This is a genomic window from uncultured Maribacter sp. (genome assembly GCF_963977385.1).
Classification (GTDB): domain Bacteria; phylum Bacteroidota; class Bacteroidia; order Flavobacteriales; family Flavobacteriaceae; genus Maribacter.
This window is the reverse complement of record NZ_CAXBOU010000009.1, coordinates 57,382-172,724: the sequence shown is the minus strand read 5'-3', so window position 1 is coordinate 172,724 and position 115,343 is coordinate 57,382. Positions and strand designations below refer to the sequence as shown.

Below are 115,343 nucleotides of genomic sequence, written 5' to 3'. Positions count from 1 at the left end.
TTACTCAAAAATGAAAGTGCTGAACTCCCCAAATTATAATGATAAGATCTCCAATAAAAACCTGTTCCTTCAAATTCCCATACTACCTCTTTGTCATTGGTCACCTCAATTAAACCCGAAGTTCCTGAAGTGATTAAAGTATTACCATTATCTAACCGAATTGCACCCGATACTCTAGGCGCATAAAAACCTTCTCGCGTATAACTCCAAACTATATCTAATTCATTAATTGCATTCGATTGTAAATTAAATATAGAAGGTAATGCTAGTTCATATACAAAAGATTGTTTTAAATCTCCGTTACCATTCATATAAACCAAAATATTCCCATCACCTGGTACATCATTCTCTAGTAGATTAGGAAAATGATTATTGTAAAATAAACGTTCACCAAAGGTGTTATTGTATGCTGTAGGATTTCCAAATCTGTATACTAAATCGCCACCTTTACCATAAAGACCACCAGAATCTGTCTTAGCTTGAGCGATGGTAGTACTATGATCTATAACCCATATCTCACTAAAATTATTAATGGTCATATAAATTAGATCATTATCTTCATCATAATCAAATCCATTTGCATGCATTATATCACCATCTGGGCTGACTTCTCCTCGTAAAATATCTATATAATTGATATTGATGCGTTCTGGATTTTCGCTTACAATTCCATAATGAAGTTTTGTATCATCAGTATCCTGAACAATATGATCCCAAGAATCCCAAAGCCATACAATTTCGTTTGTATTAGGATCAACCTCAATAATAGATTCAGTATACACATTTTCCTCTTCTCCTAAATACCCAATTTCATTTAAAGCTACTTGATTTCTTGCCGTCCATACAATAGCCAAAACATTACCATTAGGTAACATTTCAACATCATGATGTATTAAGTGCTCTTCATTGGCATACCTAAACTCCCAATCTATAGAACTATCTGGATTAATAATTTGAATAATGCCGCCGAAACCACCAAAACTAAAATCTGGCGATTCAACACCAAGAGAAGCCAACAACTTACCGTTTGGTAATAATTCAACATCATTACCTAAACCAAATTCCAATTGCCATTCATGAACAATCAGCGACGAATCTTTCTCCATTAAATACACTCTATCATCTGTTGACTCATTAACTAATATGTAACCTTCTTTAGCAAAAGATTTATTGTTCAAAAGTATAGTCCCTGTTTCTCCTTCAATTGGATAAACAACTTCAGTTGGTAACTCTGGCTCTTGTTCTTCTTCCTCTTCGATAACCTCTTCTTCAGGTTCCATTTCATCAACAATAGTAACATCGTCATCTGATGAACATGCTAAAAATAAAGACAAGAAAAACAAACCTAAGAATTTGGTTAAAAATGTAACTTTCATAATGTATGGTTATTAAGGTTTTAATTATGTCGTAAGATTAAGGTTAAACTTAATTCTAAAAAAAAATCAGGCTAAATTGCTTCAGCCTGATTTTAGATATAATATAATGATGTTTTTAAATCACTATAGATTTAAACAAAACTCTTTAGTTTCCGAAAAAATGTCGAAATTTTATTTACAATAATCAACTGTAATCGAACCAGCATCTGCACTTTCATAACCTCCGGCAACATTGCCGTTTGGAGAGATAATTTCGAATCCAATTTCACCAAATTGGTCTCCTGGAAAGAACCATTCAGCACTTTCAGTACCCTCAGGTATTGTAATCGTTACAGTTCCCTCTGACCCATTATTAGGTGTACATTCGCCATCTCCCAAAAAGGTACCCGCAGCACCAGCATATGGAGAGCAAAGTCCAACTTCAAATATAGTACCATCATTTAACGTAATGGTTAAGCCATCACCTCCATTACCATCAGTTGTTTGCCAACCATCTCCATAGGAGTCAGTCATATTAATAACCCAATCGCCAGGGGTAATTGGACATTCTCTAAAAAACTCCAATGCTAACGGTGTTTCTGTCAACACAAGATCATTACTAGGATCAGAAACATCTACTAAATTAAGTACAAGATTCGCTCTACCCAAGTCTGGTAAAGCATCAAAATTACTGGTAATAGTAAGTGTAGTTTGGAAAGCTCCAGCCGGAATCGTTAAACCGCTGATCGTATATTGATCTGCTGTTGCTGTTGATGACGGATCAACCTCCAAGGAAATAGTTCTATCACTATCCGCTTTGGTAGTAACAAATACATCTACCGTTGTTGAAGCCCCTTCCGCAGGAGTTGGCACCAAAATAGAACTTTCTGAAAAGTTGGCGAATGTTTGGCCATTTTCACTATCAAATACTATATTCTCTTCTTCACAAGAAACAAAAGCAAATAATACCGCAATAATTAATATATATTTTTTCATAATTTATCTAATTTTTAGTAGCCAGGATTCTGAACTATATTTTGGTTAGAATTGATTTCAGCTATAGGAATAGGCATTTGAAATCTAAAATTATCCGCAGCTAAAGTTGGAAAATCTGGAGGTGTTCCAGACCCATCAATAACATCTCCCATAGTAGAACGCATTACAGGTTCACCACGACGCTTCAAATCAAAAAATCTATGTCCTTCGAATGACAACTCAACTCTTCTCTCAAATTGGATAGCATCCTCAAGTGTAACACCTGCTTCACCACCATCATAAGCTACATACCTTAAGTCTCTAAGCTCATTAAGTGTAGATAAAGCATCTAGTCCTAACTCAAACTGCGCCTCTGCTTTATTCAACAAAACTTCTTCAGCACGCAAAACCTTAATATCTACACGACCATTAACTTCACCTGCTTCTCCTAAGAACTTGCCAATAGCATTATATTGGTTACCACTATTTTCCCCAACATAAGAAATTACTCCTAATCTTAAATCATCTTCATCAATACTATTAAAGAAATCAAAATCAAAAGCATATTCCAAAACATCAGAAGCTGTAGTTTGACTATACAAAACACCTACGTTATTTCCTGTACTTTCAGATGAAGTATTAATTGCCAATTTTATTACTAAGCCTGCTTCATTTGCATCAGTATACAAACCTTCAAGATCCTCAGCCGTAGCCAATTCTACATCAACATTATCAGCAGCATCAATTACCTTTTGGTATTCTCCATTATAAAGATAAACTCTTGAAAGCAATCCGTAAACACTATTAGTATCAAGTTTACCCTCACCATTAGCATCACCTATTAGTTGAGAAGCTCTTTCTAAATCACCAATAATCTCAGCGTAGTTACTAGCTACGGTTTCCCTTACTGGCTCAGCTAAAGGATCTTCCGTATCACCATCTTCTACCTTTATATAAACAACTCCTAAAGAAGCATTTGCATCAGCAGATTGTGTAGGTATTTTTCCGTAAAACCTAACCAAATCAAAATGTGCCCAAGCTCTAATTGCCAAAGCTTGTCCTAAGATGTTATCTTTTTCAGCACCATCAGCTAAATTATCTATTTGTGCAATTACCAAATTGGTTACATTAATAGCCTCATAAGCCTCACTCCAATAAAAATCTATTGGACCAGCAGTACTTGCTACATATCTATAATCAAAGTAAGTACTGTTTGAAGTTCTACCTGTTCTTACTAGTATAACATTATCTGCAAGAATATCTGGTATACCTTGCATACCAGATCCTGGTTCTGAATAATAGTTAAACATTTTACTATAGGCACCATCAACACCATTTTGAAACGCTGAAACACTATTAAAAAATGTCTCTGGGCTACCTTGGGTAAAGGGCTGTAGATCATTTAATTCATCGTCACAGGACAAAAAGAACCCGACCGATAATAAAAGAACTAATAATTTTATGTTATTTTTCATTTCTATCTTTTTTTTGTTTTTAAAATCCTACTTCAACACCAAAGGTATAAGACCTTGTATTTGGATAACTAAATAGGTTAAATGATCCAGGTACAAAACCAGTATCTCCAGGCTCACCTGATTCTGCTGAACCTACACCAACTTCTGGATCACCATTGAAATCAGTAATAGTAAATAAGTTTTGACCAGCAAAGAAGAATCGTAAAGAATTTAATCCCATACCATCAATCATATCTCTAGGCATGTTATAATCTACAGAAAGAGTACGTAGTCTTAAGTAATCACCTTTCTCCAAAAATCTTGTTGAAGTTTGATCTGCGTTACTTTGAAATACAGGACTAGGTAAAACATTTGTATCACCTGGTTGTTTCCAGTAGTTAAAAGCTTCTACCCTTTGACTACTTAATATGTTACCAATTGAAACGCCTGAAGAACGTTGAAAGTTGTAAATGTAATTTCCTCCTTTATATACAAAATCACCTCTAAGACCAAAACCTTTGTATGAGAACGCAGTGTAAAAACCACCTTCAAAATCAGCTATTGGAGATTTCCCTTCTTGTAATTGTTGAAAACTATCACTAAACTCGTTAGTTACATTCCCATCTAAATCATAATATAAAGGCTCACCGTTTGCAGGGTTAACACCAGCATATTCAACCGCATAGTAAGAATTAATTTCTTCACCAACACGTAAAATGTTATCTCCAAATGTACCAGTAACAATATCTTCTCCATCAACCAACTCAACAACTTCATTATCAATAAAGGTGATGTTACCACCAAGTGTCCATTTAAAATTTTGAGTTCTAATAACGTCTCCACTTAAAGAAACCTCAATACCTGAGTTTTCTATTTCGCCAATGTTAGAAAAAATAGAATTATTATCATCACCAACAGTATATGAAATTGGACGATTTAAAAGTAACTCGTTAGAATTTTTCTTAAAGTAATCCACAACACCATTTAATCTGTTGTTAAATAAACCGAATTCTACACCAACATCAAATATGGCTTGAGATTCCCATTGAATCTGTGGGTTACCAACACCTGCAGGTAAAGCGGTAGTTTGACCGTTATAAGTAGTATCAAAATCCAATAAATCTAGATATTGAAAATTACCAATATTCTGGTTACCAGAAGTACCATAAGAAGCTCTCAATTTCAACGTGTTGAAAATAGAATTTTCCATAAAGCTTTCATTAGCAATATTCCATGCTGCACTCGCACTATAGAAATATCCATATTTATTACTTGGACCAAATCTTGAAGAACCATCACGTCTTACTGACCCAGAAACAATATACTTTCCATCATAGTCATAGTCCATAAACAAACCTTGAGAAAATAAAATTCTTCTAGATTCTGTAGAACCAACTGTAGTTGCTTCAGCAGCTACATCTAAATAAGGAATATCCGGTGAAGGAAAACCTCTACCCGCAGCCAACAAATCCGTTGAAATATTTTCATTATATTCTAACAAGAAACTAGCTGAAAGATTATGAACCCCATTAAATGTATCTGAATATGTAAATACGTTATTCACATTATACTCAAAATCAACTTCTAACTCATCTGTCTGAGTACCTGGGAAGGCAGCAGACCCAACAATTGAATTCAATACTCCACCAGACAAAGAACGGCTAGTTCTATTATATCTGTTACTAATTAAACCGATACTAAAATTATTAGAAAATTTATCGCTGAAAGTCATTCCTGCAGTTAAATTCCCAATCAACAATAAATTCCTAGTATCTTCTGGCTCAGTAATCAAAGCATTTGCTACTGAGAAACCTTGTCTTGTAGGATTATATACATTTTCCCCTTGACTATCCGTAACTAAAGACCCATCATTATTGGTTAAAAATAAAGGTTCATATGGATTGTAAGTATACATAGCGCTAAAAGGGTTCTGTACATTGTTTCTATCTCTAGGTAAATCTGTTGTACTTCTAGAAACAGATACATTCGCTCCAATATTCAACCAATCTTTTGCTTGATAATTGGTATTTAAACGTGTAGAAATTCTTTCAAAACCATCAATATTCTCAACAATACCAGAATTCTTATCATATCCTAAAGACAAGAAATATGTTAACTTTTCATCACCACCAGAAATTGAAAGATTGTTTGACTGAATTACAGAATTTTTCAAAAGTGCTTCTTGCCAATCTGTATCTAAAGAAATTAACCTTGCCAGTTCTGCCGGAGTAGAAGTTGCACCAGGTGAACTAGTAGCAGCACCAACACCTAAAGCAGCATATTGACGTTCTAACTCTAATTTTTGAGATGCATTCATTACATCAAAATTATCTGGAATTTTTTCCCCAAAACCATACGAGGATGAAAACTTAATTTGAGCCTCACCAGCTTTACCTCTTTTAGTTGTAATTAAAATAACACCGTTAGCACCACGAGAACCGTATTTAGAAACGGTAGCCGCATCTTTTAATATTGAGAAAGTCTCAATATCACTTGGGTTCAAGTTACTGATAGGATTAAAATCTCTTTCAGTATCAATAGGAATAGGAACACCATCAATTACATATAAAGGAGTAGTCTGTGCATTAATAGAACCTACACCTCTAATTTGTACGAAGGCGGTATTACCCGGTCTACCATTCGCAGCGGTAACTTGTACACCTGCAGCTTGACCTTGTAAGATATTATCAATACTTGTAGAAGGCACAAACGCTTCTATTTTTTCTGCCGAAACTGTAGATATTGCAGATGTAGAAAGTTCTCTAGACCTAGAGCCATAACCTACAACAACAACTTCTTCTAATGCTTCAGCATCTTCTTGCAACTGCACATCCATTGAATTGGATGCTCCAACATTCATAGTTACAGCTTTTTGACCTAGATAAGAAAACCTTAACTTCTGGCCTTGATTTACATTGATTGCAAAATTACCATCAAAATCTGTTTGGGTTCCGTTAGTTGTTCCTACAACTACTACGGACACACCAGGTAGTGGCAACCCGCTTTGATCGGTCACAACACCGGTCACTGTTTTTTCCTGTGCAAAGGAAAATGTCATGAAGAGCACCAATAATGGTGTCAACATCCACGTCAACTTCTGTTTCATAAAATTAGTTTTTTGAATTAGCTTGCCCCAAAAGTCCTAAAAATTGCCAACTATTCCAAAATCTATCTTAACCCAATAAAGTTATATGTTAAAAAAACACTTATTATTATTAATTTCTTGCTAAATGAGGATTTTTGATGAAAAAAATTGAATTATTTAACCATATATTAATATTTAAAATTCCAAATTTTAAGTTAAAAAAAACATAATGCTTCTTAAATTTTATAAAAACCTTAACGAAACAGGGACAGATGAAGCCGGAAGAGGGTGTTTAGCAGGTCCTGTAACCGCAGCAGCAATCATTTTGCCCAAATCATTCGAAAATTTGATTCTGACAGATTCTAAGCTCTTATCTGAAAAAAAAAGAGAGCTTTTAGAACCACTGTTAAAGAAAGAAAGCATCTCTTACGGAATTGCTCACATACAACCGAAAATTATAGATGACATAAACATCTTAAATGCTTCAATTTTAGCAATGCACAATGCCATCGATTTATTATCGAAAATACCACCACATATAATAGTAGATGGAAATAGGTTTAAACCCTATAATGATATACCCTATACATGCATCATAAAAGGAGATTCTAAATATACTAGCATTGCAGCAGCATCTGTTCTAGCAAAAACTGCTCGAGATGCATATATGCTAAAATTACACGATGAATACCCCATGTATAACTGGAAAAAAAATAAAGGATATCCTACAAAAGAACATAGGGCGGCTATTAAAAAATACGGGGTTACAAAATACCATAGAATGAGTTTTAAGCTTTTGGCCGACAACCAACTTTAATATTACAAATAGTATAACTTTGCATAAACCGCAACTTATGAGGCATACATTATTATATGTATTAATTATACTTTTATGCATAACATGCACATCTAAAATAAAGCCTGAAAGTTCAATTTTAGATTTAGTGCCGAAAAATGCCCCCTTAGTTTTTAAGGTAAATGATTTCGAAACCTTAAAGGACGAGCTTTCCACTAATGAAATCTTACAAAATCTTAGTGGGTTAGATTTATTTAGTAACATAACGAACAGTATACGGCCATTAGAACATTTGGGAAACCAAAAAAAAGGATTGCTTGCCATGTCTCCTGTTGACAGCACCAACATAGGCTATACCTATATATCTGTTGATAGTCTATCATTTACAAACTGGGAAAATATCACCAATAAAAGTATTGAGACACTCTCTTATAACAATCTGAACATTACAAAATATCAGATTGATGATTCGTTAATGTTTAGTTCGTATGTTGAAAACTATTGGGTGACCTGTTCATCTGAAAAATTATTGCAGCAGCTAATTGACGCTATCGAAGAGCCCAATATTAATTCTTCTTTGAAAAGGTTTTACACCGTTTCTAATAACGAAAAAGTGTTGAATATCTGGTTTGATATTGAGCAGGGCAATAGATTAATAAACCAGCTACTAACGTCTAACCAAAAAGTATCTAATTTTGCAAATTGGGTGTCACTAGACCTCACCTTGAACGATACAGAAATATTACTTAATGGTGTTGCCGAATCAAATACGGAAGCAAAACATTTCCTTAGTCTTTTTAATGATACAAAGCCGGTACTCAATAAAACAGCGACGTTAGTTCCAAGCAATGCTGATTACTACAAATCATTTGGACTAGATGATTTTAAAAAGTTCTTGAAAAATAAAACAATTTCAAATTACCCTTCCACAACCTTAGATTCTCTTTTAAACACCGTTGAAGAAATTGGATTAACTGAAGTAGAAAATGAAAAAATCTTACTTCTACGAACCTATGGCACAGCTACCTTATTAGATTATATAAATAAAGAAAAAGTAACTACCCTAGAATACAACGGTAATGAAATATGGGAATTAAAATCTAATAATAAAATTTTCGAACCTCTTGAACCCTTAATCGGAAATATTTCATTTACATATTCAAGTATCATTGAAAATACGTTTCTTTTTTCAAAAACAAAGAGTGCGCTCGAATCGGTACTATTGAAATATAAAACCGGTGACACCTTCAATAAAACTGACCTGTTTAAAAATGCCGAGAATAAGCTTACTTCAGCATCAAGTATCTTAACCACATCTAACTTAAAAGGTTTCGTTGCTATTTTAGACGAATCAGTCTCTAAAACTTTAAGTAACACTTTTAATAAAAGCAATCTAAATGATTATGTTTTTGGTTCGCAAGTTATTGCTGATGCGGGTTTCTTCCACACTAACTTTTTAATTAAAAAAATTACAAAGGAAGATGAGCAAAACACAGTTACATCGGCATTTGAAGTTCAATTTAATACGGACCTTGCCACTTTACCACAGTTTGTTACAAATCATAACAATCGAAAAAAAGAGATAATTGTTCAAGATCAAGAAAACATACTTTATTTACTGTCGAACAGCGGTAAAATTTTATGGAAAAAACAATTAACAGGCACCATTCAAGGAAAAGTACAACAAGTAGATCTTTTCAAAAATGGTAAATTACAATTTGCTTTTACCACCAATAACGAGTTTTTAATATTAGATAGAAATGGAAACGAGGTAAAGCCTTTTACCATGAAATTCTCTGGAGGAAACTTAAACCCAATATCCGTATTCGATTATGAGAACAAAAAAAATTATCGCTTTGTAGTAACGCAGAATGACAAAGTTTTCATGTACAATAGCAAAGGCACTATTGTTAAGGGGTTTAAATATGATACCGCAGAAGCAAACATTTTAAATGCCCCACAACATTTTAGAATTGGAAAAAAGGATTATATCGTTTTTAAATTAGAAAATGGTCAACTAAAAATTACAAATAGAACGGGTAAAACAAGAGTTAACGTAAAGGATAAGTTCTCGTTTTCTGATAATGATATAAAACTCTATCAAAACAAATTCACATTTACTTCATTAGATGGTGATTTATTTCAAATCGATACTAAAGGCAATGTTTCTTCAAGCAAACTAAATTTAGCCAAAGACCACGGAATGGATGCTACCACAAGAACCTTAGCTATAATGAATGATAATGTTTTAAAAATACGTGATAAAAAAGTTGAATTAGAACTAGGTGTATATTCTAAACCCACCATTTTCTACCTTAATGATAAGATTTACGTTTCTGTAACTGATATTCAAAATCAGAAAGTATATCTCTACGATAGTCAAGCAGAATCAATACCTAACTTTCCCATTTTCGGAAGTTCTATTATAGACATGGCTGACATCAATAATAATAAAAAAGCAGAGTTAGTTTTTAAAGATCAAGAGAATACTATCAAAGTGTTTAAGATACGATAACACATTAAATTGAAGTTTTCACGGTCGGTTATCTACCGTTTATACATTATGGTTAAATAAATAAATTAGTTTTCATATTTTTAAAGAGTTATTAATTAGAACCTTAACTGTTATACAAAATGAAAACTAAGTCACTTCTCGTACTATTTTTCTTAATTGGTATTCTTTCACTTACCGCACAAGACAATTGCAGCAAATTCTATCCTATGACAGAAGGTGTTTCAATGGAATACACAAATTATAACAAGAAGGGCAAAGTTGAAGGTGTAAGCTCATATAAGGTTACCGAAACAAATACAGCGGGTAACACTACCAACGCGACAATGGCCATCAATCTTAAAGATGAAAAAGGGAAAGAAATTTATAACACTGAATATAAGTTGTCTTGTACTGGAAACATGGTTAAATTGGATTACGAATCTCTATTGCCGAGCGATATGATGGAACAATATGGCGACATGGATATCGAAATTAGTGGTAATGATATTGAAATACCTAATGATTTAAGCGTTGGTCAAAATCTAAATGATGCCAATGTAACCATGAAAATCAACATGGGTGGCATTAATATGAGCATCGCAGTAGATATGTTAAACAGAAAAGTTGAGAAAAAAGAAAGCGTTACTACATCTGCAGGAACTTATGATTGTTATGTTCTATACAGTGAGAATCAATCTAAGATGATGATGGTAAATCAATTTTATCCTTCTAGAGTATGGCTAGCAGAAGGTGTAGGCATGGTAAAACAAGAGACCTATAAGAAAAATGGAGATTTAATGAGTAGTACTATGCTCACTGCTTATAGCAACTAAGCACCTAACCAATTTTTAATCTGAACCGAAGCTTAGTCTTCGGTTTTTTTATGCCCTGATGTTAACCTTTTGAAATTGTTTTCATTAAAAGGAAATAATTATAAAATTAAACGGAATGAAAACTACAATGAATTTTATTAAGTGTGTAATCATGGTATTCGCTATCACTTTATCTTCTTGTTCTAAAGATGGAGATATTGGCCCTATAGGCCCTTCTGGACAACAAGGTATTGAAGGTCCTCAAGGTCCGGCTGGGCAAGACGGTGAAGATGGCGAGGCACTAGGAGTTCCTAGTGCACAAGGTGAAACTGGAGCGACCGGACCCGCAGGAGAAGATGGAACAAACGGTACTGATGGTGAAAATGGCGAGGATGGTGAAGATGGCAATGCCAATGTAATTGCTTCAAGTTGGATAGTAGCAGATTTTCCTGATAATTATTCTTTCTCAGCCGCAACTGTCACTATAAGCGATTCTAGAATTACGCAAGATGTATTGAACAATTATACCGTTTTAGGTTACTTTTCTTATAGTGATTCTTATTCTGAAGTTTATGCCATACCGTTTACGGAACCTTTATTTAGGTCTTTTACTATGGAACAAAGAATGGCCATTGGTGAGTATAAAATTACCGAAATGGGCAATCCAGATACTGTAGGCACCCTTGACCCTATAGATGGTTTCGTACGTTATGTATTAATCGCCCCATACGAACTTTCACTTAAAACAGGAGATGATAATAAATACACTATAAAAGAAATGAAAGAAAATGGCGTAAATCTTTCTAACTACCATGAAGTAATGGACTATCTTGGGATGGACTACTAAATTCCAACTTTGAACAAAAGAAAAAACCGAAGCTTATACTTCGGTTTTTTTTATGCGCTTTTGTCAACCTTTTCAATTGAGTTTCATTAAAGACCGAACATTCAATTCAATCATTATGAAAGCAATAAAAATTATCACCACTATCTCGATAGCACTAATAATCCTCTCCTGTCAAAAAGAAGAGCTATATCTCGAGCCTTCAAGCAATCAATTAGACAGCCAGTCCTTATCAGGAAGAACCCTATTTGAATCCAACGTCAACTTAAATTTTAATTTGGAAACAACGAGTAGCGAAATGGGTGGATTTGCAGGTCAATCAATGACCTTGTTTAAAGACCAGCTCTGGCTGGTGGGCGGAGACAATAGTCATACACCGCCATGGAATTCAAATTCAAAAGTTTGGAAAAGCAATAATGGAATAAATTGGAAACTAGTTACTTCAAATCTGTTCGAAGAACGCAGAAATCATTCTTTACTTGTATTCAAAAACAAAATGTGGCTCATTGGCGGTATTAACAATACTGGCGAGATTTTAAGTGATATATGGAACACTACAGATGGTATTCATTGGACTAGAGTAAGGTCACTATCTCCTTTAACCGAAATAGGACAAAATAATTCTATCGTATTTAAAAAGAGATTGTATGTTTTTCTAGGCAATGGACGACAAAATGAAGAGATATGGTCCTCTTCTGATGGAATCAATTGGAGAATAGAAACCGATAATGCCTTCCCCGTTAGAAGCCATTATAAAACTATAGTCTTCGATGGATATATTTATGTAATCGGAGGATGGATTCGTGGAGCTGAATTAACAAACGAGGTATGGGCTAGTGCAGATGGGAGTCATTGGCATCAAAATAGACCGGCAACCACAATTTTTGAAAATCGAATAAACCATACAGCAACTATTTTTGATGGAAAGGTATGGGTTATAGGAGGGGAAAGTTGGGATAAGTCTGGTGCCCGAACCTTTTATGGGGATATTTGGTATTCAAGCAATATGAAATATTGGTTTAAATATGACAAAAAACAACCTTTATACAAAGGTCTTCAAAGTCATTCTAGTCTGAATTACAATAACAAATTATGGATTTTCGGCGGGTACCGCCCTGATAGTTCTATGGCCAGTATTATTACCGATAATATTTGGAGTGTAGAATAAACAGATTCTAAGAATAAAATGCATTTAATCTTTTCTTTATGTTAACCTTTTCAACTGGTTTTCATAAAAAGCAAATAATCTTAAAATTATAAGAAATGAAAACTACAATGAATTTTATTACTTGTGTAATTATGGTCTTTGCCATTACATTAACTTCTTGTTCTAAAGATGGGGACATTGGCCCCATTGGTCTTACCGGTGCACAAGGTGAACAGGGAATTCAAGGTGAACAAGGCCCAACTGGCGAAGATGGCGAGGCACTTGGCGTACCTGGTGCGCAAGGCGAAACTGGAGCAACGGGACCTGCTGGCCCGGCCGGAGAAAATGGAACAGATGGTGTTAACGGACAAGATGGTAATGCAAATGTTATTGCCTCTAGTTGGACCAACCTCGACTTCCCAAACAGTTGGAATTCGAACAATGAGGCACGTTTCGAGCTTTCTGATACAAATATTACACAAGAAGTAATTAATTCGTACGCCTTATTAAGTTATGTCAAATTTACTAGTGCAAACACAACCGCATCATCAGTTCCATTTGTAAGTTTAGGAAAACAATATGAAATTCATGACTCTATGGCGGTTGGCCAATACGTAGCTCTTGCGATTGTGAACGACAAAGTAGCACGACCTACTCCCCCAACAAACCTTCAAGTGAGATATGTACTTATAGCACCTTCAAGTTTATCAGGTAAAAACAATGCCCCTTCTTTAGAAAAAATGGAAAAAGATGGTATTGATACAGGTAACTACAAAGAAGTTATGGATTATTTGGGGTTGGATTACTAATGGTCTATCACAAGTAAAAGAAAACCGAGGCTTAGACCTCGGTTTTCTAGTTTATAATTTCCGCTTCAAATAGTTGTGAGAAATGTTTCAATAGTTTTTGCTTTACTTCATCCATATCCACTTCCTTTTTACCTAGTTCAACATTCAAAGAAGTTACAGCCTTACCTTTAATTCCACAAGGAATCATCATATCAAAATATCCTAAATCAGCATTGACATTTAAAGCAAAACCATGCATCGTAACCCATCTACTGGCTCGCACACCCATAGCACAAATTTTACGTGCAAATGGAGTACCTACATCTAACCAAACCCCTGTTTCACCTTTAGACCGTTCTGCTTCTATTCCGTAATCGGCCAAAGTAAGAATGACGATTTCTTCCAAGAAACGTAAGTATTTATGAATATCGGTGAAGAAATTATCCAAATCTAAAATAGGGTATCCCACTATTTGACCCGGACCATGATAGGTAATATCTCCTCCCCTGTTTATTTTGTAGAATGTAGCTCCTTTTTCCCCTAGTTGACTTTCGTTTACTAAAAGATTATCGATGTCTCCACTTTTACCAAGTGTATAAACATGAGGGTGTTCTACAAGTAATAGGTAATTTGGTGTAGCTGCTTTATCGTCCTCTCTTCTATTCTTAATCTTAAGGCCAATGATTTCCTTGAAAAGTTTCTCTTGAAAATCCCAAGTTTCTTTATAGTCCCTTAAACCTAAATCTTGAAGTTGCACTCTTTTATTCATGATACAAAGATACAAAAAGCACTTGCCTATTTTTCAAGTTCCACTTCTATCAATATAGATTCTGGGTCTTTCATCATATCCAAGAAATTAACCTCATGTATCATTGTCTTACCATCCATCGAAAAGGTTGCCTCCTCGATGTTTGTTGATTTTATACGCTTCGGAAAATGGTATTTAAAGGTATAGGTAGAACTTGATAGAAACATTTCTGCGCTAGCTAGACTATCTATACTTTTTTCAAATAATTCTTGATTTAGAATGATAGTTTCTCTTTTAAATTTATTCTTCTTAAAACTATAATTAACTTCTGTAGTCTCGTCAGCTGCATTTTCGGGCATTGATTGTCCGCCAGCAATTGGGCCAACAGAACTGGCATTCTGAAATGCATTAAAGGCATCGTTTACCTCTGACACATCTTTAAAATCAGTATACATGTCAAAATTCATTATGCCGTTTTCTGGCTCCACTTTCATATGAAGGCTAAACGGCTCTAACCGTTTTAACTTGGCTTGTTGTTCAGCAGATAATTGAGAAATGCTATCTTTCTTATCTCGCAACAAATCTCTAAAAACAAGGGTAGAGTCTATGGCCTTATCTAACTGTGTAGAATCTGAGGAAGGTAGCATCTGCATCATTTCACCACCATCAAAACTGATATTCATTTTACCAGTACCATCTTCATTAAAATGAATTTCTTCCGTAAAATTACAAGCAACAAAAAGTGTGGCGATAAAAATCGTAGTTAATACCTTAAAAAATCTCATGTAATATGGTTCTAATTAGGATTGTTCAAAATTACCAATGCAGCTATGACACCAGGTACCCAGCCACAAAAAGTCAAAAGTAGAACAATTAGAAAAGACCCACAACCTTTACCTAAAACGGCTAAGGGTGGAAAAAAAATAGCGAGCAAAACTCTTAGTAAACTCATTTGATTATTATTTTGATTGATTGATGTACCTTATAAGTCGCAAATTTAATCGCTTTGTTACAAAATCATTTATTTTAGACATTCATTACCTATTCTATAATCAGAAAGTTAGTTTTTATCTCACTTATACTACTTAGCTTAAAGGGTTCTTCACAATATAGCTTTAGCGGTCAGATTGCAGGTAAGGTTAATAACGAAACTATTTATCTCTCTATTATTGAAGACTACAGAAAGTTAGATAGGATTTCTATGGAGCAGATTCTAAAAAAAACCACTACCGATTCTTTAGGTTATTTTAATTTCAATGGAAATAACCTCATTAACAAAAATCGCATTTATCGTATTCATTTGGATGATTGCCCAGATACCTCTTCAAATTCAGAGCATTTTTTTGGAAGTTGTGAATACAGCAAAAGTATATTATTCATAGCCAACAATAACGATACCATTACATTTCCAACCTCATTTGCCAACGAAGCACTTTGTGAAATTATATCTACTAATAATCAATCTTCAGCATTACTCGAAATTGAATTACTGAAAGAACAAATGGCTTTTGATTTTAATGATTTTAAAAGTAACGCCAATAGAAAACTAAATTCTAAAAAATGGTTTTCAACTCTTCAGAACTTCGGAATAAACCTTGATGAACCTTTAGCTGAACTCTATATTTTTAATTTTTTATCTGACAAAAGAAATGAAACATATAGCTATTATCGGGAAGACATTAACTCGGGTTATTATACCGGCCTTGGAGATCGGTTAGTTTCTAAATACCCCGATGCCCCTTTTACCGATTTATATGTTACTGAAATTGCTGTTGACCAGCAGCTAGTGAATAAAAAAACGACATTTTCTAGTGTCTGGAAATGGCTCTTAACTATTCTTTTAACCCTTTCAATCTTTCTAAATATATTCTTGGCACTCAAACAGAAGAAACTGGCTAAAAAAATGCGAAATAATTCTTTAGAAAAGCTAACAGAACAAGAACAAAACATTGCAAAAGAAATTCTAAAAAATAAAACGAATAAAGAAATTGCTTCCGATATGTTTATCAGTGTAAGTACCGTAAAAACTCACATTAATAATCTTTACAAAAAACTAAACGTTAATTCGAGGGAAGAAATAAAGCAACGTTTTCAATAGAATTCAAATATCCATCTAGGGACTAGTCCTTATTTCCACCCCCTAAAATCAAGATTCAATTAACAATTTCTAGAATTTTCAAGTCTAATTTTAAAACTGAAAATCATGAAATCATTATTTCTTTTTACCTTTTTACTTTTTACCTCAACCATTATTTCATCACAAAAAATCAATCAAGAAATTAGTGTTAAAAACCAGCAACCCTTCCTGGTGGGTAAAATTAATATTGAAGGTCTCTCCTCTTACTCTTACAAAGAATGGTTTCAACCAAAATTAGCATCTTACAAAGTAAACACGACTATTTCAGACCAGATAAAAGACAATCTTGCAGCTCATCAGATTCTTATTTTTATGGGTACTTGGTGTGGTGATAGCAAACGAGAAGTACCACGATTCATTAAAATTCTAGAAGCAGCCGATTTCCCCCTTGAAAACCTTAAAATAGTTGCAGTCGATAAACGAAAGGAGTTTTACAAGAAAAGTCCGCAAGGGGAAGAATGGGGACTAAACATACACCTTGTTCCCACTTTTATATTTTATAAAAATGGAAGAGAAATGAATAGGATTGTTGAAACTCCTGTAATCTCATTAGAAGAAGATATATTGGCTATAGTTTCACAACAAAAATACACCCCAAATTATTCTCAATCTCTTCATTTTGATTAACCTCAACAATTACGAATTCGAATAACCTTAGACCTTGTGTATGTTATAATCAAAGGGTAATTTTGCTTTTTAATTATTTTATATGCAATTATCAGAGCAAGAGCTTATCAGAAGAGAAAAATTGGAGAAATTAAGAGCCTTGGGTATTAATCCTTATCCAGCAGCTTTATATCCTGTAAATGCCACATCGGCAAATATAAAATCCAATTATGAAGAAGGCAAACAGGTAATTGTAGCAGGTAGACTTATGTCTCGCCGTATTCAAGGTAAAGCGTCGTTTGCTGAACTACAAGATAGTTCGGGTCGTATTCAAGTATATTTTAACAGAGATGAAATTTGTACTGGTGAAGACAAAACTTTATACAACGATGTCTACAAAAAACTTTTAGACATTGGTGATATCATCGGAATTGAAGGTGATTTATTTACTACTCAGGTCGGTGAAAAAACTATTATGGTAAAGAAATTCACCATGCTCAGTAAATCATTAAGACCATTACCATTACCTAAAAAAGACGCCGAAGGCAAGGTCTTTGACGAATTCAATGACCCTGAAATGCGTTACCGCCAACGTTATATAGATCTAGTGGTCAACCCAAAGGTTAAAGAGACCTTTATTAAAAGAACCAAAATAACTAATAGTATACGTGAATTCTATAATGACAAAGGTTATTTAGAAGTTGAAACACCAATTTTACAACCTATACCTGGTGGTGCAACGGCTCGCCCATTTTTAACACATCATAATGCGCTTAACGTTCCATTGTACTTGAGAATTGCTAATGAACTTTATCTAAAAAGGTTAATTGTAGGTGGTTTTGATGGTGTTTATGAATTCTCTAAGGATTTCCGTAATGAAGGTATGGACCGTACCCACAACCCAGAATTTACCGTAATGGAACTTTATGTGGCGTATAAAGATTACAACTGGATGATGGATACCACAGAGAAATTGTTGGAAAAAATAGCGATGGATTCTAATGGTACTACTTTGGTTACTGTAGGTAAACATGAAATTGAATTTAAAGCGCCATATGCCAGAGTTCCTATATTAGAAGCAATTAAAATTCATACAGGATTTGATGTTGCCGGTATGCCTGAGGATGAATTACGCGAAACTGCTAAAAAATTAGGCATTGACGTAGATGAAACTATGGGTGTCGGTAAACTTATCGATGAAATTTTTGGAGAGAAATGTGAGCACTTTTATGTGCAACCAACATTTATTATCGATTACCCAAAAGAAATGAGTCCGCTAACGAAAGAGCATCGCGATAACCCTGCGTTAACAGAACGTTTCGAACTTATGGTAAATGGTAAAGAATTAGCAAATGCTTATTCTGAGCTTAATGACCCTATTGATCAAAGAGAACGATTTGAAGATCAATTGAAACTTTCGGAAAAGGGAGATGATGAAGCTATGTTCATCGACCAAGACTTCTTGCGTGCACTTGAATATGGCATGCCTCCAACTTCAGGTATAGGTATCGGCATAGACCGTTTGGTTATGTTAATGACCAATAACGCATCTATTCAAGAGGTATTGTTTTTCCCACAAATGAGACCTGAGAAAAAACCGCTTCAATTATCTGATAACGAAAAAGTGATTTTTGAAATCTTAAAATCAGAAAAGAAAATGGAACTCGATGTTCTTAAAACTAAGGCTGATTTGAGTAATAAAGCTTGGGACAAGGGTATCAAAGGCATTACGAAACTGCAATTAGCCAAGATTTACAAAGTTGGTGATATTCTATTTGTTGAAATTTCAAGTTAGATTTTACTAGGGTAATTAAAAATAGTAGCTTAGAAGCTGGCAAAACCAACCAGCATGAACCTAAGTAGTAAAATAGGCCTGTTCACAGGCCCTATCATATTTTTTATACTGATTTTTTTACCGAATGTACTTATATCCGAAAATGCAGATGCAGTTGTGGCCGTTGCACTTTGGATGGTCATATGGTGGGTTACAGAAGCTGTTTCAATTTCTGTAACAGCACTACTACCCCTATTGCTGTTTCCCATTCTTAAAATAATGCCTATTGGTGACGTAGGTGCAAATTATGGAAGCCCTATAGTATTTTTATTCTTCGGTGGATTTGTAATGGCATTAGCCTTAGAAAAAGTAAATCTTCACAAACGAATTGCCTTAAATATCATCAGACTTACAGGAACTACAGCTAATAAGGTAGTTCTGGGTTTTATGATTGCTACAGCGGTTTTAAGCATGTGGATTAGTAATACCGCAAGTACCGTGGTTATGCTACCAATTGCTATGTCGGTAATTAATTTATTGATTGAAGACGAAGACGGTTTTACTAAACGTGATCGTAATTTTGCATTAAGCGTTATGTTAGGTATTGCATTTGCAGCCAATGCCGGTGGCATTGCAACGGTTATTGGTACACCACCAAATTCTGTATTGATTGGTTTGCTAGAAAATGAATATCAAATTGAAATATCATTTTTAAAATGGATGATTATCGGGCTACCTTTCTCACTCATTATGATTTCTCTTTGCTATTTTGTATTGGTGAAAGTATTTTTTCCGACCCAAAATTTAAAATTTAAAGCATCAAAAACAATTATTCATGAAGAGTTACGAAAACTTGGTTCTACAACTGGCAAAGAAAAAATGGTTTTAGCCATTTTCGGAGTTACGATTTTTCTTTGGGTATTTAGAACTTTAATTAATTCCATCTTTCCTAGCTTAGGCTTGTCAGATACATTAATCAGTATTTTCGCGGCTTTAGCGCTGTTTACATTACCCTATAATCTCAAAAAAGGAGATTTTATTCTGCAATGGCACGATACTCAAAAACTAGCTTGGGGTATTTTAATACTCTTTGGCGGCGGATTGTCATTAGCCAGCGGAATGTCTGTCTCTGGAATTGTAGACTTAGTCGCAGAAGTTATCGCTGAAAGCAACCTAAGTATTCTTCTAACAGCATCGTTACTGATTATTTTAATGCTGTTTATGACAGAACTAATGAGTAATGTCGCTTTAGTAGCTGTTCTCGCCCCTGTAGTTGCTGGTATTGCTATAGGGCTTGGCATTCCAATAACCTATTTACTGATACCCATTACCATGGCTAGTAGTTGTGCTTTTATGTTACCCATGGCCACACCACCTAATGCCATTGTTTTTGCGAGTGGTTATATTAAAGTTCATGAAATGGCACGTGCAGGCGTTATTTTAAATTTAATTGCCATTTTATTATTAATAGGCCTGTTTCAATTTGTGCTTCCTCTTTTGTTTTAAGTAAACTCCTAAAAAAATAAAGCCCTTGCATATGCAAGGGCTTTATAATTGACTAATTCAGAATGTATAAAATGATTATTCCTACTTAATAGACGCCTTCTACAACTGATTGTTACAAAATAGGCTTAAGATATTATTAACTATCTGTTTCAGATATTATTTTAATCTTTGAAATATTTCCAAACTAACTCAAAAATGAAAAGAAAATTACTTTTAAAATTATTCCTATTACTATGCCTCTTTGGCTATCAAAATGCCGAAGCACAAATTTTTAAAAAGAAGAAAAAAGACACTGAAAAAGAAGCCGATAAATCTTCTAAAGATAAGATTCAACCTTACGACAAGGTTATAACAAAAGATGCCGTTTCTGACGAAGGTCTATTTACTACACATATAGTTGAAGAAAATCATTTTTACGAAATACCAGATTCTTTATTTAACAAAGAAATGTTGATGGTAAGTCGTATATCTAAAACAGCATCTGGTATTGGTTTTGGAGGTGGAAAAATAAACACTCAGGTTTTACGATGGGAAAAGAAAGATAAAAAAGTATTGCTACGTGTTGTTTCACATGACGTAGTCGCCGCAGATTCTTTACCTGTTCACGAGGCAGTTCTCAATTCTAATTTTGAACCCGTTCTTTATGCGTTCGATATAAAAGCATTTAAAAAAGACTCCTTAAACCCTAGCACCGTAATTGAGGTAAATGATATTTTCATAAAGGACACCAAAGCTTTCGGAATGCCCGAACAATATCGTAAACGTTATAAAGTTTCACGTTTAGATGAAGGTAGAGGATATATTGAGTCTATAAAAAGTTATCCTTTAAATGTAGAAGTACGTCATGTAAAAACCTATTTGGCAGGTGAAGCCCCAAGTAATGAAAGTTTAGGTTCTATTTCTGTTGAAATTAATAACTCCATGGTTTTATTACCGGAAAAACCTATGAAGCGTCGCTATTTTGATGAACGAGTTGGGTGGTTCGCTAGAGGCCAAGTAGATTACGGACTAAATGCCCAAGAAAGTAAAACCATTAAGTTTTTAGATAGATGGCGTTTAGAGGTTAAGGACGAAGATTTGGAAAAATATAAAAATGGTGAGCTTGTAGAGCCAAAAAAACAAATTGTTTATTATGTTGATAGAGCTACCCCAAAGAAATGGGTGCCATTTATAAAACAAGGTATTGAAGATTGGCAAACTGCTTTTGAAGCGGCTGGTTTTAAAAATGCCATTATAGCAAAAGAACCGCCAACTTTAGAAGAAGATACAGAATGGTCTCCTGAAGATGTTCGTTATTCCGTTGTCCGCTATTTAGCATCACCTATACCTAATGCAAATGGCCCGCACGTTAGCGATCCACGAAGTGGCGAAATACTAGAGTCTGATATTAACTGGTATCATAACGTTATGAGCCTATTAAGAAACTGGTATTTCGTACAAACCGCAGCTATCAACCCTGATGCTAGAGGAGTTTCTTTCGATGATGATGTTATGGGCCGATTGATTCGTTTTGTTTCATCACATGAAGTTGGGCATACTTTAGGCCTACCACATAACATGGGTAGCAGTGTTGCTTATCCTGTAGATTCTCTTCGCTCAAAATCATTCACAGAGAAGTTCGGTACAGCTCCGTCCATTATGGATTATGCTCGTTTTAATTATATAGCACAACCAGGTGACGAAGGTGTGGCTTTAATGCCTGATATAGGAGTCTATGATAAATATGCTATTCAATGGGGATACAAACCTATTTTGAATACAACCGCCGAAGATGAAAAATCTATTTTAGATAAATGGATAATGGCTCATTCTGGTGATCCTTTATATCGCTTCGGTCATCAGCAGGTAGGCGATATTGTTGACCCTAGCTCACAGACTGAAGATTTGGGAGATGATGCCGTTAAAGCTAGTGAGTATGGTATCGCGAATTTAAAAAGGATTGTTCCTAAGCTTATAGAATGGACTGCTGAGGACGGAAAAAATTATGAAGACCTTAATAAACTATACGGACAAGTTTTTTCTCAGTTCAATAGATACATGGGTCATGTTTCTAATAATATTGGAGGAGTTTATGAGAACCATAAAACTTACGACCAAGAAGGTGCTGTCTACACAACAGTACCTAAAGCTCATCAACAAAAAGCAATGGCGTTTTTAAATGTTCAATTGTTCGAAACCCCAATGTGGATGTTAGACCAAGATATTTTAGAGCGTACCGAATACTCTGGCTTTTTAGAACAAATGCGTTCAATGCAAGTACGGACATTAAACAATGTGTTGAGTTTAGGAAAGATGGCAAGACTTATAGAATTTGAAACATCGAATTCGAAAGAGGCATATTCTTTAGCACAAATGATGAGCGAACTTCGTAAGGGTATTTGGTCTGAGCTTAAAAATGGTACCACTATAGACACCTATAGAAGAAACTTGCAAAAAGCCCACATTGATCGCTTAGAATATCTATTAACGGTAGATAACCAATCTAAAGCATCTGATTTCGGTGGCTACAGAAAATCGACTGTTGTCAACACTAGCCAATCGGATATTAGAACCGTTGCAAGAGCAGAATTAAACATACTGAAAAGAGAAATCAGAAATGCAAGGAACCGAACACCTGATATGATGACAAAATACCACTTAGACGATGTTTCTGAGCGCATTAACCTCATTTTAGACCCGAAATAGTGTCACTTAAAGTAGTTCACTTTCTCACTCAATCGATAAAAAACAAATATCATCGATGAATGAAATCTACTTACCACAATTAAAATATCTCTGACATCAAAAAAAGCCCATTTCACAACAATGGGCTTTTTCATGCGTTAATGTTCTATAGATTAGTAAAAATTTAAAAACCCCCAAATCATGACCAGTAAATTAAAAAGTCTCATTTATTTAGGTTGTTTCATCTGTGCTTCGGTAATATATCATCAAAGCGTTAATACAGATGTAGAAGAGGAATTAGCAACGAATACCTTTGAACAAGAAGTTGACATTGTAATTAATCCTTATAAAAATCTAGAAGATACGAATCAAATCAATTAATACATTTACAGAACTTACCTACTTAAAAGCACGGCCTAAAAGCCGTGCTTTTTTGATTTATGGCATATTGCTGGTGCCGTTAAATATTTACTAAAATACATTACTGAGTTAAACCTATCTGAAAAAATCATGTCCAAGAATCAAATACATAAAACAATAAACATGAAAAAATTAATAATGGTCATTTTAGTAATGGCAGGTATCTCGGCTACTGCTCAAAATCATAACATGAAAGGCAATAGCGGTAACATGAAAGATTTAAACCCAGAACAGGTAGCAACACTTCAAACCAAAAAGATGACATTGGCCTTAGATTTAAATGAATCTCAGCAAACAAAAATGAAATCTATACTTACAGAAGATGCGAAGTTGAGAAAGTCGAAAATGGAGGAGAGAAAAGCTAGCAAAGAAGAAGGTAAAAAAGTACTGACAGCAGATGAAAAGTACGCCATGCAAAATGAAAGATTAGATTATCAAATTGCACGTAAAAAAGAGATGAAATCTTTACTTACTGCTGACCAATTCGAAAAATGGGAGAAAATGAGTCATAGAAATAAAATGCGTGGGCATAATAAAAAAGAGGGTAACAAAAAAGGAAAGCGCTCTTCAAAACAATAGATAAAATAATTAGTTTTTAAAAAAAGACTTGCTTTTAGCAGGTCTTTTTTGCGTTTGATTCTTTCATCGATAAAAATGTATTCTTTTTCATAAATTTTATTGACTAAAATCATTAAGTTAAATACATATGATAAGCCCAATATAAGAAGGCATATCAAAATTTTATTTCTACACACGATAATATTCAAACTTCCTATCTGCTAAAATTTATAATTTCATTACATTTAAAGCTGAAAAATATTTAATATCAACTATCAATATTTTCTTCTAGATTGATAGAACTAGAATAAATTTCAAAAATGAAAAAACTAGTATTCTTTTGCCTTGCATCTTTATTGCTATTTAGTTTTAAACAAGCGCCAAAAAATCCACAAATCATACCAGAACCTGAACCGAAAGGCATTAACAACATTGCTTATAAATGGGGACAAATGGCATTGCAAGCCACAGCAAATGATACAGAAAAATTCAAACCAAGACCAACTATTACCTCAAGATATTTAGCCCTAATTTTCGTTTCTGTTTTTGATGCATGGTCAAGATATGATTCAAAAGCTATACCTGTATATTTAAATGGAGTTGAACGACAAGCATTAAACGAGCAAAATCTAAAAAACAAAGAAACTGCTATAAGCTATGCCGCGTTTAGAACAATGAATGAATATTATTATTCTGATAAAGAGCTATTTTCAAATTTCATGAAACAATTGGGTTTGGATCCCACTAATAAAACTCTTGACCCAAACACCCCAGAAGGTATAGGCAATTTGGCCGCAAGAGCAGTGATTGAAGCTAGAAAAGGTGATGGCTCTAATCATTATGGTGAAGAAAAAAATTCAAACGGAGAGCCTTACTTTAACTATATTGGATATGAACCGGTAAATTCAGCAGATTCTAATATAAACCCCAATCGCTGGCAACCAAAATATTTTTCAGACGGGAACGGCGGACGATTTGCTCCAGGTTGTTTAACTCCATATTGGGACAAGGTGAAACCTATCGCTTTAAAATCAGGAGACCAGTTTCGCCCAGGACCACCACCAATGGTAGGATCAAAACAACTAGAGATAGAAGTAAAAGAAGTTATAGATATGCAAGCCAACCTTACAGATTACCAAAAGGCCTTGGTTGAGTTTATGCGAGATGGACCACAATCTGTTCAACAAGCAGGTCATTGGTTGAAATTTGCCCAAGATGTTTCTCGTAGAGATAACCACACACTAGATCAAGACGTAAAAATGTATTTTTATAATCAAGTAGTTGCTATGGATTCTTTTATTGCTTCATGGGATTCAAAAATGTTTTACGATTATGCCAGACCTTATGCCTTAGTGCACGAATATTACAATAACCAAAAAATAATAGCCTGGGGCGGTGAAGGCAAAGAGATGATGGAAATTGATGGAAGTGAATGGAGACCATATTCCCCAGAGATATTTTTATGCCCACCATTCCCTAGTTATGTTTCAGGACATAGCACAATTAGTGGTGGTTGTGGCGAAGCATTGAAATTATGGACAGGAAGTGATGAATTTGGCTCTACAGCAGAGTTAGTTGCAGGTGCAATGACTGAACCAGATAACCTAGGAGATACCATAACTTTAATATTCCCAACATTTACCGAGGCAGCAGAAATGGCCGGTACATCAAGGGTATTAGGCGGATACCATATTCAAGCAGATAATATCGCTGGTTTAAAACTGGGAAGAGATGTTGCTAAAGAAGCCTGGGGCTTTTATCAAAAACACATCGGTGAATAGATACTTTTAAAAACATCACGCTAAATTGAAAATCTAAATTTATCCAACATGAAAATATTTCAGATTGTAGTAATTTTCATCCTAGCTTTTCTAATGCTTGCAGGGGCATTTAATCATCTATATACGCCTGAAACTTACAAAGAATTTATACCCGATTTCTTTCCTGAAACTCTGGCCCATATTTTATCCGCTATTGCGGAGGCATCAGTAGGAATTGCTCTTTTAATACCAAAGTATAGAAAGTGGGGTGGGCTTGGTTTTTTTCTACTTATGATTGCTTTCTTACCAATACATATATGGGACTTAACAAAAGATTTACCAGCCATAGGGTCTAAATTATCTGCCTATATCCGTATTGCTATTCAATTTTTATTCATAGCCGCTGGATGGTGGATTTACAAAACCTACCGCTTAAAACCTTAGAAATTTATTTCCTCTAAAGCTTTTATAGTATCATCTAAATCAGCGTAGCTTAATGCATCGTTTAAGAAATAACTTTCAAATGCACTTGGCGGTAAGTAAATGCCTTTGTCTAACATACCATGAAAATAGGTTTTAAAAGTCTCATTATCACCTTTTGCAGAAGAAGTAAAATCAACTACGGGCTCTTCTGTAAAATGTACAGAAATCATACTGCCAAATCTATTAATTTGATGATCTACACCTTTCGTGGTCAAAACTTTGGCAATACCCTTATGTAAATATTCTGTTTTATCAGCTAGACTCTGAAATACTTCTGGGTTATTGTTCAATTCGGTCAACATTGCCAAACCTGCACTCATGGCCAACGGATTACCGCTTAATGTTCCTGCCTGATATACCGGACCATCAGGAGCTAAAAAATCCATAATCTTAGACTTTGCTGCAAAAGCACCTACTGGCAAACCTCCGCCAATAACCTTCCCGTAGGTTACGATATCAGCTTTTATACTCAAAACCTCTTGTGCTCCACCTCTGGCTAAACGAAAGCCCGTCATCACCTCATCGAAAATTAAAAGAATATTTTCTTGGGTACAAATATCACGTAAGCCCTTAATGAAAGAATCTGTAGGCACAATGCACCCCATATTACCCGCAATTGGCTCAATGATAATAGCGGCCAATTCTCCCTTATTGGCTTTTACAAGTTCTTTTACTCCATCTAAATCATTATAAGCAGCCAACAACGAATCTTTTGCAGTGCCTTGTGTTACTCCAGGGCTATTTGGACTACCAAAGGTAACCGCACCACTACCCGCTTGTATTAAAAACGAATCTGAATGGCCATGGTAACACCCTGCAAATTTAATAATCTTATCCTTTCCTGTATAGCCTCTAGCTAAACGTACAGCGCTCATGCAAGCTTCAGTACCACTATTGACAAATCTAATTTTGTCCATATTAGGCACCATTGAAATAGCCAATTTTGCCAGTTCTGTTTCAATCTCGGTTGGCATGCCAAATGACGTACCATTTTGAGCCTTTTCGATTACTGCATTAATAACAGGCTCATGTGCATGACCTAAAATTAATGGACCCCACGAGGCTATATAATCAATTAGCTTATTACCATCCTCATCATATAAATACGCTCCTTTTGCCTTTTTAACAAAAATAGGGTCACCGCCAACAGCTTTAAAAGCACGTACAGGGGAATTGACGCCACCAGGTATATATTTTTTAGCCTCAGCAAATAAGGCACTACTTCTTTGATAGATCATTTCTCTTAATTGATTTTACTGAGTTTCACCTTAATTCTTTGCCCGATAGACAAATCGGAACTTCTTAAACGATTCAACTGCATAATTTCATCTACACTCATATAATACTTTCTTGACAAGGAATATAAGGTATCTCCCTTTTCTACAGTATGCATTCTATCTGACTCGGTGGCAACTATAGTAGTGTTATCATAGCCAGCTTTTTTTATCTGTCCATCATATTTGTGCAAACCGTGTTTTTCTATTAAATAAATAAGTTTTTGAGGATATCTTGGATCGGTAGCGTAGCCTGCCTTTCGCAAACCTCTTGCCCAACCTTTATAATCGGTATGTTTTAAATTAAATAGAAAAGCATATCTAGATCTGGTCGTCAAGAATATACTATGATCTCTAAAAGAATACATAGGATGATTATATTTTCTAAAGCATTCCCCTTTTTCATCATCATCATGAAAGTCATAATCGCCATCCCATCCTTTATGGCACTTTATACCAAAATGATTATTTGTTTTCATAGCAAGCTCACCTTTACCATTACCACTCTCTAAAAGACCCTGAGCCAAGGTAATACTTGCTGGTATGCCATAGCCCATCATCTCTAACTGTGCAGTTTCGGCAAAAGTTTCTATATATTCTGAAGGAGATTCAATTCTGAATGAAATAAATTTAGACGGTTCTGCTGGTAACCCAACTTCTCGCTCCTTATTAGGCTTAACGTCTCCTGATTTTTTTCGTTCATTGAGTACGTTCTTTGTACGCAACTGATCAGCGTACGCTTTTTTAGATTTACAAGAAGCAAAGCTGATTCCTATAATCAGAAGTATTAATATTTTCTTATTCATATATCTAACAAAGGTAATTTTTTCTTTTTCAGTACACTATTCATGCCAGCAATACCTTGTAGACCACCAGTATGTATAGCCAAAACTTTTGTTCCTTTTGCAAAAGTATCACGCCTAACCATATCGAACAAACCAAACATCATTTTTCCTGTATAAATAGGGTCCAACGGTATATTGGTGTATTTTTTAAATTCATTAATGAAGTGAATCAACTCTTGTGAAATCTTAGCATATCCTCCAAAATGATAATCCGAAATTAAATTCCAACGTATATTATTGGTTAATTTATCAATATCCTTTTTTAAAAAATCACCTTTTAAAGATGAAAAACCTAATACTTCTTGATGTGGAAATGAAGAATTTATTAATCCGGATACGGTACCACCCGTACCTACACTGGAACATATAAAATTGAACTGCTTATCGTCTTCTGTGATTATTTCTTCGCAACCTTTAATAGCTAAGGTATTTGTACCCCCCTCAGGTACTAGATAAAACTCTCCGAATTCTTTAGTCAAATCAGCCAGAAAATCTGAATCTTCTTTTCTTCTATAATCATCTCTACTTACGAATTTAAATTTCATACCATCTTCATGCGCTTTAAGCAAGGTGGTATTTTTATGCCATGAATCTACAAGCTCTTCTCCACGAATAATTCCGATAGATTTGAATCCTTTTTCTTTTGCTGCAAAAGAAGTTGCCTCAATATGGTTTGAAAAAGCGCCGCCAAAAGTTAGAATTGTACCGTGACCGCTGTTATTTGCTTCTAATAAATTGTACTTCAATTTCCTATACTTATTACCTGAGATAAAAGGATGTAATAAATCTTCACGTTTTAAAACAAGCGTAACTTGCTTTTCTGCAAATAAGGGTAATTCCACAAGTTGATTCTTACTTTGCAAACGAGTCGTATTTAACGACAAAGATATTTAATAAAGCTGAAGGATTTTCTGTTAGACAAATACTCCAAATTATTTTCATGTAAATATGCCTCACGCTCAAAACTAAGATTTTGATATGCCTTGTAAGAGTCCATATACCAAATTGCACGAATCGTCCATTCTAATAAATAGAGAATATAAAATGGAATAATCAATAATTCTTGTTGCTGACGCAAATGAATTTTTTCATGATTAATTAGTATGTCATCATTTTTTAAACTTCCATTTTTTAAAAATATAAAGGGCCATAGTGATAGCCCCACATAATTTTTATAGAAGAAATGCCTAAAAACCAATATCATAGATTTACTTTGGATATTATATAACAAAGATAAAGCCAAAAAATCTTTGTAAGAAAATTACTGGTTTTTGTTGCCAACAATACCGTTCAAAGGTTAAAAACCTGCTTAAGGTCTGTTATTACTATTTTCAAAACTAAGAGTACTAAGGTTATCAACAGAATCAATTAACTTTATGGTATTAAATTTCAATGAGTGTATGAAAGAATTTATTCCGATAGAAGAAGGTGATTTTTATTGGTCTGAAGATGGCTTTAGGGTTTTTACCGAACAATACCATCAGAAACGTGGTTATTGTTGTGAAAGCGGCTGTAGACATTGCCCTTATGGCTATGACCCAAAAACCAATACACAATAGTATTAATTGTACGCATTCGGCATGATTATTGTGATTATTTTAAATAGAAAACATAGTACATAAAAAAATAACGTTATGAAAAAAATTAAATTCTTTGGTCTTCCATTATTGCTTTTAGTATTCATTACTTCATGTTCATCGGTAAGGGTATTGTCAGATTATGACCAGAAAGCAGATTTTAATGGATATACAACTTATGCCTTTTATAAAACTGGTATCGATAAAGCACAAATTTCAGATTTAGATAAAAAACGTATTTTAAGAGCTATTGAAACTGAAATGAGTTCAAGAGGATTCGTGAAATCAGAGAATCCAGATTTATTAGTGAGCATTTTCACCAAGGAACAAGAAAGAGTAGATGTCTATAGTAATAATTATGGCTGGGGCGGTGCCTGGGGCTGGGGATACAACCCATGGGCCTGGGGACCAGGTTATGGTTGGGGCGGCACAAGTGTTAGTGCCAGTACACAAGGCTCTCTATACATAGATTTGATAGACAACAAGACCAATGAATTAGTTTGGCAAGGTAAAGGCGAAGGAACCCTTTCAAGCACTAGTAATGTGGCAAAAAAAGAGGCACGTATTCGGGAGTTTGTATCTCAGATATTACAGCAATACCCACCAAATTCAATTGCTTCAAAATAACAGCAATCTAAACTTATAAAAAAGAGGCAGTTGATATAGGAATATATTATCTGCCTCTACTTTTTTATAATAACGGAAAAACAGTATCGTTCTTTACTTCATTTAAAACAAAGGCACTTTTAACCCCACCTATTGTAGGTAAAGAGGCTATTTTAAATTTCGCGAAATTATAGTAGGCATCAAGGTTCTTCACCACCACCTTTAATAAAAAATCGAACTCTCCACCAACCACAAAACATTCCGCCACCTCAGGATATTCTTTAACTTTCTCAAAAAAATCATCCATTAATGCACCTTTTTGTGTTTCTAAAGAGACGAAACTAAAAACTGTTATACTTTCCTCTATTTTTTCCTTATCCAAAATGGCAACATATTTCTTTATAAAACCATCTTGCTCCAAACGCTTTATACGTTCATAAACGGGAGTTTTCGTCAACCCAAGTTCTTCTGCAATTGATTTAGCTACCGTTTTAGCATCTTGTTGTAAGATTTTTAAAATAGCTCTATCAATATCATCTAATTTATCTACCATAATTTTTTTCCTGTTTAACTATTCCTTTTCCCTGCTAAAAAGTATATATTCCTAATATTATACGTAAATATAGTCTTTTTCACCAATCTAGTTAAAATATAACCTTAATTACCCTAATTTATCTATATTTAATAGAATATCGAGTGCCAAAATAGAATTTAGCAAAAGTCTTTTCAAACACATTTAACTTGTCTGAAATCTCACTTGTTAAACCTATTAAAAAGATTTATGAAGAAGGAAACAGTTAAAACTATTGATGACATGAAGAACTCTACAGGCTATGAGAGTAATCCTATTTTAGATAAACTCCCAAAACATCTTATACAATATATAAAGCCTCAAAACTACGAGGACTATACTCCTATCAATCAAGCAGTTTGGCGTTATGTGATGCGAAAAAATGTTGACTACCTTAGTCAAGTAGCTCATAATTCATACTTAGAAGGATTAAGAAAAACTGGTATTTCTATTGATAACATTCCCAATATGTACGGCATGAACCGTATTTTAAAAGATTTGGGTTGGGCGGCAGTTGCTGTTGACGGTTTTATTCCTCCAGCTGCTTTTATGGAGTTTCAAGCGTACAACGTTTTAGTAATTGCCTCTGATATTAGACAGTTAGAAAATATTGCATATACACCTGCTCCTGATATTATTCATGAAGGTGCTGGCCATGCACCTATTATCGCAAATCCTGAATATTCGGCTTACTTAAGGCGATTTGGCGAGATTGGCTGCAAGGCCATTTCAAGTGCTAAAGATTTTGAGCTTTACGAAGCGGTGCGCCATTTATCTATTATTAAAGAAGCTAAGGGAACAGCTTTAGAAGAAATCAAAAAAGCTGAAAAACATATTGAATTTCTACAAGACAATATGGGCGAACCTAGCGAAATGTCCTTTATTCGTAATCTTCATTGGTGGACAGTTGAATACGGCCTTATTGGCACTGTAGATAACCCTAAAATATATGGAGCTGGACTTTTATCTTCTATCGGAGAAAGTCAATGGTGTATGACCGATAAGGTCGAGAAACTGCCTTACTCGATAGAGGCTGCTAGAACTTCTTTTGATATAACAAAACCTCAACCTCAACTTTTCGTAACTCCAGATTTTGCATTCTTAAGTCAGGTCTTAGAAGATTTCGCCAACACCATGGCACTACGTAAAGGTGGTCTCGATGGTTTACAGAAATTAATTAACTCTAAAGAGTTAGGAACAATTGAACTAAGTACAGGCTTGCAGGTATCCGGAAATTTCGAATCACTAATAGCTCATGATGGTAAACCATTATATTTTCAAACAAAAGGAAAATCAGCACTTGCCTATAGAGAGAAAGAATTGGTGGGCCAAGATATTAACCAGCACAAAACAGGGTTTGGGTCACCTATCGGCAGACTAAAAGGAATAAACATCCCTATTGAAGAAATGAGCCCGCGTGACCTAAAGGCATATAAAATTTATGAAGGTGAAATAGTATCGTTAGATTTCACCGGAGGCATTAATGTTACCGGTAAAATAATTACAGGTACACGCAATCTACAGGGACGTATCATTTTAATCACCTTTGAGAATTGTAAAGTTTCTTATAAAGGAAAAGTACTTTTTGAATCTTATAATGAATTATATAATATGGCTATCGGCGAAGAAATCGTTTCTGCCTACCATGGCCCAGCAGATTTAAAAAGTTTCGATTTACTTGACCATACGTTAAGCACAAGCACCATAAACAATGATAATAGTAGTTTAAGTGAACTTGAATCGTATTATAAATTAATACGTGATTTTAGAGAAGGAAAGAATACAATTATCTCAAGAACCAAAGTGTTTCAAGGAATACAGGAAAAGTATCCGACAGATTGGTTATTGCCTATTGAGATTTATGAACTGGCACTTAAAAGTGGTGACCAGATTTTAGCGGATAGTATAAAAAATCACCTTGAAACTATAAAACAAGACCAGCCGAACTTAGGGCAATTAATTGATGATGGATTAGAATTAGCTGAAACCGAGACTAAAACTACGGCTTAATAGTCTGTAAGCCATCTAACGATTCAATCGTTTGCTCTTGATAAGTTAATCGCCATCCCATTGAATTGGTAAGAATATAAAACTTCTGCAATTCGCTTATCAATCTATTTTCAGCATTGGTTCTTAATGACGAGGCTTCTACCTTTTTCATTAATGAAGCATTTACTGTTTTCTTAATTTTATTATAATCGGCAGCATCAAATTGATTCAGATAGTCTGCGGTAACATCATAATATTCGAAATCAGGATTCAACTTTATTTCCGCTTCTGGTATGCTATTTATTTTCACCGTTCTTGTATCTTCATCAATTTCAAAATCTATTTTACTTAAATCATAGGCAACGGTTACATCGGCATTCACAACTACCAATGCTTTTTTCTCTGCACGTAATAATGGGCCAAAAAGTTCCCTTGAATCCTTATAATTATACACTTCTGCAAAATGACCTTCAGTGACAATTAACTTAGATACGTTTTTGATTTCTTGCTGTATCAGCATTGAGTTTTCCTGCAGAATCGATTTATCTTCTTTACCGTCGTTACAAGAACGAACAACAAATACTATCGCCAATGTAATTATGACTCCAGCTATAAACTTTTTCATACCTCAGGAAGTTTAAAATCCATAAAAGGATAGGTTAGTTTTATATACGCAATTTTACATTTTAACGATGTTATGAATTTTTGGTGAGCAATTCCCTCCGGATTAAAAGCACGGTGCTTCAACCCTCGCTGTATCTCATCAACCTTGGTCATTGTATCACTAACACTACCATCAATCCATACTTCGCAAAATTTTCCCCAGACATAATCAATCGCTATTTCATTAGGATGCACCATGTCTTTCGCATAAAAACGATAATCACGCAACTCATCCATCATAATCTCATAACTCGGAAAATAGGACGCCCCATCAAGTTTTACAACTTCATGAATAGCACTAATCAAATGCGACTTACTCAATTGATTTTCCACAAAACCGTCTTTTAAATGGCGTACTGGCGATACGGTAAAAATGAATTCTACAGTAGGATTAACTGATTGAACCAAGGACATCATTCGCGCCAAACTTTGTTCTATAGTTTTACAATCAAGAAGTTCTTTGGTGAAGTTAGTCTGTGGTACCTTATGACAATTGGCAACTATTTGTTGATTTGATGTTTTACGATATACCCATGCAGTACCTAGCGTAATAATGACATGACTTGCTTTTGTTAATTGAACTTGCGTCAGACCAATTGCGGAATTCAAGTCTGTTATAATTTTTTCTTTGGATGAATTACTCAATTTAGAATGAGCATCAAAACAATGCCAACGTTCATTATCGTTAAATATATCATTCTCTGTAAATAACTGCTCATGAATAGCTTTATCAATCAATTTCTCAATCGCTAAAGGATGGAATAAAATCCCCAAAGGGTTATGCTCATTTAAAAACTTAAAATGACTAAATTTTGCCCCTATATTCTCAGAAAAACAAGACCCTAATAACAATAACCGACTTGAATAATCAATTTGAGATTGCGCTGTAGATAATGGAATTTGAGTAAAGAGTTTCATTTTGGTCGCACACTTTCATTTAACTTATGAAAAACTTGATAAGGATAAATTTCATAAATAACATTATCCTCATTAATAGTATTGTCTCCATTCTCAAATGCCTGCTTCTCCCATTTTACCCCTTCTTCCACATTACCCAACTTAGTCATGCTTCTACCTTTAAAATAATGTGCATCAGCAAAATTTTCATAAACCATTAAAGACATATTAAAAGATTCTATTGCTTCTTGATAATTACCAAGCTCAAAATCTGCAATACCCAAATAATACCAATCTAAATAATGACACGCCTCTTGCGGCGGATCTTTAGGGAAATCTATAAATTGTTGCTCCTTACTTAGTAATAAAAACTCTTTGGCTTTAGAGAATTGATTCAATTGAAGATAGTCTAAACCAATATAAAAATTATAGGTATGATCCATAACATAACCGTCGCCATAATCTTTTTTGGCCCTCATGAATTCGGATATAGATTTCAGATAATCCTTTGAAAATATACATTTCATGAACGCGCTGTAATCCAACCATTTCTTAGGATCATGTTCAACGGCTTTCTCTAAAAATGGCTTACCTAACTGATACTTTCTTGCCTTATATAAAGGCATAGCTTTTTGTTGCCAAAGCCACCCATTATCTGGCTGAATAGCAAGAGCTGAATCTAAAAATTGTTGATGTTCTAAAGAATGTAAAGGTGTATTGAACGCTTTTTGAATAAAACCTTTAATCCGCATTGAATCGACAGAAGTAAGTGATATAACTTCAGAGCCCTCAGAAGCATCTGTGCTATTTTGGTCTTTGGTTGCCAAATTACACGAGGCAACAGTCAGTAAAATAATTAAATACTTTTTCATAAAACTATCTAGTTATATAGCAACTTCAATGTATAGCATTAAAGTATTTCTATCTACATTTTGAAGATAGTCTTAAATTTTAGTTTAATAGAATTACAAAATAAAGAATCAATCTCCACTCATTCAAAACAACAGTTCAAATAAATTTATTGAAGATATTCTTTAGCTTTTTCCAAAGCCTCGCTTATACCTGCAGGATTCTTACCCCCTGCTGTCGCAAAAAATGGTTGGCCACCACCGCCACCTTGAATATATTTACCTAATTCTCTTACTATAGTACCTGCATTTAAACCTTTAGATGAAACAAGCTCTTTTGAAACGTAGCATGATAATAATGCTTTCCCATTTTGTTCTGCTCCAAACAATAAAAATAGATTATCCTTATTGCGACCCATTTCAAAGCAAAGGTCTTTTACTCCACCTGCATCCAAATCGATATGTTTGGCAAGAAACTGTACCCCGTTCACTTCCTGAAGTTCCTGTAACAATTCGCCTTTAAGATTCTTTGCTTTGTCTTTCAATAATTCGGCAACCTGCTTTTTAAGATTGCTATTTTCTTCTTGCAAACCAACAACACTCTTTACAGGGTCTTGAGAATTTCCTAAAACAACCTTTATTTCAGACAAAAGTTTATCATTATCTATATGAAAGTTTTTAACCGCATCACCAGTAATAGCTTCTATTCTTCTAATACCTGCTGCTACGGCACCTTCTGATTTAATTTTAAATTGCCAGATATCACCAGTATTATTTACATGTGTACCTCCACATAATTCGATAGATTGTCCAAATTTAATAGTCCGAACCGCATCCCCATATTTTTCACCGAACAATGCCATCGCACCTGCTTCTACTGCATCTTTCATCGGTACATTTCGTTGCTCTTGCAATTGTAATTGCCCATCAATTCGTGCATTTACAAAATTCTCAACATCGCGTAGTTCCTCTATAGTCAGTTTAGCAAAATGAGAAAAATCGAAACGTAAATATTTAGAGTGTACTGAAGAGCCTTTTTGCTCAACATGTTTACCTAAAATTTCACGCAAGGCTTGATGCAATAAATGTGTTGCCGTATGATTAGCTTCAGTTCTACTACGTTGCTTTTTATCTACTACCGCTTTAAAACTTTCTCCTAAATGTTTAGGTAAGTTCTTGGCAAAATGAATGATTTCGTTGTTTTCTTTTTTAGTATCGGTTATGTAAACGACATCACCATGAGTATCTTCTAAATATCCTTTATCCCCTACTTGACCACCACCTTCTGCGTAAAACGGCGTTAGATTAAAAACCAACTGAAACTGGGTTCCATCTTTCTTTGAAACTATTTTACGGTACTTGGTAATCTTAACCTCAACATCGAGTAAATCATAACCCACAAATTCTTGTTCGTTATCATTCAATAACACTTCCCAATCTTGTTTTGAAACGACCGATGCAGATTTAGATCTGCTCTTTTGTTGCTGCATGGCTTTATCAAAACCAGCTTCGTCCAATTCATAGCCTTTTTCACTTAAAATCAATGCAGTCAAATCAATCGGAAATCCGAAGGTGTCATACAATTCAAATGCTTTACCCCCATCAACAGTTTTACCTTTTGTGTTGGCTATAATGGTATCAAGTAAGACCAAGCCTTGATCAAGTGTTTTTAGAAAAGAAAACTCCTCTTCTTTAATTACGTTTTCTATCAAATGTTTTTGCTCTTTCAACTCTGGGTAAGCATCACCTAAAGAATTGGTGAGAACATTTACCAAACGATACATAAAAGGCTCTTTGGTATTCAGAAAAGTAAAACCATAACGCACAGCTCTTCTAAGAATTCTTCTTATCACATAACCTGCACCTGTATTACTAGGTAATTGCCCATCGGCAATAGAGAAAGATACCGCACGAATATGATCGCTTATAACACGTATTGCAATATCAACTTCTTCGTTTTTACCATAATTAGAATTGGTAATAGTTTCAATTTCACGAATTAATGGCGTGAAAATATCGGTATCGTAATTTGACTGTACTCCCTGTAAAACCATGCAAAGACGTTCGAAGCCCATACCTGTATCTACATGTTTCGATGGTAAATTTTCTAAAGAACCATTGGCTTTTCTATTATACTGCATAAAAACCAAGTTCCAAATTTCTACGACTTGCGGATGATCTTGATTGACCAAACTAGCACCAGAAACTTTGGCTTTCTCCTCTTTTGAACGAATATCTACATGAATTTCTGAACATGGCCCACATGGACCTTGGTCTCCCATTTCCCAGAAATTATCTTTTTTATTCCCCATGATAATCCTATCTGCAGGAACAATTTTTTCCCATAAAGCAAAAGCTTCATGGTCTTTATCCAATTTATCGGCATCTTCGCTTCCTTCAAATACAGAAACATAAAGACTGTCCTTATCGATTTTTAGAACGTCTGTTAATAACTCCCAAGCCCAAGTAATCGCCTCTTCTTTGAAATAATCACCAAAACTCCAGTTACCCAACATTTCGAACATCGTATGATGATACGTGTCTTTACCAACCTCTTCTAGATCATTATGCTTACCACTAACCCTTAAACATTTTTGCGTATCAACTACCCGTGTATTCTTAGATTGGCTGATACCCAAAAAATATTCTTTAAATTGGTTCATCCCCGCATTTGTAAAAAGTAGGGTTGGGTCATCTTTTATGACCATTGGGGCAGAAGGCACGATCTTATGTCCTTTACCTTTGAAAAAATTTAAAAACTGGGTTCTTGTATCCTTGGAATTCATCTAAAATGCTAAGCTTTTACAAATTTTAACCGTTTATATAAAACTATTTTTATATTTGTTTGTTCCGTTAAAATTAAATCACAAAAATAGGATAAATTACATTCATGTCTAAGGTAAAATACTATTACGACCCGGATACCCTGTCGTACCGTAAAATAGAGCCCCAAAAATCTAAGCGTTATAGAAATATAACTTTCTTTATTTTGGGATCATGCCTTTTTGGATTTTTAGCACTTATCGTTCTTTTAAACACCAATCTCGTTAATACACCTAGGGAACTTTCTTTATCTCGTGAAGTAAAAAATTACGAACTTCAATATGAACTATTGAATAAAAAGATGGAACAAATTGAAGAGGTTCTAGGGAATATTGAAGATCGAGACAACAATATCTACCGATTATATTTTGAAGCTAACCCAATACCAGACGAGCAACGTAAAGCAGGGTTTGGAGGAATTAATCGTTATAAATCATTAGAAGGCTTTAACAATTCTGAAATGATAGTATCTACTACAAAAAGGCTAGATATTATAAAAAAGCAAATAGCCATACAATCTAAGTCATTGGATGAAATCACAAAATTAGCCGAAGAAAAAGAAAAATTATTAATGTCTATACCTGCAATTCAACCCATAAACAATGAAGACCTTAAACGTATGGCTTCTGGTTATGGCTGGAGGTCAGATCCTTTTACTAAAGCAAGAAAGATGCATTACGGCATGGACTTTACAGCACCAAAAGGAACTCCTGTTTATGCTTCTGGTGACGGCAAGATTACTCGTGCCGATAATAATTCATCGGGGTATGGCAAACACATACGTATTGAGCATGGGTACGGCTATTTGAGTCTTTATGCACATTTAAGCCAATACAATGTAAAATCTGGTCAAAAAGTAAAACGTGGCGACCTAATTGGCTTTGTAGGTAGCACAGGCCGCTCTGAAGCTCCGCACTTACATTATGAAGTATGGAAAGATAATGACAGAATCAACCCCATGAATTTCTACTATGGTAGTTTATCACCAGAAGAATTTGAGAATATGTTGAAATTCGCTAATCAAGAAAACCAATCATTGGATTAATGCAAATAGAACTTCCTGAAAAAAGATATTACGGCATTGGCGAAGTAGCCCGTGCTTTTGGAGTCAATGCCTCATTAATTCGGTTTTGGGAGAAAGAATTTGATGTACTTCAGCCTAAAAAAAATGCTAAGGGCAATAGAAAATTCACACCCCAAGACATTAAAAATCTTCAGCTTATTTACCATTTGGTAAAAGAAAGAGGATTTACCCTTGACGGAGCTAAAATACATCTTAAAGAAGAAAAGCAAAAAACTCTTTCGAATTTTGATATCATTCAAAAACTAGAACGTGTAAAAGCCGAACTAAATAAAATTAAAGACCAATTATAACACAACCATTATGAAAAAAGGAATTATTGCATTAATAGTCATTGTAGTCTTAGGATTCGGATTATACCAATGGGGCGTAGGATTCAATAACACTGCTATAGCATTAAAAGAAACTTCTACCAAAACCTGGGCTAATGTAGAAAGCGCATACCAACGTAGAAATGACTTAATTGGTAACTTGGTAAAAACAGTACAAGGGGCGGCCGATTTTGAAAGAGGAACATTGACCGATGTCATTGAAGCAAGAGCAAAAGCTACTTCAGTTAGCATTGACCCTTCTAATATCACCCCAGAACAATTAGCTCAGTTCAATCAAGCGCAAAGTGGGCTTAGCAGTGCTTTAAGTAGATTATTGGTAACCGTAGAGCGTTACCCTGATTTAAAAGCCAACCAGAATTTTCTTGAGCTTCAATCACAATTAGAAGGCACTGAAAATCGAATAAACGTAGCTAGAGATAGATTTAATGCAACGGTTGAACCTTATAATCTACATATCAAAAAATTCCCAAATTCGATATTAGCAGGTATATTCAACTTTGATGAATTAGCATATTACAAAGCCGATTCAGGTTCTGAAAATGCACCAGATGTAAATTTTGATTTTGATTAATTCATAGATGTCTAAAGTAGAAGATTTTTTGACCGTAACAGAAGAGCAAGAAATAGTTAACGCTATTTTAAAGGCTGAAAAAAACACTTCTGGTGAAATTAGGGTACACATTGAAGCACATACCCGAAAAGACCATTACAAACGTGCTCAAGAAGTTTTCCACTTACTGAAGATGGATAATACCAAGCAAGAAAATGGCGTACTTATCTATGTGGCCGTAAATGACAGAAAGTTTGTTATTTGTGGTGATAAGGGAATTGACAAAGTAGTTCCTGCAGATTTCTGGCAGACAACTAAAGACACAATTCAAGACTATTTTATTAAAGGAGCATACAAAGAGGGTATTATAGCTGGTGTTTTAAAAGCCGGTACAGAATTGAATAGCCATTTTCCTTGGCATTCAAATGACACCAACGAATTAAGCAATGAGATATCTAAAGGTTAGCCTTGTTATTCTTTTATTTTGGTGCAAACCAGTCTGGAGTCAATTTGAGATTCCTGAAAAGCCTGCATTACAAACAAGTGTTTACGACTATACGAATCTACTAAGCGACCAACAAAAAAAGTCGCTAAGCCAAAAACTAGTACGTTATTCTGACAGCACTTCTACACAAATAGTGATTACTATTATCTCAACCACCAAAGGTGAAGACATTAATTATTTGGGAGCAAACTGGGGGCAAAAATGGGGCATTGGCCAAGAAGGAAAAGACAATGGTATTTTAATCATTTTAGCGCAGGATGACCGGAAAATTGCTATAAATACTGGTTATGGTGTTGAAGGCTCACTAACCGACGCCCTATCAAAAAGAATTATTGAAAACATTATTCTCCCAGAATTTAGAACAGGTAATTTCTATGGTGGCTTAGATAAGGGAGCTGATGTTATTTTTCAAGTCCTGAATGGTGAATTTAAAGAAGAACGAACCTTTGGCACTAGTGAAGGATTTCCCTTTTCTTCCTTTTTACCTTTTATAATTTTCATAGTTATCCTATTTATTCTTTGGAATAAAAAAAATAACAACAACGGCAGCGGCGGAAAACGCGGAGGTTTAAGCATGTGGGATATGATTATACTAAGCAATATGGGCCGTTCAAATGGTTCTGGCGGATTCGGCGGCAGTAGCGGAGGCGGAAGCTTTGGCGGTGGTGGATTCGGCGGAGGTTTTGGTGGCGGTGGCTTCGGCGGCGGTGGCGCCTCTGGTGGATGGTAAACACATTAAAATAAATAACCCCTAAAAGTAAATTTACTTTTAGGGGTTATTTATTAATTACAAATTATAATTATTTCTTACGCATAAATACCGTAATCGGCACTCCTGTAAAATCATATTCCTCTCTAATCTTATTCTCTAAATAACGCTTGTAAGGCTCCCGAACATATTGAGGAAGGTTACAGAAAAACGCAAATTGAGGATAAGGTGTGGGTAGTTGGGTACAAAATTTTATTTTAACAAACTTACCTTTATACGCCGGTGGCGGATAATGATCTATTATCGGTAACATCGTTTCATTAAACTTACGTGTAATGATTTTCTTGTTTCTATTATTATATACCTCAACAGCTGTTTCTATTGCTTTAAAAATTCGTTGTTTCGTTAGTACTGAAACAAAAAGAATCGGAACATCTGTAAATGGTTCAATCGCTTTTTTGATTTTTTGGGTATAGTGTTTTATGGTATTGGTTTCTTTATCCTCTACCAAATCCCACTTGTTCACTAGAATCACTATTCCTTTATGGTTACGTTGAGCAAGCCAGAAAATATTCTCAACTTGACCGTCAAAACCCCTAGTAGCATCCAGCAATAAAATACAAACATCGCAATGTTCAATTGCCCTAACCGAACGCATTACAGAATAAAATTCTAAATCTTCCTTTACTTTAGATTTACGACGAATACCAGCAGTATCAACTAAATTGAATTCGAATCCATATCGATTATATTTTGTATCAATACTATCTCTAGTTGTACCTGCAATATCTGTAACTATATATCTTTCTTCACCAATAAGTGCATTTATAAACGAGGATTTCCCTGCATTTGGTCTACCTACTACTGCAAATCTTGGTAATTCACTTTTTTCTTCAACAACATCTGGCAACTCCTTAACTAAAGCATCTAACAACTCTCCAGTTCCACCACCATTTATACTTGAAAGCGTATAATATTCTCCTAATCCTAATGAATAAAACTCAACAGCATCCTCTGCACGTTTTGCATTATCAACTTTGTTTATCGCTAAGAAAACTGGCTTTTTAACTCTTCGTAGTAATTTTGCAACATCTTCATCCATCCCGGTTACCCCGGTTTCAACATCGACCATAAAAATAATGGCATCGGCTTCCTCAATTGCCAATTCTACTTGCTTATCTATCTCTTTTTCAAAAACATCATCACTACCTAGAACATAACCACCAGTATCAATAATGGAAAACTCTTTGCCGTTCCAATCACTTTTTCCGTAATGACGATCACGCGTAACACCGCTGACTGCATCAACAATAGCTTCACGTCTCTGAATCAATCGATTAAAAAAAGTAGATTTACCTACATTAGGTCTTCCTACAATGGCAACAATAGCACTCATAGCTTAAATTTGGCGCAAAGGTAGTACTTAAAGTGGCAAATACAATAAAACTTAAATAGAGAGATTAGATCTAACCTTTTGAAGATTTTTTAACTCTGGAAGTTGTTGCTTTTTTGATGTTGATAAATATGGTTCTCCAATTACCCTCTTTCGAATAACCTTAGCTGGTGAACCATAAGCAACTATATTATCGCCAAAGTTTTCAACTACTAAAGACCCAGCCCCAATAACCGAATGTTTACCAATTTCAATTCCATTAATAATATTAACTCCCAAACTCACCGCTGTAAATTGACCAAGAAATAAATTTCCGCCACTGCACACTGAAGGAGCCAGACTTGAATAAGATTCCATAATACCATCATGCCCTAATGAAGAATTGGTATTTATTATACAAAAATCATGAATAACGGAATTAGCATTAATTATAGCACCGGGCATTAATACATTTCCACATCCCAGCAATACATCTTTACCTAATATAGCTTTGGGATGAATTGTATTTACAAAATTAAAATTCGGAATTATTTTGATTATTCTATCTACGATGAGTTTTCTAATCCAATTATCACCAATAGCAACAAGACCACCAGTTATATTAAATCTATTGATTAAATATGGAAGATCAAACTCACTACCTAGAACTTGATACCCATTAATTCTTGAACCTTTTTTCTTATATGAATCAATAAAACCGATCACATTATATTTCCCCTCTTTCTCTAAACAATCTAGAACAACACTTCCATGGCCAGAGGCTCCAAATATAATTACATTCTGCATTTCATCGGGGTTTTTATGCACTTTATCGATGATTCAAATGTAATACAATCTTTTCTAATTGAATAATGTAAAACGTTATTAGGATAATTTTTTTATTTAAAAAGTCAATATATCGCACACTCCGACGATAATCATTTGATTATTAGGAAGTAAAAATTTTGAATAAATCCGCCAAAATCAATCAACATATGTTGATAGGTTAAAAATTGCAGTAGTAGACTGTGTACTTTAAGACTTTATTTTTATTTATTATATCCAAAACGTCTTAATTGCCTTGAATCACTTCGCCAATTCTTATTCACCTTAACGTATAACTCAAGGTGAACTTGTTTGCCGAAAAATTTCTCGAGATCCATTCTAGATTCAACTCCAACACGTTTTAACGCAGCCCCTTTATGACCAATAATAATTCCCTTTTGAGAATCACGCTCAACCATTATAACTGATCGCATTCGAATAATATCTTCATCTTCAAAAAACTCCTCTGTCTCTATTTCTACGGCATACGGAATTTCCTTTTTGTAGTTCAAAAGGATTTTCTCACGAATTGTTTCATTAACAAAAAATCGCTCAGGCTTATCAGTTAACTGGTCTTTCGGATAATAAGCTGGAGCAGTAGGCATTAATTCAATAATACGTTCAAAAACTCCTTTAACATTAAAATTTGATAATGCTGAAATAGGATGTAGTTCTACATTAGGCAACATTTCTTGCCAATACTGAACTTGTTCTTCTAATAATTCTTGCGTAGCTGTATCTACTTTATTCAATAATAATAAAACAGGAATTTTGCTATTTTTAATCTTTTCAAAAAATGCTTCATCTTTAAGAGCCTTTTCCCCTATCTCAACCATGTATAAAAGAACATCAGCATCTTCAAATGCAGATTTCACAAAACCCATCATACTTGACTGTAACTCATACGCTGGTTTAATGATACCAGGAGTATCTGACAAAATCATTTGAAAATCATCTCCATTGACGATTCCTAAAATTCGATGTCGTGTTGTTTGTGCTTTTGATGTAATTATGGATAATTTTTCTCCCACAAAGGCATTCATCAGTGTAGATTTACCAACGTTGGGGTTACCAATAATATTTACGAAGCCTGCCTTATGATCTGCCATCCTTTAACTTAATTAAGTATTTTTTCATTTCCGCATTTACCTTTGGAGCCAACAAAAGTACGGCAATCATATTCGGTATCACCATAAGGGCATAAGACAAATCAATTAAATTCTTCACTAAATCTAATGAAGCAACTGCCGCAAATACAATCATAATAACAAAATACCAGTTATAAAGGCGCCCTATTTTCGCATTTGTTAAGAACGAAAGCGATTTTACTCCGTAGTACGAGTAGGTAAACAATGTAGACAGAGCAAAGGCAGTTACGATAACCATCAGTAATACATCTCCCCAACCAAACAATGTAGTTTCAAAAGCAGATAATGTCATCACTATACCACTTACATCTTCTAAATAAGCACCACTCAATATTATAACTATTGCCGTAAAAGTACATACCAAAATGGTATCAATAAACGGACCCAACATGGCAACCAAGCCTTCACGAATTGGCTCCTTATTCTTGGATTGACCATGATACATTGGCGCACTACCTAAGCCCGCTTCATTAGAAAACATAGCTCTTCGAACTCCTATAATTACAAGACCCCAAAATCCGCCAGTCGCCAAAGATTTAAAATTCCACGCTTCTGTAACAATCATTTTTAACGAAGGAAGAATTAACTCTGAATTCAATGCCATTACTACCAATACAGCAACCAAGTACAGCGCCACCATAAAAGGCACAACAGCTGAAGCTACTTTGGCTATTTTAGTCAACCCACCAAAAATCACAAAAGAAGTAATGATTGCCAACACAATACCTATCGACCATTTCCAATTCTCATCGCTCATTTCAAATAATGTAGATGACGGTTCAACGACACTCATAAAAGTTTCAGTAAACTGATTTGCCGTAAAAACCCCTAAAAACCCAAATAGACCGCAAACAGCAAAAAAAACTGCTAATGGCCGAGCTTTCTCACCCAACCCCTTGGTTATATAATACATTGGCCCACCTTGCATTTTACCATCTGAATCTGTACCACGATACATTATAGATAAGCTACACGAATAGAACTTTATACACATACCAATTAAAGCGGTCATCCAAATCCAAAAAACAACCCCTGGACCTCCATCATGAATAGCAATAGCTACACCAGATATATTCCCTAAACCAACCGTGGCTGCGACCGCAGCAGATAAAGCTTGAAAAGAACTGACATCTCCTGGAGAATTTTCATCATCATATTTACCAGCAGTAATCGCTATGGCATGGCCAAAAAAGCGATAAGGCATAAATTTGGAATAAAAAACAAGAAATAGGCCACCGCCAATTAGCAAAAGAAACATTGGCCACTCCGTATAAGGAAGTGCACTTGCTATAAAATCATTAATTGTATCCATAAATTGCTAAAAATTCGAAGTTATGGATTTTATGTTTTTTACTAGCAACTGACTTTGAAAAGATTCTTTAAATAAGTTTTGAAATTAGAATAATTTGGTTGTATATTTGCAGCCCGTTACAAATAGTAGCGCCCATCTTGTCAGCGTAATGAACTGAAGTTGCAAAACAACAAGTAAGATGAAAACCCATATCGCGGGGTAGAGCAGTAGGTAGCTCGTCGGGCTCATAACCCGAAGGTCGCTGGTTCGAGTCCAGTCCCCGCTACAAAGGCTTAGGCCAATTAAACTAACGGTTTGTGTTCGCACAAGCCGTTTTTTATGTCTAATTTTAAGGATGTAATTACCTTTTAGGACGAAAGAGCTTTCGACTTTTCTGTAGAGCGAAATTTATTGTGTTCTTTACTTGAACTTATCGAACTACAACATACTCTCAACTAATATTTTATTAGAACTTTTAAATCTTTCACTAATAGTTAATCAATTGATTTTAAAATTGGAATTACCTCTCTAATTTCTGGTGGATTCTTAATTCTAACATTGATTTTACTATACACCCAAAAACCATTAATCCATTCTGCTGAAATATCAAGCATAGCCTTTCCATTTTCCCCAAATATTTTAATAGTGGATTTGACAGATTTATTATCCTCTGAATAGTCAATCGCCCCATTCAAAATAGACATCTTACCCATAGGTTCAATTTCTCCCAATATCTCTCTTACCCTACTATTGCTTTGAACTTTCTGAAGTGGAACGGTGTAAAATGTTGAATCAGCATAAGCTTTTCCATAATCACCCAATAGACCACCTAAACCAGAAGAGGTTATGAAAAATATAAATGACCAGAACAATAAGAAAACTAGGATTATCCATTTCCAATTTCTCTTGAACCAACCTTTCTCATTTATTAATTCATTACTCATTGACTCCTTGACTCATTTCAATTAACACTTTTACAGGAACACCAAAACATTTAGTTTTCTCTGAATATTTTAAAAACCAAGTCTTTGGTTAATGGCTGTCCTTTTGCTTTTTCTCGAATAGAATCGTAACTAAATCTAAAATCGCAACCTGCTTTGTATTCACTACAACCATAAGCCGTTTTTCCTTTTAGAATGGTGCCTTTGTTACATTTCGGACAACTATTTTCTTCAGAAGCACTCTTTACTTGTACTTTGCCCTTTTTAGGTTCTAACTTTAGCTTAAAGCTTTCATCAAACCTAACCAATCCTTCAACTGAAGTATTATTAATTTTAAAGCCTTTTAAATTTACGGTCGATCCTTTTTGTAACAATCTAATATATTGTTTTTCTGAAATGGTTTTACTTTCAAATATAAATGGAATCACAAAATCGCACGTCTTTTTAAACTCCGAACAACCATAAGCAGATTTCCCTTTACGAATCGTTCCGCTTTTACATTTAGGACAAACCTCAGAAGTTAACCCTGCAGGTTTTTCAACCGCTTTTTTCTTAGGAGCTGTTGCTGGTTTATTATTTACAGCTGAAATATTAGCCTTTTTAGTTTCACTTCGAACTTCGTAAACCAAACTATCTACCATTTGCTTCATCTGTTTAATAAAACTACCAGCACTAAAAGTACCTTTTTCAATATCCTTTAACTGCTTCTCCCATTTCCCTGTAAGTTCTGCAGATTTTAGCATTTCATTTTGAATGGTATCAATTAGCTGAATACCCGTAACTGTTGGGATTACTTGCTTTTTATTTCGTTTTATATATTTTCTTCGGAATAATGTTTCAATAATATTAGCACGTGTAGAAGGACGACCAATACCATTTTCTTTCATTATCTCACGAAGTTCATCGTCATCAACCTGTTTTCCCGCTGTTTCCATTGCACGAAGAAGTGATGCTTCTGTATATTGTTTTGGAGGTTTCGTTTGTTTTTCTAAAAACGAAGGTTCGTGAGGTCCTTTTTCACCTTTTTCGAAAGTTGGTAACATTCCAGCTTCTTTAGACGAAGAACTTGGCGTTTCAAAAACAACACGCCAACCTTTTTCTAAGATCTCTTTTCCCGTAGTTTTAAACTTTACTTTTTCAGCTTTTCCGATAATAGTGGTATTAGAAACTTTACAATCCGGATAAAACACAGCAATAAAACGGCGTACAATAATATTATAAACCTGTTGCTGGTTGTGTTGCAAATTCATTTGCTGCCCAGTTGGTATTATTGCGTGGTGGTCTGTTACTTTACTATCATCAAAAATCTTTTTCGTCTTCTTTAATTTTTTTCCCTGTAAAGGGGCTGTTAAGGCTGCATAATTGGTTAAATTTTTTAGTATCCCAGATACTTTTGGATATACATCGTTTGGTAAAAACGTGGTATCGACTCTAGGATAGGTAACTACTTTCTGTTCGTATAGTTTTTGTACAATCTTCAATGTTTCGTCAGCACTAAAACCAAACTTAGTATTACAATAGACCTGTAAACCTGTTAAATCAAAAAGCTTAGGTGCGTATTCATTACCTGCCTTTTTTATAGTAGAAACAATTTCGAAATCGTGTTCTTTTACAATATTTGCTAGTTTTTCTCCATCTTCTACTTTAAGAAAACGTCCTTCTTCGTAGCTAAATAAAGTCTCGCGATAGAGCGTTTGCAATTCCCAATACGGTTGCGGTTTAAAATTTTCTATCTCTTTAAACCGGTTAACCAACATAGCTAATGTTGGTGTTTGCACACGACCAACAGATAACATTTGTTTATAACCTCCATGTTTTAGAGTGTATAAACGTGTCGCGTTCATACCTAAAAGCCAATCTCCAATAGCACGAGAAAAACCTGCGTAATATAAATTATCATAATCAGCAGATGGTTTTAGGTTTTTAAAACCATCTTTTATAGCCTCAGTGGTAAGCGAAGAAATCCAAAGCCTTTCAACCTTACCTTTATAATTAGCTTGATTTAAAACCCAACGTTGTATCAACTCTCCTTCTTGACCAGCATCACCACAATTTATAACAACATCGGCTTTATCAAATAATTGTTTTATAATTTTAAACTGTTTTTTAATACCAGAATCTTTAGATACTTTGGTTTCAAAGCGTTCTGGTAGCATTGGTAAATTGTTTAAATCCCAACTTTTCCAATGTGGCTTGTAATCGTTTGGATCTTTTAGTGTGCAAAGATGCCCAAAAGTATATGTTACCGCATAGCCATTGCCTTCATAATACCCATCATGTTTGGTGGTAGCCCCAAGAACGGAAGCTATTTCTCTTGCAACAGATGGTTTTTCTGCAATACAGACTTTCATTTTATGTACTGAAAATTAAAAAACTGGAAATAGGTCATAGCCAAAGTATATGAAGTATAGCGATTCAAGCAGTTATAGTTATTTTTGAATTGAAAACTCACAATAGGTGGACTTTTATAGTTGTACAGGTATAGAAATTGTTTGAATTAGCAAAGTGTACATAACAAAGCTAATAAAACGCTGCTCTGCAGATTTTGATTTAGTTTATTTAGTAAAAAATAATTTCGATGCTAAAGAGTCTCCTCAAAAACAATCCTAAAAAGTAGAGTTAAGGTCTCTTTCCTTCTTGGTATATCTTCTTATCTAATACGTCAAAGTGTTATAGCCATTTGCTTGCAATTGAAGCATCCGTACCGAAGCGGTTGGGGTAACGTTGAGACCTTCAAACAGCGTCTCTTCCGCTACGCCTAATTTTTCCATGGCTACACTGCATACGCTTACCTTGACCTTTCCCTTATATTTTTGAAAAAACTCCTCCAGTTCAGAATTTTTGACCAATTGTGTCACCACCTTACCTTTGACCACAATTTCGTAATCCTCTATTAGAACACCGTTATCAATAAGCAGATCATACATACTTAGCACTCCCTTAAAATGCCTTTCTGTGGTGAGTACAAAAGCATACTTAGGTGTTTTTTGCAAATCTGTTATGGCTTGTTGGTCTAATTTTTTTTGACCATATACTTCTGTAGTAGTAGCAACCATTACAATAACGACTAAAAGGACTCGGAAAATATTATTCATGAATTCTATTTTGATGTATACATAATTTAATTAAAAATACAGAATTAAATTGCCATTCTTTATTTAAGCCATGAGAAAAACTAGAACCCTGCATACTACCCTTGCATTGGACCACCAAATGGTCAAGGAACCTCGGATAACCATAAGTTCTACCACTTCTCTATAGCTAAGACTAAAATTTAATATGAAATAAACAGCTTGTAAATTGATTGAACTCTAGAAATAGTAGCCTTTGAAGCTAGGTTTTGTTGCAAATATTTAAGATTGGATTTTTGATATATTAAATGTGAAAAACCATTTTTATGTCTATCTATTATTATTTATTTTTTTCATAAAAAAATAAAATACAGACAAGAAAACAATAAATGTAACAATACTAATCAATTCATTACGAGATAAGTTTGAAAGGAAAAATAGAATTACAACAATAGCCGCAATAGGCACTAGCAAGCCTCCGGGGATTTTAAATGATTTGAGATTTTTAACTGACGCTTCCTTCTTACTTCTCAGTTTTATCACAGCAATTGCTACTCCAAGATAAATAAGTAAAATTGAAGCGCTTGATAAAATCGCCAATTGCTTAAATCCGCCTAAAGAAGCAAATAAAAAACACAGACCAACGTACATAATGATTGCTAAATATGGAGTAGCATATTTTTTATGTACCCGGGATGCAAGATTGACCGGTATCACATTATCCTTTGCAGCCCGATAAAGCATTCTAGGCATACTCAATATTTCACTGCTCAAATTTCCGAACATGGACACAACTGCTCCGATAGTTATCAAAGTGAAACCAATTGGGCCAAAAATATTGCTTGCCACCTCTCCTAATGGATTTTCTTTGAATTCGGCTAATGTTTCACCTAACACTCCCTGTGCAACAGTTTGGATTAGAATATATAATAATAAAACAACCAGAATGCTTATCAGTATGGCTCGCGGAATAGTTTTATTGGGGTTCCTTACTTCACCACTTACCGAAAGCCCCGATTCTGCACCTTGGAATGCAAAAAAAAGTATTAAGGATACTTCTCCGACATCCATTACCGTTGGTGTGAATTCCCAAGCAAGATTTACAAGGTCTACTTTGGTCCATGCTAAACAAATTAAAACCAATAATGGAGCTATTTTTGCAATGGTAATGAGCTTAACCAATCGTATTCCTTCTTTAACACCAATAATATTAATATAACCTAAACCCGAAAAAAGCAAAAGAAAAAAAAATACTTTAATAATGCTTCCCTTAAAAAAAGGATTAATTGAACCTAATATATCTATAATTGTATTGGCCACTGCAGCATCTGCAGATATAGTAGCGACAAGAAAAAGTACTGCAGCTATAAAACCAAAATACTTACCAAAAGCTCCTTCAATATAAGCATACGCCCCACCTGTATCGGTTATTTTACTCCCTATTTCTGCAAAACAAAGCATCACCAAAGAAATCAACAATCCACAAAAAAGATAGGCCAATATACTTGCAGAACCCAATCCTGCTGCTACAATGGCAGGTAAAACAAATATCCCGGCACCAATCATAATATTGATAAGATTAGCACTAAGACCCCAGGTCCCTATATTTCTTTTTAACTCCTCTTCTTTCTCGTTCATTGTATAAATTTGAATGGTATTGCAGCTTTGTAATTTACCTCTAGATCTGTCAGAGATATACATTAGAAATTAAAACATGATAAATTGTAACACCTATTTTGAGCATTTAAGAAAATATGTGCTTTATTAACTTCAGCCCTCCTATTTCAAAATCGGCTTTACAGAAAACGAATAATTATAAGCCTTAGGTTGAATCGTATATTCATCATGTACCCGGCTCCCCCAAGAATTATCTCCTCCTACACCCATTTGCATCAGATCCACATTCCATTGAACCGTTTCACCAATTTTAATATCAGCCCCGTGTTTCTTGGTTACCGGAACCAATCCGGAAGCTGAGACTCCAGCATCTTCACTATTAAAGTCTATTTCTTTCATGGTAAATGGCCAAACACTAGAATTTAACAACTCATTACTTTTTAAATTTAGAGTCAATTCATTTGAAGAAACTTCCATCCATCGAACTTCCGTCTTATTACCAGTTTCTTGAGGTCTCATATACCTATGGAATTGCCCCTCGATTTCCCCTTTAAACATACCTGTTTTAACGCCTGTTTTCCTATCCCAATAACTTTCCGCAGGGCCTTTTCCATACCATGAAATACTCGTGAAATCTGTTGGCAATGTTAAATACATACCCAATCTTGGAATTACGGGAAGATTTTTTTGGTTTGGTTTAAAATGATAATTAATATTCAAACTCCCATCATTCATTATTTTATAGTCAACTTCAACATTGGCAATATCATTTGGCAGAGAATAGGTGACGCTATATAAAGTGCCATTTTCCACTTGGTACGGTTCCATCACCAATTTGCTTGAGTAGTTATATGTAGCATCCTGCCATACTTTGGCCCATTTATCCATTCCGTTCCCTAAATCATTATCCGTTGGGGGTCTCCAAAAATTAGGACGTATAGGTTGCTCCGTAATTCTTTTCCCCATAAAGGTCCATGAAATAATCTCTCCGGAATTAGAATTGATGATAAGGTCAACATTATCGTTTTTTATTTCAATGGAATCGCCAGAACTAATAATAGTAAGGGGTAATCCCGTTTTCTTTTGTGGGGTAACAAAATCTCCTTTTTGAAGCACAAATTGATCCCACGCCACTTCGTGTCCTACGGGAATTATAGAGGATCCATCTTTCTGAACAAGACTCACTTCCAATATGTATTCATTTCCAGAATTAAAACTGTTCGGAAAGTTTTCTATATGGATTTTTCGGGACAGCTGCGGACCCAAATCCAATATTTTCACTGACTGATGAAATACCTCGCTTCCATCTTTTAAGATTTTAAGTTCTAACTCTTTATCCGAAAAATCAGCAAAGAAATTTTTATTCTCAATTTCAATATTTCCCTTCCCTAAATAATTAAACTGAACTGGTTCATAGACCTTTTTTACCTCAGACAGGTGTGGATGAGGATTCCGGAATGGATCCACTAATCCATTGTTTAAAAAATTTCCGTCTGTTGGCAAGTCGGGATGATAGTCATGACCATATGCAAAATATGCCTTACCATCCTCATCTTTGTATTCCAAACTCTGATCTACCCAATCCCATATAAAACCACCTTGTAGGTTGGGATATTTTTCGATAATATCCCAATAATCCTGTAAGTTCCCAACTGAATTCCCCATGGCGTGGGCATATTCGATCATTATTGACGGTTTGTCCGAATCTGATTTTCCATGTTCTATAAGGTATTCGGGTTTTGGGTACATTGGGCAATACAAATCTGTATATTCCTCTTTTCCTGCGGGCTCATATTGCACTATTCTATTATCATCATGTGCTTTAAGCCATTTGTAAGTTGTTCTAAAAATTTCACCTTCACCAGCTTCATTACCCAATGACCAAGAATATATTGACGGATGGTTCCTATCGCGATAATACATCCGTTCGGTACGCATCATATGTGCAGGCAACCAACTCATTTCATTACCAATCTGAGTTTCCTCATCAATGGCCAACGGATGGCTTTCGATATTTGCTTCATCAACCACATATAAACCAAAAGTGTCGCAAAGATCTAACCAATAAGGGTCGTTAGGATAATGGGAACTGCGAACGGCATTTATGTTATTTTGTTTCATTAACATAATATCCTTTTCCATAGATGCCTTTGAAACAACATGACCAGTTAATGGGTCTGTCTCGTGCCTGTCCACACCCCTAATATATATGGCCTTTCCGTTGATAAGGATTTGACTATTCTTTATTTCTACCCTTTTAAAACCAATATTTCGTTTTATGAATTGACTATTTTTATGATTGCTCGGGTCTTCCATGGAAATGACCAATTGGTACAAATTTGGGATTTCAGCCGACCATTGTTTTACATTATTTATGATTTTTTCAGTAGAAAAAGCAACTTTGGATGCTGGAGAAATTTCGATTGACTCCTTTGTTTTATAAATTGATTTGTCTCCATCTATTAGTTCTACTGTTATAGATCTATTCACTGTGTTGCCAGAATTGTTTTGCATAAAAACAGTATCCTTAAATACCCCATTCATATATGAGTCATCTAAATTGGTGTATGCGTAATAATCTGAGACAAATACTTTAGGTCTGCTATACAGATAAACGTCTCTTTCTATACCACTCATCCGCAACATATCTTGACTTTCTAAATAACTGGCGTCGCTCCATCTAAATAATTGCAGGGCAATCAGGTTTTTTCCAACAGATAGGTTTTTTGTAATATTGAATTCTGCTGGTGTCTTACTACCTTGGGAATAACCCACATATTTGCCATTGACATATACATACATGGCAGATTTCGCTCCAGCAAAATGTAAGATGATGTCCTCTGACAGAAATTCATTGTCAAGCCAAATTTCCTTGCGATAAGTACCTACAGGGTTATAATCTGTGGGAGCATTGGGCCATTGCGTATCAAACGGATAGCGTTCATCTAAATAAATAGGATGGTCATAACCTTCCACTTCCCAGTTAGCAGGAACTGCTATAGTGTCCCAAATACTATCATCAAAACCTACGTTTTGAAACGTAGTGGGTCTTTGTTTGGGATCTTTGACAAAATTGAATTTCCAATCGCCATTTAAATTCAAAAAGCGCCTTGAATTTTCTTTATCTAGGTTTTCCTTAGTTTCTAGACCAAAAAAAGTAGCTCTCGGGGACAATTTGTTTTCCTCAAAAATCTGATGATTATAATGGTTTACTTGCTCAGCAACGGATGACAATGGTTTTTGTTGACAGCTAAAAAGGGCAAACGCCAAAGCAAAAGGTAGTAGTTGTAGTTTCATCAGTATTATTATTTCTAAAAATTAATAGGTAATCATAAAATCTTCAGCAAAAATTTTCTTTAGATAAAAAATAAGCTCCTCTGCATTTTCCTTAGTAAAGACCAACGGGGGTTTAATTTTAAGGACATTATGATCTGGTCCATCGGTACTCATCAATATGCCATGGTGCTTCATTCTGTTTGCCAAATAATCCGCTTGTGGGCCAAGGGGCTTCTTTTCTGAATCTACCAGCTCAAACCCCAAGAAAAGTCCCTGCCCTCTCACATCGCCAATTATATGAAATTCAGTAGCCAATTTTTTTAGTTCTGCTTTTAGATATTCACCAATCTCCAATGCATGTTCTTGAAGTCTCTCCTTTTTTATCGTTCGCAATACTTCTGTACCAATTGCACATGAAACAGGATTACCACCAAACGTGTTGAAATATTCCATGCCATTGGCAAATTTTTCAGCTACTTCTGGGGTGCAGGCAACCGCTGCCAATGGATGACCGTTACCCAAAGGTTTTCCTATCGTGACTATATCGGGAATTACCTTGTGCAATTGAAAGCCCCAAAAAGTCTTCCCCATTCGACCACAACCTACTTGGACCTCATCTGATATACAGAGTCCGCCCGCTTCCCTTACATATTGATAAGACCTTGCCAAGAAGCCATCCGGCAACTCTACTTGGCCGCCACAACTAATTATAGGTTCAATAATAAATGCACCAACACCACGACCTTTTTCATGGATAACACCTATTTGAGTTTGAACTTCATCAGCATACAATTCACCCGTATTCTCACCTCTATGTTTACCTCGATAAGCATCTGGAAGCGGAAAAATATGGGTGTGTTCTGGAGCGCCTATTCCACCCTTTCCATCAAATTTATACGAGCTTATATCAATACACATATTTGAATTACCGTGATAACCCACTTCAGAAGCTATAATGTCGCGTTCTCCTGTAGCAGCTTTTACCATTCTGATTGCCAACTCATTGGCCTCACTGCCAGAATTTACAAAATGGAGCACACTTAATTCTGGTGGTAAGGTCTCCAACAACTCTTTGGCCAGTTCGTTAATATTTTCGTGGAGATAACGGGAATTGGTGTTGATCAAAGCCATCTGTTCCTGACCTGCCTTTACTACTTCTGAATGCTCGTGACCCACATGGGCAACATTGTTCATCGTATCCAAATACTTTCTTCCAAACTGGTCAATTAAGTACTGACCCGATCCGCGGACCATTTTAATGGGCACCTTGTACTGCAGGCTTAAGCTTTTTCCTAAATGATGTTTCCGATATGAAATAAGTTCTTCATTAGAAATTTCACTATGCAATTGATATTTTTCGTTTTTAAATATCAACATTGGATTTGGACAGATTCCTTGCCAAACTTCCTTTTGATTAAAATAGGCGACTCCAGGAAAATCAGTCTTGTAGTCAAGAACCGATAACATTACCTGGAAATGGAGATGGGACACCCAATTACCATTTTCGGTAGATTCACCTAAATCACCAATATGACTACCTATTTTTAAATGACTCCCTACCTTATGCTTTGCTACACTATGCTTGGATAAGTGACCATATAAAGTATAAAAAACCAAATCCTTTTCACTATGTTTCAAGATCACCAAACCTCCATAATCTTTAGGACTATTATCAAATACTGCTGCAACTACTTCCCCTTCCAAAATTGCATGGACTGGCGTATTTGCTGACAACCAAAAATCCATTCCTAAATGTATGGTTCTGCTTTCCCTACCTTGATTCCCGATTTTTTCATAAATGGAAGAGGTGTAAAATGACCTTGGTTCCAAATATCCGCCAGCCAATATTTTTTCAGGGTGTTGCTTATGAATTTTGTCTAATTTAAATTGAAAAAGTGCCAAATCATTAAAATCACTTTCGTGCCCAAGCCATTTACTGGACACGCTAAGGTCAATGTTATGAACTTGATTTTTCTGAATTGTTGGAAATAGTTGGGAAAGACTAAGGTTATTCTCGCTTGCCCATATATTAAATTTCTCCTCCATAGGGTGGCTATTAAAGCCACAGGCTACTCTAAAACTAAAATACGCAAGTTCGGCACTTTGCTGGCGCCATTTCTTCAACAGTTCCCAAGCAGGTGCCTCACTGACCAATAAATATTCATTGTCCGGCTCCGCGATTTTATTAATAGCCGATTTAGTCACGGAAATCACCAAACGCATGGCAATGGAAATATATAAATGTTCTAGTTCCTTCGGAGTTAAAGCAAAATTTTCATGATACCCCTTTACAATTGGGAGGGCAGCCTGTAGAGGGTCATTGTGGTGCATAATGGCATATGCGCAAGCAATGGCAAGATCATTGATGATTTGGGTATAGACAGAGTCCCCATAATCTATAGCAGAAACCATTTTTGGAGCTACTAAATCCATTGAAACAATGACATTATTATCATTCGCATCATTATGAACTACTGCCTTTCTTAATTGGGAATAAGTAGGTTTCGCCTGTCTAAATATGGTTTGAAAATAAGAAATAATTTCTTTTTCCTCACCTTTAAATAAATGTATATGCTCCTCGGTCCAAGCCCCTTGAGCCACATCCCATACAAAATCTCGATGTGCTTCGGGGTGATCAAAACCTTGTAATGCCATGGTCAACTTACCACATTGCTCTCCTAAACTATATCGAAGGTCGTCTAATTGTGGGTTTACCCCACTCCACACCCTACCGTGAATCCAAGACAAGAGTCTAACTTTTCGAAGCTGTCCGTAATCATCGACGATTTCTGAAATGGAGTTGCCTTGAGAGTCCAATATAACTTTTGGAGAAATTAAATTTTTGGCGTTTAAAGATACATGGTGCAATATATCTTGCTGAAAATCTAGATAACTTTCCTTCTCATCAGGGCGCGATATTTTAAGGATGTAGGCGCCACCATCTTTGTCCTCAATTTTAAAATTAAAATCCAGTTCCCCGGGTAGTGCTTTGACATTTCCCTTTATTTTAAAAAGCTCCCAGGCAATTCTTGTTGCTTGTGCCGTTGTTATGTTCAACTTGCTATAGTTCATTTAATAAATCTCTTTACTTCTAATATTAGTCCTTGGTAAGCATCATTATAATATGGGCCGCACTCCAGCTAAAATTTTTAGCTTCACGGCCTTCCCCTGTAAGTGGGTGGTAATTTTCTCTTATGGCTTCACCTTCCTCCAATAAGCCCTGTGCACCCTCTATGATTCTTATGGTAGCATTGTCGGCCTCTTTGTCAAAACCATAGTTTCGTAAGCCTTTTATGCCGAAATACGCTTGATCTAACCAATTTGGTCCTCGCCAATACCCATTTAAAGGGTCGAATTTTGGGTGATCTTTGGCCATAGTCTGAAAAGGAACTTTAGTGAAGAACTTTTCGGGATCCATCATTTTATTTTTTATAGTTTCAGCTTGTTCTTGTGTAGCCACATTAGCCCAAAGTGCTATCCAACCTTCGCTTCCAGCTCCTTTCACAAAAGAGGTACCCTCTAAATTAGTGTCATAAAACCATCCATCTTTCGAATCGTAAAACTGTTTCTGAATGGCAATCTTTAAAATTTTTGCTTCATTAATGAACCTGGTAACATCTGGCTTATTCCCTAAGGCTTTAGCTAGTTCTATTAAATATAATTTCTCAGCATATAAATAAGCATTTAAATCGATGCTTTCCTGATTCAATGAATAGGCTTCTTCTCCATTTTTTAAAATCTGGGAATTATCAAACCGAATAGCATTATCCATTCCGCTTTCCCATTTTGCAGCCAAAACTGAGCCATCTGTAGAACCATATTCACATAATCCATCTTGGTCATGATCACGCTTATTGTACCACCACAAATGATATTTTTTAAGTTTCGGATACATTTCTTTTATAAAATCTAAATCTGCATTTTTTTCAAAAATTTTCGCAACGGCCCACGCAGAAAGCGGAGGCTTTGTATCTCGGTAATTAAAGGGTTCTATGGTAGTGTCTCTATAAATACAGTCAACAACAAAACCATCCTCATTTTGATAATCATACATTGCTCGCACTTGATCTTTGGCTAAAGTTGTATTATATTGAGACAGGCCTACAGCATGTTTCCAAGAGTCCCATGACCAAAAACCATGGAACCATTCATAATGATAGCTAGGAAACAAACCTTGATGTTTTAGTTCCCCTGCGGCTATGCGCCAATTGTTTTGTAGCGTAAGGTGGGCCTTAGCCAATACTTTAGCGTATTTATCATCCCTGAATTGTGGTTTTCTATTTTCAATTAATGCTTTTAGTTGGTGGTTCTTTTCTTGTTTTCGAGCATTCAAAACAGAATCAAAATTGATATTAGAAATGACTTGTTGTTCCTTTTTCCATGAATATTCAGGAAAAATAAATGTTTGTGAAATTGTAATTTCTTTGGAATTCTTGGATGGCAAAACCAAAGTCTGATATTTTATTTCATAAGACAAACTATCTTTTACAAAAATATCATTGGGCTCATTGAGCAATTGCACATAGCCTATAGCATCACTTTTAGACGATTCTAGTTTAATCGACCCATTCTCTTTAGAAACATGAATTCCTGAATTGTATAAATTTCCTGAAAAACTAGAATTGAGCGTAAGATCTTTATCTGAGTTGTTGGTAATCGTAATACGTTGCATGGCGGTATGCCCAGAAGTAAAAACCAAATACTGTTTAATACTTAGTTTATCGTTTTTAAAGGTCTGCTCAAGATGACTAGCAAAACTTTTTTGATGTACCAAATCGTTTTCCCAATTCATGATATTAGTTTCATCCGAGCTATAGGAAAGTTTTAGCTGCATTAAATTAGGACTAATCCACACCCCGTTTTCTTGGGTCATCAAAAAGGGTCCCGAAAAACCACCGTAGGTCGTCAGAGAATCAGGTAAGCCATAGGAAAACCATGCTCCTTGATCAGAAAACATCAACATATCCCTATCTGTTTTAGCTTGCGGCGCTCCCTTGAAATTTAAACTATTACTGGAAAATGCGAGGTAATCTGTATCAATCGATTTTTCTATTTTCTTTACCTCATTTTGCTTACAGCAAATTAATGAAAAAACTAAAATAACCGTAAATATGCTTTTCTTGTCCATCATGTTAAAGATTTAATCCCCATAGAAATCTTAATTGAAGAAATCTATTTTAGATATAATTTTAAAAAATAGCGGAAGTTGCAATCTGTTGAAAAACGGAGTTGCTTTTATGTGGACGAGTGCAATGTACAAAAAAAATCGATTTTAATTCTAGAGGACAAAAAATTCAAAAAAATAACTTATTAATGATTAATTCTCTAGATTTTTGAAGAACTAATGATTCGCTACATTTACATAGCGTTGTAAATTATCACCAAACTATTTTGGAAATTAATTCTGTTTTAAAGGAAATACAAAACAAAAACCATTTTGTCTTCAAAAAACTCTTTGATGAATTTTATGAAGATTTGGTTAGATATGCGCATGGCTATCTTTTTGATAGAAGTCGAAGCGAAGATATGGTGCAAGATGTTTTTATCACCTTATGGGAAAAAGCAGATTCTATTGAAATTAACACTTCCTTAAAAGGATATCTTTACGCCATGGTTCGAAATAGGAGCCTAAATCTTTTAAAATCTATAAAAATAACAGACAATTCACATGTTTTAGAGCTACATGCGATGCTTGACAATGACTACAACTTTGAAAATCTTTTCGAAGTGGATAAAACAACAATCTACAATCAGGTCTTGAAAATTATCAATTCCTTACCTGAGAAAATGCAAGTAATCGTTAAACTAAAATACCTTGAAAATTATAAATATGCTGAGATTGCAGAAGAACTTGATGTTTCTGTGAATACAGTAAAAACTCAATTAAAACGGGCAAAAATAAAGATTGGTCAACTTCTCAATACCGTACTCATTCTTATATTAATATACTAATAAAGGTAGGTACATATTACTTTATTCATTTTTAAATAACACTTTATTTACATTTTCTTCATTTTATTGTCACCCATTTCAATTATATCGTTGTCATAGTTATAAGTTAAACATAACTATGGAGTTCAAACTCATTGTAAAGAAACTGAACAATACACTTACCAAAGAGGAAGAACTCCTCTTTGAAGAATGGTTTTCAGAATCGGATAGCCACCGAGCATATTTTGCCCAAGTAGAGAAAAACTATCTGGAATTTCCTGATGCTGTGGATTCTAAAAAAGGGTGGGAAGAAATTTCGGCGAAAACGAACTCAAAACCTCAATCTAATAAAAACAACGGAAACGGACCAAACTACTGGAAATATGCAGCAGCCGTTGCCGCCATCTTTATTCTAGGTGCATTACCTTTTTTTATTAAAGAAAAGCAACAGGTTCAAAACACACCTATACTTGTAGAAAAAGACGCAATTAAAATAGGAACCGATAAGGCGACATTGACTCTTGAAGATGGTTCTAATGTCATTCTGGGTAAGGGCGAACACTTTAATGCTAATAACCTTTCAAGTAATGGAGAAGAACTAGTTTATAAGACTGGTACAAAACTTGACGAAAATACTATAGCCTACAATGTTCTTACTATTCCAAGAGGAGGGCAATTTTTTATCACCCTTGCCGATGGCACAAAAGTTTGGTTGAATTCTGAAACGCAACTTCGCTATCCAGTTTCATTTACTTCCAAAGTGCCAAGAAAAGTGGAACTCGTTTATGGAGAAGCCTATTTTGAGGTGTCCCCTAGTACAGAACATGATGATAGCCATTTCTTGGTCTCTACCCACGAACAGGAAATAGACGTTCTGGGAACAGAATTCAATATTAAGGCATATAAAGAAGATGCCTTTATTGCTACCACTTTAGTTGAAGGTAGAGTATTGATTAAAAGCGGCTCGAATTCTGAAAACTTATCACCAGGGCAACAGTCACAGATGAATTTAGAAACCCAACAAATCAATGTTGCTCAAGTCGATGTTTACAACGCAATTTCATGGAAAAGTGGATTCTTCAGTTTTAAGGACAAATCCCTAAACGAAATCATGCTGGTACTTTCGCGCTGGTACGATATAGAGGTGCTAATCGAAAACACTAAAGTTAATAATCTAAAATTTAACGGCGTATTCAATAAAAAACAAAACTTAGAGGAGATACTTTTAATTATAGAAAATACTAATGAAGCAAAATTTGAAACAGTAGGTAAAAAAATTATAGTGAAGTAACATTAAAAAAAGGGAATGGAGTTTAGATGTGGACAATTTAAAGCTCCATCCCCGAGCATTATTAATTAATTAAATATTTAACTAACTAACACAGCCAAATTTATGAAAACTAAATTTATTGGGAGCCCTATTCTATATAGGAAAAAACTTTTGATTACTATTATGAGAACATTTATCTTCTTATGCTGCTTTGCAACCTTTGGTTTTACCCCTGAAACAGGTTTCTCACAGAACACCACTATTAAGATTAAATCAGATGCCAATCTCTCGGTAGTAGAAATTTTTGATTTAATTCAGCAACAAACAGATCACGCTTTTATTTATCGATCCGATTTATTTGTAAATGCTCCTAAAGTACAGGTAAAGAAAGGGAATATCAACGCTAGTGATTTATTGAACAAAAGCTTGTCGTTTGGTGATATTGAATATACATTTTCTAGAGAAGGAGCCATTTTGTTGAATAAAAAACCAGTCAATGCGATAGCGAAATCAGAAAAGGTACAACAAGTGGTTACCGGTTTAATTTCAGATAAGGACGGCAATCCCCTTCCCGGAGCATCCATAACGCTTAAGTCGGACGAGACTGTAGGAGTACAGTCTGATTTCGATGGTAACTATTCTATTGAAGTCCTTAATTCAGAAAGCGTTTTGATTTTCAGATATTTAGGTTTTGTAACCAAAGAAGTCATTGTTGGAAATAAAACTTCTTTAGATGTCGTTCTCGAAGAAGATGCCATGGGCTTGGAAGAAGTTATTTTGGTCGGCTACGGTACACAAAGACAGACCGAGGTAACTGCAGCTATATCATCTGTTGATGTTGCTGAAATTCAAAAAATTCCTACAGCAGATGTTGGTACATCTTTGCAAGGGCAAGTAGCCGGACTTAATGTTTCTACAGCAACCGGCGCTCCTGGTAGCGACCCAGTTATTAGGGTAAGAGGATTAGGTACGATTGGTAATAACAATCCACTTTTCGTGATTGATGGAATACCTGGAGAGTTGTCCTATCTAAATCCTGCAGACATAGAGAATATAAGTATTCTACGTGATGCCTCCGCAGCAACAATTTATGGTTCAAGGGCTTCAAACGGAGTAGTCATTGTAACAACAAAAAGAGGAAAAACGGGCGAACCCAGAGTAACCTTGAATTCATATATCAGCACTCAGTCCGTTAAACAAAACGTGAATGTTGCAAATAGGGCACAGCATGATCAAATAAAACTTGAATCATATACAAATGCTGGTGAAGTGCCCGCTCCTTATTTAACAAGTGGAGGACAATTCGCAGATTCGGATTGGGTGGGAGCCTATCTTCAAAGTGCCTATGAACAAAAACATGATATTGGTATTACAGGCGGAACCGAAAAAATGAAATACAGCTTTTCGACCGGGTATTTTGATAATAGCGGAACAGTAATCAATACAGGTTTTGATCGTTTGAGTACACGTTTTAATATGGACTTCAGTCTTTTAAATGACCGTCTTAAAATTGCCCCAGGAATAAGTTATACAAGGGAGAACACAAAAGGAATTTTTGAACCTATCGGTGGTGGAAATGCAAGTTTTTCTCCATTTTTGGATATTTATCAGCAATTGCCGCATAAAGAAATATTTGATTCAAATTCGCTAAACGGATTTGCGACTCCCGAACCAGGTCTTGGTTCTGGTAATCCCATTGGTTTGACCAAATTAGAGAGGCGCACAAATCAAGATGACTATATGCAGTTCAATGTAGCGGCGACATTACAAATTGTTGACGGATTGAGTTATCAATTTCAGTACGGAGCCAATATAGAGAATACACACTTCTCCAATTTTATACCTACTTACAATTTTGGTCCGCAATCAGTAAATGATAAGCCGTCATTGTCAGAATCTAGGTCAAGAACAACGAACTGGACTATGAACAACACCTTGAATTACAACAAATCTTTTGGATCTCATGATTTAGATGTCCTTTTAGGAATTTCTAGAGAAAAGAGCGAGTTCAGATCTTCAGGGGGTTCAAATAACGAATTAGCCTCTGACCAATTGTTGGCTTTGAGCGCAGGTATCGGTGATGAATCGTCGTTCGGACTTAACTCTACAAACACCTTACAATCTTATTTTGGGCGATTGAGCTATGACTATGACAACAAGTATTATATGCAAACTAGTGTTCGGCGCGATGGTTCTTCACGTTTTGGACAAGACAACAAATATGGTACATTTTATTCCGTTTCTTTAGGGTGGGCTGTTCATAATGAAGATTTCTTTGAATCGGATCTAATCAGTATGTTAAAGCCCCGATTCAGTTATGGTACCTTGGGTAACCAACTAATAGGCGAACATTTGTTCTTGGCACGAATTGGATCAGGAGGTCAGCAGCTGAACTATCCTTTTGGTGAAGGCTCTAGCCAACCAATCGTAGTGGGCGCAATTAGTAATTCATTACCTACGCCTGATATTAAATGGGAGGAAACAGCAACTACGAATTTTGGCTTGGATGTTGGGTTTTTGCAAAACCGAATCAAGGCCTCATTCGATTATTTTACGTCTAAAACAACAGATATGTTAGTTCGCGTACCTATTCCTTCAACATCAGGAATTACCGAATTCCCATTGACAAATGGCGGTAATCTTGAAAACAAAGGTTGGGAATTATCGACAACCTATAACAGCAATCCTGACAGAGATTTTACTTTCGGTATTACAGCGAATATCAGTGGTTCGAGTAACGAGGTAACCAAGCTAGGTGTGGCTGATGAATCTTTTACCGATGGCTTTATCGAGTTTAACAATTTCCCAACAACCCGTACTGAAGTTGGTGGTGAAATAGGCCGATTTTATCTTTTCAAGGCAGATGGTATATTCCAAACGCAAGGCGAAGTCGATTCACACGTTATTCAGCCCAATGCCGCTCCTGGTGATGTTCGTTTTGTAGATACAAACGGGGACGGATCCCTAGATGATGATGACAAACAATATTTAGGGAGCGGGCTACCAGATTTTGAATATGGGCTCACCTTGAACGGAGCTTATAAGAGTTTTGACTTCAGTATCTTTTTTCAAGGTACACAAGGCAATGAGATTTATAATGGTGTAAAAATGTGGTTATACAGAACAGATCGACAAAATATGTCCCCCGATTTAATTAACGCTTGGACTCCACAAAATACAGGAAGTAGTATTCCAAGAAATGTATTTGGTGACCCTAATAACAATATTCGCCCTTCGAGCTACTTTTTGGAAAATGGATCATATTTTAGGTTAAAGAACATACAAATAGGATATACTTTCCCAGAGTCTATAATAGATAAGTTACCTATCACCAAATTAAGGGCCTACGTTACCGCTAACAATTTATTTACCGTTACAGACTATTCTGGTTTTGACCCAGGTCTTGGAAACGGAGGTACATTTACAAAAGGGGTAGATAGAGGATTTTACCCATTGTCTAAATCCCTTATTTTAGGTTTAAACCTTTCACTCTAAGAAAAGATAAAGTTGAATTAAAAAATATACAATCATGAAAACAAGTAGATATATTCTAATTACACTATTGATGATAGGTTGCATAAGTTCCTGTAGTGACGATTTTATCGAAGTTGCCAACAAAGAAACATTGACCGATTCTAGTTTCTGGCAGACTGAAGATCACGCATTACAAGCTTTAACTGCTACTTATGGTGCTTTACACGGTGCTGATGGTAGTAAGTGGACCTTTTTCGAGGAAATATATGTTGCAATGGCGTACCGTGCAGACGACCAAATTAACAACACAGCAGAAACATATGGAAGAAACCTAGCTAGCTTTAGCAACACTACAGAAGATAGTGGCCCAAATAATATTTGGAAAACCAGCTATGCAGGAATATCACGTGCTAACCAAATTCTAGAGAAAGTACCTAACATAGAAGCATTATCACAAGAGACCAAGGATGTTATTGTTGCCGAGGCCAAGTTTTTAAGAGCGTATTATTATTTCTGGTTGGTGACAGGGTTTGAAAATGTGCCTTTAGTAACCACATTCGAAGTAGAATTACAAAATTTGTTTCCTGAGCAATCCGAATCGTCAGTAATCTGGTCTCAAATAGAAAAAGACCTTACCGAAGCAGAGGCTAATTTATTGACGGAACATGCCGCCGAATGGAAAGGTCGTGCTACAAAAGGTGCAGCCAAGGCATTATTGGGTAAGGTTTATTTATTTCAAGAAAAATGGCCACAAGCAGAAGTGAAATTTTCAGAAGTAGTTGCTATGGATTATGCATTATTAGATAATTATGCAGATAATTTTAACGGTAATTCTGAGAATGGACCAGAAAGTATCTTTGAAGTTCAATTTTCAGGAGACCGATCAAACGGTAACGACGAACGCCAAGTTTTCAACTTTGAAATTTCCCCATACGCATTTGGAGGTTGGGAATTGTTTTTTCCCTCAAAGTGGTTGGTCGATGAAATGAAAACCGATGTAGATGCCAATGGTGACCCTAGCGAACGTGTCTACGAAAGTATCTTCTTCGATGATCCCAAGTCCGATATGTATAGCATGGAAGCGACTGCAAAAATTCCCTATAGTGATGTCGCAGAAAATTTAAACAACCCAAACTACTTCAAAAAGTATTCTTTTAATACGGATGAGGAGTTTTATAACGGAACCAACATTACCTTGATCCGTTTTGCCGATGTATTATTAATGTATGCCGAGGCATTGAATGAGAATGGGAAAACACCTGAGGCTATTATTGAGGTAAATAAGGTCAGGGAAAGAGGTAATGCTGTTCCTTTGACAACTATGACACAGACAGAACTACGAAATCAAATAAGGCATCACGAACGCCCCGTAGAACTGGCTATGGAGTTTGGTATTCGTTGGTTCGACCTTTATAGGTGGCAACGTGGAAGTACCGCCACAGAATCTATAAAGTCAACATTAGAAGCGCATAACAAACCTTTTTCAGAGAATTTTCAAGATAAACACATCATTTTTCCAATCCCGTTACAGGAGATTAATATTAATGATAAATTACAACAAAACCCAGGTTGGTAGAACCAACAAAAAAAGAGTTAGTTTGAGTTAATTTTGAGTAGAGTACCCAACGTCAACTTTTTTGTCATTGGGTACTTTTGTATGATGTAATATGGATATAACTCATTGAAATCAAGCCTATCTCTTAATTGAAAACCGTAATGATGAAATCATTTAAATGGCTACTAATAATTGCATTCGTGTTCATGAGTTGCAATTCTGCCAAGGAAAAAAACAACATTATATATAATGGTTATGCCACCAAAGTGTACATAACGGACTCCATAGAAATTTCATTATACTCGCCGACCATGTTCCGGTTTCGAACTTCAAAACTTGATACATTGAGGTTTTCTGACACCTTCGAAATTCCTTTTTTGAATGGGCATTTTAATGCTTGGGAAGAGGTTGAATGTTCCTATGAAGAAACTTCTGAATCTTACGAAATTGAAACTTCTCAAATGAAGTTGGTAGTGAACAAGAAAAATTTGGATTGGCAAATCTATGACGAGAAAGCGAACCAGATATATCCTTCGACAGGTCCTGTTTATGGAATGTTCAAAGATGGATATACTCGTTTTGACAACGCCAGCGCTTTTAACGAAATAAACCTAAACAGCAGGTACTCGCATTGGTTCTACAATAAAGAAACCAAAAACTACACAGATAACTATATTGAAAAAGATTTGATCTTTGATGATTATTTTATTTACGGGCCAAATTACCAGAGTCTTTTCAAACAATTTAACCAATTAATAGGGCCAGAACCTTTATTACCCAGAAAAGCCTACGGATTCTTCCAGACCCAACATTTAAGTTGCTCTGGTAACCAAGAAGATTTTATGCAAGTAGCCCAAAAATTCAGGGATAAGGATATTCCTTGTGATAACCTTATTCTCGACTTTGGGTGGGGAGATGGTTGTATTGGCGATAAGGAAATTGTATGGGGGAGCAGTATGGAATGGTCTCAAAACTATACGCATCCACTATCCCCAAAAAAGATGATTGATTCTTTGAAGAACATGAATTATGGAATGATGCTCATTCATCATAATGCACCGAACCATCCGAATAGGGTTAACCATGGATGGACAGAAACTTTATTCGATGAAAAAACTTGGTGGACAAATTATAAACAAGAACTTGATTTAGGTATCGCAGGTACTTGGCAAGATACCCGAAGAAACAATATTACCGATGCTGAGATATGGAATGGAACACAAGATTATATTGGTAATGATAACAGGGTTTTGTTCTTAGGTTGTAGAAGAATGCAAGAAACCAATCCTTGGGGCGGAGAATACACACAACTGCCTGTTAACGCCATGATTGGTCAAAGGCGATACCCTTTTAGATGGGTGGGCGATTCTGATTTCACTTGGTCAGAGATGAAATGGCAGATAAATGCGATTACTAATACATTTGGTGCAATGCGTGGGTTATCATACCTCACATGGGATGTTTATGGTAAAACCCCACTGATTCAGGCCCGTATGAATCAGTTTGTAGATTTTATTGGAGTGTCACGTTCGCATAACTTAAAACCTTGGTCCGTTAGCGCGGATATTGAACAATGGAAAGAACGTATTGTTATCGAACGAAGCTTGGTGAAATCTGAAACGCAAAAAAATGTTGAAAGGACAGCGAAAAAAAATGAATATACGGCAGAAAAAAGTATCCGACGCCATAGAAAACTAAGATATATACTCCTGCCCTACATCTATTCATTAGGTTATGAGAATTATTTGGAGGCTATGCCAATGACAAGACCTATGCTATTGCAATTCCCTGAAGATAAATCTTGCAATAGAAACCAATGGCCATACCAATACATGTTTGGCGAATCGTTTTTAGTAGCTCCTGTTTATCATGATTCTAAAATGCATGAAATCTATTTACCAGAGGGTCAAAAATGGTATGACTTTTGGTCCAAATCTGAATATGATGGTGGGCAAGTATTAGAATATGACACTAGCGATGTAGATAAGCTACCATTATTTGTACCCGAAGGCGCAATTATTTCATATGGTAAAGAACGTAATTGGATTATTCCTGAAGAACAGGAAGAAACAATCTGGCTAGAAGTATTTCCTGGTAAATCTGGTAAAGCCAGTATCTATGAAGACGATGGTCAATCTATAAACTATCAAAAAGGTAAGTACTCTAAAACCCAAATAGAGCAGCATAAAAATAAGAATAACCAATTGGTAATTACCATAGGGGCAGCCATAGGTAATTTTCAAAATAAATTGACAAATAGAACATGGAAAATTAGAGTCTTAGATGTTTCCAACGAGTACGATTCAGTTAATTTTAATGGTCAAATATTAGATTTTGAAAAAGTTTCTCTAATTGATTTCAGTAAACTTGCTGACGAATCTTTGTTCAAAGAAATAACCATAGACTTACCTTTAAACGAAACATCTACCATCATTTTTGACTAAAAAAAGTTTATTATGGCAATGAAGGAAAATAGCCTTTTACAATTGATATTATTCATGGCATTCCTTATCATGGCGTCATGTAAAAACAAAGAGATTGTAAATGAGCAAAGCGATAACTTTAAAACAACTTTGTTCACTGAACTTCCTTCTCCCATGACTGGTATAAAATTCGTTAATGAAATTCCCGAAAATAGCGCCATGAACAGCATGGTCTATGAATATTTCTATAATGGTGGTGGTGTAGCTGTTGGCGATATAGATAATGATGGCTTGCCCGATGTTTATTTTACAGCCAATCTTAAAGACAACAAACTTTATAGAAATAAAGGAAATTTTCAATTTGAAGACATTACTGAAAAAGCAGGAGTTAAAGGTTCGTTCGGTTGGACTACGGGAGTTACCATGGTGGACATAAACGCTGACGGCTGGCTTGATATTTACATTTGTAAATCAGGAAAAGGGAAAGCAGAAAATAGAGAAAACCAATTATTCGTAAACAATAAAAACGGCACTTTCAAGGAATCGGCTGCAGCCTATGGCCTCAATTTTTTGGGCTACAGCACACAAGCTTCATTCTTCGATTATGATAAGGATGGTGATTTAGATATGTTTCTTCTGAATCACAATGTTACCCCTATAAACACCAATAATCCTGAGAATTTCAAAAATGAATTAAATGACTTGACCGGTGATCGATTCTATAGGAACGACAATGGCACATTCATCGATGTTTCTACAGAAGCGGGCATCCTTCAAAACTCCTTAGGATTTGGGCTAGGCATTTCAGTAGGAGATTTAAATCAAGATGGTTGGCCCGATATCTATATTGCTAACGATTATATTGAACAAGATTATCTCTACTATAACAATACGGATGGCACTTTTTCAGAACAATTAAAATCTTCCATGAATCATGTCCCTTATTTTTCAATGGGTACTGATATGGCTGATTTTAATAACGATGGGCTAATCGATTTGATGTCATTGGATATGGTCGCTGAAGACAACTACGGAATAAAAACGAGTATGAGCGGAATGAATCCTGCAATTTTCAATCATGCTGTTGAAAATGGCTTTCATTACCAATATATGTTTAATGCTTTACAATTAAACAATGGGAATAAAAATTTTAGTGATGTAGCTCAAATCTCAGGAGTATCAAATACCGATTGGAGCTGGGCTCCTTTATTTGCAGATTTCGATAACGACGGTTTAAAGGATCTATTCATAACCAATGGCCTTAAAAGGGACTTTAGAAATAATGATTTTAGAAAATATAAAATCTCGCGTTTAGAAGAGGCCCAAAAGAACGGAGAAAATATGTCTGCAGTAATCGAGGAATTGGTCAAAAAAACACCACAGCGAAAAACATTGAACTTCTTTTTTAAAAATAATGGCGATTTAACCTTTGAAAAAGTATCGAAAGATTGGGGGTTAAAAAACCCAACATTTTCCAATGGTGCTGCCTACGCAGATTTAGATAACGATGGTGATTTAGATATTGTTGTCAATAATATTGATGAGAAAGCCACCATTTTAAAAAATAATTCAGACCAAAACTATATTCAATTTACTTTTAATGGAAGCTCCAAAAATCTCTTTGGAATAGGTGCTCGCGTTGAAATACAAACCGAAAAAAGCAATCAAATTATTGAAAATTACCCAACACGGGGCTATCAATCTTCTGTAGCTCCTATGTTACATATAGGCATGTCAGATATTGAAATAATAAATAAGGTAATTGTAATTTGGCCTGATGATAGAACGCAAGTTTTAAATGACATTGCGGTCAATCAAAAAATACTTTTAAAATATAATGATGCTACGATTCAAAACCTTCCTTTCAAAAAGGAAGAAACAAAAATATTCAAAGATGTAACGAATGTTTATGATATTCAACATGAGCATCTTGAAAATAGCTTTAGCGATTTTACTAAAGAAAGTCTTTTGCCACATAAAATGTCTCAGTTTGGCCCTGCTATAGCGGTAGCAGATATAAACAATGATGGTTTAGAAGATTTTTTTGTTGGTGGTGCCAAAGGATATACGGCAGCACTTTATGTACAAAATTCGAACAAAAAATTCACGCTTACAAATAAAGATCCTTGGCAAAAAGATAAAGAATATGAGGATATAGATGCTGTTTTTTTCGATATCGATAACGATAATGATTTAGATTTATACGTAGTAAGTGGTGGCAATGAATGGCCAGAAGGTCACACCAATTACCAGGACAGGCTGTATATAAACACTGATGGTAAGTTTTCGTCGGCAAATCATAAACTACCGAAAAATAATTCAAGTGGAAGCTGCGTGAAACCTTTTGATTTTGATGGGGATGGAGATATTGACCTTTTTGTAGGCAGTAGATTGTATCCACAAAAGTATCCATATTCACAACCAAGTAGATTATTGGAAAATATCGACGGTAAATTCAAGGATATAACCGCAGAAAAAGCTCTAGGGTTAAAGGATGCCGGAATGGTAACAGATGCTCTTTGGACTGATTTTGATAACGACGGGCTTACTGATTTAATCGTGGTCGGAGAATGGTCGGAAATTCAATTTTATAGAAATCTCGATGGTAAATTAATAAGAGAACCCAATATTTTGCCAAACACTAAAGGATGGTGGAATAGTATTGAAGGGGCAGATTTAGATAATGATGGCGACATTGACTATGTGGTAGGAAATTTAGGACTGAACTATAAGTACAAAGCTTCTGAAGAAGAGCCTTTTGAAGTATATTCCACTGATTTTGATGATAATGGAACTAATGATATTGTTTTAGGCTATTATAATCAAGGGAATCTCTTTCCGTTAAGAGGTCGTGAATGCACATCTAATCAAATGCCTTTTATAAAAGAAAAATTTCCGACTTATAATAGTTTTGGTTCGGCCGATCTGACCCAAGTTTATGGTAAAGAAAAGTTAGATCAAGCACTACATTTGAAAGCAAATATGTTCTCCTCGGTATTTTTGGAAAATTTAGGAAAGGGCAGGTTTGAGGTTCATATTTTGCCGAACCAAGCGCAACTCTCCTCCATAAATGATATTCAAATCGATGATTTCGATGGAGATGGACTTAAAGATATTCTTGTGGCAGGGAATTTATACCAATCAGAAGTAGAGACCCCTAGGAACGATGCAAGTATTGGGTTGTTATTAAAAGGAAAAGGTTCTTCACACTTCGTTCCCTTATCTTTTAAAGATAGCGGAGTATTTTTAGAAGGTGATGTAAAGAAGATGAGAACCATCCATTTGGGAACTGACAATACTAAAAAAGCAATTTTGGTAGCGAGGAACAACAATACCATAAAACTAATATCCGCTACCAACTAAATCTTCGAGTAATTTTAAACTATTTCTAGAAATTTGGATAGAGCTGGGTTATCATTCCTCTTTTTCCAAACTGCAAATAGCTCGGTCTTATGAGGAATTTTGTTTAGTTCGATAAAACGGATTTTGTGATTTTTTTCGTCTCGTAATGAATTTGGCACGATAGAAATTCCCATACCGTTTTCTACTAGTTTGAATATTGTCGGGCCATGTATTGATTTATGAGAAATCTTCGGGCTAAACCCATAGGCTGCACAAATATTTAAAATTTGCTGATAGTACATAGGGCTCTTTTCATTGGGAAAAAGGATGAAGGATTCATGAGACAATTGCCCAACATTTTTAAAGGTAGATTCCGTTATCGGATGCTCAATAGGTAACACAATTGAAAAATTCTCTTTAAACACCGATTTCATTCTCATTTCTGATGTAATTTGATTTGACCTCATAAAACCAATATCGATGTGCTCATATTCTAAAGCCATTAGTTGTTCTTCATTGGTCAACTCTTCAAGTTGAAGATTTATTACAGTATATTTTCTACCGAATTCTTTCAATATAGGCGGTAAATACTGCTGCATTGCCGAGCCAACAAAACCAATTCTCACCTCTCCATGATTGCCTTTAAACTCTAATTGCCATCTTTCAAGTGAATTCTTCACTTGCCTAGTAATTAATTCGGCTTCCTTAAAAAAAAGCTGTCCCGCCCTATTAAGTTCAACTTTTCTATTATTTCTGTCGAATAGTTGAGTACCTAATAAAGACTCTAGTTGCATTATTTGCTGACTTAATGCCGATTGTGATATATGCAAAATTTCTGACGCTTTACCATAGTGTAAAGTTTGAGCTAAAACCATAAAATATCTTAACTGACGAAAATCTATTTGATTTGATATACTTATCATTCTATAATTAATAAGAATTGTTTCTAATCAAAAGTACATTTATTTTTACTTTTTTATTTAAAAAACCTATTCATGGAGACATCAATTAATCAAGAGTTCGAAGATATTCTTAATGCGTTATTCGTACCGTATTATGAACGTGTACCTGACGTTCAAAAAATAAGTAAAGCGATGATAAATGAGGGTATGATACAAAGCCAGAACGACATTGTAAATGACCATATTGCTTTTAGAACATTAGGTGTTTCAAACCTTGGTATTAGATCTTTTGAAAAAATCTTTCTCAAGCACGGATATATAAAGAAAGATTATTATCATTTTGAAGCCAAAAAATTAGACGCATTTTGGTATGCACCACCGTCGCCAAAATTTCCACGAATTTTTATGAGTGAGTTAAAGGTGGATCACCTTTCTAACAAAGCACAAAATATTATAGCAAAGTATACAAGAAATATAGACTTGGATCCGGTTGACCTACTCGATTTGGACAACTCAAAAGAAATAGGTGAATTTTTCTATAAACCACTTTGGCAATTACCTACAATACAAGATTATAATTATTTACTAGCCGAGAGCGAATATGCCGCATGGGTAATTTATAATCGTTACTATTTAAATCATTATACAATCAGTGTTCATAATCTTCCTCCAACTTATAATACAATTGAAAGTTTTAATTCATTTCTAGAATCTATAGGTATTGTTCTAAACAACTCAGGAGGAAAAATTAAAACTAGTAAAGATGGACTCTTAAAACAAAGTAGTACAGTTGCAGAAATGATTACTGCAACTTTTGCTGATGGAGAAACTATGAAAATACCAGGAAGCTACGTTGAATTTGCGGAACGTCTACCATTACCAAATGCTAATATAAACTCATCTTACATAAATGATAAGGATAGACGTGATGGTTTTGAATCTGCCAACGCAGACAAAATTTTTGAAAGCACTTATAACGAACAGACTAAAAAAATAATTAGGTGAAAGAAGTATTGAAAAACTTAGGACTTAAAGCTCCGTTTTATAGTGCAAGTACTGGTCTAAAAAATTGGGGAGGTAAAGGAGAAATTTTAAACATTACTTCCCCTGTAGATGGAGAGGTTATTGGAAACATAAACTTGATAGAAAGTTCAGATTACGATATTGTAATTTTAGAGGCTAAAAAGGCATTTACAATATGGAAAGCTATGCCAGCACCTGAACGCGGTGAAATTGTACGTCAATTTGGTGATGCCCTAAGATTGGAGAAAGAGAACCTGGGCAAACTAGTTAGCTATGAAATGGGTAAGAGCGTTCAAGAAGGTTATGGTGAAGTTCAAGAAATGATTGACATATGCGATTTTGCAGTAGGTCTTTCTCGACAATTATATGGTCTGCAAATGCATTCTGAAAGACCTTCGCACAGAATGTTCGAGCAATGGCATCCGTTAGGCATTGTGGGTATCATCTCAGCATTTAATTTTCCTGTTGCAGTTTGGGCTTGGAATGCTGCACTAGCTTGGGTTTGTGGTAATGTTTGTATTTGGAAGCCATCAGAAAAAACGCCATTCTCAGCGCTAGCGTGTCAAGAAATATTTAAGAAGGTATTAAAAAGAAATAATCTTCCAGAAGGTATTTCAAACGTTATTATAGGTGATAGTTCTATTGGCAAAAAAATGTCTTCAGATAAAGACATTGCATTATTATCGGCAACGGGTTCAACCAAGATGGGTAAAAGTGTGGCAGAATTAGTTGGAAAGCGTTTAGGTAAATCAATTTTAGAACTAGGCGGCAACAATGCTATCATAGTAGCTGAAGATGCTGATTTGAATCATGCGGTACCCGCAATTGTATTTGGTGCAGTAGGTACGGCTGGTCAACGCTGCACATCAACAAGACGCCTGATTGTGCATGAGAGCCAATATCAAATGTTATTAGAGAAACTAGTTAAAGCATATAGTCAGTTACGTATTGGAAATCCATTAGATGAAAATAATCACGTAGGTCCGCTTATTGATAAAATGGCGGTAGAGGCCTATTTAGCTACAATAAAAATAGCGCAAGAGCAAGGAGGAAAAATAGCTATAGGCGGGAAAGTGTTAGAGGGTGGGTCTTATGATTCAGGTTGCTATGTTAGTCCAACAATTATTGAGGCTACAGAAGATATGCCCATAGTTAAGCACGAAACTTTTGCCCCGATTCTCTATGTAGTACCCTACGACACTTTAGATAGGGCGATTGCTATTCAAAACAACGTCCCCCAAGGATTGTCTTCCTCAATATTTACACTAAATATGAGAAAAGCAGAAATATTTTTATCTCATCTGGGTTCTGATTGTGGAATAGCTAATGTAAACATCGGTACTTCAGGCGCTGAAATCGGAGGTGCATTCGGTGGAGAAAAGGAAACAGGCGGAGGAAGAGAAAGTGGTTCTGATGCATGGAAGTCTTATATGCGTAGACAAACGTGTACCGTCAATTATAGTACTGATTTGCCTTTGGCTCAAGGAATTAAGTTTGATTTGTAAAGTGATACAATCCTTTGTTTGAGCTTAACCATTTAACTTAATTAGGAGTTAATAAGGCATTCTAATATATCCTTTTTTAATATCAAATTCTTAATAATAATTGTACGTTAATGAAAAGTAAATAGCACGAGATCATATACTGGAGGTGCTAACATGGGGACTGTATATCTGCTGCTCTGAAGAGGATACACGTGGGAACCGAAAAAATGACAAACCGAATATGGGGGTACCTTGAAACCCTGCTAAATTTAGGTGAATATAGATAAGCTAAAAAGATCATTAAACAACATGGCTTTTTAGAAAGTGAAAGTACTGAACTTAAAAACGATGCCTATAGAAGTGAAAGATTCTTTCAATCCAAGCTTTCATCAGTAAAGTAATTTTGTTTTAAGATTATTTCTCTATTCTTTCGAAGACTTCCACTCGTCAAACTCTTTTTTAATTTCAGGGTTTACCATAGGATAAAGTCCAATTATAGTTTTGCCTTTTTGAACTTTCTCCATAACAAACTCTTCATATAAGGTCATCATTAGACACTCATCAGCTACATCATCGGCTATATGAGCAGGAATCACCATTACCCCGTCATCATCTCCAATAATCATATCACCAGGAAAAACAGCAACATCCCCACAACCTATTGGTTCATTTATGGCAATTGCTTGATGCAACGTTAAATTCGTAGGCGCGGAAGGTCTATTGTGATAAGAAGAAAATTGCAAGTCAGCTATTTCTGCAGAATCTCTAAACCCACCATCTGTTACGATACCTGAAGCTCCACGAACCATTAATCGCGTAACCAAAATAGATCCAGCAGAAGCTGCCCTAGCGTTTTGTCTACTATCGATAACCATTACAGCCCCTTCTGGGCATTCTTCTACAGCTACTCTTTGCAAATGCTTCGGATTTCTAAATACTTCAATCGGATTTAAATCTTCCCTGGCCGGAATATAACGTAATGTAAAAGCCTCTCCTACCATCGTGGGTTTACCCAATTGAAGCGGATTTACATGTTGAATAAATTGATTCTTGAGTCCTCGCTTAAACAAGCAAGTAGCAACCGTAGCTGTACTCACTTTTCTTAATTTTTCTTTCGTAGAATTCGATGCTTTACACATATTACTTTTACCCAAATTTTTAAATTATTCTGCACGTTGCCAAGTTTCTCTTACAAAGGATAAATCCTTTTTCATTTTAGCAAAAACTTCCTTTTTGTCCCAAGTTATTTCTGTAGAGCCATGTTCGGCACCTCCCAGTGCATACTCTAAATGCAGTGATATTGGTACATTAATTTTATATTTTTTAAGTAAAGAAAAATAGCGATTAAAGTCTACCATTCCTTCTCCTAGCGGAGTATTAATCGGTTGCCATTTACCTTCTTTATACCCCCATTTAAAATCTTTTATAACAATCGATTTTATAAATGGCTCAATACGACGTAAATCTAATTCCCAGCTATAGCCTCCTTCTACAACGGCATGTCTAATATCATATTGACAACCCAGATAGTTGTTATCTGCTTTTGATAAAATTGCAGGCAAATCCCAAATAGGTGCGCCAACATGATTACCAGCATGGTTTTGATAACAACCAATTAATCCTAAGTTTTTATTCACCTCGCCAAGTTTTACCGCTTGCTCTGCAAATATAGACTGACTCCCTTCTATAGATATATCATCTGGGTATGTTAGCCAACCCGTACGGTAATGACTAAAACCTTCTATACTTGCCGCTTCTAACACTTTTCTTTGGGTAGCTTCATTGATGTCCCAGATATTGGTTGTTATCATTTTAGCCTTTAGACCATACTTCTTCATTGCAACAACAGCATCTGGCAAATCATGACTTACTCTCTCAGGTAGAACATGCCCTTTAGGCCGAACGGTCAAGTCTAATCCGTCGAACCCTATTTCAGCTGCTGCAGCTGCCATTTCATTATAATCTAAAAATTGTAAATGTTTAGAGAATATGTTTACTTCAATATTACTGTCCAATTTACCTGTTGGCTCAAAAAAATTATGATCAAGCCTTACTAAAGGTAATCCTGCCATTGCAATAGCCGACCTTTTTGTAAAATTTCTTCTTGATATCGATTTATTGTCATTTCTCATTTTCAAGAACTTAAAATTGTTTTATAACTAGAATATATGTTAAAAATTTGTAAGTCTTACAAATATATGTATTTTTGGTAAACCAAACTGGTTAACCAATTTAATTTCTTTTAATGAACTTCAAACTCTTCAAACACGTTTTTCTATTTCTTATTCTCGTCTCGACAATATCATGTTCAGAAAGCGCATCGACCCGTATTTTAGTTCATGACCTTGCTGAATTTGATAAAGCCGTTTCAAAAGCTAAACCTGGCACTGAAATAGCGTTAGCTAACGGGGTATGGAAAAATGTTGAAATTAAATTTATAGGAGAAGGTACTGAGGATGCTCCTATTATTTTAAAAGCAGAAACGCCGGGCAAAGTATTTATTGAAGGTGTTTCAAATTTAAAAATTGCTGGGAATTATTTAATCGTAAATGGATTGTATTTTAGGAATGGTTATACACCAAATGAAAATGTAATTGCTTTTAGAACAAGCGAAGAAAAAGTAGCCAATCATTCTAGAGTTACTAATTGTGTAATTCTAGATTACAATCAGCAACAACGTGATACAGATGATCTCTGGGTTCAGTTTTATGGTACTCACAATAAATTAGACCACTGTTATATTGCAGGCAAAACTAATGGAGGCCCAACAGTTAGAGTAGATTTAAAAGGAAACCAAAGTATTAGAAATTATCATCAAATTATAAATAATCATTTTGGTCCAAGACCTAGAAAAGGAGGCGCTAGAGGAGAAACTATTCAATTAGGTAGCAGCTTTACATCTATGTCGCCAAGTAATACAACTATAGCTAATAATTTATTTGAAGAATGTAATGGAGAAGTCGAGATTATTTCTAGCAAAACAAACTTTAATGAGATTAGAAATAATGTATTCTATAAAAGTGAAGGTTCGGTTGTAACACGTCATGGTAATTACGCAATTATAGATGGTAATTATTTTATCGGTGATGGTGTGAATAAAAACTATGGTGGAATAAGACTAGTAAATACAGGGCATTGGGTTATTAATAATTATTTCTATAATATGATTGGTGAAAACTTTAGAAGTCCATTAGCTGTTATGAATGGAATTCCAAAATCACCATTAAATAGATACAACCAAGTTACAGATGTGGTGGTTGCATTTAATACGTATGTTAATTGTAAATCGCCATGGCAATTTGGAGTGGGAACAAATATTGAACAAAAAGATGTGCTTCCCGTATCAGAAATACGTTCTGCTAGAGCACTAAGAACTGAAATTGCTAATAATATTATTTACAATAAGACAGGTGATAAAAGTGTAATTATTGAACATGACAAGGCCGATGGAGTTAAATTTAAAAATAACATTATTAATAACCAAGGTGAAGATTTTATTGATCCAAAAAGAATTGAGGCAACTGAATTTGAATTGACAAAAGTTAGTGAGTATATTTATTTACCTAAATTAACGAGTGAATTTGATATATACCAAGGTTTTGGATTTGAAACAATTACAAAAGATCTTTTTGGAAATTCTAGAGAAAATAAAAACTCAATTGGAGCTACGGTTCAAGGTGAATTCAATAATCCGAATATTTTAGATAAATCAAAATATGGAGCTGACTGGTATTCTAATGTTGTAGAAGCAAAGGAGCCTAATATTATAGAAGTTACTGCAACTAATGGAGAATTAGAAACTAAAATAGCTGCTGCAAATGCAGGAGATATTATTTCTTTAAGCCCTGGAAAACACAAGGTGTCAAAATCGATACTAATTAATAAAACAATTACAATTCAATCAAAAGAAAGCAAAAAAGCTGAAATCATTTTTACAGGAGCTGACAATACGCCACTATTTGAATTAAACCCTTATGGAATTTTAAATATTAAGAATGTATCACTTACGGGGAACGGTAAACAGAAAGCGTTTTCAAACCTTAAAGAAAAGATGTCAAATCACTTTGGATTAACTGTTACAGATTGTGATATCGACAATTTCAATTATGTATTAAAGGCATATAAACAAACATTTGCCCAAGAAATCACTTTTAAAGACACTGCTATTATTAATTGTGAAAATGGGATAGAATTATCTGAAGAAACAAACGATAAAGGAGATTACAATGTTGAGTTCTTAACGGTTGAAAACTGTACGTTCACAAACGTTAACCAAAATGTGATTGATTATTACAGAGGCGGATATGATGAATCAACAATTGGAGGAAATTTATTAGTAACAAACTCCAGCTTTTTAAATTGTGGATCAAAGGAGGAAAACGGAATTTTATTAAATACCAGAGGTATTGTAAACGTTGATATCTCCAATAACACTTTTAAAAATAATGATGTAAAATTAGTGGTATTACTTTGGGGTGCAAAGAACAATTCACATTCCGATAATGAAATTACAAACTCAGGTCAGATTAAGGTTGAAGAAAATCTTAAGATGAAATTAATGTACTAATCCAAAGATAAAACTACTACCCTAAAACTCATTTGTTTCCACCTTCTGAAGTAAAATAGTTTTCAGAAAAGAGATATAGTTTTCAAATGATTTTTGAATAGCAAATTAAAAGAATGAATATAAAAAGAATCAACTGGGCAATAATAACTATCACATGTTTATTTATAAGCATTTGCCCTCTAATCATTCAAGCTCAAGAACATCCTAACCTTATTTTAACCAAGGCTGGGGTAGAAAAAATCAGAGCGCAATTAGGTAATGTTCCTCTATTTGATGCTTCACTTCAAAAATTAAAAGAAGAAGTAGACGCAGAAATGGCTTTAGGTATAGATACACCTATTCCAAAAGATTATTCTGGTGGCTACACACATGCACGTCATAAGCGTAACATGGTAGTAATGCAACAAGCTGGTGTTCTATATCAAATATTGGATGATGAAAAGTATGCGAAGTATGTAAAAGACATGCTAATGCAATATGAGGGTATGTACAAAACATTACCGCTGCATCCAAAAACTAGATCTTATGCCAGAGGTAAATTATTTTGGCAATGTTTAAATGATTCTAACTGGTTGGTTTACGTTAGCCAAGCTTACGATTGCATCTTTAATTACTTAAGTAAGGTCGAAAGAAAAAAGTTAGAAAAAAATCTTTTTAGACCATTTGCCGATCATATTTCAGTTGACAGTCCGCAATTTTACCAAAGAGTTCACAATCACAGTACATGGGGCAATGCCGCTGTTGGTATGATTGGTTTAGTGATGAACGACAAAGAATTAATTGATCGTGCGCTATACGGCATAAAAGGGGTGAATTTAGATAAAACCGCTAAAGATGATGATGGTGGTTTTTTGAATAAAGATGGGAAAGCAGGGTTTTTAGCTAATATAGAAGAACCTTTTTCACCAGATGGGTATTATAATGAAGGTCCTTATTACCAACGTTATGCTATGTATCCTTTTTTGATTTTTGCTGAAGGGCTACACAACGTAAAACCTGAACTGAAAATTTTTGAATACAAAGATGGCGTCCTTTTAAAATCGATCAATGCACTTTTAAATTTATCTGATGCAGATGGCGATTTCTTTCCACTTAATGACGGTCAAAAAGGAATGTCCTATTATAATGATGCTTTAGTTACAGCTGTAGATATTTCTTATTATTTTGGAAACCAAGATCCAGGGTTATTAAGTATTGCAGCAAAACAAAACAAAGTCTTATTAGACGATTCTGGTTTGGCAGTTGCTCTTGGTATACAAAATGGAGAAGCAAAACCATTCGACAAAAAATCAATCAACTTATCCGACGGACCAGATGGTACCCAAGGTGGTGTTGGTATATTACGTAGCCATGATTTAGAGCTTGTTTTTAAATATGCTTCTCAAGGATCAAGTCACGGTCATTATGATAAGTTATCCTATTCATTCTACGATAATGGAGATGAAGTACTACAAGATTACGGTTTAGCCCGTTTTGTAAATATTGAGCAAAAAGGTGGCGGTAACTATTTAAAGGAAAATAAAACTTGGGCAAAACAAACCATTGCCCATAACACACTAGTGCAGAATGAGAAGTCTCATTACCAAGGTAAATACGATATTGGAAGTAAGTATCATCCAGATTTATATCTTTTTGAGGTTTCTAATGCCGACGTACAATTAGTAAGTGCAAAGGAAACGAATGCGTATCCGGGAACGGAAATGCATAGAACTATGGCAATTATCAAAGACGAAGATTTTGAAAAACCATTCATGCTTGACATTCTTAAAGTCAAATCTGACAGTGCAAATCAATACGATTTACCCTTTTATTTCATGGGACAAGTATTGAACACTAATTTTGAATATGAAGTTCCTAAAACGCTAGAACCTTTAGGAAAAGATAATGGATATCAACATTTATGGTCAGAAGGTTGTGGAAATACAACAAGTGAAAACACCAAATTAAGTTGGCTAGAAAAAGGGAGGTTCTACACCCTAACATCTGCAACTTTAAAAGATGATGAACTACGATTTGTAAGAATAGGAGCCAACGACCCAGAATTTAATTTAAGAAGAGAGGCAGGCTTTATTATTCGCAGAAAGGATTCTAAAAACACGCTGTTTGTTTCGGCGATAGAAGCACATGGGAGCTATAGTCCAGTCTCAGAATCTGCGGTGAACTCTAAAAGCAACATTACAGATTTAAAAGTGATTTTAGATACAGTGGATTATACAGCTATTTCAATTACTACAATAAATGGTAATAATAAATTGCTTATTCTAGCAAATAATAATGCTTCTAAAGAAGCGAAGCATACTTTGAAAACAAACGATAAGGACTACACTTGGACGGGTTCTTATTATTACAATTAAACTAATATTAAAACAATAAAAAAATGAAGCGATTTAGTGAAAAGTACGTCATTTCAAAAGATATGGAATGGGAAAAACTTGGAGGAGGAGTATCACGAAAGTTTTTAGGTTACGATAATCAAATCATGATGGTGAAAGTAAAATTTGACAAAGGAGCATTAGGTGCCCCACATCAACATTTTCATACTCAGGCTACTTATTGTGTTTCAGGTAAATTTGAATTTGAAATTGATGGGGTAAAGCAAATTGTAGAAGCAGGTGACGGAGTTTATATAGAACCTAATTTACTACATAGTGCCGTTTGCTTAGAAGAAGGTATGCTAATTGACACTTTTAGCCCTGTAAGAGAAGATTTCTTAAGCGGAGGTGCGGTATCTTATTTCGGAGATAAAGAATAGATAACTATCAACCATTACTATAATTTTAATGGTTGTATTTCAATTCGAAAATATTTCATGAAGTAAATATTATTTTAATAACATTTTTAATGCTGGACCAACAATTATGACAACGGAAAATATATCCATTACAGGAAAATTTAAAAGGAGTCTTAAGAATTTTGGTCCAGCATTTTTTATTATCGGCTACGTTGTAGGCACAGGTAGTGTAACCTCTATGGTAGTTTCTGGTGCTAAGTACGGCCTTAGCCTTTCATGGGCACTTCTACTCTCTTGCTTTTTTACATACTTCTTACTAGTGTCAATTAGTAAATTGACCATAGTTTCCGGAGACACCTTAATGTTCAATTTTAAAAAAACATTTGGGAAACCGCTCACCATTTTTATTATCACCGCATTACTCGTATCAATAGTTTCTTCATGCATAGGTGTTATGGGGGTTGTTGCCGAAGTAACTATGGAATGGATTTCAGTAAAAACTTCCATTTCATTTCTTAACGGACCTATTGTTTCTATCTTTTTTATCGCATTACTTATCGGTTTATTTTGGACCGGTAAACACGAAAATTTTATAAAGGCCATGAGTATTATGGTAGGCTTTATGGCCCTAGCTTTTATCATTACCAGCTTTATGGTCGTAAAAGAAGCAGGCACCTCAATTGCCGAATTTTTCCCAGAGTTACCTAAAGGTGATAATAACGGATTGGTAATTGCCGGTATCGTTGGTACTACTATGGCTGGTGTTTGTTTAGCCTCTAGAAGTATTTTGGTACAAGAACAAAACTGGGGATTAAAAGATTTAAAGACCGAAAACAAAGATGCTATGTCATCAATGGTCATGACCTTTTTAATTAGTCTTGCCATAATGATCAGTGCAACAGGCACTCTTTATTTTAAAGGTGCTCCTGTAGATGATGCTACAGATATGATGCACGCTTTAGGACCGTGGGCAGGGGATTTTGCACTTACTCTTTTTACCTTGGGAATTATTGGTGCAGGATTATCATCAATTTTCCCTAACCTACTCCTCTTTCCTTGGTTAGTTGCAGATTATACAGGTACAGAACGTGACATGAAAAAACCGTTATACAAACTTATTGTTGTTTTAGTAGCGCTATCTGGTTTAATTGTTCCTATTTTAGGAGGAAAACCAGTTTGGATCCTAATTGCTTCTCAAGCATTGAGTCCGTTCGTAATGCCGTTAATTACACTCTTTCTACTTATCCTTTTAAACAAAGAAAGTGTTATGAAAGAACACAAAATAGGTCTTGGAATGAACCTTGCATTAGGCGCCACTTTTATATTTAACTGCTATATGCTGTATGTTGCCTTAAACGGATTTATTGATTTTATCTAATATTATTTTGGAGGATAACATAATAATATTTTCGATTCAATTTTGGTTTTAAAAACAACCTCATCAATTGCAGCAGAAAAGAATATTTCATCACCTTGAGAAAAACTATATTCTTTTCCTCCACATTTAATGCTTCCCTCTCCAAAATAAATTACGGCAACAAAGAAGCTGCCATTGGCTTTGATAGAATATTCACCATCTAAATCTAGCTCACTTAAACCAAAACAATCTGTATGAGCCTCGTTAAAAATTGAATTTAAGGTATGGGTGTCCGAAGAATCTATTGTTTTAGGAGAAACCTTCCATCTTCTTATGGCCTCATCATAAGAGCAGCCATCATAATGAAAACATTTTAGCATATTTTGTTCCCCCACCCCTTGATGTATCAATTCATCAGAAATTTTTAATCCCGCAGGTGTAATCTTTTCTACACGCATTGTATAATCTGTAGGCTCTTGAACTTCCATTAAAAAGCAACCACTACCAATAGCATGGGGCACACCGCCATAAATCATATAAGCATCTCCCGGATTCACCTCTATTTTATGCAGACAGTTTAACATGCCCTCAATATCCTGATCAACAAAGAGTGTTTCCCATTGTTCTCGCGTAACACCCTCCTTAAAGCCCATGTAAATAACGCTCTTTTCGCCATTTACCTCACGCTTATTCAATACATACCAAGATTCTGTTTTTCCAAAGGCTGAATTCAACATAGTACGTGCATATTCTTTATCTGGGTGTACTTGAATAGTTAGACGTTCTTTAGAATCAAGCATCTTTATTAGTACACCTGTTGTTCCAAACTTATCCGCAAGTTTCTTACCTAAATACAGTTCCTTATTGGAAGCAACAAGTTCTTTGAGCGAATGTGTTCCTGAAGGGGTTTCAACTAAAGATAACCCTTCATTCTCTGGTCTTCCATTTCCTCGCGCAGTTACGGTAGACATAATCCATTCTTCAGGCATACTACCGTCAACTTCTGGCGAATCCTTTTTCCATCTATCTATTAATGCCCCGCCTTCATATGTACGCCAAACACGATTTGAAAATTGTTTTAACGGCACATATGCATATTTTTCTAAATCAATTTTCATTCTTTTTTTTATTTAAATAGTTCGATAAATTAATTTGTAAACAAACAGATATAAGCTGTTTTATATCAACCTGTTACTAATCCAAATTAGAAGATTATTGAAAATATAGTGAGGAAAACCATTCAAATTTAAGTATTAATATATGATTTGAAAGGAAAAATAGGTCCGTATAGCGTGCTATTTTTTATATCATCGCAAATTGTCAAATTGTTAATTATATATCATATTCTTAATATTCAAAGGGTCTACGAGGTAAATTCTAAAATTTAATACGGTCAAAAGTTGTTAAAATGCAAAAATCACTTTTTTTAACGAATAAATAACATATATTTGGTAAACCAAATTGGATAACCAGTTTGGAAAACCAAAAATTCAATAAAACTCAACTTAACATCGAACTTAACTTAATACAAACTCAATGATTAAAAATTAAGATTAACAATTAAACAGGATGGGGTAAATTCCTATTCATTAAACAAACTACTTCTCTGAAGTGAGAATTATTAACAACATGTACTATTTGACAGTAAAAAACTTTCTTAAACAACAAGAGTTACTACATAAAATTAGAAAGTAAAAAATTACTAGAAAATAAGAGGAAATGAGATAAAACTCGATTTCATTTCAAAATGCTTTAAACTGACATAACAATGTCAACTTAATTAACATAACAAGACTACAAATGAATTTAAAAACTAGATTAACACTAACGATGGTATTGTTACTCAATATATCATTATTTGCGCAAGACGGTTATACTTTAACCGGTACGGTAATCGACGATACTAACATGCCGGTTCCTGGAGCTAATGTTATTATTCAAAATACTACAACAGGAACATCAACAGATTTTGATGGTAATTTTTCTATTAATGTAAAAAACGGCGATGTATTAGAATTCTCTTCTATAGGGTTCTCTAGTAAATCGGTAAATATTACTGGTCAACAAACATTGAATGTAACTTTAAGCGAAGATGCCAGCCAACTTGAAGAGGTTGTTGTTGTAGGTTATGGTTCTCAGAAAAAGAGTGATATTACAGGGGCTGTTTCTTCAGTTAAATCTGAAGAATTAAATGCTTTTCCTTTAGCAAGTGCAGAACAAGCGCTTCAAGGTCGTGCAGCTGGTGTAGTAGTTCAATCTAACAATGGTGGTGAGCCTGGTGCTCCTATCGCTATAAAGGTCAGAGGTAATACTTCTATTGGGGCAAGTAGTGGACCACTTGTTGTTGTTGATGGTTTTGTAGGTGCTACGATGCCTCAACCAAATGACATTGAATCAATAGAAGTACTTAAAGATGCTTCTGCAACTGCTATTTATGGTTCTAGAGGTTCTGGTGGAGTTGTATTGGTAACTACAAAAAAAGGTAGAAGCGGAAAATTAACAGTAGAAGTAAATACTAATTATTCTGTTCAAAACACAGCGAATAGATTAGACCTTTTAAATGCAGATGAATTCGCAAGATATCAACAAATAATAAACCCGGCTTATGAACAAGGTCCTGCGAACACAGATTGGCAAGATGTAATTTATACAACAGGTAGTACTGCAAATCATCAATTTTCTTTTTCTGGTGGTAGTGAAAGCATAAACTTTTATGCTTCAGCAAATTATTTTAAGCAAGATGGTATAGTAACAAATTCTGATTTTGAGAAACTTACTTTCTTGTCAAATATTGATGCTCAAGTAACTGATAAGTTAAAGTTAGGTATGAATCTTTTTGGTAGTAGAGGAACTAAAAATGGAGTTCTTACTCAATCAACTGGTGAAACTGCAAATGGTGGCGGTGATGATGTTATATCATTAGCGTTTAGATTTACACCAGATAGAGGAATTTATGATGAGGACGGTGACTTTACACAAAACTCTGTTGGAGATGGTGTTGAAAATCCATTTGCCGTTGCAAATGAGATAATAAACGAAACTAAAACAGATAGGTACAGAACAAACTTATATGCAAATTATGATATCTTAGACAACCTAGCTTTTAAAACTACGTTGGGTTATAGTACTCTTAACGAAACTGTGGGGTCTTTTAAACCACAAACTTTTCAACTTTCTACAGGGTTTGCAAGTTTAGCAAATAGAAGAACGACAAATCTTTTAAGTGAGAATTACTTAACGTACAATGCTGCAATAGGAAAAGGTAATTTAACTTTACTAGGAGGTTATTCATATCAGAAAACAAATACAATTAGATTTTCTGCACTTACGCAAGAACTTCTTTCTGATGATTTTCTTTTCTACAATTTAGCGGCAGGGCAAGTTCAGACGCGAAGAGTTACTTCATCTTTTTCAGAATCTGAAATCCAATCACAATTCGGAAGATTGAATTATGAATATGATGATAAATATTTATTCACAGCTACAGTAAGACGTGATGGTGCATCTAACTTTGCTGAAAACGAAAAATATGCTATTTTCCCTTCAGGTGCTTTAGGTTGGAAAATATCGAATGAAAACTTCTTAAAAGATAGCGAAACCATTTCTAACTTAAAACTAAGAGGTAGTTATGGTGTAACTGGTAATCAAGCAATTTCTCCTTATCAGTCTTTAGCAGAGTTGGCAGTAACACCTGCAACTGCTATAGAGACAGATCCTGCTGTTTCGGTTTCTCAAGAAGCTAATCCAGATTTAAAATGGGAATCTTCATATCAAACAAACGTAGGTTTAGACTTAGGCTTGTTCAATAATAAAATTTCACTTTCATTAGATTACTACAACATAGACACTAAAGACCTTTTATTAGAAACTGCAACGTCTCCAGCCTATAGTGGTGCATCTGATTTAGAAGTTTTCTCTAACGTAGGACAAATTAATAATAAAGGATTTGAAGTTACTTTAAGTACTAGAAATATAAGTAAAGAGAATTTTAGTTGGACTACAGATTTTAATTTGGCTACCAACAAAAATGAAGTGATTTCACTAAATAATGGAGACATCATTGATAGCGCTGCTCCAGGATATTTCTCTGGTAAAGACACCTATATTTTAAGAGAAGGTGAAGCTATTGGTCTATTTTGGGGATTAGAATATCAAGGTGTTTACCAAGGTGGCGATTTGCCAGCAGGTACTGCCCTTAAAGGATCATTCTCTGAGGCAGGCGATCCATTATTCACAGATGTAGACGGAAGCGGTGAAATAGATACAGGTGATCAAAAAATTATGGGAGACCCAAACCCTGATTTCACTTTTGGTTTTACCAATAACTTTAGATATAAAAACTTGGATTTAAATATCTTCTTCCAAGGTTCACAAGGTGGTGATATTTTAAATCTTACCAATGTGCAATTATTTAATGGTGATTCAAATACTATTTCTGATGCATTCAATGCTTGGTCACCAACAAATACGGATACCAATATACCTTCAAATAAAATTCGAGATAGAGAAATTTCTTCTCGTTTCGTAGAAGATGGTAGTTATATCAGATTAAAGAATATTGCTTTAGGATATACTTTTCCATCAGATTTAGTTGAAAAATTAGGAATGGATAACCTTAGATTATCTATTAGTGCACAAAACTTGTTGACTTTCACGAAGTACACCGGTTTAGATCCTGAAGTAAGTTACTTTGGTAGCGGAGGAGGAAGCACAGGATCAGGTAATGTTGTTTCAGGACATGATTTTGGTAACTATCCAACTGTTAGATCTGTGAATTTCGCACTTAATTTAAAATTTTAATCAATAATTTAAAAACATATATAGTATGAAAACATATAAATATTTATTCTTATTGATAGGTTTATCAATGATAGGATGTTCAGACTTAGAAGAAGATCCAATTACCGAATTAAGTCCTGATAGTTATTTCAGCGCATTGAGTTTAACAGAAGTTGAAGGTTTCGTAGCTGGATCTTATGCCAATATGGTACACAGAAACTTTATGTCTAGAGAAATGACGCAAGCTCTTATGTTCCGTAGCGACATGATGGCAATTGGTAGAACAGGTGCACAAGAGAGAATTGATCATGATAACTTTACTGTTCAAGCTGATAATGGATTAATTGCTGGTGGTTCAAACGTTTATTGGCCTAAAGTTTACCAAATAATTGGTGCTGCAAATGAGGCTGTTAAATCTGGATTATCATTAACAAATGTTGATGAAGCTGAAAGAAATGAAGTTATTGCAAGAGCTCGTTTTGCTAGAGCATTTGCATATTTTCATCTAGTTAGGCAATTTGGAGATATTCCTTATTTAGATGATACAACAGTATTATCAGAAGCTGCCGTTGCTGAAAGAACTCCAGCTGCTACAGTTTATGAAAATATCATTGCAGATTTTGAATTTGCTAAAGCAAATTTACCAAATACACAATCCTCTAGAGCTTTACCTGCAAAATCAGCAGCGAGTGCTTATTTAGCATTGGTTTATTTGACTATGGAAGAATGGCAAAAATCATATAATGAAGCTAAAGAAATTATTAATAATGAAGGGACTTACAATTTAGGTTTAGAACCAAATTTTCAAGATCTGTATGATGCCATTAAAATTGATGAATCTTTAGAACCAATTTTTGTGCTAGATTTTACTGGTGTTTCTGATGGAGATCAAGGCAGAGATTATCAAGTAGCATTTACAGGAATCAGATCCGATGATCAGTATGACATGGGAGGCGGATGGTCTGTAGAGGTTCCCGCTCTCAAAGTTTTTACGACATGGGATGACCAAGATTATAGAAGAGCGGTTACTTTTGATGCGACTGCAGTTCAAGACGGCGAAGTAGTACCTTATACCAACTATACCGATGCAGATGGTAGAGCTGTAAATCGCCCACATGTTGCTAAATACACACGTATGGCCAGTAAATTACCACAACAAGATGGTAATGGTAGATCATCACATTCTAATTATATGATGATGCGTTATGCAGAAGTTTTAATGATTGGGGCTGAAGCTGCAAATGAAATAGGACAAACGGGTGATGCAGAAACTTGGGTAAATAGAGTAATGGCCAGATCTAGAGCTGGTGGAATATCTTGGGCTAATGGTGCCGAAGTAACTATTGCTCCAAGCACTATACCTGCTGATTTTTCTGGTCTATCTCAAGGAGATTTCAGAACTAGAATCTTAGAAGAACGTAGATTAGAATTTGCTTATGAGATGAAAAGGTGGTACGACATTGCTAGAAGAAAATTAGGGAATGACGTATTTGGTTCTAATGGATTAGAATCAGAAGTATCTACAGAATCAGGAGTTGGACCAGGACCAAAATCATTTGACCCAGGTCGCGATTATCTATTTCCAATACCTCAATCTGAAATAATCATAAACCCTAACCTATCACAGAACCCAGGGTATTAAGCTTAATACTTATTAAATTGAGTTATAGCCCTTGGATTTTACCAAGTGTAGACCCCCAAGGCTTAACTTTAAATATAACCAGTGACAAAAATTAAAATATTTGATTGAAGAAAGTTGTTTGAGTTGGTTTTTTAAGATTACTGGCTTGTTTTGCAAGTCAGTACATCTTTAATAGTAGACATTCAAACTAGTAAATTGTATTTAAACCAATGAAATATTTATTAAGAAAGTTATTTTCTTAAATTTGAAAAACCAATCTGGTTAACCAATTTAATCTTAAGTAATTTAGCGTATGAAGTTAGAAATCCTCACAAGCAATGAAAATCAAAAACTTCACAACGATATTATATCTAAAATTCGAGATTTAATAAATTTTAAAAATCTAGAACCTGGTGACAAACTGCCTTCCGAACGTATGTTGTCGGAAAAATTCGGAGTAAGCAGAGGTAATGTACGTGAAGCAATACAAAAATTAGAATTTTATGGAATTTTAATATCTAAACCACAAAGTGGAACATTCATAGCAGAAATTGGACAAGTAGCCATGAATGGTATAATGGAGGATATTCTGCGTTTAGAAGACCCTGATTTTAAGTCGTTAGTTGAAACTAGAATTCTTCTTGAGCTTAAAACTGTTAGATTGGCTGCACAAAGAAGAACTGACGCCGACTTAGAAAAAATGGAATCAGCATTAGAGTCTTACAAAGAGAAAGTTTTGAATAACCAAGATGCAGTACAAGAAGATTTACTTTTTCATTTGGCCATTGCGCAAGCAAGTAGAAATAGCACCATAAATAGAATGATGTTAATCATTACACCCGAAATTATAAATAATTTCGAAAAATACCATGTTTGCGATAAGGATCAAAGCTTGAAAGGTATACAAGAACATCAAAATATTTTTGAAGCTATAAAAGAACAAAATACACAAAAGGCAAAAGAAATGATGAAGATACACTTCAATGCACTTTATCAATATTGCTACAATGTAAAATAGAATAGGAAGATAAACCCTCGCTCAATTATCCTCCTAAAACTGATTAAAGAATTAAAAACTAGGTTACAAAATTTAAAAATCTGTTTAGACTTTTAAGGTTATTAAAAGGTCAGTATAAATCTGCTTCTTTAAAATTTTAAATCCTTTTCAAGACTAATGTCAATTTAAAAACCAAGCAATAACCAAAAGACAAAATAATATGAAAGTTAAAGGTTTAAGATGGTGGGTTATAGCATTAATAGCATTAGCGACGGTTATCAATTATATAGATCGCCAATCAATTGGTGTACTTTGGCCAGATATTGCCCAAGATTTATTTCCAGATAGTACAAATGATGAACGTAAAGGAATTTTTGCAACTATCTCAGTTGTTTTCATGTTCGCTTATGCTTTTGGTCAAGCTATTTTTGGGAAGATTCTTGATTGGATAGGGACACGTCTTGGTTTTGCTTTATCTATAGGTGTTTGGTCTATCGCAACTGCACTTCATGCATTAGCACAAGGAGTATTAAGTTTTGGATTTTTTCGTACAATCTTAGGAATAGCAGAAGCAGGTAACTGGCCAGGTGCAGCCAAAGCAAATGCAGAGTGGTTTCCGACAGAAGAGCGTGCATTTGCACAAGGTCTTTTTAATTCGGGTGCTGCAATCGGAGGTATTATTGCCATTCCGGCTATTGCATTTATGACCGTTTATTTTAGCTGGCAAATGATTTTTGTTTTAGTTGGACTTTTGGGCTTGTTATGGTTAATACCATGGCTGATTTTAGTTAAAGCGCCACCAAAAAAGCACCCTTGGATTTCAGACGAGGAACGTAAGTACATTTTAACTGGTCAGCAAAATCAGGATATAGATAAAGATGGTACACATGATGAAGGTTATAATCCAGATACCGCAAAACTATTATCTCACAAACAAAGCTGGGGTGTTATTATAGCCTCAGCAGCTATCGACCCTATTTGGTGGTTATTTGTTGTATGGATTCCTATATACCTTAATGAAGTTTATGGTATGGATGTAAAAACAATAGGTATTTATGGATGGGTACCTTATGTAGGAGCCATGCTCGGGGCCTGGTTCGGTGGGTTATTTGCCCAGAATCGTTTAAAAGCCGGATGGACTGTTGATAAGACAAGAAAGATTGTGATTACGATTGGGTGCTTAATTATGTTGCCTAGTTTATTAGCCATGGCAAATCCAGGTGGACCGACCTCAGCCGTACTAATTATGGCGGTTATTTTATTTGGTTTTCAAACAGCCATTGGAAATGTTCAAACGTTACCGAGTGATTTTTTCGGTGGAAAAACAGTAGGAACTTTATCAGGTATTGCAGGGATGGCTGCTAAGTTGACCGCTGCGGGATTAATTTATTTAGTTCCTTGGCTTACATCGGGTGGTAATTATGCGCCAGCATTTATAATAGGTGCGACGATGGCTATTATTGCTTTAGCAAGTATCTGGATATTATGCCCAAAAATTGAACCGTTAAAAAGTGAAATTTAAATTGAATTAAGAATAGATTAAAATTAAATATAACATGAGTACAGAAGCAAAAGTAGCAGTAATTACAGGAGCAACCGGAGGTATAGGTTTTGCAGTAGCTAAAAGATTAGGCCAAGATGGTTATACCGTTATTTTAAATGGTATAGATGACGCAGCTGGAGCTGAAAGAATAAAAGAACTTTCTGCACAAGGTATTAAAGCCGAATATTATGGTTTTGATGTTACAAATGAAGAGGCTGTAACTAAAAACATAAAAGCAATTGGCGAAAAATATGGTAAAATAGATACCTTGGTGAACAATGCTGGTGGTCTAGGTGGAAGATCAAGATTTGAGGAAATGACTACAGAATTCTATAGATCTGTAATGGCATTAAACCTTGACTCTACATTTTTCGCATCAAGAGCCGCTATTCCTTTCCTTAAAAAAGGAGAACATCCATCTATAATCAATTATACTTCAAATGCCGCATGGACAGCTGGTGGACCAGGTGCTGGTATTTACGGTACATCTAAAGCAGGTGTACATGCAATTACTAGAGCTTTGGCAAAAGATCTTGCTGAATATGGCATTAGAGTAAACGCAGTATCACCAGGTACAATTGACACTCCGTTTCATGCTCAAATTAAAGCTACTAAACCTGAAGTTTTTGCTTCTTGGGCAAATAGCATTATGTTAGGCAGATTAGGTCAACCAGAAGATGTTTCTGGTGTTGTTTCATTCCTTGCAAGTAAAGATGCAGCATTCATAACTGCAGAAACTATCCAAATTGGTGGTGGTCAAGCTTTAGGAATCTAGTACAAAAACTTTTACATAAGTATTGAAAAAAGCGTTATTGTAAATTACAGTAACGCTTTTTTATTCAGAAGAACTTCTAATTATCAATTCTGAATCTAAAATTATTTTATTCAAAGATTGAACAACAACATCCTTTTCTACATAGCTTAAAAAAGTTTCCGCCGCCAATCTACCAATTTGCTCACTATGTTGGCTAACACTAGTAATAGAAGGAGTAACCAGTGACGTGAAAGGTTCATTACCAAAACCTACCAATTTAATTTCCTCCGGTACCTTAATATCTTTTTCCTTTAAAATTTGTAGTGCTCCCAAAGCAGCATAATCACTTGCTACATAAACAGCATCAGGTCTATTTTTCAATGCCAATAATTTTTCCATCTGGCGCCTACCATCTTCTAAAGTCAGACTACTTTCAATCAATAACTCATCATCATGGGGCAAATCGTGTTTTTTTATCGCATCTATATAACCGCGTATTCTATTGTTAAAAATTCGTGTTCTTCTATATCCACCAATATGTGCAATACGTTTACATCCTTTAGCCACTAAATGTTCAATGATCATATGGCTGCTATCATAGTCATTAATACCAACATAATCGACATTTAGATCGTTCTCTCCCCTATCAAACAGAATTAAAGGAATACCATTGGATTTTATTTTTTCATAATAAGATAAATCTACCGTTTCATTGGCCATTGAAGCAATGATACCATCTACTTGTGTATATAACAGCGTATCAATATTTTTACACTCCTTTTCAAAAGACTCATTAGATTGGGTAATAATAATATTATACCCAGCTTTATTAAGCACCTCTTCCATGTTTTCAACTACAGAAGAAAAAAAACTGCTATTCGTTCTAGGTACAATTACACCCACTAAATTACTTTTCCCTTTTCTAAGCGCACTTGCCAAATGATTAGGCTGATAGTTCAATTCCTTAGCTACTTGCTTAACCGCTTTTTTTGTTTTTACGCTTATACGCGTATCATCGTTCAAAGCTTTGGAAACAGCTGCGGTTGAAATACTTAAAACATTGGCAATGTCTTTTAAAGTTGTTCTTTTTTTATTCAACTTCTTTATATATATTTGTTTAATCGATTAACCAAAAGTAAGACTTTAATTCACGTAATCAAAAAATGTCTTTTTTGGTTATTTTTTACCTGAATTGGTTAATCGATTAAACAATAATAAATCATTACATATTAAACTTAATAGTCAACATGAAAAAAGTAGTAACATTCGGTGAAATTATGCTTCGTTTAGCACCACAAGGATTTTTAAGGTTTTCACAGGCCAATAATTTTGATGTAGTTTACGGAGGAGGAGAATCTAACGTAGCTGTTTCTTTAGCTAATTATGGTGTCCCTGTCGATTTTGTAACGCGTTTGCCAAAAAATGATATTGGTGAATGTGCCATGATGGAAATGCGTAAAAGAGGCGTTGGAGTAGATAAAATAGTATACGGAGGAGATCGTTTAGGTATCTATTTTTTAGAAACCGGAGCGGTATCTAGAGGTAGTAAAGTAGTTTACGATAGAGCACATTCGGCAATTGCAGAAATAGAATCTGGAATGATTGATTGGGACGCTGTTTTTGAAGGTGTAGAATGGTTTCATTGGACAGGTATTACACCAGCTATCTCTCAAGGAGCTGCAAATGTTTGTTTAGAAGCTGTAAAAGCTGCTAGCGAAAAAGGAATTACTATTTCTACAGATTTGAACTATAGAGCTAAATTATGGACGTACTGTGATGATGCACATAGAGAAAAAGTAATGACTGATTTAACTGCATACTGTGATGTTATTTTAGGAAACGAAGAAGATGCTGAAAAGCATTTCAATATCAAACCAGAAGGTTTAGATATTACTACACAAGGGCACGATGTTAAAGCTGAAGCTTTCTTATCTGTTTGTAAGCAAATGATGGAGAAATTTCCAAGAGCCAAAAAAGTAATAACAACTTTAAGAGGTTCTATTTCTGCTTCTCATAACACATGGGCAGGTGTATTATATGACGGTAAAAAAATGTTTGAAACGCGCCAATACCAAATTACAGATATCGTAGATAGAGTTGGTGGTGGAGATTCGTTTATGGGAGGTTTGATCTACGGATTATTAAAATACCCAGAAGATGACCAAAATGCATTGGACTTTGCCGTTGCAGCATCTTGTTTAAAACATACAATCAAGGGCGATGCTAACTTGGTTACTGTTGATGAAGTGAACAAACTTATGGGCGGAGACGCGTCTGGTAGAGTTGCTAGATAAATCATCTTATATATAACACTTAGAGTATCTTTTAAAATTAACATATGTCTAAAAAATCGATATTAATTCTTTGCGGCGGTGGTCCGGCACCAGGTATCAATACTGTTATCAGTACTGTTGCCAAAGCATTTTTAAAAGATGATTACAGAGTTTTAGGGCTTCATGAAGGTTTTAAAGGAATATTTGACAAGAATCCTAAAATCAAGGAATTTGATTTTTTCCATGCAGATAGAATTCTTAGTAGAGGTGGCTCAACTTTAATAATGAGTCGTTTCAAACCCAAAAATGAGCAGCTAAACACTAGCCTTTTTATTGATAACAATGTAAAACTGTTGGTAAGTATCGGTGGTGATGATACCGCTTCAACTGCCAACAGGATTACGGGGTTTTTAAAAAATGAAGGAATCTCTATTTCAAATATTCATGTTCCAAAGACAATAGATAATGATTTACCCCTACCGGATAGAAACCCAACTTTCGGATTTCATTCGGCGAAAGATGAAGGGGTACGTATCGGTAATACGACGTATGAAGATGCACGTACTAGTCAAAATTGGTTCGTAATGTCTACCATGGGTAGATCTGCTGGTCATTTAGCTTTCGGCATCGCTGCTAGTTGTCATTTTCCTATGATGATTATTCCCGAAATGTTCGACCGTACATCAATCACATTTGATAAGGTAGTACGTATGGTAATTTCGTCTATGATTAAACGAAAAATCGAAGACATTCAATACGGGGTTGCGTTAATAAGTGAAGGTGTATTTCACAACATGTCAAAATCGGAATTAGATAAATGTGGTATTAGTTTTACTTACGATGCTCATGGTCACCCAGAGCTAGGTAATGTTAGTAAGGCCCACATTTTTAATATGCTTGTTCAAGAAAAATTGAAGGAGCTTAATATTGATATTAAAAGTAGACCTGTTGAACTTGGTTATGAACTTCGTTGTTGTAGGCCAATAGGTTTTGATTTAACACTATGTACCGTTTTAGGGTTAGGTGTGAAAAAATTATTTGATGAAAACAAAAGTGGTTGCATGGTAACCGCAAACTCAAGAGGGGAAATTACACCTTTATTTTTGTCTGATATTCAAGATAAAGATGGGAAAATAGCACCTCGCCTAGTAGATATAAATGCTGAATTTGCACAGCTTTGTTTTAAAAACCTATATTATTTAGGTGAGAAGGATTACGAAAAAGCAAAACAATATGTACCTAATCCTTCAGAATACGATTTCAATAAAATATTAATAGAGAAATAATAACAGTCATGGCACAATATTCAAGAATAGAAGTAGCAAATGTAATGAAGGAATCTGGTATGGTTCCTTTGTTTTATCATCCAGATATCGAATTAGGTAAAAAGATTTTACAGGCCTGTTACGATGGTGGAGCAAGATTAATGGAATTTACTGCTCGTGGCGATTTCGCTTTCGAAGTATTTTCTGAGTTGAACAAATATGCAATAAAAAACCTACCTGGTATGATTATGGGCGTTGGATCTATTACAGATGCTGCAGCTGCTTCATACTATATGCAAATAGGTGCTAACTTCATAGTAACACCTTCTTTAAGAGAAGATATCGCAATTGTTTGTAACCGTAGAAAAGTATTATGGTCTCCTGGCTGTGGTTCATTAACAGAAATCAATAAAGCCGAAGAAATGGGCTGTGAAATAGTTAAACTATTCCCTGGTGACCTGTACGGCCCTGGTTTCGTAAAAGGAATAAAAGGTCCGCAACCTTGGACGAGCATTATGCCTACTGGAGGTGTAAGTACAGATGAGGCTAACCTAAAAGGATGGTTCGATGCCGGAGTTACTTGCGTTGGTATGGGTTCTAAACTTATTAGCAAAGATATTTTAGCTGATAAAGATTATGCTGGTTTAGAAGCCTTGGTAAAAGAAACCTTGGCTACAATAAAGAGGCTGAGAGGCTAATTAAGTTATTTTGAGCCTAAATATTAAATGGTTCCTTTGTATTTACAGTTATCAATCTTTCATTACATCAATCGCCTTATAAAATTATAAATGACAATAATTTTATAAGGCGATTTCAATTTTACCAAAGCTCAAATTAATTTGACAAGACTATCTTAATCTGAAAAATTAATAGAATTTTTGTTGCTACTTTAGAGGAATGAAATACTCTAAGGTTTCATTCCTTTTAAACACTTTACTTTTAAGTTCTTGGCTCATTTTATTGCCTTTGCAATCTATAGCACAAACACCTATTGATAGCTCCTATTATTTCCATAAAGCAATTATCAATCCGGTATACCCGAAAGACCTACCCTCTGGAATAAATTTTTATATCCAAAAAAAGAAAACTGATTTAAATTTAAAAGACACATTAAGTGCCATCAATGATTTACGCCTTTTAGCTATAGGAGAGTTTAAAATCGGAAACAATTTCAACAGTGAAAACCATATTGTTGAAGCCTTAAACCTTATTACATCCATGTCTTCAAAAGACACATTGATTGATGCTAAAGTTGGGTTATACAATCAGTTAGGAAGAATTTATGGTGCATCTAACAATCCTTCCGAAGCTATTAATTCTTATAATAAAGCATTACATATTGCCATTAAATTTAAGGACAGTGTTATTTTACTTAATAATAAAGCAAATATTTATAAAGACCAGCTCGACTACGAGAATGCACTTCACATATACACCCTACTCTACAAAAAACGCTTAAACTCAAATGACAACTATCAAATAGCCTTGGTATTAGACAATTTAGGTTATGTACAAGCTAAACTCAACTTACCTGATGCATTACAAAATTTAAAAAAAGCAAAAAAAATTAGGGAGAAGGCCAATAGTCTTGTCGGCCTCCACGCAAGTAATGCGCATTTAGCTGAATACTATCTGGATAGAAAAGACACATCGACCGCAATAAGTTATGCCGAAAAAGTATTAATGCTTTCAAATAAAATAAATAGTAGTTCTTTTAAACTAGAAGCTATTTCTCTATTAATGCGCATGAATAAAAATCCACTTATACATGAATATAAAAAATTGACCGATAGTATCTCTTATGCGAAGCAAATTGCTGAAAACAAAAATGCTTTTTTAAAATATAATGTAGCCGAGGAACAGAAAAAAACTCAAGCTAGCCAATTACTAAAAGAAATAGAAACACGTAAACGGTTGGCTTATCAATTTCTAGCATTGACAATTTTATTGATTCTTATTAGTTCTTATTTTATTTATAGAAATAGGTATCGTAAAGCAAAAATTGAAGAAATCTATAAAACTGAAACTAGAATTGCCAAAAAAGTACATGACGAAGTAGCCAACGATATGTACAAAGTAATGACTTCGCTTGAAAATAATCAAGGAATAGATAGCAAAGTCATTGATGAAATGGAAAAAATCTATGGTAAAACAAGAGATATTTCTAGAGAAAATAGTGCGATAGACCTTCATCAAGATTTTGGTATACAATTAAGTGATTTGTTACTTGTCTATAAAAACAATCAAGTAAATGTGATAACCCGTAACCTCTCTAAAATACAATGGGAAGCAGTTCCTGAGCTTAATAAAACGGTTATTTATAGGGTTTTACAGGAGCTCATGACCAACATGCGCAAACATAGTAATGCAACATTCGTTAGCCTGGCATTCAATAAAGAAGGGTCTAAAATTCATATAAATTATAGAGATAATGGTGTTGGATGTAACCTTTTTAAAAAAAATGGCCTACAACATACGGAATCCCGTATCGCATCTTTAAAAGGAACTATTATTTTTGAATCTAAGCAAGGCGATGGCTTTAAGGCATCTATAATAATTTAAAGCATGTTCAAAAAAATTTTAATTGTAGAAGATATGGAAGACATCAATAAAGGTGTTCATACCCTATTGACTGAATTGGGGGTTTCATATATTGACCAGGTACAGTATTGTGATGATGCTTATCTAAAAATAAAAAGAGCTGAATTAGACCACGATCCTTTTGAAATGGTGATTACCGATTTATCTTTCAAAGTTGACCATCGGTCTCAAAAGTATCCATCGGGTCACGCTTTGGTTGAAAAGATTAAAACAGAATTTCCTAAATTAAAAGTTATTGTTTACTCCGTTGAAGATAGGCTACAATCCGTTAGAACTCTTTTTAATAAACACCACATAGATGGATATGTCTGTAAGAGCAGATCTGGTCTTAAAAACCTAACTACTTCCATAACTGAAGTGGCAAAGGGTAACAACTTTTTATCTATCGAGGTTGCAAATGCATTTAGTAGCGAAAATGAATTAGAAATAGATGATTATGATATTTCCCTCTTAGATAACCTCAGTAAAGGATTATCGCAAGAAGAAATCAGCGCTTTATATAAAAAACAAAACATCTCTCCTGCCAGTTTGAGTTCTATAGAAAAACGGCTGAATAAGTTACGTATTCAATTCAATGCCAATAATGCTATTCATTTGGTGGCTATTGTTAAAGATTTAGGACTCATATAAAAAATCACAAGTTTACTGCTTCATTACGGTTATCCGTAATACCATTTCAAATATTGACCTTAGGTTTGAGTATTCAAAAACATAGGTATGAGTACTAACCATTAATTAAATCATATACTTTTTTGTTCATCCTACTGAAAAGGTATTTCGGGGGAACTAACCGGTTTGGTAGGTATGGCCTTATTTACTCTAATCTTGCACTGGAATTAATCCACTACAAGAATATCGACAGCAATATTTAAAGTACTTTGTCCACTACCATAAACCTCCTGTTAAGAAATATTTAGCTATCGCTGGCATAAAAGTAATTAACCTATGATTTTCAATAACTCCCCTACCTATCGGATTGATAACAGATACATTTTTAATTTTTGTAATTTGATAATCCAAATTTAAATCCACAAAAATATGGACAAGGCACTTCAAACTATGATTGACAATATGCCTGAAAAAACGGGCAAGTCTTTAAACGAATGGAAATCTGTTCTTAAATTAAAATCATTCACCAAACATTCTGAAGCTGTCAATTTTCTAAAAAAAGTACACGCTGTTACTCACCGTTTTGCAAATACTATTGTTACTTTATCTAAAGAGGAAGATAATACCCCTGCAGACCTAGTAAGCCAACAGTACAAAGGGAAAGAAAATTTAACACCCATTTACGAAGCACTTTTAAATGTTATGAAAAAATTTGGTGATGACATTAAAATCACTCCAAAAAAGACCACTGTGAGCATTATTCGAAAAACACAGTTTACCTTAATTAAACCTGCTACAAAGACTAGAATTGACCTCGGTATCAAAATAAAAGACAAACCAACTACAGCACGATTAGAGTCTTCCGGACCTTTTGGCACCATGTGTACGCACAGAGTGCAATTAACCGATGTTACTCAAGCAGACAATCAATTAACTGAATGGCTTAAAGAAGCTTATGAAAAAGCTGATTAATTGATTTTTTTATCTCCAATAACTCAATTTTAATACTTAAATATATTCATTGATTTCTGAGACCGCTACCTTTGCTTTATGAGTATCGAACAAACGGCCATTAAGACCACATATTTCAGTATCATTGGTAACATAGGTCTGGCCCTAATTAAAGGATTTGCAGGTTTTTTCGGAAATTCATACGCACTCATAGCAGATGCCATAGAATCAACTACCGATATTTTCTCCTCTATTTTAGTACTCTTAGGTTTCAAGTATGCAGAACGACCAGCAGATGAAAATCACCCGTATGGACACGGAAAAATAGAACCGATAATCACCTTCTTGGTTGTAGCATTTTTAGTTATTTCGGCAACGGTAATCGCTTATGAAAGTATTGAGAATATTCAAACCCCGCATAAGGTACCCAAGGCTTGGACTTTACTAGTTTTAGGGGTAATTATTATATGGAAAGAAATCTCATACCGAATTGTTATTAAAAAAAGTGAGGAAACCCAGAGTACCTCTTTAAAAGCAGATGCTTGGCATCATAGAAGCGATGCTATTACCTCTGTAATGGCATTCATTGGTATTTCTATTGCTGTAATATTTGGCAAGGGCTATGAAACTGCAGATGATTGGGCTGCCCTTATTGCATCGGGCTTTATTCTATATAACAGCTACTTGATTTTAAGACCTGCTCTTGGCGAAATAATGGACGAACAACGTTATGATGACCTTTTGGAAGAAATACGCATAAAATCATTAGAAGTCCCCGGAATTACAGGAACTGAAAAATGTTTTATTCGTAAAGCAGGTATGAAGTTTCATGTGGATTTGCATGCTATGGTAGACGGTAATATTTCTGTAACTGATGGACATGATATTGCTCACCACTTAAAAGATTATTTAAGAGAAAAATTACCCAATTTAGGACATGTACTTATTCACATTGAACCTGATGACCTTTAAGCTATAGATGTAACAACGCTAACGCATCTTCCGTTTTCCCTTCTTCTAGCCATTTTTTTGCCAACTTATGAATTTCACGAGAATTCTTAGTACCTTTTAAAATAGATTTCACTTCAGCATGTTCTGCAATTTCACCAATTAATCTCTTTGTCGGTAATTGCTCTAAATTTCCTAATCTACCTAAATTATTGCCTGTTAATACTGAACTATTACGCACAGCTTCTGGAAGCATATCTACTCCGATTCCTTTTGTACGTATTGGTTTAGGTATTTCAAAAAGTGCATCACCATTAGCTCTACAATACCAATTACCTCCCATTCGAGCGACTAAATCCAATTTCGGAGTATCTAGATTACCTTCTGCATCTAAATAAGCTTTCTTCACATGAATTTGAACCACCTTAGCCAAAACTAAATTACCTGCACCCGGACCCTCACCTAAAGCGATTACCTTATCAACCACACATTCAAAAGCAACTGGGGCTTCCCCTACTCTTGGTGGCTGTACTTTATCGCTTGGTACTTGTGTGAATCCCGCTTTTACAAATTCATTTACACCGTCATCATATTCGGTACTTGATAAAGACATTTGCTCCACCATATCATAATTCACAATATTGATAACCGTTTCTTTTACCTCAAGTACATTTTCTAATGTGTGTTTGGTGGTATTGTCACGACCTCTTCTAGAAGGTGAAAAAATCATGATCGGCGGATTCACACTAAATAGATTAAAATAACTGAACGGACTCAAATTTACATTTCCATCCTTATCTATTGTACTAGCAAAACAAATAGGTCTTGGCGCCACGGCAGATAATAAATACCCATGTAATTCTTGTTGTGAAATACTGTTTGGATCTATAGAATTGATTTCCTCGTTCTTTGACATGCTATTATTATTCTTATTTTAAAAGTTTACGATTTACTTACTTGGTAGTATGGTACCAGAAACTTCACCGAAACCTACTTTAATCCCATCTTTTTCTGCAAAACCTCGCATGGTGATGGTATCATTATCTTCAATAAAGGTCCGCGTGCTACCATCGCTCAGTTCAAATGGTTTTTTGCCACCCCAAGAAATTTCTAATAGTGAACCAAAAGAACTCTCATCTTTCCCTGAAATAGTACCCGAAGCCATTACATCGCCCACATTAAGATTACAACCGTTTACGGTGTGGTGTGCCAATTGCTGCATCATATTCCAATACATATATTTGAAATTGGAGTTACTGATTATTCTTTCATCAGAGTTTGGCGATGACATGCCAACTTCTAATTGGATGTCATAATTATGCTCACCTTCATATTGTAAATAAGATAGAACTTCTGGTTTTTGTTCGGGACCTTGAACTTTAAAAGGTTCTAAAGCTTCGAGAGTGACAATCCATGGTGACATTGAAGATGCAAAACTCTTTCCTAAAAATGGACCTAAAGGCACATATTCCCATTTTTGAATATCTCGGGCAGACCAATCATTAAATAAGACCAAGCCGAATATATGTTCAGCTGCATTCTTGGTTGAAACACGCTCACCTAATTCGGTACTCTTGCCAACTACAAAACCCATTTCCAATTCAAAATCTAAATTTTCAGAAGGTTTGAACGATGGTAATTCTTCGCTATTTGGCTTTACCTGACCCATAGGTCTGTTAATATTAGTACCACTAACCACAATTGAAGATGCCCTACCATGGTACCCTACCGGAATATGCCTCCAATTAGGTAAAAGTGCATTCTCTGGATCACGGAACATTTTACCAACATTGGTAGCATGCTCTATGCTTGAATAAAAATCTGTATAATCACCCACATGTACTGGTAAATGCATTTTTGCATCCGACTGTGAAACAAAAACTTCTGGATGATTTTTTAACGGAGAATTTTCTAACACCAATAAGCGTTGTACATCCAATCTTACTTTATTGGTTATACTTTTTCCTAAAGAAATGAAATCGTTTAAAGTTGATTGCTTAAAATAGGAAGCATCAACCTCCAGCAAACCTAAAGTTGCTAAAGCTGATAAAGCTACAATTTGTTCTCCAATAGCAATGCCTGCTTTGAGCTCATTTTCACCCACGGAAAAAATCCCGAACGGAAGGTTATAAATTGAAAAATCTGAGTCATCGGGTATTGAAACCCATGTTTTGAGTGTAGTCAAATTTCTTGTTGTTTCATTAATTATACTAACCACCTTGCCTTCGATTGCGCTTAGGGTGACATTCATACGTTTAGAAGTCTTATTTCTCTAACCAAGATTTATAGTAGTCGCCATCATCTAGCTTCATAGCGTTCTCAGTGACCATTAAAGGCTTAAATGTATCAATCATAACCGCTAACTCCTCAGAGCCTTTTTGACCGATACTACGTTCTGCTGCTCCTGGATGCGGACCATGGGGTATACCTGCTGGATGTAAAGAAATATTACCCGGCTGAACTCCATTTCTACTCATAAAATCACCGTCAACATAATACAACATCTCATCAGAATCTATATTCGAATGATTGTATGGTGCTGGAATGGACTGCGGATGATAATCATATAACCTTGGCACAAAAGAACATATTACAAAGGCATTCGTTTCAAATGTTTGATGCACTGGTGGTGGTTGATGAATTCTACCAGTGATAGGCTCAAAATTGTGAATAGAGAATCCGTAAGGAAAATTATAACCATCCCAACCTACGACATCAAAAGGGTGACCAATGTACAGCATTTCATGCATGACCCCTTGCTTCTTTACCTTAATCAGGTGCTCATTGGTGTCACTAAAAGTTTCCAAATTTTGCGGTAGTTTATAATCACGCTCACAAAACGGGGAATGCTCCAATAACTGACCGAACCAATTACGATATCGTTTTGGGGTATAAATAGGCGAAAAAGACTCTGCATACAATATGCGGTTATCCTCACTATCAAAATCAATTTGATAAATGGTTCCGCGAGGAATAATTAGATAATCTCCATATTCAAACGGAATTTGTCCGAAAATGGTTCGTAAAGTACCGGTACCTTTATGAATGAACAACATTTCATCGGCATCGGTATTCTTATAAAAATAATCTCGTAGTGATTTTCTAGGTGCTGCAACTCCGATATGAACATCACTGTTCACCAACAAAGGTTCACGAGCCTCTAAAAAATCATCTTTTGCAGGGGCATTAAAACTTACCAATTTTAACGAACGTATATTTCTTTCTAACGCAATTTTTGGTGAAACATCTGTACTCTTTAAAATCTCCTTGACCATGGTCGGTCTATTGTGGTGATATAATAAAGAGGACATACCATCAAAGCCTATTGTACCGAACAATTGCTCAGAATACAATTCTCCATTCGGTTTCCTAAACTGCGTATGCCGCTTTGGCGGTATTTCTCCTTGTCTGTGATAAATAGGCATATACGTTCGTTTTACTCGAAAATCGAGATTAAATGCTCCGAGGCTTACCTCGAAATTTTAAAGTTGTTTTCTTATAAACACCTCATGGGTTTGCCTAGAGGTAGTTTACTAATTAAAAATGCTTCCTTTAAAAGGAAACTATTCTTGGATTTTCCAGAAATTTATTAAACTTATAAAGTTCCTCTTAATTCTTGCTCTCGTTCGATAGCTTCAAATAGGGCTTTGAAATTTCCTTTACCAAAAGAAGTAGCTCCTTTTCTTTGAATAATTTCAAAAAACATTGTTGGTCTTGATTGTACGGTTTTGGTGAAAATCTGAAGTAAATAGCCTTCATCATCACGATCTACCAAAATACCTAATTTTCTTAAAGACTCAATATCCTCATCAATCTCACCAACTCTTTCTGTCAAGACATCATAATACGTCGTTGGAATAGTAAGAAACTCTACCCCCCTACTTTTTAAATCTGTAACCGTTTTTACAATATCATCGGTAGCAACGGCGATATGCTGTACCCCTTCTCCTTCATAGAATTCTAAATACTCATCTACTTGAGATTTTTTCTTTCCTGGAGCTGGTTCGTTAATCGGGAATTTAATACGACCATTACCATTACTCATCACCTTACTCATCAAAGCAGTAAAGTCTGTCGAAATATCCTTATCATCAAAAGACATAATCTGCTTAAAGCCCATTACATTGGCATAGAAATCTACCCAATAGTTCATTTGACCTTCATTCACATTTCCTACCATGTGATCTACAAATTTTAAGCCAGTAGAAGTAGGTTGGTAATCACTATCCCATTTTTCATAACCAGGAAGGAACGTACCATTGTAGTCTTTACGTTCTACAAAAATATGTACAACCTCACCATACGAATAGATTCCTGAGCTGACTACTTTACCATGTTCATCCTTTTCTGTAATGGGTTCCATATAACTTTTGGCACCTCTTTTCATAGCCTCTTCATAAGCATATGTAGCATCATCTACCCACAACGCAGTAACCTTAACACCGTCACCATGCTTATCGATATGTCTACCTACATCTGTTCCACTTTTTAATGGTGATGTCAATACCAGTCTAATTTTGTCTTGTTCAATTACGTAAGACTCATATACTCTACTGCCAGTTTCCAAACCCTTATAGGCTAAAGATTTAAAGCCGAATGCAGTTTTGTAATAATGTGCTGCTTGTTTTGAGTTACTTACATACAGTTCTAAATAATCTGTACCGTTAATCGGCATAAAATCTTGTGCCTCTTTGTGTTTGTTTTCTTTTACTGTTGAAGTTGACATTGTATATAGATTTAAATTTTTGTTTTATTAATTGTTGCTGATGCAACATGTACGTTAAAAAAATTATGCTGTCGTAGTTTGGGTTTTCATTAAAACCTCTAAAGCAACTAAAAGTGCTTTATTAGCCTCTCTAACACCAAATGAAATACGGACTTTACCAGGAGCTCCAAAATTACCTACTGGGCGCACCATGATTCCTCGTTGTTCTAAAAAAGCCGTGAATTCCATATCTGGAACAGGCGGGTCGATTAGTACAAAATTACCTTGTGTAGGCCAGTATTTTATTTGCAAAGTATCAAGTCCGTTCAAAACGAATTTTCTTTCTTCCTTTACCAATGCAACCGTTTTATTTACAAAATCAACATCTTCTAAAGCTGCAATAGCACCTTCTAATGCCAAAGAAGAGAGTAAGAAAGGCTTGCATATCTTTCGCATATAATTACTAATCTCTAATGGGGCATAGCAATAGCCTACACGTAAACCTGCCAAACCATACGTTTTTGAAAAACTATTAATGGCGATTACATTTTTACCTTCTATAACAAAAGGAAGACCCGATGTGTAATCCTCAGCTTCAGCAAAATGACGATATACCTCATCTAGCACTAATACTACATGCTCTGGCAAACGATTAATAAAATCACGCAAATCCTTTAAAGGGATATAGTTACCTGAAGGATTATTAGGTGACGCAAGAAAAATCAATTTGGTTTTAGTCGTAATTGCATCAAGAATACCTTCTAAATTATAATCATAATCTTCGGTCATGGGCACGTTAATAGCTGTTGCCCCCATCCATCTTGTAAAAGCAGTGTACGGAAGAAAACAAGGCTGACTAACAATCACCTCATCATTCTCACTTAAAAAAGCTTTAGATATCATATCAATAATTTCAGAACCACTATTTGCGGTTATAAAATTATCGGCATCCAACGCCCCATCAAAATCCCTTACTAAAGCTTCTCTTAATCTAATATCTGTATTATCAGGATAGAAGCTCAAGTCGTCTAATGTATTTGCTAATGCTTGCTTTACCTTGGGTGAATACCCTAGCGGGTTTTCATTTGAAGAAAGCTTATGTACTGTAACACCATCTGGCATTACAATCTTTTTTCCTCCACCCTTATAGGTGCTATCTTCTAAAATATACTTTTTAAATCCCAATTGCATATTACTATTAATTTACCTCATTGTCTGAAGTAAAATTACACTTTTTTTTTAATATTGTTGCATTAACAACAATATTAACGATAAACTCCTTTACTTTTGAAAGAACAACTAGAAGATTTATGGACAGGACAGAGGGATTCGGAGTATATATAGACCGTACTCTAAAAAAGGTACAAAGCACATTTTTACAGGTATTTGCAGAAAACAGTATTGATTTAACCATCGAGCAATGGGTGATTTTACAGCGCGTACATTTAGAAGGAAAAGATGCTTCACAAGCTGATATCGCTAAATCTAACTTTAGAAATCGAGCCACAACATCTAGGGTAATTAGCGGTTTGTGCAAAAAAGGCCTCTTACGTAAGTCTAGATTTAGAGATGATCAAAAACGTTTTAAATTGGTAATGACCGAAGAAGGTACTAATCTTATGAAAGAGGTAATGCCCTTTATAAAGGACTTAAGGAAGGCTAGTACACTGGGTATCACCGAAGAAGAATTCGAAATATTCTATAAAGTCTTAGATCAATTGTGGGAGAATTTCGACCAATATGAAGGTAGGTCGTAGCCGTATTTTAGCACATGCAAGAAATAATCAAATTTTTAGTTGATTTTGGTTTTACCAGTCTATAAATTTCACTAAGTTTGCACCCACATTTGAAAAAATAGTGACGGTGGCATAGCTCAGCTGGATAGAGCACCTGCCTTCTAAGCAGGCGGTCCTAGGTTCGAATCCTAGTGCCATCACATCCGAAACCTCTAGTATTTACTAGAGGTTTTTGTTTTTTATAGAATATATGTGATAATTAAATTACTCAAATGTGCTTAGTATGTGCTTAGTTTTTGATTTTAACAGTATTTTAATACATTTTGCTACAAACTGCATTGTTTTTGATTACAATGCGCAGGATTAGACGATAGGCTAGATAATTTTTCATTCAACCCTTAACCTTATTGAGCAACAACTAAACGGTTTAGCAATTCATTTTGATACAAGCTGTCTCATTTTTTTACACTCTCATACTTTTTTTTAGTTCCGTAAAAGGCGAATTACCGGAACTACTAAAAAGAACGACAAATGGAACTGGAAATCAATCTACTTTCATTTCATTCCGTTAGTTCTTTAAATCGGCCGTTTTAAGACACCAGCCAGTCTACATAGTTTACACATGAAATCACAGTGTAGCTCCAAAAATTCTGAACCTTGCCATATGCCAAGTAATTTAAAAAATATCCAGGCTAAAAAAAGAATACATCTTTATTTGAACCATCCTACACAAAATTCATCCAAAATTTTTTGCCAAAAATTGGAATTAAAAATTGTATTTCATCGATAAACCACTACTTTTTATCGATTCATATACATAATTATCTTCTTCACAACAAATAGAGTTTTGTCTTACAACAAAAATTTAGGTTTGCGGTTAATGTTTGTAAGAAAAAACGCAATTCCACTTCCAAAATCAAATTACTTAAATCATGACCGTAAGAAAAATACTCCAAGTGACCATTTTTTTAATAGGTGCGCATTCCTTTGCCCAGTTTGGTATAGGAACAACTTCACCAAACGCTTCGACGCAATTAGAAGTTGTGGCCAGTAACAAGGGGGTATTGATACCTCAAGTGGCATTAACATCCGACGTAGATACCAGTACCATTACCAATGGAAATGTTGAAAGTCTTTTGGTCTATAATATTAGTACGGTATCTGGTCTGACACCCGGGTATTATTATTGGGGTGATGCCAAATGGAATAAATTAGCGACCACTTTAGATACGGCATCACTTACCGTAGATGATAATCTGACATCGACCAGTACAACAAATGCCCTGTCTGCCAACCAAGGAAGTGTTCTAAAAACTTTAGTAGATGTTAATACGGCAAAAACGGGAATTACGGAGGATCAGGCTGATGATATTACTGCCAATAAGACCGGAATAGCAGCCAACCTTACGGCATTGGGCACCAAGGCAGATGCAGCAGATGTGCTGCAACTTGGCAACACAACAGTCTTCACTCCGGATGCCGATTATGAGCCTGCAACCAAAAAGTACGTGGACGATAATAGTGCGAGCGTAACGGTCACCGATAATCTGACCAGCACCAGTGCCACGGAGGCACTTTCCGCCAACCAGGGAAGGGCATTGGACATCGACAAGGCCGCCAAGGCCAATGTTCTGGAACTTGACAACACAACAGTATTTACCCCGGATGCCGACTACGAGCCTGCCACAAAAAAGTATGTGGACGACAATGAAACTACCGTATCGGTCACCGATAACCTGACCAGTACCAGCACAACGGAAGCACTTTCCGCCAACCAGGGAAGGGCATTGGACATCGACAAGGCCGCCAAGGCCAATGTTCTGGAACTTGACAACACAACAGTATTTACCCCGGATGCCGACTACGAGCCTGCCACAAAAAAGTATGTGGACGACAATGAAACTACCGTATCGGTCACCGATAACCTGACCAGTACCAGCACAACGGAAGCACTTTCCGCCAATCAAGGAAGGGCATTGGACATCGACAAGGCCGCCAAGGCCAATGTTCTGGAACTTGACAACACAACAGTATTTACCCCGGATGCCGACTACGAGCCTGCCACAAAAAAGTATGTGGACGACAATGAAACTACCGTATCGGTCACCGATAACCTGACCAGTACCAGCACAACGGAAGCACTTTCCGCCAATCAAGGAAGGGCATTGAATGTTGCAAAAGCCGCCAAGGCCGATGTTCTGGAACTTGACAATACGGTAACCTTTACCCCAGATGCCGATTACGAGCCTGCCACAAAAAAATATGTGGACGACAATGAAACTACCGTTACCGATAATCTGACCAGTACCAGCACAACGGAAGCACTTTCCGCCAATCAAGGAAGGGCATTGAATGTTGCAAAAGCCGCCAAGGCCGATGTTCTGGAACTTGACAACACTACCGCTTTCACCCCGGATGCCGACTACGAACCTGCCACCAAAAAATATGTGGACGATAACGAAACCACCGTGACGGTCACCGATAACCTGACCAGCACGAGCACAACGGAAGCACTTTCCGCAAATCAAGGAAAAGTTTTGGATGAAAACAAACTGAATAATACAATAGCTGACGGCACCATTTTTATAGGAAATGGTTCCGGTATTGCAGCTGCCCAAAATATAAGCGGAGACGCTACGATAACGAATGCAGGCGTGGTCAGCATTTCAGACAATGTCATAACTGGCGAAAATATTGCCTTGGGGTCTGATACTGCAGGAGACCTTATGTACTATAACGGCACGGACTGGGTAAGCCTTAATACAGGTACTGCCGGACAAAAACTGATAGTGAATAGTGCCGCCACTGCACCGGAATGGGCAACGGAAGCGGCCTCCGCTTTGACCGACCTGACGGATGTAAACACGGCAACGGCAACGGCCGGTAATTTTTTGGTGGCTGACGGAACCGATTTTGAATCGGTTGCCATGAGCGGCGACGCTACAATAACTGATACAGGAATAGTAACCATATCGGAAAATGCAGTGGACGGGACCAAAATACAGGTCATTGGAGAGGCCGAGGGTTCCATGCTTTATAATGACGGTACGGACTGGGTAGATTTTCCAAAAGGCACATCTGGACAATATTTAAAGATGAATTCCGCCGGTACGGCGCCGGAATGGGTAACGGAAGTTTCAAAAAGAATTGGGGAATTCGTGTTTGCCAAGTCCGGCAAGACCGAAGCCAATGGGTATTTGGCGGTCTCTCCAGGTACTATAGTGAACGGTGCTACCACCTATCCGCTTTGGGCGTCACAGTATACTGAATTTGTTTCCGGCAATGATATTGTCTTCCCTTCAGACGTTGCAGGTATGTTCATGCGTAACATTGGAGGCAATGCAACAACAGAAGGAAATTTTCAAGATGATGCCACAGCCCAACCCAATACGGCCTTTACGACAAATTCAACGGGCGCACATACCCATTCCTATGGGGATTATTATTATTATGATAGTGGTAATCAGGCAAATTATGCGACTGGATCTGGGGACGATGTTGGGGAAAGGCGGGAAGCAAATAGAACCACAGGTTCGGATGGTAGTCACTCACACTCCGTTACCGGGGGCGGTGATACCGAGACCCGGCCCATTAACCGTGCCTACCAATTATATACTATAATCGACACCTATTGATCCTATATGCCATTTTTGAATTTTATGCCTTTAACTGTAAACAAATGAACCATAGCTATAGATTAATCCTTTTAGTGCTGCTGCTTGGAAGCGATCTGACCGCATACGGCCAGATAAGCAACGAGGGCACCATATCCCTTGCAGAAAACACCAGTATCGTTTTTGCGAAAGACTTCACCAATACCGCGGACGGTATGTTCAGCAATAACGGGGTGGTTCATCTAAAACAAGACCTGATCAACCATGGCGGGTATACGTTTGATGACCCGTTATCGAGCCAATCCATAACCAACTTTTCAGGTGCGGTACCCCAAAATATTTCGGGAGCGCAGATGATTGAAATTCCGCATTTGCAATTAAATAATACCGCAGGTTATCAACTGCTTGCAGATCTGATGGTGACCGAACGAATAGACTTCACAAGCGGCATACTTCATAATCGTGATTTTGGCGGCGAATTCAACGTAGAGCCCAATGTTGACTATACCGGTGCAAGCGATCAAAGTTTTGTAGACGGTACGGTGCTAAAGACCGGTGACGATGCCTTTGATTTCCCCGTAGGGGCAAATGGGTATATAAGACGTATAGGGGTCGAGGGCATAACGGATGCAAACACTACACTTTCGGCACAATACGTAGCACAAAACAGCAATACGGACTATGCACATAACCAAAAAGAAAGCACCATTGTATTTATAGACAATACTGCCTATTGGGATGTAAGAACAATACAAGGCAGCGCGCCCGTAGTCTTAAAACTATCTTGGAATACAAATACGGCACCGACCCAAATAACAAGTTCTCCGGAAGACATTCATATTGTGCATTGGAATACAGGTCAAGCAAGGTGGATAGACTTGGGCGGCCAAGTAAGCCTGAACAATCAGACTGTTACAACTGCGGCCCCAGTAGCTTTTGAAGGTGTTTTTGCGCTAGCGAGCGTTGCCATCGATGAAGATTTGGCAGATACCGATAACGACGGATTACCCGATGTTCTAGATCCGGACGATAACAATCCCGATATCGACGGTGACGGAATTCCCGACGGGGCCGACGTCGATGTCGACGGTGACGGCACCGATGACAATGGCACCGATACGGATGGTGACGGCATCAACGATACCAATGATGTTGATGTTGACGGTGATGGAATTCCCGATAACGGCACGGACAGTGACGGCGATGGTATCAACGATGAAAATGATACCCGTGATGATACCCTTGACACCGACGGCGATGGTGTTCCGGATATTGATGATGCCTTCCCGAACGACCCTAATGAAAGTATTGATGCTGACGGGGACGGTGTAGGGGCCAATGCCGATGTTGATGATGACAATGCCAATATCGGGGAAGAACGGCCCATTACTGCGGCAGATGCCCTTACGCCCGATGGCGACGGAATAAACGATACATGGGTCATCCAAGGCATTGAAAATTATCCGAATGCGATCGTTACCGTTCATAACCGTTACGGACATCAGGTATTCAAGGCCACGGGCTACCAAAACGATTGGGGCGGTAGGTACCGTTCGAAATCGGAAATTCTGCCTGCGGGATCTTATTACTACGTCATCGACCTCAGAAACGGGTCGACCCCGATGGATGGATGGATCTTTATCAACTATTAATCCAACCAATTTTTAATCA

General features: G+C 35.5%; 86 protein-coding genes and 2 tRNA genes (1 of these 88 running past the window's edge). 52 read left to right on the top strand and 36 right to left on the bottom strand.

The window, feature by feature from the left end; all coding sequences use genetic code 11:
- The 4 genes from AAC084_RS11385 to AAC084_RS11370 all read right to left on the bottom strand — a co-directional run.
- Positions 1 to 1,376, bottom strand: partial view of an aryl-sulfate sulfotransferase gene (locus AAC084_RS11385; protein ID WP_339840306.1) — the 5' portion only. Its footprint begins 4 nt before the window's first position; only the first 1,376 of its 1,380 coding nucleotides appear in the window; it begins with the start codon at positions 1,374 to 1,376; the stop codon falls past the left edge of the window.
- Between the two features lie 171 nt (positions 1,377 to 1,547).
- Positions 1,548 to 2,351: a hypothetical protein gene (locus tag AAC084_RS11380; protein WP_339840305.1), complete on the bottom strand. Its 804-nt coding sequence runs from the start codon at positions 2,349 to 2,351 to the stop codon at positions 1,548 to 1,550.
- A 14-nt stretch (positions 2,352 to 2,365) separates the two neighbouring features.
- The gene (locus tag AAC084_RS11375) at positions 2,366 to 3,805 is read right to left on the bottom strand and encodes a RagB/SusD family nutrient uptake outer membrane protein (protein WP_339840304.1); all 1,440 of its coding nucleotides are present in this window, start codon (positions 3,803 to 3,805) and stop codon (positions 2,366 to 2,368) included.
- A gap of 19 nt (positions 3,806 to 3,824) precedes the next feature.
- Positions 3,825 to 6,890, bottom strand: a complete 3,066-nt coding sequence (locus AAC084_RS11370) for a TonB-dependent receptor (protein ID WP_339840303.1) — start codon at positions 6,888 to 6,890, stop codon at positions 3,825 to 3,827.
- A gap of 208 nt (positions 6,891 to 7,098) precedes the next feature.
- Here AAC084_RS11370 and AAC084_RS11365 point away from each other — a divergent pair, with 208 nt between their 5' ends.
- The 6 genes from AAC084_RS11365 (at position 7,099) to AAC084_RS11340 (ending at position 13,771) form a co-directional block, all read left to right on the top strand.
- Entirely contained in the window at positions 7,099 to 7,686 is a 588-nt protein-coding gene (locus AAC084_RS11365; protein ID WP_339840302.1) for a ribonuclease HII, read from the top strand.
- Between the two features lie 37 nt (positions 7,687 to 7,723).
- Positions 7,724 to 10,180, top strand: coding sequence for a ribonuclease HII (locus AAC084_RS11360; protein ID WP_339840301.1), 2,457 nt, complete (start codon positions 7,724 to 7,726; stop codon positions 10,178 to 10,180).
- A gap of 119 nt (positions 10,181 to 10,299) precedes the next feature.
- On the top strand, positions 10,300 to 10,992 hold the full coding sequence (locus AAC084_RS11355; RefSeq protein ID WP_339840300.1) for a hypothetical protein: 693 nt from the start codon (positions 10,300 to 10,302) through the stop codon (positions 10,990 to 10,992).
- A gap of 115 nt (positions 10,993 to 11,107) precedes the next feature.
- Positions 11,108 to 11,818 carry a hypothetical protein gene (locus AAC084_RS11350; protein WP_339840299.1) on the top strand — a complete coding sequence of 237 codons (711 nt, stop codon included), beginning with the start codon at positions 11,108 to 11,110 and terminating at the stop codon, positions 11,816 to 11,818.
- Positions 11,819 to 11,933: 115 nt separating this feature from the next.
- On the top strand, positions 11,934 to 12,983 hold the full coding sequence (locus tag AAC084_RS11345) for a kelch repeat-containing protein (protein ID WP_339840298.1): 1,050 nt from the start codon (positions 11,934 to 11,936) through the stop codon (positions 12,981 to 12,983).
- Between the two features lie 95 nt (positions 12,984 to 13,078).
- Positions 13,079 to 13,771 (top strand): hypothetical protein, encoded by a 693-nt coding sequence (locus tag AAC084_RS11340; RefSeq protein ID WP_339840297.1) that lies wholly within the window; start codon positions 13,079 to 13,081, stop codon positions 13,769 to 13,771.
- A gap of 46 nt (positions 13,772 to 13,817) precedes the next feature.
- Here the strand turns inward: AAC084_RS11340 and lipB are convergent, their stop codons facing one another.
- From lipB to AAC084_RS11325, 3 genes are read right to left on the bottom strand one after another with little or no spacing between them, the layout of a single operon-like run.
- Positions 13,818 to 14,519 (bottom strand): lipoyl(octanoyl) transferase LipB, encoded by a 702-nt coding sequence (gene lipB, locus AAC084_RS11335; RefSeq protein WP_339840296.1) that lies wholly within the window; start codon positions 14,517 to 14,519, stop codon positions 13,818 to 13,820.
- Positions 14,520 to 14,545: 26 nt separating this feature from the next.
- Positions 14,546 to 15,283: a hypothetical protein gene (locus AAC084_RS11330; protein ID WP_339840295.1), complete on the bottom strand. Its 738-nt coding sequence runs from the start codon at positions 15,281 to 15,283 to the stop codon at positions 14,546 to 14,548.
- A gap of 11 nt (positions 15,284 to 15,294) precedes the next feature.
- Positions 15,295 to 15,450, bottom strand: coding sequence for a YqaE/Pmp3 family membrane protein (locus tag AAC084_RS11325; RefSeq protein WP_091620128.1), 156 nt, complete (start codon positions 15,448 to 15,450; stop codon positions 15,295 to 15,297).
- 249 nt (positions 15,451 to 15,699) lie between these two features.
- Between AAC084_RS11325 and AAC084_RS11320 the strand changes: the two genes are divergently transcribed.
- The 9 genes from AAC084_RS11320 to AAC084_RS11280 all read left to right on the top strand — a co-directional run bounded on the left by AAC084_RS11320 (position 15,700) and on the right by AAC084_RS11280 (position 26,367).
- Positions 15,700 to 16,596 (top strand): LuxR C-terminal-related transcriptional regulator, encoded by an 897-nt coding sequence (locus tag AAC084_RS11320; protein WP_339840294.1) that lies wholly within the window; start codon positions 15,700 to 15,702, stop codon positions 16,594 to 16,596.
- Positions 16,597 to 16,701: 105 nt separating this feature from the next.
- Positions 16,702 to 17,262: a thioredoxin family protein gene (locus AAC084_RS11315; RefSeq protein WP_339840293.1), complete on the top strand. Its 561-nt coding sequence runs from the start codon at positions 16,702 to 16,704 to the stop codon at positions 17,260 to 17,262.
- A gap of 82 nt (positions 17,263 to 17,344) precedes the next feature.
- On the top strand, positions 17,345 to 19,036 hold the full coding sequence (lysS, locus tag AAC084_RS11310) for a lysine--tRNA ligase (protein WP_339840292.1): 1,692 nt from the start codon (positions 17,345 to 17,347) through the stop codon (positions 19,034 to 19,036).
- A 54-nt stretch (positions 19,037 to 19,090) separates the two neighbouring features.
- Positions 19,091 to 20,521 (top strand): DASS family sodium-coupled anion symporter, encoded by a 1,431-nt coding sequence (locus tag AAC084_RS11305; RefSeq protein WP_339840291.1) that lies wholly within the window; start codon positions 19,091 to 19,093, stop codon positions 20,519 to 20,521.
- Between the two features lie 195 nt (positions 20,522 to 20,716).
- On the top strand, positions 20,717 to 23,206 hold the full coding sequence (locus AAC084_RS11300; protein ID WP_339840290.1) for a zinc-dependent metalloprotease: 2,490 nt from the start codon (positions 20,717 to 20,719) through the stop codon (positions 23,204 to 23,206).
- A gap of 180 nt (positions 23,207 to 23,386) precedes the next feature.
- The gene (locus AAC084_RS11295; protein WP_339840289.1) at positions 23,387 to 23,566 is read left to right on the top strand and encodes a hypothetical protein; all 180 of its coding nucleotides are present in this window, start codon (positions 23,387 to 23,389) and stop codon (positions 23,564 to 23,566) included.
- 162 nt (positions 23,567 to 23,728) lie between these two features.
- Positions 23,729 to 24,184 carry a hypothetical protein gene (locus AAC084_RS11290; protein WP_339840288.1) on the top strand — a complete coding sequence of 152 codons (456 nt, stop codon included), beginning with the start codon at positions 23,729 to 23,731 and terminating at the stop codon, positions 24,182 to 24,184.
- A gap of 299 nt (positions 24,185 to 24,483) precedes the next feature.
- Positions 24,484 to 25,944, top strand: coding sequence for a vanadium-dependent haloperoxidase (locus tag AAC084_RS11285; protein ID WP_339840287.1), 1,461 nt, complete (start codon positions 24,484 to 24,486; stop codon positions 25,942 to 25,944).
- 48 nt (positions 25,945 to 25,992) lie between these two features.
- The gene (locus tag AAC084_RS11280) at positions 25,993 to 26,367 is read left to right on the top strand and encodes a MauE/DoxX family redox-associated membrane protein (protein ID WP_339840286.1); all 375 of its coding nucleotides are present in this window, start codon (positions 25,993 to 25,995) and stop codon (positions 26,365 to 26,367) included.
- Here AAC084_RS11280 and hemL read toward each other — a convergent pair.
- The 3 genes from hemL to AAC084_RS11265 are packed head-to-tail and all read right to left on the bottom strand — an operon-like array spanning position 26,364 to position 29,388.
- Positions 26,364 to 27,644, bottom strand: a complete 1,281-nt coding sequence (gene hemL, locus AAC084_RS11275; protein WP_339840285.1) for a glutamate-1-semialdehyde 2,1-aminomutase — start codon at positions 27,642 to 27,644, stop codon at positions 26,364 to 26,366. The genes AAC084_RS11280 and hemL overlap by 4 nt on opposite strands.
- Before the next feature lie 5 nt (positions 27,645 to 27,649).
- Positions 27,650 to 28,486 carry a glucosaminidase domain-containing protein gene (locus AAC084_RS11270; RefSeq protein ID WP_339840284.1) on the bottom strand — a complete coding sequence of 279 codons (837 nt, stop codon included), beginning with the start codon at positions 28,484 to 28,486 and terminating at the stop codon, positions 27,650 to 27,652.
- A complete protein-coding gene (locus AAC084_RS11265) occupies positions 28,483 to 29,388 on the bottom strand; it encodes a pyridoxal-phosphate dependent enzyme (protein WP_339840283.1) in 906 nt (301 codons plus the stop codon). The genes AAC084_RS11270 and AAC084_RS11265 overlap by 4 nt, the downstream gene beginning before the upstream one ends.
- A gap of 537 nt (positions 29,389 to 29,925) precedes the next feature.
- Between AAC084_RS11265 and AAC084_RS11260 the strand changes: the two genes are divergently transcribed.
- Positions 29,926 to 30,084 carry a DUF5522 domain-containing protein gene (locus AAC084_RS11260; protein WP_339840282.1) on the top strand — a complete coding sequence of 53 codons (159 nt, stop codon included), beginning with the start codon at positions 29,926 to 29,928 and terminating at the stop codon, positions 30,082 to 30,084.
- A gap of 75 nt (positions 30,085 to 30,159) precedes the next feature.
- The gene (locus AAC084_RS11255; RefSeq protein ID WP_339840281.1) at positions 30,160 to 30,729 is read left to right on the top strand and encodes a DUF4136 domain-containing protein; all 570 of its coding nucleotides are present in this window, start codon (positions 30,160 to 30,162) and stop codon (positions 30,727 to 30,729) included.
- Positions 30,730 to 30,793: 64 nt separating this feature from the next.
- Here the strand turns inward: AAC084_RS11255 and AAC084_RS11250 are convergent, their stop codons facing one another.
- The gene (locus tag AAC084_RS11250) at positions 30,794 to 31,261 is read right to left on the bottom strand and encodes an Lrp/AsnC family transcriptional regulator (protein ID WP_339840280.1); all 468 of its coding nucleotides are present in this window, start codon (positions 31,259 to 31,261) and stop codon (positions 30,794 to 30,796) included.
- Between the two features lie 228 nt (positions 31,262 to 31,489).
- Between AAC084_RS11250 and AAC084_RS11245 the strand changes: the two genes are divergently transcribed.
- Positions 31,490 to 33,289, top strand: a complete 1,800-nt coding sequence (locus AAC084_RS11245; protein ID WP_339840279.1) for an aromatic amino acid hydroxylase — start codon at positions 31,490 to 31,492, stop codon at positions 33,287 to 33,289.
- Here the strand turns inward: AAC084_RS11245 and AAC084_RS11240 are convergent.
- The 4 genes from AAC084_RS11240 to alaS all read right to left on the bottom strand — a co-directional run bounded on the left by AAC084_RS11240 (position 33,279) and on the right by alaS (position 38,462).
- Entirely contained in the window at positions 33,279 to 33,893 is a 615-nt protein-coding gene (locus AAC084_RS11240; RefSeq protein ID WP_339840278.1) for a DUF4230 domain-containing protein, read from the bottom strand. The genes AAC084_RS11245 and AAC084_RS11240 overlap by 11 nt on opposite strands.
- Positions 33,890 to 34,849, bottom strand: a complete 960-nt coding sequence (locus AAC084_RS11235; RefSeq protein ID WP_339840277.1) for a GSCFA domain-containing protein — start codon at positions 34,847 to 34,849, stop codon at positions 33,890 to 33,892. Before AAC084_RS11235 ends, AAC084_RS11240 begins: the two co-directional genes overlap by 4 nt.
- Entirely contained in the window at positions 34,846 to 35,700 is an 855-nt protein-coding gene (locus AAC084_RS11230; RefSeq protein WP_339840276.1) for a tetratricopeptide repeat protein, read from the bottom strand. Before AAC084_RS11230 ends, AAC084_RS11235 begins: the two co-directional genes overlap by 4 nt.
- A gap of 146 nt (positions 35,701 to 35,846) precedes the next feature.
- Positions 35,847 to 38,462, bottom strand: coding sequence for an alanine--tRNA ligase (alaS, locus tag AAC084_RS11225; protein ID WP_339840275.1), 2,616 nt, complete (start codon positions 38,460 to 38,462; stop codon positions 35,847 to 35,849).
- A 104-nt stretch (positions 38,463 to 38,566) separates the two neighbouring features.
- Here alaS and AAC084_RS11220 point away from each other — a divergent pair, with 104 nt between their 5' ends.
- Genes AAC084_RS11220 through AAC084_RS11200 form a run of 5 tightly spaced genes read left to right on the top strand, consistent with a single transcriptional unit; the run spans position 38,567 to position 41,697 of the window.
- Positions 38,567 to 39,544, top strand: coding sequence for a M23 family metallopeptidase (locus AAC084_RS11220; protein WP_339840274.1), 978 nt, complete (start codon positions 38,567 to 38,569; stop codon positions 39,542 to 39,544).
- Positions 39,544 to 39,873, top strand: a complete 330-nt coding sequence (locus tag AAC084_RS11215; protein WP_339840273.1) for a MerR family transcriptional regulator — start codon at positions 39,544 to 39,546, stop codon at positions 39,871 to 39,873. The genes AAC084_RS11220 and AAC084_RS11215 overlap by 1 nt, the downstream gene beginning before the upstream one ends.
- A gap of 10 nt (positions 39,874 to 39,883) precedes the next feature.
- Entirely contained in the window at positions 39,884 to 40,483 is a 600-nt protein-coding gene (locus tag AAC084_RS11210; RefSeq protein WP_339840272.1) for a LemA family protein, read from the top strand.
- A gap of 7 nt (positions 40,484 to 40,490) precedes the next feature.
- Positions 40,491 to 40,928: a TPM domain-containing protein gene (locus AAC084_RS11205; RefSeq protein WP_339840271.1), complete on the top strand. Its 438-nt coding sequence runs from the start codon at positions 40,491 to 40,493 to the stop codon at positions 40,926 to 40,928.
- A complete protein-coding gene (locus AAC084_RS11200) occupies positions 40,909 to 41,697 on the top strand; it encodes a TPM domain-containing protein (RefSeq protein WP_339840270.1) in 789 nt (262 codons plus the stop codon). The genes AAC084_RS11205 and AAC084_RS11200 overlap by 20 nt, the downstream gene beginning before the upstream one ends.
- A gap of 70 nt (positions 41,698 to 41,767) precedes the next feature.
- Here AAC084_RS11200 and der read toward each other — a convergent pair whose 3' ends face one another.
- The 4 genes from der to AAC084_RS11180 form a co-directional block, all read right to left on the bottom strand.
- Positions 41,768 to 43,072: a ribosome biogenesis GTPase Der gene (gene der, locus AAC084_RS11195; protein ID WP_339840269.1), complete on the bottom strand. Its 1,305-nt coding sequence runs from the start codon at positions 43,070 to 43,072 to the stop codon at positions 41,768 to 41,770.
- A gap of 51 nt (positions 43,073 to 43,123) precedes the next feature.
- On the bottom strand, positions 43,124 to 43,855 hold the full coding sequence (locus tag AAC084_RS11190; protein ID WP_339840268.1) for an acetyltransferase: 732 nt from the start codon (positions 43,853 to 43,855) through the stop codon (positions 43,124 to 43,126).
- A gap of 242 nt (positions 43,856 to 44,097) precedes the next feature.
- Positions 44,098 to 44,982 carry a GTPase Era gene (era, locus tag AAC084_RS11185; RefSeq protein WP_339840267.1) on the bottom strand — a complete coding sequence of 295 codons (885 nt, stop codon included), beginning with the start codon at positions 44,980 to 44,982 and terminating at the stop codon, positions 44,098 to 44,100.
- The gene (locus tag AAC084_RS11180; protein ID WP_339840266.1) at positions 44,969 to 46,333 is read right to left on the bottom strand and encodes an alanine/glycine:cation symporter family protein; all 1,365 of its coding nucleotides are present in this window, start codon (positions 46,331 to 46,333) and stop codon (positions 44,969 to 44,971) included. Before AAC084_RS11180 ends, era begins: the two co-directional genes overlap by 14 nt.
- A gap of 192 nt (positions 46,334 to 46,525) precedes the next feature.
- Between AAC084_RS11180 and AAC084_RS11175 the strand changes: the two genes are divergently transcribed.
- Positions 46,526 to 46,598 (top strand) — tRNA-Met (locus AAC084_RS11175).
- Positions 46,599 to 46,806: 208 nt separating this feature from the next.
- Here the strand turns inward: AAC084_RS11175 and AAC084_RS11170 are convergent.
- From AAC084_RS11170 to AAC084_RS11140, 7 genes are all read right to left on the bottom strand, one after another.
- Positions 46,807 to 47,256: a cytochrome c oxidase assembly factor Coa1 family protein gene (locus AAC084_RS11170; protein WP_339840265.1), complete on the bottom strand. Its 450-nt coding sequence runs from the start codon at positions 47,254 to 47,256 to the stop codon at positions 46,807 to 46,809.
- Between the two features lie 50 nt (positions 47,257 to 47,306).
- Entirely contained in the window at positions 47,307 to 49,604 is a 2,298-nt protein-coding gene (locus tag AAC084_RS11165; RefSeq protein ID WP_339840264.1) for a DNA topoisomerase 3, read from the bottom strand.
- Between the two features lie 303 nt (positions 49,605 to 49,907).
- Positions 49,908 to 50,348, bottom strand: a complete 441-nt coding sequence (locus AAC084_RS11160) for a DsrE family protein (RefSeq protein WP_339840263.1) — start codon at positions 50,346 to 50,348, stop codon at positions 49,908 to 49,910.
- Positions 50,349 to 50,654: 306 nt separating this feature from the next.
- Entirely contained in the window at positions 50,655 to 51,962 is a 1,308-nt protein-coding gene (locus AAC084_RS11155) for an APC family permease (protein ID WP_339840262.1), read from the bottom strand.
- Between the two features lie 141 nt (positions 51,963 to 52,103).
- The gene (locus AAC084_RS11150) at positions 52,104 to 55,238 is read right to left on the bottom strand and encodes a glycoside hydrolase family 2 TIM barrel-domain containing protein (RefSeq protein ID WP_339840261.1); all 3,135 of its coding nucleotides are present in this window, start codon (positions 55,236 to 55,238) and stop codon (positions 52,104 to 52,106) included.
- Between the two features lie 21 nt (positions 55,239 to 55,259).
- The gene (locus AAC084_RS11145; protein ID WP_339840260.1) at positions 55,260 to 58,289 is read right to left on the bottom strand and encodes an aminotransferase class III-fold pyridoxal phosphate-dependent enzyme; all 3,030 of its coding nucleotides are present in this window, start codon (positions 58,287 to 58,289) and stop codon (positions 55,260 to 55,262) included.
- A 25-nt stretch (positions 58,290 to 58,314) separates the two neighbouring features.
- On the bottom strand, positions 58,315 to 60,348 hold the full coding sequence (locus AAC084_RS11140) for a trehalase family glycosidase (protein ID WP_339840259.1): 2,034 nt from the start codon (positions 60,346 to 60,348) through the stop codon (positions 58,315 to 58,317).
- A 260-nt stretch (positions 60,349 to 60,608) separates the two neighbouring features.
- Here AAC084_RS11140 and AAC084_RS11135 point away from each other — a divergent pair, with 260 nt between their 5' ends.
- The 6 genes from AAC084_RS11135 (at position 60,609) to AAC084_RS11110 (ending at position 73,233) form a co-directional block, all read left to right on the top strand.
- The gene (locus AAC084_RS11135; RefSeq protein ID WP_339840258.1) at positions 60,609 to 61,169 is read left to right on the top strand and encodes an RNA polymerase sigma-70 factor; all 561 of its coding nucleotides are present in this window, start codon (positions 60,609 to 60,611) and stop codon (positions 61,167 to 61,169) included.
- Positions 61,170 to 61,287: 118 nt separating this feature from the next.
- Positions 61,288 to 62,439 carry a FecR domain-containing protein gene (locus tag AAC084_RS11130; RefSeq protein WP_339840257.1) on the top strand — a complete coding sequence of 384 codons (1,152 nt, stop codon included), beginning with the start codon at positions 61,288 to 61,290 and terminating at the stop codon, positions 62,437 to 62,439.
- 102 nt (positions 62,440 to 62,541) lie between these two features.
- The gene (locus tag AAC084_RS11125) at positions 62,542 to 65,913 is read left to right on the top strand and encodes a TonB-dependent receptor (RefSeq protein WP_339840256.1); all 3,372 of its coding nucleotides are present in this window, start codon (positions 62,542 to 62,544) and stop codon (positions 65,911 to 65,913) included.
- A gap of 34 nt (positions 65,914 to 65,947) precedes the next feature.
- The gene (locus AAC084_RS11120) at positions 65,948 to 67,468 is read left to right on the top strand and encodes a RagB/SusD family nutrient uptake outer membrane protein (protein ID WP_339840255.1); all 1,521 of its coding nucleotides are present in this window, start codon (positions 65,948 to 65,950) and stop codon (positions 67,466 to 67,468) included.
- Positions 67,469 to 67,608: 140 nt separating this feature from the next.
- Positions 67,609 to 69,891 (top strand): TIM-barrel domain-containing protein, encoded by a 2,283-nt coding sequence (locus tag AAC084_RS11115; RefSeq protein ID WP_339840254.1) that lies wholly within the window; start codon positions 67,609 to 67,611, stop codon positions 69,889 to 69,891.
- Between the two features lie 12 nt (positions 69,892 to 69,903).
- Entirely contained in the window at positions 69,904 to 73,233 is a 3,330-nt protein-coding gene (locus tag AAC084_RS11110) for an FG-GAP-like repeat-containing protein (protein WP_339840253.1), read from the top strand.
- Positions 73,234 to 73,247: 14 nt separating this feature from the next.
- On the opposite strand, the gene AAC084_RS11105 is transcribed toward AAC084_RS11110, so the two are convergent.
- Positions 73,248 to 74,135: a LysR family transcriptional regulator gene (locus tag AAC084_RS11105; RefSeq protein WP_339840252.1), complete on the bottom strand. Its 888-nt coding sequence runs from the start codon at positions 74,133 to 74,135 to the stop codon at positions 73,248 to 73,250.
- Between the two features lie 72 nt (positions 74,136 to 74,207).
- Between AAC084_RS11105 and AAC084_RS11100 the strand changes: the two genes are divergently transcribed.
- Positions 74,208 to 75,119 carry a DUF1338 domain-containing protein gene (locus AAC084_RS11100; RefSeq protein WP_339840251.1) on the top strand — a complete coding sequence of 304 codons (912 nt, stop codon included), beginning with the start codon at positions 74,208 to 74,210 and terminating at the stop codon, positions 75,117 to 75,119.
- A complete protein-coding gene (locus tag AAC084_RS11095) occupies positions 75,116 to 76,642 on the top strand; it encodes an aldehyde dehydrogenase family protein (protein WP_339840250.1) in 1,527 nt (508 codons plus the stop codon). Before AAC084_RS11100 ends, AAC084_RS11095 begins: the two co-directional genes overlap by 4 nt.
- Positions 76,643 to 77,043: 401 nt before the next feature.
- Here AAC084_RS11095 and AAC084_RS11090 read toward each other — a convergent pair whose 3' ends face one another.
- Together AAC084_RS11090 and AAC084_RS11085 are read right to left on the bottom strand one after the other, a co-directional pair.
- Positions 77,044 to 77,760: a ribonuclease activity regulator RraA gene (locus AAC084_RS11090; protein ID WP_339840249.1), complete on the bottom strand. Its 717-nt coding sequence runs from the start codon at positions 77,758 to 77,760 to the stop codon at positions 77,044 to 77,046.
- A 24-nt stretch (positions 77,761 to 77,784) separates the two neighbouring features.
- Positions 77,785 to 78,753 carry a TIM barrel protein gene (locus tag AAC084_RS11085; protein ID WP_339840248.1) on the bottom strand — a complete coding sequence of 323 codons (969 nt, stop codon included), beginning with the start codon at positions 78,751 to 78,753 and terminating at the stop codon, positions 77,785 to 77,787.
- Between the two features lie 113 nt (positions 78,754 to 78,866).
- On the opposite strand from AAC084_RS11085, the gene AAC084_RS11080 reads away from it, so the two are divergent.
- The 4 genes from AAC084_RS11080 (at position 78,867) to AAC084_RS11065 (ending at position 85,297) form a co-directional block, all read left to right on the top strand.
- Positions 78,867 to 81,188, top strand: coding sequence for a chondroitinase-B domain-containing protein (locus tag AAC084_RS11080; protein WP_339840247.1), 2,322 nt, complete (start codon positions 78,867 to 78,869; stop codon positions 81,186 to 81,188).
- A 113-nt stretch (positions 81,189 to 81,301) separates the two neighbouring features.
- Positions 81,302 to 83,542: an alginate lyase family protein gene (locus AAC084_RS11075; RefSeq protein WP_339840246.1), complete on the top strand. Its 2,241-nt coding sequence runs from the start codon at positions 81,302 to 81,304 to the stop codon at positions 83,540 to 83,542.
- Between the two features lie 23 nt (positions 83,543 to 83,565).
- Positions 83,566 to 83,940, top strand: a complete 375-nt coding sequence (locus AAC084_RS11070; RefSeq protein ID WP_091900582.1) for a cupin domain-containing protein — start codon at positions 83,566 to 83,568, stop codon at positions 83,938 to 83,940.
- A 106-nt stretch (positions 83,941 to 84,046) separates the two neighbouring features.
- Positions 84,047 to 85,297 carry an Nramp family divalent metal transporter gene (locus tag AAC084_RS11065; RefSeq protein WP_339840245.1) on the top strand — a complete coding sequence of 417 codons (1,251 nt, stop codon included), beginning with the start codon at positions 84,047 to 84,049 and terminating at the stop codon, positions 85,295 to 85,297.
- A 2-nt stretch (positions 85,298 to 85,299) separates the two neighbouring features.
- Here AAC084_RS11065 and AAC084_RS11060 read toward each other — a convergent pair whose 3' ends face one another.
- Positions 85,300 to 86,394 carry a type I phosphomannose isomerase catalytic subunit gene (locus AAC084_RS11060; protein WP_339840244.1) on the bottom strand — a complete coding sequence of 365 codons (1,095 nt, stop codon included), beginning with the start codon at positions 86,392 to 86,394 and terminating at the stop codon, positions 85,300 to 85,302.
- 682 nt (positions 86,395 to 87,076) lie between these two features.
- Here AAC084_RS11060 and AAC084_RS11055 point away from each other — a divergent pair.
- The 5 genes from AAC084_RS11055 (at position 87,077) to AAC084_RS11035 (ending at position 94,991) form a co-directional block, all read left to right on the top strand.
- Complete coding sequence (locus AAC084_RS11055; RefSeq protein WP_339840243.1) at positions 87,077 to 90,076, top strand: TonB-dependent receptor; 3,000 nt, start codon at positions 87,077 to 87,079, stop codon at positions 90,074 to 90,076.
- Between the two features lie 25 nt (positions 90,077 to 90,101).
- Positions 90,102 to 91,697, top strand: a complete 1,596-nt coding sequence (locus tag AAC084_RS11050) for a RagB/SusD family nutrient uptake outer membrane protein (protein WP_339840242.1) — start codon at positions 90,102 to 90,104, stop codon at positions 91,695 to 91,697.
- Positions 91,698 to 91,989: 292 nt separating this feature from the next.
- Complete coding sequence (locus AAC084_RS11045) at positions 91,990 to 92,694, top strand: FadR/GntR family transcriptional regulator (protein WP_339840241.1); 705 nt, start codon at positions 91,990 to 91,992, stop codon at positions 92,692 to 92,694.
- A gap of 199 nt (positions 92,695 to 92,893) precedes the next feature.
- Entirely contained in the window at positions 92,894 to 94,195 is a 1,302-nt protein-coding gene (locus AAC084_RS11040; RefSeq protein ID WP_339840240.1) for an MFS transporter, read from the top strand.
- 34 nt (positions 94,196 to 94,229) lie between these two features.
- Entirely contained in the window at positions 94,230 to 94,991 is a 762-nt protein-coding gene (locus AAC084_RS11035) for an SDR family NAD(P)-dependent oxidoreductase (protein WP_339840239.1), read from the top strand.
- Between the two features lie 60 nt (positions 94,992 to 95,051).
- On the opposite strand, the gene AAC084_RS11030 is transcribed toward AAC084_RS11035, so the two are convergent.
- Positions 95,052 to 96,068, bottom strand: coding sequence for a LacI family DNA-binding transcriptional regulator (locus AAC084_RS11030; protein WP_339840238.1), 1,017 nt, complete (start codon positions 96,066 to 96,068; stop codon positions 95,052 to 95,054).
- 149 nt (positions 96,069 to 96,217) lie between these two features.
- Here AAC084_RS11030 and AAC084_RS11025 point away from each other — a divergent pair, with 149 nt between their 5' ends.
- From AAC084_RS11025 to AAC084_RS10995, 7 genes are all read left to right on the top strand, one after another.
- The gene (locus AAC084_RS11025; protein ID WP_339840237.1) at positions 96,218 to 97,264 is read left to right on the top strand and encodes a sugar kinase; all 1,047 of its coding nucleotides are present in this window, start codon (positions 96,218 to 96,220) and stop codon (positions 97,262 to 97,264) included.
- Between the two features lie 44 nt (positions 97,265 to 97,308).
- Entirely contained in the window at positions 97,309 to 98,529 is a 1,221-nt protein-coding gene (locus tag AAC084_RS11020; RefSeq protein ID WP_339840236.1) for a 6-phosphofructokinase, read from the top strand.
- 8 nt (positions 98,530 to 98,537) lie between these two features.
- On the top strand, positions 98,538 to 99,206 hold the full coding sequence (locus tag AAC084_RS11015; protein ID WP_339840235.1) for a bifunctional 4-hydroxy-2-oxoglutarate aldolase/2-dehydro-3-deoxy-phosphogluconate aldolase: 669 nt from the start codon (positions 98,538 to 98,540) through the stop codon (positions 99,204 to 99,206).
- Between the two features lie 199 nt (positions 99,207 to 99,405).
- Positions 99,406 to 101,070, top strand: a complete 1,665-nt coding sequence (locus tag AAC084_RS11010; protein ID WP_339840234.1) for an ATP-binding protein — start codon at positions 99,406 to 99,408, stop codon at positions 101,068 to 101,070.
- A gap of 3 nt (positions 101,071 to 101,073) precedes the next feature.
- A complete protein-coding gene (locus AAC084_RS11005) occupies positions 101,074 to 101,739 on the top strand; it encodes a response regulator (protein WP_339840233.1) in 666 nt (221 codons plus the stop codon).
- Between the two features lie 408 nt (positions 101,740 to 102,147).
- Positions 102,148 to 102,690, top strand: a complete 543-nt coding sequence (locus AAC084_RS11000; RefSeq protein ID WP_339840232.1) for a DUF5655 domain-containing protein — start codon at positions 102,148 to 102,150, stop codon at positions 102,688 to 102,690.
- A gap of 78 nt (positions 102,691 to 102,768) precedes the next feature.
- Positions 102,769 to 103,641, top strand: coding sequence for a cation diffusion facilitator family transporter (locus tag AAC084_RS10995; protein WP_339840231.1), 873 nt, complete (start codon positions 102,769 to 102,771; stop codon positions 103,639 to 103,641).
- A 1-nt stretch (position 103,642) separates the two neighbouring features.
- On the opposite strand, the gene AAC084_RS10990 is transcribed toward AAC084_RS10995, so the two are convergent.
- From AAC084_RS10990 to AAC084_RS10970, 5 genes are all read right to left on the bottom strand, one after another.
- Positions 103,643 to 104,533, bottom strand: a complete 891-nt coding sequence (locus AAC084_RS10990) for a flavin reductase family protein (RefSeq protein WP_339840229.1) — start codon at positions 104,531 to 104,533, stop codon at positions 103,643 to 103,645.
- A gap of 33 nt (positions 104,534 to 104,566) precedes the next feature.
- Positions 104,567 to 105,868, bottom strand: coding sequence for a fumarylacetoacetase (fahA, locus tag AAC084_RS10985; RefSeq protein WP_339840227.1), 1,302 nt, complete (start codon positions 105,866 to 105,868; stop codon positions 104,567 to 104,569).
- A 13-nt stretch (positions 105,869 to 105,881) separates the two neighbouring features.
- Complete coding sequence (locus AAC084_RS10980) at positions 105,882 to 107,042, bottom strand: homogentisate 1,2-dioxygenase (protein ID WP_339840226.1); 1,161 nt, start codon at positions 107,040 to 107,042, stop codon at positions 105,882 to 105,884.
- Positions 107,043 to 107,212: 170 nt separating this feature from the next.
- On the bottom strand, positions 107,213 to 108,343 hold the full coding sequence (gene hppD, locus AAC084_RS10975; RefSeq protein ID WP_339840225.1) for a 4-hydroxyphenylpyruvate dioxygenase: 1,131 nt from the start codon (positions 108,341 to 108,343) through the stop codon (positions 107,213 to 107,215).
- Between the two features lie 63 nt (positions 108,344 to 108,406).
- Positions 108,407 to 109,513, bottom strand: coding sequence for a histidinol-phosphate transaminase (locus AAC084_RS10970; RefSeq protein ID WP_339840224.1), 1,107 nt, complete (start codon positions 109,511 to 109,513; stop codon positions 108,407 to 108,409).
- A 119-nt stretch (positions 109,514 to 109,632) separates the two neighbouring features.
- Between AAC084_RS10970 and AAC084_RS10965 the strand changes: the two genes are divergently transcribed.
- The 4 genes from AAC084_RS10965 to AAC084_RS10950 all read left to right on the top strand — a co-directional run bounded on the left by AAC084_RS10965 (position 109,633) and on the right by AAC084_RS10950 (position 115,324).
- A complete protein-coding gene (locus AAC084_RS10965; protein WP_339840223.1) occupies positions 109,633 to 110,079 on the top strand; it encodes a MarR family winged helix-turn-helix transcriptional regulator in 447 nt (148 codons plus the stop codon).
- A 105-nt stretch (positions 110,080 to 110,184) separates the two neighbouring features.
- Positions 110,185 to 110,258: transfer RNA gene (locus tag AAC084_RS10960), tRNA-Arg, on the top strand.
- A 732-nt stretch (positions 110,259 to 110,990) separates the two neighbouring features.
- Complete coding sequence (locus tag AAC084_RS10955) at positions 110,991 to 113,693, top strand: hypothetical protein (RefSeq protein WP_339840222.1); 2,703 nt, start codon at positions 110,991 to 110,993, stop codon at positions 113,691 to 113,693.
- A 44-nt stretch (positions 113,694 to 113,737) separates the two neighbouring features.
- Positions 113,738 to 115,324: a gliding motility-associated C-terminal domain-containing protein gene (locus AAC084_RS10950; RefSeq protein WP_339840221.1), complete on the top strand. Its 1,587-nt coding sequence runs from the start codon at positions 113,738 to 113,740 to the stop codon at positions 115,322 to 115,324.
- Positions 115,325 to 115,343 lie beyond the last annotated feature (19 nt).

What these genes read in the sequence shown, in the direction of transcription:
- AAC084_RS11380 (WP_339840305.1), bottom strand. Translation starts at nt 2,351, where the DNA reads ATGAAAAAATATATATTAATTATTGCGGTATTATTTGCTTTTGTTTCT.
- AAC084_RS11375 (WP_339840304.1), bottom strand. Translation starts at nt 3,805, where the DNA reads ATGAAAAATAACATAAAATTATTAGTTCTTTTATTATCGGTCGGGTTC.
- AAC084_RS11370 (WP_339840303.1), bottom strand. Translation starts at nt 6,890, where the DNA reads ATGAAACAGAAGTTGACGTGGATGTTGACACCATTATTGGTGCTCTTC.
- AAC084_RS11365 (WP_339840302.1), top strand. Translation starts at nt 7,099, where the DNA reads ATGCTTCTTAAATTTTATAAAAACCTTAACGAAACAGGGACAGATGAA.
- AAC084_RS11360 (WP_339840301.1), top strand. Translation starts at nt 7,724, where the DNA reads ATGAGGCATACATTATTATATGTATTAATTATACTTTTATGCATAACA.
- AAC084_RS11355 (WP_339840300.1), top strand. Translation starts at nt 10,300, where the DNA reads ATGAAAACTAAGTCACTTCTCGTACTATTTTTCTTAATTGGTATTCTT.
- AAC084_RS11350 (WP_339840299.1), top strand. Translation starts at nt 11,108, where the DNA reads ATGAAAACTACAATGAATTTTATTAAGTGTGTAATCATGGTATTCGCT.
- AAC084_RS11345 (WP_339840298.1), top strand. Translation starts at nt 11,934, where the DNA reads ATGAAAGCAATAAAAATTATCACCACTATCTCGATAGCACTAATAATC.
- AAC084_RS11340 (WP_339840297.1), top strand. Translation starts at nt 13,079, where the DNA reads ATGAAAACTACAATGAATTTTATTACTTGTGTAATTATGGTCTTTGCC.
- lipB (WP_339840296.1), bottom strand. Translation starts at nt 14,519, where the DNA reads ATGAATAAAAGAGTGCAACTTCAAGATTTAGGTTTAAGGGACTATAAA.
- AAC084_RS11330 (WP_339840295.1), bottom strand. Translation starts at nt 15,283, where the DNA reads ATGAGATTTTTTAAGGTATTAACTACGATTTTTATCGCCACACTTTTT.
- AAC084_RS11325 (WP_091620128.1), bottom strand. Translation starts at nt 15,450, where the DNA reads ATGAGTTTACTAAGAGTTTTGCTCGCTATTTTTTTTCCACCCTTAGCC.
- AAC084_RS11320 (WP_339840294.1), top strand. Translation starts at nt 15,700, where the DNA reads ATGGAGCAGATTCTAAAAAAAACCACTACCGATTCTTTAGGTTATTTT.
- AAC084_RS11315 (WP_339840293.1), top strand. Translation starts at nt 16,702, where the DNA reads ATGAAATCATTATTTCTTTTTACCTTTTTACTTTTTACCTCAACCATT.
- lysS (WP_339840292.1), top strand. Translation starts at nt 17,345, where the DNA reads ATGCAATTATCAGAGCAAGAGCTTATCAGAAGAGAAAAATTGGAGAAA.
- AAC084_RS11305 (WP_339840291.1), top strand. Translation starts at nt 19,091, where the DNA reads ATGAACCTAAGTAGTAAAATAGGCCTGTTCACAGGCCCTATCATATTT.
- AAC084_RS11300 (WP_339840290.1), top strand. Translation starts at nt 20,717, where the DNA reads ATGAAAAGAAAATTACTTTTAAAATTATTCCTATTACTATGCCTCTTT.
- AAC084_RS11295 (WP_339840289.1), top strand. Translation starts at nt 23,387, where the DNA reads ATGACCAGTAAATTAAAAAGTCTCATTTATTTAGGTTGTTTCATCTGT.
- AAC084_RS11290 (WP_339840288.1), top strand. Translation starts at nt 23,729, where the DNA reads ATGAAAAAATTAATAATGGTCATTTTAGTAATGGCAGGTATCTCGGCT.
- AAC084_RS11285 (WP_339840287.1), top strand. Translation starts at nt 24,484, where the DNA reads ATGAAAAAACTAGTATTCTTTTGCCTTGCATCTTTATTGCTATTTAGT.
- AAC084_RS11280 (WP_339840286.1), top strand. Translation starts at nt 25,993, where the DNA reads ATGAAAATATTTCAGATTGTAGTAATTTTCATCCTAGCTTTTCTAATG.
- hemL (WP_339840285.1), bottom strand. Translation starts at nt 27,644, where the DNA reads ATGATCTATCAAAGAAGTAGTGCCTTATTTGCTGAGGCTAAAAAATAT.
- AAC084_RS11270 (WP_339840284.1), bottom strand. Translation starts at nt 28,486, where the DNA reads ATGAATAAGAAAATATTAATACTTCTGATTATAGGAATCAGCTTTGCT.
- AAC084_RS11260 (WP_339840282.1), top strand. Translation starts at nt 29,926, where the DNA reads ATGAAAGAATTTATTCCGATAGAAGAAGGTGATTTTTATTGGTCTGAA.
- AAC084_RS11255 (WP_339840281.1), top strand. Translation starts at nt 30,160, where the DNA reads ATGAAAAAAATTAAATTCTTTGGTCTTCCATTATTGCTTTTAGTATTC.
- AAC084_RS11250 (WP_339840280.1), bottom strand. Translation starts at nt 31,261, where the DNA reads ATGGTAGATAAATTAGATGATATTGATAGAGCTATTTTAAAAATCTTA.
- AAC084_RS11245 (WP_339840279.1), top strand. Translation starts at nt 31,490, where the DNA reads ATGAAGAAGGAAACAGTTAAAACTATTGATGACATGAAGAACTCTACA.
- AAC084_RS11240 (WP_339840278.1), bottom strand. Translation starts at nt 33,893, where the DNA reads ATGAAAAAGTTTATAGCTGGAGTCATAATTACATTGGCGATAGTATTT.
- AAC084_RS11235 (WP_339840277.1), bottom strand. Translation starts at nt 34,849, where the DNA reads ATGAAACTCTTTACTCAAATTCCATTATCTACAGCGCAATCTCAAATT.
- AAC084_RS11230 (WP_339840276.1), bottom strand. Translation starts at nt 35,700, where the DNA reads ATGAAAAAGTATTTAATTATTTTACTGACTGTTGCCTCGTGTAATTTG.
- alaS (WP_339840275.1), bottom strand. Translation starts at nt 38,462, where the DNA reads ATGAATTCCAAGGATACAAGAACCCAGTTTTTAAATTTTTTCAAAGGT.
- AAC084_RS11220 (WP_339840274.1), top strand. Translation starts at nt 38,567, where the DNA reads ATGTCTAAGGTAAAATACTATTACGACCCGGATACCCTGTCGTACCGT.
- AAC084_RS11215 (WP_339840273.1), top strand. Translation starts at nt 39,544, where the DNA reads ATGCAAATAGAACTTCCTGAAAAAAGATATTACGGCATTGGCGAAGTA.
- AAC084_RS11210 (WP_339840272.1), top strand. Translation starts at nt 39,884, where the DNA reads ATGAAAAAAGGAATTATTGCATTAATAGTCATTGTAGTCTTAGGATTC.
- AAC084_RS11205 (WP_339840271.1), top strand. Translation starts at nt 40,491, where the DNA reads ATGTCTAAAGTAGAAGATTTTTTGACCGTAACAGAAGAGCAAGAAATA.
- AAC084_RS11200 (WP_339840270.1), top strand. Translation starts at nt 40,909, where the DNA reads ATGAGATATCTAAAGGTTAGCCTTGTTATTCTTTTATTTTGGTGCAAA.
- der (WP_339840269.1), bottom strand. Translation starts at nt 43,072, where the DNA reads ATGAGTGCTATTGTTGCCATTGTAGGAAGACCTAATGTAGGTAAATCT.
- AAC084_RS11190 (WP_339840268.1), bottom strand. Translation starts at nt 43,855, where the DNA reads ATGCAGAATGTAATTATATTTGGAGCCTCTGGCCATGGAAGTGTTGTT.
- era (WP_339840267.1), bottom strand. Translation starts at nt 44,982, where the DNA reads ATGGCAGATCATAAGGCAGGCTTCGTAAATATTATTGGTAACCCCAAC.
- AAC084_RS11180 (WP_339840266.1), bottom strand. Translation starts at nt 46,333, where the DNA reads ATGGATACAATTAATGATTTTATAGCAAGTGCACTTCCTTATACGGAG.
- AAC084_RS11170 (WP_339840265.1), bottom strand. Translation starts at nt 47,256, where the DNA reads ATGAGTAATGAATTAATAAATGAGAAAGGTTGGTTCAAGAGAAATTGG.
- AAC084_RS11165 (WP_339840264.1), bottom strand. Translation starts at nt 49,604, where the DNA reads ATGAAAGTCTGTATTGCAGAAAAACCATCTGTTGCAAGAGAAATAGCT.
- AAC084_RS11160 (WP_339840263.1), bottom strand. Translation starts at nt 50,348, where the DNA reads ATGAATAATATTTTCCGAGTCCTTTTAGTCGTTATTGTAATGGTTGCT.
- AAC084_RS11155 (WP_339840262.1), bottom strand. Translation starts at nt 51,962, where the DNA reads ATGAACGAGAAAGAAGAGGAGTTAAAAAGAAATATAGGGACCTGGGGT.
- AAC084_RS11150 (WP_339840261.1), bottom strand. Translation starts at nt 55,238, where the DNA reads ATGAAACTACAACTACTACCTTTTGCTTTGGCGTTTGCCCTTTTTAGC.
- AAC084_RS11145 (WP_339840260.1), bottom strand. Translation starts at nt 58,289, where the DNA reads ATGAACTATAGCAAGTTGAACATAACAACGGCACAAGCAACAAGAATT.
- AAC084_RS11140 (WP_339840259.1), bottom strand. Translation starts at nt 60,348, where the DNA reads ATGATGGACAAGAAAAGCATATTTACGGTTATTTTAGTTTTTTCATTA.
- AAC084_RS11130 (WP_339840257.1), top strand. Translation starts at nt 61,288, where the DNA reads ATGGAGTTCAAACTCATTGTAAAGAAACTGAACAATACACTTACCAAA.
- AAC084_RS11125 (WP_339840256.1), top strand. Translation starts at nt 62,542, where the DNA reads ATGAAAACTAAATTTATTGGGAGCCCTATTCTATATAGGAAAAAACTT.
- AAC084_RS11120 (WP_339840255.1), top strand. Translation starts at nt 65,948, where the DNA reads ATGAAAACAAGTAGATATATTCTAATTACACTATTGATGATAGGTTGC.
- AAC084_RS11115 (WP_339840254.1), top strand. Translation starts at nt 67,609, where the DNA reads ATGATGAAATCATTTAAATGGCTACTAATAATTGCATTCGTGTTCATG.
- AAC084_RS11110 (WP_339840253.1), top strand. Translation starts at nt 69,904, where the DNA reads ATGGCAATGAAGGAAAATAGCCTTTTACAATTGATATTATTCATGGCA.
- AAC084_RS11105 (WP_339840252.1), bottom strand. Translation starts at nt 74,135, where the DNA reads ATGATAAGTATATCAAATCAAATAGATTTTCGTCAGTTAAGATATTTT.
- AAC084_RS11100 (WP_339840251.1), top strand. Translation starts at nt 74,208, where the DNA reads ATGGAGACATCAATTAATCAAGAGTTCGAAGATATTCTTAATGCGTTA.
- AAC084_RS11090 (WP_339840249.1), bottom strand. Translation starts at nt 77,760, where the DNA reads ATGTGTAAAGCATCGAATTCTACGAAAGAAAAATTAAGAAAAGTGAGT.
- AAC084_RS11085 (WP_339840248.1), bottom strand. Translation starts at nt 78,753, where the DNA reads ATGAGAAATGACAATAAATCGATATCAAGAAGAAATTTTACAAAAAGG.
- AAC084_RS11080 (WP_339840247.1), top strand. Translation starts at nt 78,867, where the DNA reads ATGAACTTCAAACTCTTCAAACACGTTTTTCTATTTCTTATTCTCGTC.
- AAC084_RS11075 (WP_339840246.1), top strand. Translation starts at nt 81,302, where the DNA reads ATGAATATAAAAAGAATCAACTGGGCAATAATAACTATCACATGTTTA.
- AAC084_RS11070 (WP_091900582.1), top strand. Translation starts at nt 83,566, where the DNA reads ATGAAGCGATTTAGTGAAAAGTACGTCATTTCAAAAGATATGGAATGG.
- AAC084_RS11065 (WP_339840245.1), top strand. Translation starts at nt 84,047, where the DNA reads ATGACAACGGAAAATATATCCATTACAGGAAAATTTAAAAGGAGTCTT.
- AAC084_RS11060 (WP_339840244.1), bottom strand. Translation starts at nt 86,394, where the DNA reads ATGAAAATTGATTTAGAAAAATATGCATATGTGCCGTTAAAACAATTT.
- AAC084_RS11055 (WP_339840243.1), top strand. Translation starts at nt 87,077, where the DNA reads ATGAATTTAAAAACTAGATTAACACTAACGATGGTATTGTTACTCAAT.
- AAC084_RS11050 (WP_339840242.1), top strand. Translation starts at nt 90,102, where the DNA reads ATGAAAACATATAAATATTTATTCTTATTGATAGGTTTATCAATGATA.
- AAC084_RS11045 (WP_339840241.1), top strand. Translation starts at nt 91,990, where the DNA reads ATGAAGTTAGAAATCCTCACAAGCAATGAAAATCAAAAACTTCACAAC.
- AAC084_RS11040 (WP_339840240.1), top strand. Translation starts at nt 92,894, where the DNA reads ATGAAAGTTAAAGGTTTAAGATGGTGGGTTATAGCATTAATAGCATTA.
- AAC084_RS11035 (WP_339840239.1), top strand. Translation starts at nt 94,230, where the DNA reads ATGAGTACAGAAGCAAAAGTAGCAGTAATTACAGGAGCAACCGGAGGT.
- AAC084_RS11025 (WP_339840237.1), top strand. Translation starts at nt 96,218, where the DNA reads ATGAAAAAAGTAGTAACATTCGGTGAAATTATGCTTCGTTTAGCACCA.
- AAC084_RS11020 (WP_339840236.1), top strand. Translation starts at nt 97,309, where the DNA reads ATGTCTAAAAAATCGATATTAATTCTTTGCGGCGGTGGTCCGGCACCA.
- AAC084_RS11015 (WP_339840235.1), top strand. Translation starts at nt 98,538, where the DNA reads ATGGCACAATATTCAAGAATAGAAGTAGCAAATGTAATGAAGGAATCT.
- AAC084_RS11010 (WP_339840234.1), top strand. Translation starts at nt 99,406, where the DNA reads ATGAAATACTCTAAGGTTTCATTCCTTTTAAACACTTTACTTTTAAGT.
- AAC084_RS11005 (WP_339840233.1), top strand. Translation starts at nt 101,074, where the DNA reads ATGTTCAAAAAAATTTTAATTGTAGAAGATATGGAAGACATCAATAAA.
- AAC084_RS11000 (WP_339840232.1), top strand. Translation starts at nt 102,148, where the DNA reads ATGGACAAGGCACTTCAAACTATGATTGACAATATGCCTGAAAAAACG.
- AAC084_RS10995 (WP_339840231.1), top strand. Translation starts at nt 102,769, where the DNA reads ATGAGTATCGAACAAACGGCCATTAAGACCACATATTTCAGTATCATT.
- AAC084_RS10990 (WP_339840229.1), bottom strand. Translation starts at nt 104,533, where the DNA reads ATGTCAAAGAACGAGGAAATCAATTCTATAGATCCAAACAGTATTTCA.
- fahA (WP_339840227.1), bottom strand. Translation starts at nt 105,868, where the DNA reads ATGAATGTCACCCTAAGCGCAATCGAAGGCAAGGTGGTTAGTATAATT.
- AAC084_RS10980 (WP_339840226.1), bottom strand. Translation starts at nt 107,042, where the DNA reads ATGCCTATTTATCACAGACAAGGAGAAATACCGCCAAAGCGGCATACG.
- hppD (WP_339840225.1), bottom strand. Translation starts at nt 108,343, where the DNA reads ATGTCAACTTCAACAGTAAAAGAAAACAAACACAAAGAGGCACAAGAT.
- AAC084_RS10970 (WP_339840224.1), bottom strand. Translation starts at nt 109,513, where the DNA reads ATGCAATTGGGATTTAAAAAGTATATTTTAGAAGATAGCACCTATAAG.
- AAC084_RS10965 (WP_339840223.1), top strand. Translation starts at nt 109,633, where the DNA reads ATGGACAGGACAGAGGGATTCGGAGTATATATAGACCGTACTCTAAAA.
- AAC084_RS10955 (WP_339840222.1), top strand. Translation starts at nt 110,991, where the DNA reads ATGACCGTAAGAAAAATACTCCAAGTGACCATTTTTTTAATAGGTGCG.
- AAC084_RS10950 (WP_339840221.1), top strand. Translation starts at nt 113,738, where the DNA reads ATGAACCATAGCTATAGATTAATCCTTTTAGTGCTGCTGCTTGGAAGC.